A 115,343-nucleotide genomic window follows, 5' to 3' on the forward strand; every position below is an offset into this window, starting at 1 on the left:
CTGCTGAATGATGAGAAAAACGATACCAAAACCTATAAACTGGCGCACTGTTTATATGGCCACTTTTGTCTGGCTAGTCGTGCTCATTGTGCTGATGCGCTTGTTAACGAAAGCCTATTCATGAGCCCTGCGGATTGGATTGTTCTCTTCTCGACTGTGCTCGGCATCGTTGGTTACGGGCTCTGGACGGCTCGGCGTCACCGCAGTGCCAACGACTATTTACGCGGCGGCGCTGATTTGAAATGGAGCACCATTGGGCTGTCGGTCATGGCGACGCAGGCCTCGGCGATCACCTTTCTCTCCACTCCGGGGCAAGGCTACGAAGGAGGGCTGGCCTTTGTGCAGAATTACCTGGGGCTGCCAATCGCGATGATCTTGATTTGCGCAGTCTTTATTCCGATTTACCACCGCTTACAAGTCACCACCGCGTATGAGTTTTTGGGGCAGCGCTTTGATCAAAAAACGCGACTCCTCGCGGCAGGCCTCTTTTTAGTGCAGCGCGGTTTGGCGGCCGGCATTACCATTTATGCGCCTGCGATCATTGTATCCAGCGTCTTTTATTGGCCATTGGGACCGACTATTTTGGTGACGGGAGTGCTGGTCATTCTCTATACGGTTACGGGAGGCACGCGCACGGTGAGCCTGACACAGAAGTATCAGATGCTCATCATATTGATCGGTATGACGATTGCCTTTGGCTACGTTGTGAACGGCCTGCCCGAGCATGTTAGTTTTGGCGATGCGCTCTATATCGCAGGCATGCACGACCGCTTAGAGGCGATCAGTTTTTCCTTCGACCCGAGTCAGCGTTACACCATCTGGACGGGCTTAATCGGAGGCACATTCCTGGCACTGTCCTATTTCGGCACCGATCAATCGCAAGTGCAGCGCTACCTCGCCGGGAGCTCCGTGACAGCAAGTCGCTGGGGGCTCATTTTTAATGCGGTGCTCAAGATTCCGATGCAGTTTGCGATTCTTTTATTGGGCGTGCTGCTCTTTGTCTTTTACCAGTTTCAACAGCCGCCGATCTTTTATAATGAAGCGACGATTGAGCAAATATCACCTGAGCAACTCGCTCCGATTGAGTCGCAGTTTCAAGCGGCCTTCCAAGCGCGTGGCACTCTGTTGGAAACTGCTCTGAGCGAGCGCCAAATTCATGGCTCCGCAAGTGCAGAAACCAAGACGGCGATTTTAGAGCAAAGCGCATTGATGGAGCAGCAGCGTGGCGTGTTTAAACAAGTGCTGAGCGCTGAGAATCCGGATGCAGATACACAAGATGCCGATTATATTTTTCTGCACTTCGTGTTGGATAACTTGCCCGCCGGGCTGGTGGGGCTACTCGTCGCAGTGATCTTTCTTGCCGCAATGTCGTCGACCGCATCTGAGCTGAATGCACTGGCCTCTACCACTATGGTGGATGGTTATAAGACTCTGGTGCATCCGCGCGGGAGTGATGGGCACTACGTTTGGGTGGCTCGTATTCTGACGCTCGCTTGGGGGATTGTTGCGGTCAGCTTTGCGATGACTTTGACTTTATTTGATAACTTGATCGAGGCGGTCAATATTATCGGCTCCTTATTCTATGGCACCATTCTGGGCATCTTTTTAGTCGCTTTCTTTCTCAAACGTATCGGTGGGCATGCCGCCTTTATTGGTGGGCTGTGTGCCGAAGCCATCGTATTGACGCTCTATTTCTCACCCATAGATATCGGCTATCTGTGGTTCAATTTAATCGGCTGTATTCTCGCTGTTTTGATTGCCCAACTGGTGCACATTCTTCTCAAGCTCAGCCATAAGAATCCCACCCAGTCCCTATGAGTCAGGCACCCGTAATATGTTTTGGTCAGCAACCCTGTGGCTTCTTGCCGCGTCGCTTTCTATTTGCCAAGTTTCAGACCGCACGGCGTTTGCAGGCTGAGCTGGGCGGGCGTATCGTGTTCTTCTATCACGATAGCGATCACGATCCACGCGAGACGCAGACCGTGGTCAAGGACTTGAGCTCCGGCGCGCGCCAAACTTTGAATTTTGCCTTCGCGAATAAAATTCAGAAGAAATACTCCCCGCTCTATGCGAAACGAGTCGATCGCCAGTGGCAAGCAAGCCTCGCGCGTCAGTTGCCTAAGTATTTGAAGGCTGAATACGTGCCTGTCTTCGAAGCCATACAAGCGGACAATGTGGCCGATTTCTGCCTCGAAATGTATCAAGCGCTCGGCTTGCTGGATGGCATCGAGGTGCTGCGTTCCAGTGATCCTCAGTTTCGTGAGCAGGCGAGTGACATCGACGATTTTTTTGTCGATGTCAGCTATCAGGATGAATGGGTACGCGCGCGCTATGATCCGCAGCACGGCCTACGTCTGCATCGTGGGGGAAGTGCCTATATCGATCTACCGAGCCAGCAGTGGCAGCGTTCGCAAGTCAGTCCCTCGCGAGATACGCGCTTAGGTTGGATGCAGTCTGTGATTCAGTGCACCCACTATGTCGCGGGGGCAGGGGAAATGAACTATCTCAATACCGCGGACGCGCCAGAGATTCAATTTATTAAACGCGACGAAATTTCCGATTCAAGTGAGGCCTATCTACCATGAAACAGCACGCAGCACCACTCAAACTACTCGCCATAGGCGCGCACCCCGACGACCTCGAGTTCGGCATGGGCGCGGTTTTGCTTAAGGAGTATGCCCAAGGCACTGAAATCTCGATAGTCGTGACTTCGAAGGGAGAGGCTGGCTCGGCGGGCACCCCCCGTATTCGCGAAGCCGAAACGCGTGCTGCAGCCGAGCTATTAGGTGCATCGGAGCGGCTTACATTTTTAGATTTCGGTGGGGACGGCTTGCAAAGCGCTACGCCTGAAAATGCCCTGCAACTCGCTCGTATCATCCGTGAATTTCGGCCAGATATTATTTGCGCGCCCTCGCTGAGCACCAACCAGCATCCCGACCATTGTGCGGTGGGCAATGCCACTCGTAATGCCTGTCGTCTGGCTCGCTATGGAGGCTTGCAGGCACTGGCAGGGCTGTCGCCCCATGCGGTTGGCTCGCTATGGTTCTACTCGATTACAGCGCAGGAAGAACAGCCGCTGTCTGCGGCCACTCTAGTCGATGTTTCTGAGATGGCTGAGGCGTGGCAGCAGCTGATGGCCTGCCACGCCTCACAAGTGAGCCAGCGCGCATATATTGAGCTACAGTTGACACGTGCGCAGCAGCTCGGAGTCATGGCGGGCTGTCCTTACGCGATCGCACTCTGGCCCAACGATCCACCCGTGGTCCAGAGCTTGGCACAGTTGCACCGCACCGCACGCGCATTCTAATATGAGGTCTCGACTTAAGATTGGTATGGTTTGCTACCCCAGCATCGGGGGCAGTGGTATCGTGGCCACAGAGCTCGGAATGTTGCTGGCGGCGGCCGGACATGAAATACATTTTATCAGTTACGAGCGGCCCGTCCGCTTAAAGTGCGGCGAGAACTTGTTCTTTCATCCCGTGGTGGTGAATGAATACGCACTCTTCAAATATCCGGATTATACGCTGCCACTTTCGGTGCGTATTATGGAGGTCTGCGAAGAGCATCAACTCGACATACTGCACGTGCACTACGCAGTGCCACATGCCACAGGTGCTTTGTTGGCCAAGCAGATGCTAGGGCAGAAGAAGTTGCCCGTCATTGTCACTACATTGCATGGGACGGATACGAATTTATTGGGAAAAGATCCGCACTATCGGCCGATTATAAAGTATTCGATCGAGAACTCCGATGGTGTGACAACGGTGTCGGAGAGCTTAAAAGCGCAGACCATTGAGACCTTTGAAGTGCAGCACCCCATCACGGTTATTCCTAATTTTTACGCTCCCGGCCCCATCACACAATCGAGAGAGGAGGTGCGGCAAATGCTGCAGGTTCGCGACTCGGAGTATTTACTCTTGCACATGTCGAATATACGGCCGGGCAAGCGCGTGGCCGATCTACTTACAGCGCTCGCGCGATTGAAAAATCGCAAACAAGTTAAATTACTCATTCTCGCGGGCGGCGATTTCGAGCCGTATCAAGCCGATCTAATTCGCCTGGGCATTCAGGATCGAGTCATCGTGATACGAGATGTCAAAGAGATCGAAGACTATTTGAACGCCTGTGATCTGGGGGTGTATGCCTCGGAGGCGGAAAGCTTTGGACTGAGTATTTTAGAGACGCTTGCGCACGGTAAAGCTGTCGTCGCTACTGAAGTCGGTGGCATCCCCGAGGTGGTGCAAGACGGGCGTACGGGCCGACTCGTGCCAGCACACAGCCCCGGTGCAATTGCAGCCGCAATCGACCAATTGATTGAAGAGCCCCAGCGTATGCAAGCTATGGGATTGGCTGCAGCTAAAGAGGCGCAAGCGCGATTTGCACCGCCCGTCATACGGGATCAGTATCTTGCGTATTATCGAGATTTGCTCGCAGCTCGTTAGTCCTGCAGTGCTGCGGTGAGTTGATCGCAGCACTGCGACTTATTCATAAAAAAGCCTGCCCGGGCGGATCGGCCACGGGCAGACTGAAAATGTGTGATTCAGGCCAGCTTGCATGCTGTGCCTGCTTCGTTCTGAGCTTCAATTAGCCCTTGTAGATCTTGAGCAGTGCGTCAGCGATTTCGGATGGGTTACGTGCGATTGATACGCCCGCATCTTCCATCGCTGCAAACTTGGCTTCGGCTGTGCCGGCGCCACTTGCAGAGACGATCGCTCCAGCGTGGCCCATTGTGCGGCCCTTGGGAGCAGAGGCACCTGCGATGAAACCAGCGACTGGCTTCTTCACGTGCTCCTTGATGTAAGCGCAGGCTTCTTCTTCCGCGCTGCCACCGATTTCACCAATCATGATGATTGCGTCTGTTTCAGGATCTTCGTTGAGCATGCGCACCGCGTCCAATTGCGAAGTGCCATTGATGGGGTCACCACCGATGCCGATGCAAGTGGATTGACCATGGCCGCGTTGTGTGAGTTGCCAGACCGCCTCGTAGGTGAGGGTGCCGGAGCGGGAGACCACACCGACACGACCTGGCTTGTGAATGTAGCCAGGCATGATGCCGATCTTACATTCGCCCGGTGTGATGATACCTGGGCAATTGGGACCGATCAGGCGAGTCTTTGTGTTGTGGAAGTAGAGGCGGCGACGCACTTCTGCCATGTCACGCACGGGCACACCCTCAGTGATGCAAATGACAAGAGGGATTTCTGCTTCGATGGCCTCGAGGATCGAGTCCGCTGCGAAGGCTGGTGGCACATAGATGACGGAGACGTTGGCGCCGTGTTGTTCGACTGCTTCGGCGACTGTATTGCATACAGGTACCTTGCCTTCCCACATTTGACCGCCCTTGCCGGGAGTCACACCAGCGACGACATTTGTGCCGTATTCGATGCATTGTTGTGTGTGGAAGGTGCCGGTCTTACCGGTGATCCCTTGAACGACGAGACGTGTGTCTTTGTTAACGAGAATACTCATTGGAATGTTGTGTTAAATGTGATCGTTATTGGGATTTAGTCAGCGTTCTTGACTTGTTCTACGATGATCTCGGCGGCTTGAACCAAGCTGTCCGCAGGTGTCAAAGCGACACCACTTTCGCGCAGGATCTTCTTACCAGCTTCGACATTGGTGCCTTCGAGACGCACCACCAATGGCACTTTAATTTCGACATTCTTCGCCGCAGCCACGATGCCGTTGGCGATCACGTCGCACTTCATGATACCACCGAAGATGTTCACGAGGATACCCTTCACATTGGGGTCGGACAAAATGATTTTAAAAGCAGCAGTGACCTGGTCTTCGTTGGCGCCTCCGCCCACATCCAGGAAGTTGGCGGGTGAACCACCAAAGCTTTGAATGATGTCCATCGTCGCCATGGCCAGACCTGCGCCGTTGACCATACAAGCGATGTTACCATCGAGTGCGATGTAGGCCAAATTGTGCTTCGAGGCTTCGATCTCTTTAGGATCTTCTTCATTCAAGTCGCGCAGCTGTTGAATTTCCGGGTGTTGGAAGATCGCATTGCTGTCGAAGGAAACCTTGGCATCGAGTGCGATGAGTTGACCCTGCTTGGTGGTGACCAGTGGGTTGATCTCGACCAGCATCGCATTCTTTTCCCAGAACATCTTGTAGAGACCTGTGAGGATGCGTGCAAACTGCTTGACCTGTTCGCCGGCAAAGCCGAGGGCAAATGCGACGCGGCGGCAGTGGTAGTGGCGCAAGCCCATTGTGGGCGAGATGGGCACACGGATGATTTTTTCCGGAGTCTTCTCGGCGACCGCTTCGATATCCATGCCACCTTCAGTCGAGGCGATCACGACAGATTGTGCTGTTTCGCGATCCAGGACGATTGCGAGATAATACTCGTGATCAATATCACAAGCCTCCGTGAAATAAAGCGTCTGTACCTTACGGCCTTCAGGGCCCGTCTGTGCAGTAACGAGCGTGTTATCTAACATGTGATTGGCCGCTTCCTGGGCTTCTTCACGGTTTTTGACCACCTTAACGCCACCTTTGTAGCCATCGGTGAAAGTTCCCTTGCCGCGGCCACCTGCGTGGATTTGGGCCTTCACAACGATCATGTCGTCGCCAAGGTGGGAGATAGCGGTTTCAACTTCTCGGGAATTTGTCGCAGCGTAACCGCGTGGGACGGGTACTCCGTATTCCTGAAGAAGGCGTTTGGCCTGATACTCGTGGATATTCATCTGTTTATACTTAGGTTTGTTAAAGACACGAAAGCGTCGTAAATGCCAAAGCAGATGTTGCGGTGCAATCTCTTTTGAAATATTTTCGCAAAAGAAATCGGGGCCAGTCCTGTTTTAGACGAAAGTAACCGGCTATAATCAAGGCAGCGTCGCCATTAGATCGTATCTTGGCATGCTCGGAAGACGCCCTCACTTAGAAGTCGACGAAAACCGTATTGCTCGTTTGTGTAGTGATGGTCACCCAACTTATAGATTCTTTTACAGTAGTATGCCCGGTATCGATGACTCTAATTTTGAATATGCGGTAGATCCCTTTTTCGAGACTTCGCCAGACATGCTTTGCATTGCTGGTTTTGATGGCTATTTTAAGCGTATAAACCCCGCGGTCAGTCACACCTTAGGTTACAGTGAAGCGGAGCTATTGTCGCGCCCGATCCGTGATTTTATTCATCCCGATGACCTTGAACTCACCGCGCAACATCGCACGGCGGTATTAAATGGCAAGCCACTGCTCAATTTCGAGAATCGATATCTACACCAAGACGGTAAGACTGTATGGCTGTCCTGGAACTCGATTCCCATGAGGGACCAGCAATTAGTCTATGCGATCGCTAAAGATATCTCTCACATCAAGTCTCGTGAGGCCCATCGCAACCGCTTGCTAACTGAACTGGCCGAGACGAATCAAAGACTCAAACACCTCACCAATGCGACTGCGCATGACATCCGTTCGCCAGTCGCGGGTTTGATTGCTTTAAGCAGCTTAATTGATACCAGTAAAATTGAGGATGCGGCCACACTCGAAATCCTGGATGTGCTCGCACTCTCCGCCGAAGATTTATTGAAGATGTTGGATCGCTATGTCGATAATCTCAATGCTGAGGAGCATCAATCGATGTTGGAAGTGCTTCATTTCGAAGAAGTTTTCAATCAAGTAAAGGCATCCATTCACCATTTGGTCGAACGCTCCCATGCGAGTATACGGTTCGTCTTGGATGCATGCCCCTGCGTTTGTTTCAATCGCAGTTATCTCGAAGGCATCTTTATGAATTTGCTGACTAATTCATTGAAGTATGCACATCCCGACCGCGGCTTAGAGATCCGCATTCGCTCACGAAAAGTGGAGCGAGGGGTCGAACTCGAATTCACGGACAATGGCATCGGCTTTGACGCCGAGTATAATCGTGATCTTGTCTTTAAATTGCATCAAAAGTTTCACGATCGCGCGGATAGTAAAGGCGTTGGCCTGTATTTAGTTCACCACTATATGACAAGTCTTGGAGGGACCATCTCGGTGACTAGTCAAGTCGGGGAGGGGACGCGCTTTATGTTATATTTTCCTGACTATATTGCATCTTAGCATTAGCGATGCGAGCGGGAGGGACCTTAAGGATGAAGCTGCTAATTCCAGCTTTCGTTCTCGCACAACAAGTTACAACATGTCGCGTGGCCCTGGTGACGTGAGTGTCGCGGGGAGTCTTTTCACGCATCCGGAGTTAACTCAGGCCACAGGCTATCATTTTGAGTTGTCAGTCACGAAGAATGATTCGGGCAATTTCGATATGGTGTATTCGATCAACTCTACGATTGTCAGCAGTCAGTCGATTGCGGCAGGAGACCTGGCGACTTCAGACGACCTTATTACAGGGATCGCATTTCGCCATGGTTCCGGCGGAGGTGTCACTTATTTAGATAATGTTTTTGTCGAAGTTATTCCAGAGCCAGCAACAGCAGGTTTGCTGATGGGGCTCTGTGTATTCGGCTCAATCGTTTGCATGCGTCGTCGTTAGAGCGCATTCATTTTAGAGGGGGCTCGTACACGCGTAGTGCTTTGATCGGCACGATGCCGTCGCCGTTGAGAATGATTTCCAATCGATGTGGACCATTGGGTAGGCCTTGCACCAGGGTGGTGGCATTTTCGATGGCGGGATCTTCGGTCGGATGCGGTTGCCAGGTATCCACCGCCAAGGGCAACACTTTCCATTTTACCTCAAAGCCGATTAACTGATCAATCGGCTTACGGGGGCCATTGAAGGGGGAGAGGTCTTGTGGGGCCAATCGGATGCGGCCTGAATTGGAGGTGAAAGGGCTGCGCTTGTCTCCCACACCATCGTGACCGGTGACACTGCCGATCACTTCGTAGCTGAAGTTCTTGTAGTCGGCATCGACGCCAGTGATACGGAAAGTCCACTCTTCTTCGATGGCGTTATCGCCTAGGGTAATACGTTTGATCGCGGGGCGGGAATTGTTGTTATCCTTGGAGGAGCGGGTGGCCACGTAAACCGAAGGAATACCCGTAGGCACTTGTCCGTCGATCAGGACGGTCGCGCTACCGAAGGTTTGATCGTTGGAGCGCGGGGGCAGAACGACGTCCACCCGGTTGCCAACAAAGTCGAGTTTGAGACGGTCGCCAGGTTGCGAGCCGACGACGCCCCAGCCATGCCCCTTCGACTTCCATCCGTCGCCGGAAAACTGAATCTCGTCTTGTTTCTCTTCGAAGAAGCGGCGGGCCTCGTAGGTTTTGATTTGATCATACCAGCCCGCAGGGAAGAGGCTGTTAAATTTGAAATGCTTCATGATCATTTGAGAGATCAACAAATACCCCTTGGTGTTGTGATGGATAAAGTCGCCCAAGAGATCGCCGGGCTGCATGTTGTGTTGCTGCAGGTAACGGCCCCATTGCTCGTAGACGTCGACAAACTCGCAGTCGTATTTCTGGGCAAGGTATTTGTAGTATTGCGACTCCTCGGGTTCGATGTCACGCGGGGTGCGGGTGTAGTGATGCGAGAAAGTTAGAATTTCGGCAGTGGTGTATTTGCGAATGTTGTGGAAGATACGTTCCAGTTCACCGGACTCCACTCCGTTATAGACGTGAAAAACCACGAGGTCGGGATAGAATGGATACAAATCCTGAGCGGCCGTTCTGACGAGGACGGGGGCGGTATGCCCGCCGATGGCCCGGTTTTCGACTTCGATGATGGCATAGGGGTAACGCTGCTCCAGTTGTCCGATTATTTCTTTATGCCAGCCCTCGGCCACGATGGATTGTCCGTAGAATAGGATTTTGACCTTGTTGCGTCGGCTGGGAGTGCTGGACTCCAGCAGCGTCATGGTGCGTTGAATCCGTGCACCAAAGAAAGCCTCGAAAGGTTCTTCCGCTAATTGAGGGATCTTGGCATAGGCGGTTAGAAGATTGCGGGAATTTTTATAGGCCCATGCTTGGACCTTGGGCTGACAGTGGATGACGCTCTGAAGGCCTTTTGCGGGGAGGCCGTCTGGACCGATCAGCCTGGAGTGAAAGCCCGCGCCACCGACGTAATTGTCGACCCGGACTAATAATTGATTGACTCCCTTCTTTAGAGACAGTGGCACCGCGTCCTGTTCCTGCTCGACGCCTCGTTCCACGTATTTACTGAAAACCAGTTGTCCATTCAGGTAGACTTTGGGGGAATCATCGGAGCGTAAAAGCATTGTGACCTGCTGAGCGGTTTCAGAGTTCAGCGTGCAATATAGGTAAGCGCTGGAGTAGTCCAGAGGCTTACCACCGGAGGGTTCGTCGTGGACTAGACTGTAGTAGCCATCGACCAACTGGATGGCTCCCCATCGATAGTTGCGGTTCGCGAAAGAGAAACTATCGCCACCGACAGGAGCCAATTGCCTCTCGTTGGGGAGTAGCTCTTGATTGAGAGTTTGTTCCAGTTCCAGGTTGCCCCCGGGGAGAATGATCTTGTCGGCGAAAGTCCACAGGAGGAGCTCCCCATTCGCGGAGAGGGGCGCGCTTAGTTCTTTAGAGGACGGCTCTTCTGCCAGCGCTGGGTGGACCGCGCAGAGCAGCAAGCTGGCCGTGATCAAGGCTATGAGTCGGCGTGAGAGTAGGTGATGTCTTTGTCGCATTGTATTTCTTTTTCGATATAAATTCACTAAAATTACCAACCGCCGCACCACCAGTAATCGTCGTCGATTTTTCCATCCAGACTATGGATGTAGGGGAGGTTGCTGAGTCGGAGACGGCTGGCTTCTTGCTCGGGCATCCAGACTAGCTTTAGAGGGCCTTCAATCTGACCGGCGCCGTCCAGGTTGTTTGTTTTGATGATGATTTGATTACGGCCTGCGGTAAGCAGGTTTGCAGGGAAGTTGTAATTGCGTGGAGCGGACCAGAAGTTATCTGGATTGCTGTCTTTGCCTGTGTGTCCAATCTCCTTGCCGTTGATAAATATGGTATCTTCATCGTCGATTTTGGCGATCATCAGACTGGGGCGAGCCCCGGCGGGGACGTTTTTAAGATCGAAGTAGCCGTCATACCACACTGTGGAATTGGCAATATCAGTGGTCGCTGCCGGTAAATAACCTCGGTGTGTGCTCCAGCGAGGGTCGGATCTTGGAGGCGCGGTGTTGCTGGCATCCAAGGTTTCCATGGCCAGTTTTTTCCAGCGGTGTCCACTGAGATCCACGGGGGGCAAGAAGGCGAGTTCGATCGCAGGATTGTTCTGTTGTTGAGTTGCGACTGGCTCGGTCCATTCAATGCGCACTGGCTGGGCGCTAATGCCACAGTGTTCACTGCCGAGGTTGCGCACTTTAATGCGTAGCTCATTTTTGCCTTGGTTAAGCAAGCCAGCAGGAATTTCGTAGCGGCGGGGAGCGTCCAGCCAGTCGTCGATATTGGTGTCGCGTCCGGTGTGTCCGATCTTGGTGCCGTTCAGATAGGCGTCGTCTTCGTCGTCAATCGCGCCGATATAGAGCATGGCCGCATCGGCCGAGCCGTCGAATTCAAACTCCAGACGGTACCAGAAAAGGAAGTAGCCATCATCTTGCCATTCGGCACGTTGTTCTCCGATGTATCCGGGCACTTGTACCGGAGCCCAGCGTGCGTCCGTAGGACTTGGTGTACTTGCGTCCTGATTGTCAGTTTTGAGCCCTTGCCATGTTTGCAGACGGGATAGGTCGAGGTTTTTTCGTGGTGCCTGTAATTGTTGCTTAGTCAGATCCGAATCACGTAGTCCGCGTGGCGCTTGCATGGGCACCCCCAGATTATTCAATAGCACTTGAATGACTCGAATACTATCGCGACGGTCGTTGCGCATATAAAATTTCTCGGAGTCGTCGATGGAATGCGGCCAGACTTGGCATAGCAGGGTGCGTCCCTTGCCATCTGGGATCTCCGCGAGAGTGGCGGGAGCTGTAGCAAAGGCATTCTCGGGCAGGTTGGTCACGGTAAACAGTTTCACTGGTGCGGTATAATATAACTCACTGTTGGACATGCCTGCTAGAATTGGGCGGGTCGGTTTATCGACTAGAGTTGCGTCGACCCAGGTTTCCTCCAGACCGATCTGCCCCGGCAGCCAAGTCAGTTCACCGGGGTGACGTGGGAAGGAGAAGCAGCTGCCACCATTTTGTACGAAGGTCTGAATTGGATCCTTCCATGCAGATAGAATGTTGGCGTTCAGTTCGTCGCCTAAAATAAGGACTTCGTTGGCACGCGCCTCGTCGGGGGAATGGATCCTGCGATAGTTTGCCTTTAGTTGCACCAAAATATCTTCACCCAGCGGCCCCCCTAGGTAAGCGGCATTGGAACTCCAGGTTGGGGCACTGGCATGATCCAGATAGCTAATCATATTCGATAAGAGGCGTTCTGCCACTGGATCCGCTTCAGTGCGTCCGGATAGATCGACTTGGCAGAACAGCAATTTACCCGGCCCTTGTTCGAATTCCAACAGTGCACTGTAGTCGAGATTGACGCCGCAATCCACTAAGCTGCGGAAGTTGCCCCGTTCCGGTTTGTGAATGAAGATGGTGGCTAGGCTGTGATGATTGCCCCAACGGAAGTGGCGGTTGTGCTCTTTGCCGTCATGCCAGAGCACCTTGCGAACATGCTCTTCGTGGGCCGGGCGCAGATTCGCCGTGAGTAGATCAATGTATCCGTCGAGCAGTGTGGATGCACCGCGCCAGTAGGCGAGTAAGTGATCGGGCACATCGGCCGTAATCGGGTGCTGGCCGACGCGTGCAAACAGGTGACGTGGTGGCACATCTTCTGTGCGAAAATTAAAGCGTTCCTTTAAAACATCGGCAGTTTGCTCCATCACCAACACGCGTTTACCCGCTTGCAGCAAGGCGCTGATGTCGAACGGACCGTCTAGCATCTTTTGCTCGTAGCTGAACGCTTCACGGCCGATAACCACTACTTTGTAGTCGGAGAGATCGGTGTTGAAGTGTAGCCGTTGATAGGGAATGTTGCTGCGATCCAATTCACTTGCGGTGTGGCCGAGGGGATCGATCAGGGCCACCTGCGCGGAGAGTTTAGGCGCTGCCTTCGCTACTACGATTTGAAATTCCATCGCGTCACGGGCACATTCAGTGCCGTTTTCGAAGAGAGTTGCTGTCAGTGTGCCTGTGGCATCTGCCTCCACTTGCGGCATGGGAACCATAATCGGAACCGAGGCCTGATCGCCAGGGCCGGCTTTTGCTGGGGTGGTGCCGGAGGCGATTGTCTGACCGTTGAGAGTCGCGGTCCAACGACATTCCACCTGCACCTCCTCGCGTTTACTGTTCAATATCAGGAACTGGCGTTCCCAGTTTTCTCCCGGGCGAAGGATGTGTGTTTTATCGGTGCGTCGCGCGGGCGGGCCGGCGATGTATCCAGTGACCGGGCTCCAAACTTCCTGCGCCCGGTCGGCACCGGTGCAACGGGCCATCCATGGCGTATGCACGCCGAGTCCATCGGCACGGAAGTTGAGCCAGATCTCGCGGGCGCGCTCATAGTTGACCTCGTTGAAAACGCTGGGGGCGTCAGGCTCCGCTTCATAGGGATAGAGGTAGTCAAACAGGCCCTTGCGTGGCTGGCCTAATTGAGCGTACACCTTGTGGTCGACAGCTTGACGATGGAAGGCGCGATCCCCTTTGGTCTCGGCGGCATATTCGGCCACCATCGGGTAGGCGACGTCATGTCCGCCGTGTCCGTAGCGTGCGCCTGAGCCCCAGTCGAAGATGATGGGGGAGGCGTTTTCGTTGAACAGCATGGGATTGGTGCCGTTTTTGACCCAGTATTCATTGGATTCGATTAATTCCTGTATGGGGCGAAAGCCCTGATAGTCGGTGGTATAATTGGTCGTCAATTTTCCAGTAATCACAGAGGCGCGACTGGGATCTGCCGCTCGTATATATTCGTTGACTTTCATCTCCACCGCGACGGCCTTTTGCATGAGCTCGCGCCCTTGATAGTCGTGGATCCAGACGTCACCGATTCTTGCCGGGTTGCGCCCTTTGAAGACTTGCAAGGTGCCGCCTCCGACCGGAAAAAGGTAACCGGGGCGGTTGCCATGCAGTGCGGTGAATTGCTTGAGTAGGCGCTGGTAGGCGGGCCAAAAGATTGTGTCCTTCAGAAAGTCTTTACCCTCTGCGTCGTAGGCCTTGGTCAAGTTCATGGTGAGAACCGGGGCGGCTAGGTATACATAGCTGCCGTAGCCCGCTTCGTCTGCCAGATCCAGATAGTTTTCGAAGAATTTATTAGGCGTGCCTCCACTACCATGGCGATAGCTGGAGTAGAAATTACTACCGAGCCAATTGGCGTGGATGCGAGTCATCGCCTCGGCGAAACCGAAGCAGCCGGCCTGGCTGATGTTATTGGGGCCTTCGAAGCTGATCGGGTGGCCATTGATCTTGATCAGGCGTCCATCAAAATTGGCTTCTCGAAAACCAAAGCGTTGCGGCGGCAACCTGTCGACCGTTCTGCCGCGATTGCGCAAGGTGACTTCAACATCATAAAGATTGGGCTTCCCAATGTCCCACAGTTCGACTTCGGGCCATGACAGACTCGCGGTCGCGCGGTTATTGGTGACGCTTGCTTGTATCCGTTTCAGTGGCTCGCCTGATTTGGAAATGACAGCTTCCAATTGCATGGATTGCCCCTCCGGAATACCACTGGTGCTGAGTTGCAGTTCGAGGCTTTTGTCCGCCACTTTAGGAAACAGTAAAACACTTTCGACCTTCGCACCTGTGGGCTCTGCGAGTAGGGAGACGGGCCCTGATAAACCGCTGAGACGGTAAGGGCGGAAGGTGTTTTCTTTGTAGCTTTCAGTCGCTTGCAAGGCCTTTCGCATGTCGGAAAGTGCCTGAGTGTCGACTCTCAGCACAAGTTCAACTGTACGGCCGGCTTGGGCTTCTTGACCGAGCGCGAGCTTCCCGCCGGGCCAGACCAAACTACCTTGTTCCATGCCATTCACAAAGACGGTGGCCGCGTTGTGCGGCAGCCGCACTTCCAATAAGATCTGCCGTCCGTCCCAGGATCGGGGAATGCTCACCTCGCGCCGATACCAGCCGATGCTGACGTCTTTGTATTGTCGATTGCGCACATATTCTGTGTTCCAGAAGTCGAGAATCTGATCGGCTTCGCTCCAGTCGCTGGGGATCTGGTGCATGGCATCACGCTCGCCCGGGAGAAAGTCCCAGCTGTCTATAAATTCGATCTCATCGCGGAAGGACTTTAGAGCGCTCAAGTCAGTGCTATATTGCACATCAATTTTTTGATAGCAGCGAACAGAGGCATCTTTGAGTTTCGCGTCGCGATACGATGCCAACACCCAATAGTGGCGCGAGCCTTGCAGCGAAGAGGAGGGGATCGCAACCTTGAGTTGATTCTGTTGGACTCGGGACCAGTCGATCGGCACTTCGAGCTCGGTGACCTTTTCTTCTCCCAAATTGTAGAGCTCGACTTGAACGGTGCCCGTTCGATCAGCCGCGCCGTCGGGATTGAGTGACAGGTTTAGTTCGAGCGGTGCTCCCGCTTCCAGCCAGGCCGTGTCGCTGCCATTTGCGCTACGCACTGCATGCACGGCAGCAGGGTGAAATTCCGCAAGGTCATCGTTCACCACCAAGTCGTCGATGATGATGTCGCCCAAACCGCTGCCCCAAGTCGCGAAAAATGCCAGCGAACGTGGATGGTAATTCGTCAACGGGAGGGTCTGGACCTTGACTCCATCAATGTAAACAGAGACGTGCTCCGCGTCGAAAGTGATGTCGAATTTTGTCCATCCCCCATGACGTTTGACCTCGTAGCATTTTTTGTCCACGACCCATTCCATTGATGCCCCACCAGATGCCTGACCGACATAGATCCCGTTGCCGCCCTCATCGCTGTTGCCAGCCAGCGACCAACCCAAGCGGGTCGAGGTGCCATCGGCCTGAACCAGAAAACGATCATAGAACCAAAAGGAAATGAAGCCCTCGTCAAAGCCCTCCGTTTGCAGGATGTCCGGCCAGAGCACAGTCGCACGCAGCCTACGCTCCGAGGTGGCCTTGATACGCAGCGATTTCTGCCCAGAGTGCGCCAGCGTCGCATCCCACTCGACACGACAGCTGTCTTTTTCAACCTTTGCGACTAAGCGTTCCAAATTGTCCGCCGATTCGAAATCGTAGCGGACTAAGTCCTTGGCGGATAGAAGACTGCTCAGGCTAAGAAAAACTAGTAAATGGCGGGGGAGGTTCTTTACTTGGATCATAAGGATGCAGTCGCAGGGCACATTGAATATCCGGATACCACTTGAAATGATTCATATTCAGCTGTGTGTATAGTTGAGCTGATGGGGATCATGAGGGGAAGCAGAATACGATTCGATTCGACGTTGCATTAACTTGTGCGTGCGTCAAGTAGCAAAGCGTTAAAAAGGGGCTGGCTGGATAAAGAAATCCACGTGATTCGAATGTACGATAGAGTCTCTACGGGCACTGAATTCCAGATCGTCAGGTCTTTGCTGTGACTTGGCCACTCCAGAGGCATGTGACTTTTAGGTGACGATAGTTTTATCCAATTGATTTAGTGAGGATTGTGGCGCTTATAGGCCGGATTTATGAAAGTGTTGCTGACTTCACATGGTTCCACCGGGGATATTTATCCAGTGATTCGTCTGGGGCGGGCCTTGGTCGAAGCGGGGCACGATGTGCGCTTTGCGACTGTTTCGTTGTTCCGTCCAGAGATTGAGGCCGCAGGGATACAGTTTGTGTATCTGCCGCCAGATTGGGATCAGAGTGGTTTTGCGGAAGCGATGCGTGATTTGACCAAGGCGAAGAACCCATTGGATTTGATACGTATTATTTATTCCGAATCATTGCCATTTTTGGATGAAATTTTAGATACCCTGGAGCGAGAACTTCGGCGTGCGGATGTATTTGTCACGAGTTATGTATTTGCGAATTTGTGCACCTTGGCGCGACAGGCAAAGGTGCCTTGTGCGGTGACCACTTTTGCGCACAATGTGGTGCCTTCGGACAGTTATCCGCCGGAGGGCTTGCCGCGACTGTTGGCCGCGCCGGCGTTTTTACGTCGCCGGTGGAACCGGATGCTGTGGCGCGTGACGGATCGTGTGCTTTGCTGGCAAATCAATCGTGTGGTTGGGGAGACGATGGGGCGGCATGGTATGGGCCAAGCGGAGAGTTTTGCATTGGAGCCTGCGGACCTCGCGCTGGTGACCGTATCATCAAAATTCTGCAAGCCGAAGCGCTTGTGGAGTGATTGTTTTCAGTTTACTGGTTATTTGCGGTGGCAGTCGCCGGAGGACCCTGACTTGGAGGCGACTTTGGAGGCCTTTTGTCAGGGGCAAGCTGTGCCGATTTTGACCTTTGGGAGCGTGACTTTTGATGAGGCGCGTAAGGTGATGACCCGCTTCATGCGCAATTGGCCCGCGGGAAAGAAAATCATTATACAATCGGGCTGGGCAGGACTGACTATTGAACGGCCAAATGCAGAAATGTTGCGCGTCGAGCGTGTCTCGCACGATCAGCTTTTTAAATACGCGTCCATGGTCATCCACCACGGGGGTGCGGGCACCACTGCAAGTGTTTTGCATGCAGGCATTCCCAATATAATCATTCCGCACATTGGTGATCAGTGGTTTTTTGCATCGGAGGTGAAGCGCCTCGGTGTCGGTCTGGAGGTAAAGCGTAAGCGGTGGCCGGAGGATCTGCCGAAGGCGGTGCGCACGGTCGAAAAGTCTAAGAAAATGCAGCAACGGGCACGAGTGTTGGCGACTGAACTGGCAAAGGAAAACGGGCCGCAGACTGCAGTGGCGGCACTGGAGCGTCTGGCGCGGGGCAGTCCGCTTGCCTGTACGTAGTGCACAGGCTTGGAAGCATCGGCTCGCTAGTAAGTCACAGCAGCTTTAGTCGATTTAAGGCTGCGTTGAAATCGGCATCGGCCTCTGCTCGGATGTCTAGTAATTTACCGTGGATCGGGTGGGGCATTTGTAGCCGGACGGCGCGTAAGAGCAACATTTGGCGACCGCAATGTGTGCGTAGAAATTGGTTTTGTGCGCCGTCACCATGTCGGGTGTCACCGAGGATCGGGTGGCGCAAGTGTGCCATGTGCCTGCGTAGCTGATGCGTGCGGCCAGTTTGGGGATGTAGCTCTACCAAGGAAAAGCGGGCGCTGGGGTAGCGACCGACCGCGACTTCCACGCAGGACTGCTTGAGACTGCGATATTCAGTGATCGCGGATTGGAGTTTGTCGGGGTTTTCTTCATTGCGTAGGTCATAGTCGATCCGACCAGAACCTTCCAGCCAGCCGCGGACCACCGCATGGTAGCTTTTGACGGCGCGGTGATCTAGGAAAATGGCTTGAGCGGCACGCGTGGCAGCTGCATTCAGCGCAAAAAGTAACACGCCGCTAGTCGGGCGATCCAGACGGTGGCAGGGGTTGACGGGCCGTCCGATCTGATCGCGCAACTTTTGCACCGCAAACTCCGTCGCGAACCGGTCGAGTGGACTGCGGTGCACGAGTAGGCCTGCCGGTTTATCAATCGCGATGAAGTCTTCGTCTTGGTAGAGGACGTTTAAACGATTTTCTTGTGATTCTGTGCTTTCGTGGATTGCCAAGTTTTGAAGAGATAAATAGTTAGTTGATCTGTCTATTAATTCATTATGCCAGATCACACAGTACTAATTGTCGATGATTCTTCCGTCGATCTTGAGATTATCTCCATGGTTTGCCGCGTACTCGGTTGCAATACAGATGTTGTTTCTGATGGATTCGAGGCGATTAATTGTTATGACCCTGAGCGGCACGCGCTGGTGTTGTGCGATTACGTAATGGAGCCGGTTAATGGGATTTACGTGATCTCGAAGATTCGAGAAACGTATCCGCATGCTAAGTGCATTATGGTGAGTGGCTTTCCCGACGTGCAGCTGCGGAGCTTTGTTGAAGAAAATCATTTGTTCGATCTAGTGGTCAAACCGATCCACACGGAAACACTTAAAAAGACGCTGCGACTCGCGCTTGATGGGGAGGACGGGGCCACCGTTGAGGTGCAGGGGATCGCTCTGAGTAATCGTATGGATGCCTGTCCCGCGCTCTGTGGCACGAGTGCGGATACGCATGCCTTGCGAGAGCAATTGAGCGAGCAGATCTCTTGCCAACACCCTTTTATGCTCTTGGGCACAGCTGATTCCAGTAAGCGTGAAATCGCCGAATTTGTTCATCAAAATGGTTCTCATGCTGGAGGTCCATGTGTGATCTACGATGCTTGCGCACAGAGCGAGGCGGACTTGCAGCGCGACCTAGTCGATGCCGCCGGCAACTTTGGCATTCAGGTAGAGCGCGCCGAAAAGGGCACGCTCATTTTGCAGCATGTAGATCGTCTCCCCCTGAGCATTCAAAAACTACTGGCGAGAGGCTTCGATCAACTCGCACAACATACCCGGCTTATTTTATTGGCGGAGACGCCCTTGGAAGAGGGGCTCGAGCAGGGCACGGTCGACGATGAGTTTTATTTCAAGGCCGCTTCCGAGGTAATAGAGGTGCCATAACTTTCGCCGGCACTCGATCGGACATCGTGTCTGTATGCGTGTGTTTTTTCATGTAGACACTAAGATTTACTGGAAAACCGTCTCGACAAAATTTCTGAGGGTGAAACCCTCATCGCTTCACTGTAAAACAGGACTATCATGCAAGAAAAGTTAACAGCCATCGTCGCGGGCGTGCAAGAATCTGCACCCAAGCTACAAACGCGCGCAGAATTTGAGGCCTACAAGGCTACTATTTCCGGCCCCAAGGGGTCTTTGACCGATGTCATGAAAGGCATGGGCAAAGTGCCCAAAGAAGACAAGCCTGCCATGGGTAAGTTGATCAACCAGGCGAAGACCGCGGTGCAAGCCGCGTTTGATCAGGTCGTCGAGCGACTTGAAGCAGCCGAATTGGCGGCCAAGTTAGGTCCTGCGATCGATCCGACGCTACCTGCGCCAGACCCAAGTCGGGGGACTTTGCATCCCATCGCCCAAGTGCGCGAAGAGATGGTCGAGCTTTTTCGCCGTATCGGCTTCTCCGTTGCGGAGGCCACTGAGGTCGAGACCGAACACTATTGCTTCGATGCGCTTAACATCCCCAGCGATCACCCCGCACGTGATATGCAGGACTCCTATTACCTGCCCGATGCTTTAAAGGTTAACAACGTCAGCAAGCACGCCGACGAAAAATACCTGCTGCGCACACATACCTCTACCGTGCAGATTCGCACCATGCTCCAGTCGAAGCCGCCGATTCGTATCGTTGCGCCGGGTCGTTGCTTCCGTCGCGACACCCCGGACGCCACGCACAGTGCCAACTTCCACCAAATCGAAGGGCTGTATGTGGATAAAAACGTGACACTGCTCGACCTCAAAGCGACGCTGGACCACTTCGTTAAAACCATCTTCGGCCCCAAGGCAAAGACTCGTCTGCGCCCGAGCTTTTTCCCATTTACCGAGCCTAGCTTCGAGATGGACTTCTTTTCACCCGACCTTGGCAAGTTAAGTAACAAATGGCTGGAGATTATGGGCTGTGGCATGGTCGACCCCGAGGTCTTTAAAGCCGTAGGCATCGACCCCGAAGTTTACACCGGCTTCGCCTTTGGCATGGGGATCGAGCGCATCGCCATGATCCTGCAAAACGTCGACGACATTCGCTATTATTATCAAAACGACGTCCGCTTCCTCAAGCAGTTCGCCTAAAGCTTAAATTTAAAAATTAGAAGATTTATAGCTAGAATCCACTCAACGAGCAGAAGCATTCGATCTGCGACATTGAGAATTCTGCATATACGTGAGTGGAGCTAAGATTCTGCCTATAATAATTCTGCCAAAATCAACTTTCCTGAAATGAAAATCTCCTACAACTGGCTTAAAAATTATATCGATCTCGATCCCATTCAGCACTCTCCGGAAGTGTTGGCTGAAGTCTTACCCTTGCTTGGCTTTGACATCGAGGAATACGAAAAACTGGGGCCACCACAGTTGAACAATGTCGTGGTCGGCCAAGTCCTCGAGTATATCCAACACCCTGATGCGGACCGTTTACGTTGCTGTAAGGTTTCGACCGGTAACGAGGGCGAAGTCCACGACATCGTCTGTGGTGCTAAAAACTTTAAGCAGGGCGATAAGGTCATGGTTGCATTGCCAGGCGCGGTCCTGCCGGGGGACTTTAAGATCAAAGCGTCCAAGCTGCGTGGGCAACCGTCCGCCGGCATGATGTGCTCCGCCAAGGAACTACAGATTGGTCAAGATCACGACGGTATCATGATTCTCGACGGCGATACCGCACTCGGCACGCCTTTGAATGATCTTTATACCGATGGCGACACGGTCTTCGATTTGGAGATCACGCCCAACCGTGTGGACGTGCTCAGTCATATCGGGGTCGCGCGCGAGCTCGCGGCTAAGTTTGGCCTGGATGTGAACTACCCCGAGGTCAAGGCCAGCACCGAAAATGAAAGCCATGGAGAGCCACTCATTTCCAGTGTCGATGTCAGTGCCTCTGAGGTCTGCCCGCACTACACCGCGATGTGCATCAAGGGCGTCAAAGTTGGCCCTAGTCCGAAATGGCTCAAGGACGCTATCGAGGCGACCGGGCAGCGTTCGATTAATAACGTCGTCGATGTTACTAATTACGTGCTTCAGGAAACCTGCCAGCCCTTGCACGCTTTTGACGCGGCCAAGATCCGAGGCGGCAAACTCGTCGTCCGCATGGCCAGCGAGGGCGAAAAAATGACCACACTCGACGAAGTCGAACGCACACTCTCCGCCGACATGGCTGTGATCGCCGATGCGGAGCGTCCACTGGTCGTGGCAGGAGTCATGGGCTCACTCGATGCCGAGGTGGATGCCGGGACGACCGACATCGTCCTTGAAGCTGCTTACTTCTCGCCCACCTCTGTGCGAGCGACATCACGCAAGTTGGGGCTATCTTCCGACAGCTCCTACCGCTTCGAGCGTGGGGTCGATCCACAAGGAGTCACCTACGCCTCCTTGCGTGCGGTGGATCTTATTCTTGAAGTCGCCGGTGGCAGCGTGGATGGCAACCGAATCGAGGTGGGGACCGAGCCGCCTACGATCTCGGAAGTTACCTTATTCCCCGATCGCGTACGTAAGTTTATCGGATTCGAGGTGAGCGACGAAGAAATACAAACCGTGCTCGAATCCTTGGGGCTTGCTGTCGCGATTCACGATGCCGACGATGGCTCCGTTCGTTGGGAAGTTACGATTCCTTCTTACCGTCAAGACCTGCAACGCGATGTCGATTTGATCGAAGAATTTATCCGTGTCTATGGCACCGATAAGATCCCTGAGTCTGAAGTCAGCGCACGTGGCATCAGCACACAAGACCACCGCATTTACACCGTAAACGAAGCTGTCGCCAATTACTTGACCGGTCAAAACTTCAACGAAGCCTTCCTCTATTCGCTGCGCGATCCGGAAGAGACTCAGTTCTTTTTTGGTGAGGAAAGCTTTAAAGTGCTGGCATTGGACAATCCGCTTCAGAGCGACCAAAGCCACCTGCGGCCTTCGCTCATACCGGGCTTGTTGGATGTGCTCAAGCTCAACGCTGCCCGCGGCACTGGAGCGACTCGCTTCTTCGAGCGCGGCCATGTTTATCGCGAAGTTAAAGGTCAAATGCTTGAGCTGATCTCTGTCGGCTTTGTGATCGTGGCGGATCAGATTAGCCGCGAATGGCGCCAGCGCGAAGTCGCCGACTTTTACACCGCACGCACCCTCGCAGGCGAAGTGCTGGAACTCGCTGGCGCCGCAGCTAACAAGTTGACCTTTCAACCGATCGAAGCGTGTAAGCTCTGGCAACCCGGTCATTCCGCCGAAGCGGGTGACTTTGCCAAAATGGGATTCATGGCCACCTGTGGTTTGCTCAATATGGCGACCTTGAAAGAGCGCTGGGATTTGACGACACCGGTGATTGCCGGTTCGATTTTGATGACGCCCAAGTTCTTCGAGCGCAAAGCCAAACGTGGACGCCACACAGGCGTTAGCAATCAACCTGCTTCGGCCAAGGACCTCGCTCTGATCGTGGATCAGTCCGTACTGGCGGGCGATGTTGAAAGGCAAGTCGCTAAATTTGCGAAAAAGGCCACCCAAGGCTTTGATTGTGAAAGCGTGCGTATTTTCGACCTTTACGAAGGCACAGGACTTCCTGAGGGCAAGAAGAGCCTCGCCGTCAGCATGAGCTTCCGCGCGGCAGATCGCACCCTGAAGGATAAAGAAGTCAACGCCGCCTTCGATGGCATCCAGAAATTGATCAGCGAAAAGACTGACTTCCAAATCCGCAAGTAGAGGGCTGCTGCACCGTTTTCAAGATTCCCCTCTCTTGGCCAGTTTACGCTGACTAAGAGAGGGATTTGGAGCAAACGAAGCCTCAAACGACACATTCTATCACACGTCAAAAAACGACAAAAATCTAAGTGGTGCCGCCACTTGGACAGATTATAATTGGCATCCTTCACCATATCCAGTAGCTAGAGTTGCTTATGAACTATACACCTGTTGCTTTCATTCAAAATTTAAGTACGCCAGAGATCGTTATGATCGGCTGCGTCATTTTGCTTTTTTTCGGAGCCAAGCGCTTGCCCGAACTCGTTCGATCACTCGGCAAGTCGGTCGGTGAATTTAACCGGGCCAAGGCCGGCATCGAAGAAGATTTCCGCTCGGCGATGGATGTTAAAGACATCGACAATAAGCCACGCCCTCAAGAGGCAAAGGCACCTGCTGAATCCGCATAGCCTCTGCATGCGCCGCCGTGTCGAGCGGGGAGACCAGTTTGCACCGTCAATAGACGTGAATTAGAGCCATCGCCGATTCGGGCGATGGCATAACTCACAAATGACAACTTCGAGTGCAATGCTGGGCAGGTAGACGATTTGGGAGGATTGTCTATTTGATTTTTTTCGTTTCACTGGGTTGCAGAGTCGGAGCGCTTGAGTTTAGCTTTTGCGATGCTTACATTACTTTCGCCTGCGAAGTCTTTGGACTATGACTCTCCTTTACCGATTACACGTGCGACCCAGCCGCGCTTGAAAACGGAGACGGCTGCGTTGATTGAACAGTTGCAGCAGCTGTCTGCGCAGCAGATCGGGACGCTTATGAAGGTGAGCGATAAGCTGGCAAAGCTGAATTATGAGCGTTTTCAGGGCTTTGATGCTGCCTATACTAAAGACAATAGTCGCCCGGCGATTTTTGCCTTTGTGGGGGACGTGTACCAAGGCATGGCACTTTCAGATTGGTCGGCTGACGACTTCGCGATGGCGCAAGATAAGATCCGTATCTTGTCGGGGCTTTATGGGGTTTTGCGCCCGTTGGACCGCATGCAGCCGTATCGGCTGGAGATGGGCACGCGCTTTGAAAATTCGCGTGGCAAGAACCTTTACCAGTTTTGGGGCGACCGCATTACTGAACTGTTAAACGCAGATCTAAAGAAGTCTGAATCAGATGTGGTTTTGAACTTAGCCTCGAATGAGTATTTCTCTGCGGTCAATCCGTCGAAGCTTCAGGGCAATTTGATCAGCCCGGTGTTTAAAGACGAAAAGAACGGGAAATATAAAATCATCTCGTTCTACGCGAAGAAAGCACGGGGCATGATGGCTGATTACGTGATTAAAAATGACGTTACACAGCTTGGCGATCTACTTGAATTCTCCTCTGCGGGCTACCGCTACGACGCAGAAAGCTCCACCGAGGCGAAGCCGGTCTTTCTGCGCGCAGAGGGAGCTCAATAGCTTTATCCGATGAAGCGTTTGATGCGTGTCACGACACGCTCACGCCCCATCACGGCTAGCATTGGAAGTAGGTCGGGGCCGCCAGCTTGCCCGCTGGTTGCATAACGCAGCGCGGGGAAGTATGCGAAGACTTTCTTCCCTTGCGCTTCGGCCTGTGCCTCCAGGGCGCTCTTGAGGCTGTCGGCATCGAAAGGTTCCAGGGCTTCGAGGATGGGGAGCACTTCGGCCAGCAGTTCTTTGGGATCTGCTTTCTTGGCGATTTTGACGCCGGTCTTTTCATCCATGGCGTAGTCATCGAGGAAGAAGTAGCCGCAGAGCTCGGCGAGTGTGTCGAGTGAGCGTGCCTTGGGCTGACAGAGTGTGAGCACGGCCTGCAAATAGTCTTCGTCGACATCTTCGCTAACTGCACCGGCTTCGTTGAGGAGTGGGCGCGCGAGGAAGGTGAAGCTCTCGATATTGAGTTCACGTAAATACTCGGCGTTGAGCGCGGAGAGCTTCTTTTCGTCGAAGCGCGAGTTGCCCTTGTTGATGCCGGGGAAGTCGAACAGTTCGATGATCTCATCGATGTCCATTTTCTCGCGTTCATCTTTGGGATTCCAGCCGAGCAGGGAGATATAGTTGCGCACTGCGGACGCGAGAAAACCGCGTGACTCATACTCTTCGATCAGGGCGCCCTTGTCGCGCTTGCTCATCTTGCCGGAGCCTTCTTCTTTGAGGATCAGTGGGATGTGCGCGAACTTAGGAGGCTCGACGCCGAAGGCTTTGAAGAGTTCCACGTGCTTACTGGTGTTGGACAGGTGATCTTCGCCGCGGATTACGTGCGTGATGCCCATCGCGATGTCGTCCACCACGTTGACGAAGTGGAAGACGGGGCTGCCATCTTTACGCACTAGCACGAAGTCTTTTTCTTCGGCGCGCTCGACACGGCCGCGCACGGCGTCGTCGATGATGACAGGCGCGGCTTTGACCTTTTCGATCTCGGCTTTCAGATAGTCGTCGTAGGCGGTGTAACGTTCGCCTTCGAGTTTAAACCAGATCGCTCCATCTTTTTCGTAGGTGCGGCCAGCATCTTGGAGCTTTTTGAGATACTCGTCGTAGATTGCCTGACGCTGGCTTTGGAAGTAGGGGCCGTAGGGGCCGCCGACATCGGGGCCTTCATCCCAGTCCATGCCCATCCACTTCATGCCGTCGAGTAGCACGCGCAGTGCTTCGTCGGTGTTGCGCTCTTTGTCGGTGTCTTCTATGCGCAGCACAAATGTGCCGCCGGTGTGGCGGGCATATAACCAGTTGAAGAGGGCGGTGCGGGCACTGCCGATGTGGAAGAAGCCAGTTGGACTGGGAGCGAAACGAACGCGAACCTTGGACATGAGTGAAGTGGTGTTAATTGTATAAAATCGAGGTGAGCTCTAGTAGCAGCCTAGTAGCTTTTGGCGAAGATGACTCGTTTGCCTGGCTTGCCGGTAAAGACACAGGGCACGACTTCGTCGACTGTGGCATTGGGGATGCACCGGACGGTCACTTTGTATTGCTTGGCAATCTTCTCTTCGAGTTCCGCATCGCAGCAGAAGCCCATCGAGGCGAAGCCGCCGTGAATCTCGTTTCCTTTGGGCGTGAAGAACTCGATGAAATCAGCCTCGTTGGTGATCTCGCGTGTGTGTGCCTTGCGGAAGGCTTTGGCCTTGGCCAGTAGGCCTGCTTGCATCTCGTCCAGTAGGTCGGCGACGCCGGCCACGAATTGATCGCGCGGGATGCTTTGCTTGTCCTTGGGCGCGCGGTCGCGGCGGCCGACAAATACATTGCCCGCTTCCATGTCCCTTGGGCCGACTTCGACGCGTAGAGGAATGCCCTTTTTAATCCAGCCCCAAGACTTTTCACCCCCGCGGATGTCGCGATCGTCGAACTCGACACGCACAGGCGCGCCCATGTAATTCTGCGCGATCAGTTGCTGCTTGAGTTCGTGGCAGTAGTCCAGCACTTGCTGGCGGGTCGCTTCCTTGGGCGTGACAGGAATGATCACGATGTGGGAAGGCGCAATGCGCGGTGGCAAGACCAGGCCATCATCGTCCGAGTGGGTCATGATCAGGCCGCCCACCAGGCGAGTGGAGACGCCCCAGGAAGTCGTCCATGCAAACTCCTCTTTGCCTTCGGCGCTGAGGTATTTAATGTTGCTGGACTTGGCAAAGTTCTGGCCGAGGAAGTGAGAGGTGCCCGCTTGCAATGCTTTGCGGTCCTGCATCATGGCTTCGATGGCAAAGGTCGCATCGGCACCGGGGAAGCGTTCTGCTTCAGTCTTTTCACCGGTGATGACTGGCATGGCCATGAAGTTTTCGGCAAAGTCGGCATAGACTTCCAGCATTTGGCGTGTCTCCGCCATTGCCTCTTCTGCAGTGGCGTGCACGGTGTGGCCTTCTTGCCAGAGGAATTCTGCGGTGCGTAAAAACAGACGGGTACGCATCTCCCAGCGAACCACGTTGGCCCACTGGTTAATCAGCAGTGGCAGGTCGCGATAGGACTGCACCCATTTGGAAAAGAGTTCTCCGATGATCGTTTCGGAGGTCGGGCGCACGATCAGAGGCTCTTCCAGCGGGCCCGCTGGCTGCAGTTTGCCATCCTCATCGGCTTCCAAGCGTGAATGGGTGACGACGGCGCATTCCTTGGCAAAGCCTTCCACGTGGTCGGCCTCTTTTTGCAAGAAGCTCATCGGGATGAAGAGCGGGAAGTAGGCGTTTTTATGGCCCGTCTCTTTGAAGCGACGGTCCAGATCTTGTTGAATATTTTCCCAAATGGCGTAGCCCCAGGGCTTAATCACCATGCAGCCGCGCACGGGAGAATTCTCCGCGAGATCGGCGGCCTTGACGACCTGTTGATACCATTCGGGATAGTCCTCGTTACGAGTAGGAGTGATTGCGGTTTGTGCCTGCTTTGCCATAAGGGGAGCTAGCAAATGCGCCTCGCGCTCGCCTGCAATGCCAAATTAGCAAGAAGATCAAGTCGACTACGTTTTTATTCGCCTGTTCTGCCCCTTTACCAAGGCTGATCTGTGTAAGTATTGCCCATCCAGCCGCCGCGTACGAAGTCGACTACCGGCTGGAATAGGTTCGGAAAGACTTTGGCAAATATAAGTAAGATGCCCAGTGTGATTAGCAAAATGACTAAGCCCTTGCCGGCTGCTTTCAGCAGTTTGATGATGAGCAGTAGCAATACTACGAGGATGACCCAAACCACGACGTTGCGTGATGCGATTGCTTCTTGTAGGAATTCCATTGACGCTCAGGCTGACATGGCGAACGGCTTTGGCAAGCTTGCGAAAACCGTCCGCTTAGTGTATTAGATCATTTAAAGGACGTTGTCGGTGGGTTTTATTTGGCTTCCCCGATAAATTCCTGGCGCATCCAGTATTGCAGGCATTCTGGAATCTTAACACGACCGTCTGCTTGCAGGTGATTTTCTAAAATCGCCGCCAATACACGAGGCACGGCCAAGCCGGAACCATTTAGAGTGTGGGCGGTGACTGGTTTGCCATCGGCACCGCGGTAGCGAATGCCGGCACGACGCGCTTGGAAATCAGTAAAGTTGGAGCAACTAGACACTTCCAGCCAGCGCTTTTGACCGGCCGCAAAGACCTCGAGATCATACTGCTTCGCGTGAGGGAAGCCAATATCGCCTGTGCACATGCGGAGCACGCGGTAGGGCAGCTCCAGTTTTTGCAGCGTCGACTCGACGTTGTCGCGCAGCTTTTCCAGCTCTTCCATGGAGCTCTCGGCATCCGTCCACTTCACCAGTTCGACTTTATCGAATTGGTGCAGACGATTCAGGCCACGCACGTGTGCGCCCCAACTGCCCGCCTCACGTCGGAAGCAGGGCGTGTAGGCGCAACGCTTAATCGGCAGCTGATCACTATCCAGGATTTCGTCGCGGTAGAAATTAGTGACAGGCACCTCAGCTGTCGGAATGAGGTAGAGCCCCTCCTTTTCGTCGACATACATCTGGCCTTCCTTGTCAGGCAATTGCCCGGTTGCGGTTGCGCTCTCTGCATTGACCACGATCGGAGGGAGCACTTCCTCGTAACCATTCAGGCGCGCTTCTTCTAAGAAGAAGTTGACCAGCGCGCGTACCTAGGCGGGCCATTTCACCCACGTAGAAGGGGAAGCCCGCACCTGCGGTTTTGACGCCCCGCGCAAAGTCGATACGTGATTCGAACCATGGGATGTCAAAGTGTGGCAGCGCATTTGGATAGGCCGCATCCGCATCGCCCCAAGTGGACGCGACTACGTTTTCGTCCTCTCCCTTGCCAACGGGCACGGAAGGATCGGGTAAATTGGGGATCGAGAGGAAGGCCTCTTGAAAGGCTTCGTCGGCGATCTTGGCTTCGGCTTCCAATTCTTTGGCGCGATTGGCGATCGCTTTCATGCCTTTCACGGCTTCCATAAACTCAGGAGAACCCTTGGCCAAGGCAGCCATTTCCTTATTGGCCGCTTTTTGAGCCGCACGCGCTTGTTCCGCCTCAGTTATTTTAGTGCGGCGGGCAGCATCGAGTTCAAGCACCGCGTCGATGTCGGTCTTGAATTTCTTGTTAGCAATGGCAGCGCGGACGAAGTCCGGTTGCTCGCGAAGTAGCTTAATATCGATCATGGGAAAAGTTGTCTGAAAAAGCAGACAGGACTGGGCGCACAGTCAAGCCAGCAAAATAGCGATTCTTGAGGCTGAAGGTACGGATCCGCTCAGTCTGACGCTTCGCCGGCGCCACTCGGCTGTTTGATTTTGTGCTTTATCTAGAGCGCATTCTAGCGCTTCGTCTATAGTCACAAGATGATAAAAGATCAACTAGGGCGAGGGCTCACGGATTTGCGAATATCGCTGACAGATCGCTGTAATCTGCGCTGCAGCTATTGTATGCCCAAAGAGATTTTTGGGCCTGATTATGTCTTCTTGCGCAAGGCGGAGTGGCTTCGCTTTTCGGAACTGGACGATTTGGTGGCTGCCTTTGTCCGTCTCGGCGTGCGTAAAATACGATTGACCGGGGGCGAGCCCTTGTTGCGGCCAGGCTTGGCCAAATATATTCACGGCTTGAAGCACCTGCATCGGATCGAAGACATCGCGATGACCACCAATGGACTGCGCTTGGCGGAGCGAGCGGGGGAGTTGAAACTAGCGGGGCTGGACCGTGTGACTGTTAGTTTAGACGCATTGGATCCTGAGATTGCGGGCACGATGAATGGCCGTGGCGTATCTCCGCGGGCGGTGCTCGCGGGGATTGCGGCGGCGCAGCACGAAGGCTTTCAGGTCAAAGTCAACATGGTGGTCGAACGTGGCGTGAATGACGGTGAAATTTTGCCGATGGCACGCTATTTCAAACAACGAGGGATCAGCCTGCGTTTTATTGAGTTCATGGATGTGGGCAATCACAATGGCTGGAAGATGGAGCGCGTGGTGAGTGGGCGCGAGATCTTGAGTGCCATTCAAACAGAGTTTGAGGTCGAAGCAGTCGATCTGAGTTCGAGTCAGCAGGTGGCGAAACGCTATCGATATGCCGATGGCTCGGCGGAGTTCGGATTGATCACCTCAGTCACTCAGCCATTTTGCGGTGGCTGCACGCGGGCGCGCATTTCGGCCGACGGCAAACTTTATACCTGTCTTTTTGCGAGCTCCGGGCTTGATCTGAAGCAGATTTTAAGAGCCAATGATTATGATCGCGATCAACTCTTCGGCCTATTGTCGCGCCACTGGGGGGCTCGTGGGGATCGCTATTCAGAACTTCGCTCGCAAACGAAGCAAGCCGCTCATAAGGTTGAGATGTCTTACATCGGCGGCTGAAATCGCTACTCAGTGCTCGTCTTGTTCGAGATCTTTTTGGGTGATTGCATCTGGCCCGCGACAGCTTCGCAGATGCCTAAGAAGGTCTCTTCCGTGATGGACAGTTTTTTATCTTTGGCATAGCTAATGCCCCAGTTGCGCACGATTTTTCGTTGTCCGGTGGAAATTTTTACCAGACTGCCCGCGTTGATCTCGTTTTCTACTGTCCAGGATGCTAGAAAACTCACTCCATAGTTAATCTTCACCAACTCTTTGATGGCTTCCATACTTCCGAGTTCGATGTAGTTTTGCATTAACAGTTTATTGTGGCGGAAATTTTGTTCTATCAGCTCGAAGGTAAGGCTGCCTTTATTATACAGCACCATTCGTTCTTGAGCAATTTTAGCCATTCTTGCGCGCCCGGTTTGTGCAAATTCGTGAATCGGGGAGGTGACCAGTATGAGCTCGTCTGAAAAAAGTGGCTTCACTTCGACCTCTTTCAGGTCGCTTGGACTCACAATAATAGACAAGTCGATCTCATGGCGCCGGGTCATATCCAATAAGTGCGGTGTATCGGCAGGAGTGATCGTGAGGATGCAATCCGGGAAGCACTCATTGAACTCTCTTAATACGTTGGGCAGAATGTGCTGACACGCAGTCGTACTGGCACCGATACGCAAGCGGCCACGCCCCCAATTGACGCGATCCTGGATGCGCATGCGGGCGCCCTGCATTTGATTTAGAATGTTCTGAGCGTCTTTATACAACTCCTCGCCGTCATCCGTGATATTGATCTTGCGCCCTGTGCGGGTGACGAGTTGACAGCGTAAGTCTGTCTCCAAGTTTTTAACCGAGTGGCTGATCGCCGATTGCGTGAGACTCAATAGGCGCGCGGTTTCGGTGAAACTCCCAGTCTGAACTAGCGTACAAAAAGCAAGAAGTTGGCGGCTGTCGATTGTTTCAAGCATGAGAGAAATTCATTTGATAGATGAATGTATTCGTTTTATTTAATTTATAAATCGGTATGGTCAATGCTATATGCCGGTAGATGTTTACACCTACGCCAGATTTCTCAATTCGCACACGCCGCAATGCTTCAATTAAACTAGGATATGTCCGACTGCTCGATGCCGCGCCTTTGGTGGTGGCCGATAGTTTGGGCATGTTTCGCGAGGCAGGTCTCGACGTTGAACTTTCGCGCGAGGTCGGTTGGGCCACGATCCGCGATAAGCTCGCCTTTGGGGAGTTGGATGTGGCGCAGGCGCTCAGTCCCTTGCCACTGGTCATGCAGATGGGGATCAATGTCAGTAAAACCGAGGTGATTGCCGGGATGGTGCTCAACTGCAATGGCAATGCCATCACTCTGTCCAAACAATTACACGAAGAAGGTGTGGATGATGGTCAAAGTTTGCGCCGGTATATCAACAATGGCTTTCACCCGCGCAAATTGGTTTTTGGAGTCGTCTCGCATGCATCCTCGCATAATTTCACCCTCTGTCGTTGGTTAGAGCAGCATGGAATCAATCCGCGACAGGATGTGATCATCTCGGTGCTGCCGCCGGATCAGATGGTGCGTAATTTGGCGGCGAAGAATATCGATGGCTTTTGCGTTGGCGAACCGTGGAGTTCGCTTGCGATCGAGGAGGAACTCGGATGGTGTGCGGCCACGAGTGCAGAAATTTCCAATGGTTACCCGGAAAAGGTTTTGGCGACTACCGAGCGTTTTTACACCTATCGTGGTGAAGAATATATAAAAATGATACAGGTCCTGCTGCAGGCCTGTGAGTATTGTGATACCAAGGAACAGCGCAGTAGTATGCTCAATATTCTGTCCAAGTCGGATTACTTGAATTGTAGCCCCAGGACTTTATCACATGCTTTTTCTGAGGAATTCCCGAAGGGATACGGGCAAACTGCATCAGGCACTTTTATACGATTTAGTGGCGAAAAAATCAATTGTCCCGACTTGGAGCGGGCCACACAAGTCTACCAGGACTTAGTCCGTTTCATGCCACATTGCGCAGACAATGCAATCAACCTAAAGAGCGTTGCAGGCATCTATCGTGAGTCCATCTATGAACAAGCGATACATTCACTGGTGAGTTAGCGCACGATTCAGAAGTTTGCTGAGATATGAACCTGAATAAATGAGTTGAACCGTTAATTACGTAAATTTTCGTTAATTATGAAGACACAATCCACTGCTAGTTATGCGCTTAAGAAATAAGAGGTATTTTAATTGATTCCAATTTTAGTTCGCCATTTTGGCGACTGACCATATTGACGTAAATTAACGGTTTAAGAAGCCGATCCTTAGCCGACTGCCGAATTTAGGATTAACGGACGAATTTTCGTTTAAATCTGGATGACTCGCGACGTGTCCGGGCGTAGCTTTAGCGAAGATTGAAGCGATTTCGAGTTGCGGCAGCGCTATAACCGTCGGTCGAAACGGCTTCGCCGATCCGCAACACCCGCAGAGGTTTTATCAGCATTTTTCTGAATATGGCTAACGCGCGAACTTGCCCAGCGACTCGCTCGCTCAAGTTCGCTGGACCGATTTCCTATAAGTAGCGATGCGACGCCAGTCGCGTCCGTGCCGGCCAGCCATTCAATATTCGAAGTTGAACGTTGGACGTTGGGCGTTCCCACGACCTCGCTCGCGCAAGTTCGCTACGAACCGATTTCCTATAAGTAGCGATGCGACGCCAGTCGCGTCCGTGAATTATGCGCTCAGTGTTTCCTTTGCTTTCGTAGCCAATTCTTCGGCTTTGTCGCGCTCGGGGGCGGCGCCGCGGGCCATGTCGGGTTTGCCGCCGCCTTTACCGCCGGCGATGGGCGCGAGGCTTTGGATCAGCTTGCCGGCCATCAGGCCGTTGTCCTTGGCGCTGCTGCCACAGAGGGCGCCAAGGTAGAGTTTCTCGCCGTCGTCGACGATCAGGAAGGCGGCTTGGCCAAATTGCTGCGACTTCAGCCCGTTGAGCAACTCTTGCAGCAGTGCGGCGGGGCCTTGGGTGGCAATGACGAGATTGCCGGAAAGGTCGAGCTCGCTCAGCATGGCGTGGGCGGCCTTGGCCGCACCGGCGGTTTGTGCTTTTTTGAGCGCTTTGTCGGCTTCGACAGTGGCGGCTTTGAGCCCTTGCAGGTGTGCCAGTAGATCTTTGAAGACTTGGTTCTTTTGCTCGAAGCTGCCCTTATCCAGCATACCGGTCATGATGTGCGGAAACTGTGGGAAGTGGACCGGCTCGGCGTCGAGTGCGCTGAGTTGCTCGTTGAGCGCATTCAGGCGGCTGCGTAGCTCTTTCTTTTCTTCGGCGGATTTCTCGACCACGCTGCGAGTCCAATCGTAGGCGGCGATGCCGCAAACGGCTTCGATGCGGCGAATGCCGGAGGCAATGGCGCCCTCGGATTTGATTTTAAACAAGCCGATGTCTTTGGTGTTGCGCACGTGGGTGCCGCCGCAGAGTTCCATTGAGTAGCCGTCCAATTGCTGAGGTTGGCCACCGATTTGTACGACCCGCACTTTGTCGCCATATTTGTCGCCAAAGAATTGTTGAATGTCGGAGCGGCCCTTGACGTCGTCGTGGGGCACTTCGATCCAGCTGACGGGTTCGCCGGCTTCGATGTGAGCGTTGACTTTGGATTCGATTTGATCGATCTGCTCGGGCGTGAGTGCGCCGGAGTTAAAGTCGAAGCGCAGACGGTTGCGGCTGACCATCGAACCTTGCTGTGCGGCATCGCTGGAAACGATCTCGTGCAAGGCCCAGTGCAGTAAGTGGGTGGCTGTGTGGTGTGCTTCGATCGGGCGGCGGCGGTTGGGATCGATGCTGAGGGTGACTTGGTCGCCCACGGCGATCTTGGCATCCACGGGCAGGCTGTGGGCGCGTGCGGCGCTGAGCTGTTGCACCGCGCTGACGGGATATTCGGCATCGCCTAGCGTGAGGGTGCCCTGGTCGCCGAGTTGTCCGCCCATTTCTGCGTAGAAGGGGGTGCGGTCGGTGATCACGAGCAGGGCGTCTTCTTGGGTGTGGATTTCCAGCACAGTGGCGGAGCTGCTATCTTCTTCGAAGCCGGTAAATTCGGTGCTGGCCTCGGTGGCGATGTCTGCGGCGCGCACGATCTTTTGGCTTCGTGATTTGCGACCGCGTTCGCGCTGTTCATCCATGTGTGTTTCAACTGCAGCTTGATCCAGCTTAAGACCATGTTCACTGCATAGAAGTGCTGTCAAATCAACAGGAAAACCATAGGTATCATAAAGTTTGAAGGCTTCTTCGGCAGGAAAAGAAAATTCCCCATGATGATCCTTTAGGAATTTTAGTGCACTTTCGTAAGTAACTGGATGGCTAGCTTTGGAAGCTGCCAACAAAGTAAGCACTGAAGAAAACTGATCTAAGCCATGACTTAGGGTTTTGTTAAAACTTTCTTCTTCGCGCTGTAGATTTTCTTTGATCGCTGCGGCGCGGTTTTTGAGCTCGGGAAAGACGCCTGCCATTTCATCGACCAAGGTGTCGACCAGTTCGGGCAGGAAGGTTTGTGCACTGGAGAAGCCGAGGGTGCGGCCGTAGCGCACCGCGCGGCGCAGGATGCGACGCAGCACATAGTTGCGCCCAGTGTTGCCGAGCAGAATGCCATCGGCCAGGGAAAATGCGAGCGTGCGGATGTGGTCGGCGATCACGCGGAAAGCGATGGCTTCCTTCATCTCGGTGGAGAGTTGTGATTTGTCACTCTCGACCGATTCAGGATAGATGTCGGCGTAGGTCTTGCCGCTGAGTGCTTCCAGCTTGCGGAAGATCGGTTGGAAGACGTCGGTCGCGTAGTTGCTGGGCTTTTGAGAGAAGTCGGTAAAGCCCTTTGTGTTTTGGATCAGCGAGCAGGCGCGCTCGAAGCCCATGCCGGTGTCGACATGCTTGGCGGGCAGATCGCGGAAGCTGCCGTCGGCCTCGGCATTGTATTGGATGAAGACCAGATTCCAGATCTCAATGCAGAGGTCGGAGTCCATATTGACCAGTTTGCCTTCGCTGTCGCCGTTGGGGGTGAGGTCTACGTGCAACTCGGAGCAAGGGCCGCAGGGGCCGGTCTCGCCCATCATCCAGAAGTTATCCTTCACGTTGCCGTTGATGATGTGCTTCTTGGGGTCGAGGCCTTTTTTTTCGAAGAGAGCGGCCCAGAAATCGTAGGCTTCCTGATCGAAACTGGAAGGGTCGCCTTCGGAGGGCGCATAGACGGTGGCGTAGAGGCGGCTGGCCGGCACGCCCCAGACATCGACGATCAATTCCCAGCCCCATTCGATCGCTTCCTTTTTGAAATAGTTGCCAAAGGACCAATTGCCCAGCATCTCGAAGAAGGTGTGGTGATAGGTATCGTAGCCCACATCTTCCAGGTCGTTATGCTTACCGCCGGCGCGGATGCACTTCTGGGTGTCCGCTGCGCGAGCGGGTGAGTAGGGCGCCTTTTCCGTGCCGAGGAAGTAGGGCACGAACTGATTCATACCCGCATTGGTAAACAACAAGCCCGGCGACTGCGGCATCAAGGAAGCAGACGGCACGATGGTGTGCTGTTTCGAGGCAAAGAAGTCCATAAAGGACTGACGGATTTCGGCGGATGATTTCATGGGAAATGGGAAAATGGGGAATTTGAACGTCGAACATTGAACGTCCAACATCGAACATCGAATGATGCTGCAGTTTGTCTATTATCTGGAGCTTGCTCTTGATTCGGCGGTTTTTATGCTAGTTACAAAAATACGAATTAGCTGATCGGTTTCGTCGAGCAGCTCATTTAGTCGTTCAGGTTTATCGACTAAGGGCACTGCCTTGGTCAACTTTATCCAACGCTCAGTCTCGCGTAATTCTTTAAGTGAGATCCTTAATTTATGGATGAAGTCTCGCGGCGATTCCGCAGCTTGTGCTTCACCGTGGTTCGCCAGCGGGGCAGTCGCAGATCGCAGCAATTGCTTGGCGATATGCGTGCCCGCTTGGCTGGATTCAATCTTACGTGTTAAGCGGATTGCGCGAACAGAGAAGTCTAATAATCGGTGTTCCAAATCATACATCGAGGCAGATTCCTCTGCCAGCAGGCTATCCCATTCGGAGTGTTCCTGTGTGTAAGCCATTCGATGTTCGATGTTGGACGTTCAGTGTTCGATGTTCAATGCCGCATGTTGGGCGTTCCTCGTGTTCTAAAGGTTCTTCAGAACAGCTGCGCCCATTTCTTTCGTACCAACGGATTCCAGACCGAAGGCGATATCGCCGGTGCGGATGCCGCCGGTGACGGCTTTCTCGACTGCGGCTTCGATTGCGGCTGCGGCTTCGTTTTCGCCGAAGCTGTAGCGGAGCATCAGCGCTGCGGAGAGGATTTGCGCGCAGGGGTTGGCGATGCCTTGACCGGCGATGTCGGGTGCGGTGCCGCCGGAGGGCTCGTAGAGTCCGAAGGGGAAGCCGAGGCTGTTCTGCTCCGCGCCGAGGCTGGCGGATGCGAGCATGCCGAGGGAACCACAAATCACGCCCATCTCGTCGGAGAGAATGTCGCCGAACATGTTTTCGGTGAAGAGCACGTCGAACTGATTCGGGTCGCGCGCAAGTTGCATCGCGGCGTTGTCGACATACATGTGGCTGAGCTTGATCTCTGGTGCGTGCTTGGCGAAATATTCAGTCACGACCTTGCGCCACAACACGGAAGTTTCCAATACGTTGGCTTTGTCCACCGAGCAGACGCTGCCGCCGCGTGCTTTGGCGGTGTCGATCGCGACTTGAGCGATGCGCTCGATTTCGCTGGTCTTGTAAACCATGGTGTCGATCGCTTGCTCTTCGCCGTTTTCAAGTGTAGTGGTGGACTTGGGCTGACCGAAATAGATGCCGCCGGTCAATTCACGAATGCAGACGATGTTGATGCCGTTGGGGATGCGCTCTTTTTTCAGTGGAGAGGCATCGGTCAGTTGTGGGTAGAGTAGGCCGGGGCGCACGTTGGCGTAAAGAGAGAAGGCCTTACGAATCGGCAGCAGGGCCGCGCGCTCGGGTTGCTCCTTGGGCGGTAAGCTTTCCCACTTGGGGCCACCGACCGAACCGAACAAGATCGCTTCGGAGTTCTCGCACACAGTCTTGGTGCTGTCGGGGAAGGCGACGCCATGGTTGTCGATGGCGATGCCTCCGATGTCGGCATGCTCATAATCCAGCGCAAAGCCGAACTTTTCGCCCGCGTTTTTGAGGACGTCGAGTGCGACTTCCATGACTTCAGGGCCGATACCATCACCGGGGAGAACTGCAAATTTCAGTGTTTTCATAAGATTTGGAAAAAGCAGAGTAATTTGTCCGAGCGCTGTTGTGCTTCAAGACTTTTCGCAGATTTAGCTAAATGGGCACAGTTTTCCATCAGCTCTCAGCTGGATCGTAGCTCTAATATCTGTTGTCGCAATCGTCCGAGCATCTCCTGTTGACTGGAGACATCTGGATGGCTCCAGCAGTTCGATTGAGTCGTAGAGCGCGCTGCTTGAAGCGTATACGAGGTGTTGCGGTCGCAGGTCGGGCCACTGTTGTTCACTGTTGGAAGCAGTGGTATTGCTTACTTTGTCTCGGGCTGTTCGCGAGGCAGGCTCAGTCTGAAAATAGTCCCTTGCGGGGCGTTGGGAGAGTAGCTGATCTGACCAGATAGTTTGCTGGCGAGGTTTTGGCAAATACTCATGCCTAATCCGGAGCCTTCATTGCTAGAGTTCAGCTTTTTAAATGGGGTGAAGAGCAGGTGTGCTTGCTCCTTGGGGATGCCGCAACCGCTGTCTTTGACTTCAATGATGAGCTCGTCTTCGTTGCTGATGTCACTGATGGCGATGTAGCCAGTCTCTGTGAATTTAATCGCGTTACCGAGCAAATTGTCGAGTATGCGCCGTAGCGCTAAAGCGTCGGTTCGTATGGGATTGTGTGCTACAGTGCTGACTACAAAGTCTAATTGTTTGTTTTTGGCGAGCGGGGAGTGAAATTCCTGTGTGTCGCGAATGATGCTTGTGACATCGACTTCGTTGAGCTCCATTTCGATTAAGCTACTTTGGGAGAAATCATAGATATTCGAAATTAGTTTTCGCGATTGAGCTAAGGAGCTTTCGACCAACTCAAACTCTTCTGTTAGATGTTCGCTTTTCTCTTTAAGTAATTGAGTCATGGTCCAGCCCGCGGTCAGTGCGTTGAGCACATCATGCGAAGCGGTGGCGAGCACGATATCTTTGAACTTGAGTGCATCTGCCAATTGTTCGTTGGCCTTCCGGAGTTCTTTTTCTTGGAGCTTTTTCTCGTGGATGTTTTGTGTGATGCCCACCATGCGCAGGGGGCTGCCGTCTTGATTACGTGAAATGAGACGTCCGGCCTCGAGCACCCATTTGTACTCGCCCTGTGGGTTGCGGTATTGGTGCTCCATGCTCCACATTTCCGTTTCACCGCGCAGGTGCGCTTGCAAGCTTTCCCAGACCGGCTCGCGTTCTTCGGGGGGCAGGGCGTCCATCCAGAAATCGAGATGATGTCTGATTGTGCCAAGATCGTAGCCCAGTATGCAGTCCTTAACCGCGTGTGTTTTTAAGATGCCAGTTGGAATGTCCCATTCCCACCAGACCTGATTGGCACTCAGTAGAGCGATCTCTAGGCGTTGTTCTAGGTCGTAGATGGTCGCTTTGAGCGCTTCTTCAGTGGTGTGAGTCATTCCGGCTGAAAATGAGTCGAAGTTCTAGCTTGTCGATGGTATTCCACGCGCAAATGCATTTTGAAAAATGGCTTTTGCTATGATCACGACTGGGCTGTTTGTCAGGTCCTTTGTAGCACGTATGATATTTACAGCTATTTTACTTTTTACGTCGCTGTGGCTGGTGTCAGTGTACGTTTATTATTATGCTGCTTTGTAAGTGCACGACAGGCTTGCGTGTGAGCGTAGAAGTCGAGCATACTGGTCTGGATCAATCCGAACACGGTGAGACTGCTTACCAGTTCGAATAAGCGCATAAGTATTTAACTAAAGGAAAACTATTATGAAACTCATCAAAGCTATTGTAAAACCATTCAAACTCGACGACGTCAAAGAAGCACTCGCCGAAGTCGGAGTCACCGGGCTGACTGTGGCCGAAGTCAAAGGCTTCGGACGTCAAAAGGGCCACACCGAAATCTATCGCGGCAGCGAATACACCGTCGATTTCTTACCGAAAACTATGATCGAGACAGTGGTGGAAGACGAAATCGCGGAGGCGGCTGTGGCTGCTATCGTGAAATCGGCCAAGACTGGCAAGATCGGTGACGGCAAGGTCTTCGTACTGCCCGTAGAAAGTGCCGTGCGCATCCGCACCGAAGAGACTGGCGGCGAGGCTCTTTAATCGACAATTCGCACATTTGGTATCGATTTTAGCTCACTTACACATGAGCGATGGCGCGTTTGCGACATTGCTCATGCTGTAAGTGATGATCATTTGATTGCTACGGGGGCAATATAGTCTTCAGTCCGATCACTGCTGTAGTCGTCTGGAGTGTAAGGTTCATGACTGTTTACTATTGCGAAAAATACTCCTCGCTCTTGAACCGAACTCGAAACCTTAATAACGGCATTTTTTCTAGTAGTCGGAGGATTTCGGAAAGGTGGGATCAAAACAGTTTTATTTTCAAAGGACTCTAAAGTGACGTTCAATTCAGCATTCAGCAAGAAGGTATCCCACGGCGATACAGTTCCCAGGAAATTCCATTCTACAAGATCGTGTGACACGTAGATGAAATAGGGGATCGATGCATAGTGATATTTCCTGAATACGATTTCATAGCCTGTTTCGGTTGGAGACGCTTTCTGGAGAAACTTGTGAGCTGACAAATTCTCTTCTCTTTGTTCGTCACTTATTTGATTCCAGCTGTAATTAAACCCCGGATCTACCGTTTGAGGTGGTGAAGCAAACAGTAGGCTCCCAGTCGTAATGTAAATGCTTAGCAATTGAATGACTTCTTTCATCGTCAAAGATCTGCACGGTTTATCTGTTGACCAGCAATGCTTGGATATGGCCGAAGGCCGCGTGGGTGGGAGAGTCTTGAATGGTTGGCTTCATCGGGAGCTGTGAATCTTTAATTTTCTTCTTCTTTTCCAATTACTAACCAAACTGCTGGTTCACCACCGAAGCGATCAATTATTTCTTATTCTTTGCAATTTGTCTAAGGGATTCAGCTATGTCGCGAATCCAATACATGAAGTAAATAGTAACGCCTAAAGTGAGTATTAGTTGGATGAAGTCGGGGCTCATTTTGTTTTGTAGGTTTAAATTCTTGTAGATCGGTGAGCACTATCGCGCCTACTGGATCTGAATCCTTCAATCGTTCCTAACGTATCCGAATCGAACGTGATGCTCAAGGTTCATTACATCCTCCCCTGATTATTTGGCCATAAAGAGGCGCAAAACTCACAAGAACCTGATTCAATACTCTGCTTTCATTTTTTTTGTGCCTACGCGTGCATTTTTGTGGCTCAAACCAGCATAGAGGCGGATTTAAATTTTCTTCTCAGATCGCGGAGCACTCGCGCTTGCGTATCAAAGTGAACTACGCAGTTACATCTGGAAGCAATGGAAGAATCGCCGTACCCGCGTCGGTAATCTCATAAAGCTGGGGATCTACAAAGAAACCGCAGTCAAAACAGGCTGTGCACGAAAAGGAGCTTGGCACATGTTTTGAATCCCGCCAGAGGGCAATTAACGAGGGTGAATCGGGGAGCCAAGTGAAATGGGTCATGATCGTTTTGCCCAATGATTACTAAACCCATATAACTACAAGTTTAAATGAATGAGATAAATCAAAGCACCTGGTCTGAGGAGGAGTTTTCGAAGGTTAACCTAGGGGATAAGCGTCTAAACAATCGGTTGATTCAATTATGTGATCGCTTTTCTGATGCCCCGGAGAGTCCAATCAACCAAGCTTGTGAAGATTGGTCGGAAACGAAGTCTGCTTACCGGTTTTTCCAAAACGATAAAGTTCGTTCATCCGAGATATTGTCGACTCACAGTGCAAAAACGGCACAGCGGGCTAATGCCCATGGGACGATTCTTGCGATTCAGGACACCAGCTACTTCAACTACACCAGCCATCCGAAAACAGAAGGCCTTGGAGAAATCTCGATGAAAAAAGGGAAAAACGTTAAGGAGATTTATGCCCATGGACTGGCGATGCATGCATGCCTAGCTGTGACTACTCAGGGGCTGCCATTGGGCCTACTAAGCCAAAAAATCTCTGCTCGCGAGAGTCGGTCAACTCGGGGCAGGAAGAGTAATCGTGATCGAGTGCCTATTGAAGAAAAGGAGAGCTTTCGTTGGTTGGAGTCACTGCGTGAGGCAATGGAAGTTGTCAGAGACTCTCGTGTGGTGACTGTGTGTGATCGTGAGTGTGATATCTATGACTTTTTCAAGTGTAGTCATGAATTAGATGCGCCTGTCCTTGTGCGAGCCACTTCGGATCGGACCATTAATCGCAAATCAAGATATGCCGAGAAGGATGTCATTAAGCTGTGGGACTACATGATCTCGTGCCCTGACGCGGGTTCCTACGAAATAGGCATCCCGCATAAATCAAAAACGAAGCATAACTCAGAGCGATTTGCACGAAGAGCCGTAGTTACCGTCCGGTTTGGCGCTTTCCAGCTCAATGCCCCTCGTAATCACCCGAAGCAAAAGCTTGAGAAATTGCCGGATGTAGAAATGAATGCGATCTATGTTCTCGAAGAGAATCCACCAGAGGACGAGGATGCCGTCGAATGGATGCTCTTGACGAACCTTGAAGTGTCTAGCTTTGAAGAGGCCTGTGAGAAAGTCGCATGGTATTGTCTACGCTGGCGCATAGAGATGTTTTTCAAAGTCTTGAAGTCCGGCTTCCGAGTTGAAGCCTGCCGCCTCGGACACGGTGAGAGGTTGTCCAGATATCTGACAGTGATGAGTATCGTGGCATGGCGATTATTTATGATTACGTTGATTGCGCGAACCGACCCTAGGCAATGTTGCTCAAGCCTATTGAGTGAGCATGAGTGGAAAGTCCTGCGAAGTAAGAGCACGAAAGAAGATGACCCCACTAATCCGCCTCCGACGATTAAACAGGCAGTTGCTTGGATCGCTAAGCTAGGAGGGCACTTAGGGCGAAAATGCGATGGGCCACCAGGTACCATTACACTTTGGAGAGGGTGGAAGCGACTTACAGATCTATGCGAGGGAGCCAGGCTTGCAAAATGTGAAAACTCAAGTTGTGGGTAATATTAAGGTGGTGTGAGAGGTGGCGTCCCGTGCGGCGTCACCTACTCGATTTAAGCTTCCTTAATTTTATATTGTAGATTACGATTAGCTTTGAGCACTTCTGAAACCTCATCGTCGGACAATCCGAGCTGCTTCAACAGATGCATCTGGAACACGGCTTCCATCTTCATGCATAGCGTCCAAAGTTCATTTCCATCCGCTGCCTTGACCTCGAGATCTGGCGAAAAGTGTGTAAAATAGTTTCGCGTATTCACAATTAGATCAACCAAACGTGATACTGCCTTCTTGCCCCCAAATTCGGTTTCGAAAGGTTCTATTATCTTTTTCAGCCTCTTCCTCAAAGACACCTCATTTCCATGTGATAGACGACCGCTCAACCAATCCTTATTGGTCTCTGGGCACGATTTCAGAATAGTCTCGACTAAGGAGTCATACTTGTCTGGATCCATCATCGTCTCATTCGAAAGCCTCCTGTGAAAAGTTTCGAGGCATTGAGCCATTGCAAGGAATCTACCGTTTAGAAAACGATGTGCCCCAGTCCGAGAAGAAAAATAGAGATTTATTGACGGTTCAACTAGTTCATACGCTTGGAACCATGCGCAAATGAACGCGGAAAACCTTTTTCTAATTTGAGGAAAACGCAGGAGCATGTCGTGCGATTCAATTTTCGGAACCTCCTCATCGAACGGCAAACTGCGATAAACAACCTTCATTGCTATTGGAATTTCTTTTCCGTCTGGGTACTTTCGGACAACCTCCTTTGATTGGGCCGAGATTTCACTGATGCTCACCGTCTTATCAATGCAGAAGGACAAAAGATTTGTGATTTTATAAGCAGCAGAAATGAGGTCTCTCAATGGTTGTTTTACCTTTGTCTCAATTTTTAATAATGCAGATTGGGTTACCTTCGCTTCTGTAAAAAGAGGAGCACCTGGAATCGACCACGCAAATGCCAAGGATAACATCATGTCGTCATTTATAGGAAAATTCTCTTCCTGAGGCGCTTTATATGAAATACTAACCGACTTGTCCTCAAAATTCGGTGAGACCTGAAATCCGGCTGTAGCGACCCATTGGTCCAGTCCATCAACTGAAAAAGATATGGATTCGAAGGCAACTTCCTCATCCTTTTCGAACCAGACTCCTGAGATCAGAAGATTAACGTGAATTCTAGACTTTGAAATACCCCCAAACGAGAAATTTTTATTTGTATAAAAACAGTTATCAAGTGTAACTTCACTGCGTTTTTCGACATGTCCGTGTATTCTTGGGAGGTTGAAGTCTTGGCTAGTAAATGCTTTGGAAACATTCTCATCAAAATTGCCGATAATCTCCAATTCCACGTCTCCACCATCAGATATAGAAAGTATTCCTGGAATTCGTTTACCGGGCTTATCAATCATCCAGAAGAAGCCTGATAATTTTTCTGGTGCTTCAAATCTCATTTTTATTCATGCTTAACGTGGAGACTACTCAAGACTGTAGCGCGGAGCGCGAAAGGAATTGAGTATGTCGTCTTCCATGAGAAGGGGGTAATGTTTAATGTGAAAATTTCAATTTTGTTACTCTTTGATGATGTATGTTTGAGAGGATGTCGAGACGGATTCCCTATGTCAGACTTCCATACGCACTCTTTTTTGTGAGCTTACCAGGCTCGGTGCTTGTGGGTGTCCTGTCTCGGAGCTGCTAACTGGTTCTCGCTTTCATTGTAATCGCCGTGCTACGGACCCGTATGGCCGGTGATGTGGGGGACGGGAGAGTTAATGCTCCCGTCTACCCGGTTGTGCTATTTTTGGTATTTCTTCAAGACTTCCTCCATGGCCCTGATCTTGAGCTCTTGTAAATGGAGTTCACAAGTTTTAATATCGTCACAATCCAAGATGGATCTAACTTCTTTGTCCATATTGCCAAGTTGGAATGCTTTCCTTCGAACCATAATATCAATGTATAGTTCACGGACTGTTTTCGAACCATTTCCAGTCGGTCCTAACTCATTTAAATCACGATAAAATGCTAAGAAATCATCGATTACTGTTCGGATTTCTTTTGATGAACCTTTGTCAGCTTTATAGACTTCTATTTTTCTTTCGAGTTCAAGCCTTGTGAGGTCTATTGCAAACTGCCGCCATTGAGCATCTCGATCTTGCCGATCTTTCTCTTTTTGGTATTTCCTTTGCAGGCGTGTCGCAATAACTCCAATGATTATTGCCGAGGCGATCGTTCCAACCGCTTGAGAAATGGGACCAATTAGATCAGCGCTCATCTACGTCTATTAAACTGGTTCAGCATCTCGATCAGTCTTCTGAGGTGAATCCGTCAAGATGCCTAAGCCATCCTCATTGATGAAGAAAAAAATCTCATACTCCTCACGGCCGTCAAAACCTCGGAGTAAAAGTGTTGAGCCTGCCGTTCCTTGAGGAACAAAGAACGCTTGATAGCAAGGAGGATCGTCACAATCAAAAGTTTGGATTTCATTTCCGTTCAGGAAAATATTTACGCGGCTTCTTCCAGAATTTGTCCTCATTGCAAACACAAATTTTTTTCCAGCGAGAGGAGGTCTTTCGTATGTTATTTTCATATTAATGATTATCGCGCCCAACTTAAAGTGTTATATCATTCATTCAATGAATGATAACAAGGGGTCGTGGTGTGTGGTTTTTGTGGGAACTGCACTTCATTTGGTTAGTTTGGATCGCTCCTATTGTAATGCTAGTGCGGGATTAATGGAGGTTTAGATTTATAAGTTAAATCTATTAGGCGTTATAGAGCAAGGTTTTGTTTCCGGCGATTCGTGCATTCAATTAGGTTTTTCAAAATGAATGTATGATAGCACTTTTTTTGAAGTGATATGGAAAGCGGCACGTAATGGAGGATCAAAAGGATTTGGTTTTGCGCCCTCTGAATAGTCTGGAACTTGGGCAGGATTAGCGAGTCAGTGTCAGCACCTAAGCGCTGTAAGTGCGGGACATGAGTGTCCATTCTCCTTTGTTCGGCTCTCAGTGGAAAACTAGGTCAGTTTGACTTTGAAAGTCGTGCCCGTGCCTTGTTGGCTTTGGACGGTGATTTCGCCTCCCATGGTTTGGAGGATCGCTTTAACGAGTGCCAAGCCTAGCCCGGAGTGTCCGTCTTGAGAGTTACGGGATTTGTCGGCGCGATAGAAGCGATCGTAGATGTGGGGGAGGTCTGCTTCAGGAATCCCGGGGCCGTCATCTTTTACAGTGAGCTCAATCTGCTTGACGAGCGGGCGACAGCTGACCCATACGTGGCCTTTACCTTGGTGGTGTTGGATAGCGTTGCCGATTAAGTTATTCAGCACGACTTTGAGTAAATTTGGATCGGCATGGAGTGGGCAAGTTTCGAGCTCTAATTCGAATGCGATGTCTTTTGAGTCGGCTAAGCTGCGAAGCTGCGCACAGCTGTCTTGAATGAGTGGCGCGAGGTCGCAATCACACGGTAAATGATTGGGGCTGTTGCTATCCTGGCGGGCGAGCAGGAGCAGGCTTTCCACCAGATCCCGCATCCGTATGCATGCATCGTGGCAGAGGTCAAAGGCGTCCTGATAGTCTGCTTCGCTACGGGATTTCCCGCGTTTACACATGCGTTGGCTTTCCGAAAGTAGGATGGTGAGCGGCGTGCGCAACTCGTGGGAGGCGTCGGCGGTGAATTGACGTTGTTGTTCGAGGATGGCATTGAGCCGGTCGAAGCTATGGTTGAGAACGTGGCTGAGTTGGTCGAGTTCGCTGTCGGTGCCCGCGGTGTTAATACGTTCATTGAGGTTGCCTTCGGCGATGCGGGTCGCGGTCTGGCTAATGGACTGAATGGGGCGTATGGCCTTACCGGCCAGCCACCAGCCGCCGAGTAGGCCGATGAGCCAGAGGCCGCAGCCGCTGGCACCGAGTGACCAGCCAAAACGGTGTTTTTCTTCGAGCTCCGACTGTATGTCGTGACCGATAATGATGCGGAAACCGAAATTGAAGCTGTGGGCACTCTCTCGCAGGTTTCCGAGTGTGCGGAATTCTTCCTGCATGCCGACTTCGTCGGGGAGGGGCAGGAAGTTGAGTTGATCGGGCGCGTTCTCTGACTTTAACAGTAGTTCGCCGTCGGCATTGGCGAAGGCGAAGTAATAATAGCCGCTGGCATTGCCAGAGAACTCGTTGAGTGCTTCCTCGGGCAACTGGATCTTGCCTGTTTCGAAAATTTGATAGAGCTCTTCGGGAAAGGGGATGCGTTTGTTACCGTTGTTGCGCTCGGAAAAGTAGGATTCATTGGCTTCGGTTAGACTCTTGAACAGTTGTCGTTCGTGGCGCTGTATCTCGCGATCGATTCGGCGGCTTTGATTGAGCCATGCCAGTTGATAGGCGGTCACACAGAAGGCTGCGATGGCGATGAACAGAATGAGGCCGTGCCAGACTTGAATGCGCCAGCGGATGGATTGAAAAGGGCGTTTCATTCGATACAGTAGCCGTGTCCGCGGCGGGTGGTGATGATACTGGCGCCGAGTTTCTTGCGTAGGTTGGAAACGTGGACATCGAGTAAGTTGGAGAGGCTGTTGTCGTTTTCGTCAAAGAGACGCTCGTAGAGTAAGCTGCGGCTGACGACTTCGCCGCGATGAAGGGCGAGGTATTCAAATAGTGAATACTCGCGGGCGGTGAGTTCGATCTCTTGACCGTCCTTGCTCAGGCTGCGGCGGGCAGTGTCGAGCAGTAATCCATTGATCTCGATTTGTGATTGGGTTTTGCCAGAGGTACGGCGAATCAGGGCGCGAATTCGCGCCACGAGTTCATCGCTGTCGAAGGGCTTGGTCAGGTAGTCATCGGCCCCTGTATTCAGGCCCTTGATGCGATCCGGCACGCTGTCGCGAGCGGTCAGCATGAGCACTGGCACTGTATGCTGAGGGCGCAGTTGCTCCAGCACTTGCCAGCCGTCGAGCTTGGGCATCATGACGTCGAGCACCAGTGCATCATAAAGTCCCTCACTGGCTTTAAACAGGCCTTCCTCGCCGTCGGCAGCTTGGTCGACGGCGAAGCCTTCCTCTTTGAGCGTGGCACTGAGGCTGCGGCGTAGGCCGGGGTCATCTTCTATGACTAATATACGCATGGTTGTGTCTTATTCATGACGCAGCGCGTCGATGGGATCAAGCTTGGAGGCTCGGCGTGCGGGGGCAAATCCGAACACGATGCCGACAATTGCGGAGAAGGCAAATGCGATGAGGTTGATCTCTAGATTGAAACTGAAGGGGATCTGGATCAGCGGCGCAAGAACTTGGCAGAAGGCCAAGGCCAGGCCGATTCCGATCATGCCGCCGACACAGGAGAGCGTGAGGGCTTCCACCAGAAATTGCCAGAGCACTTCTTTGGCTGTGGCACCAATGGCGAGGCGAATCCCAATTTCCCGGGTGCGTTCGGTGACTGAAACCAACATGATATTCATAATGCCGATACCCCCCACGAGTAGCGAGACTCCCGCCACGGCAGAGAGTAGCATGGTCATCAGCTCGGTAGAGGAACTCAAGGTTTCCGCGATTTGACGTGTGTCGAAAACGGTGAAATCATCGTCCTGATTGCTTTGAATATTGCGGCGCTGCCGCAGTAAGGAAGAAATTTCGCTGATCAGCCGGTCACTGTCGTAATCGTCCTCGGCGGAGATGCTCATTTGGCTGACATCGCGGGAGGAGGTGCGCCCGCCGAGGCGCCGCTGCATGGTGGTGAGCGGCACAACGATGGTGTCGTCCTGATCGCCCATACCAGCCTGACCTTTGGCTTTCAGCAGGCCGATCACTTGCAGGGAGGCCTGGCCGACTCGGATCTTTTTACCGATCGGGTCTTCGCTGCCGAAGAGTTCGGTTTTGACGGTGTTACCAATGACGGCAACCGCTTCGCCCGTGCGGGCATCCGCTTCGGTGAAGAAGCGTCCTGCGGCGAGTGACCATTTATTGATGCTGAAGTAGTCTACTGTCGTGCCGGTAATGCTGGTATTGCGGGCCTCTTGCAGATAAATGGTGCTGAGTGATGCTGTGCGCACCGGGGCGATGGCGGCCACCCCAGAGATTTGTTCGGCGATCGCCGTGACATCTGACTCGGTGAAGTTGGGAACACCTGCGGAGGATGCCCGGGGCCCGAAGCCGGAGCCAGGCCGGACCATGACCAAATTACTACCCAGATCGGAAATCTGGTTTTTCACGGCGGCGGTCGTGCCTTCGCCCAGGGTGACCATGGTGACCACAGCGGCGACGCCGATGATGATCCCGAGGTACGGTGAGGAATGCGCGGGTTAAATTGCGTTTAATCTCCCGAAGGGCGATTAAGAAAGCGTTGGTGAGCATAATAAGCATAGCGATTACAGGGCTGCGATTTGGTGGTGTGTCTGATCGTGATCAATGAGGCCATCAATCACGCGCACGGTGCGTTTGGCATACTGAGCGACATCATCTTCGTGAGTGACCATGAGAATCGTAATGCCGCGATGACTGTTGAGTTGGGTCAAGAGCTCCATAATTTCACAAGTCGTTTGTGAGTCCAGATTGCCGGTGGGCTCATCGGCGAAAAGCGTGCTGGGATTGGTCACAATCGCCCGAGCAATGGCGACGCGTTGTTGCTGTCCTCCCGAGAGCTCGGCTGGTGTGTTACGCTCCTTGTCGGGGAGCCCGACTTGGGCGAGTGCCCGGCGTGCCATTTCATGGCGTTCGGCGCGCTTGATGCCACGGTAGAGCAGGGGCAGTTCGACGTTTTCGATGGCACTGGTGCGGGCGAGTAAGTTGAAGCCTTGAAAGATGAAGCCCAGAGCGTCGCGTCGCAACAGGGAGCGTTGCACCGAGTTTAAGCTTTCCACGGCAATCCCTTCATAGCGATAGGCACCTGTAGTGGGCCGGTCCAGGCAGCCGAGCAGGTTCATCAAAGTCGATTTACCCGAGCCGCTGGGCCCCATGATAGAGACGAATTCACCTTTCTCGATCTTTAGGTTGATGCCCTTGAGAGCCTGAAATGCGGCGCTGCCCTGACCGTAGGTCTTGGTCAGATTATTCAACTCGATGAGAGTGGAGGTGGGTGTGCTCATAGTCTGGTATTACTTTCACTGAGGATGACTTGAGTGCCTTCGCTGATTTCGTCTGAGATGACTTCTGTGTAGCTGCCATCGCTAATACCGAGCTGGACTTCGACTGGCTTGGGGTGGCCTTCTTCAAGTATCCAAATGGTGGATGCACCATCGGTTTTAGTCGGCATCATGCCTTCTGGGCGGCTACCTTTTTGAGAACCAGGCCGTTTCGGGCGCGGGATCAGACTATCAAGAAAAGAGGTTTTTTCCGTGCTTGCTTTGGGGCCGAGTTGATCGGGAGGTGTAGGGGTGAAGCGCAGTGCGGCGACCGGAACGATGAGCACGTTTTGATGATGTGCCACGTCGATGTCGGCAGTGGCTGTCATCCCCGGGCGTAGGCTAAGATCCTCGTTGCTGACGGAAAGGTCCGTCTCGTAAGTGACCACATTGTCGGTGACTTCGGAGCCGTAGGCGACCTTCAGCACGGTGGCTTCGAAGCTACGGTCCGGCCAGGCGTCGACGGTGAAACTCGCTGTTTGTCCGGCGGCCACGCGACCGATGTCAGCTTCGGCGACAGCGACTTCCAGTTCCATTTGGGAGAGGTCCTCCGCGACGACGAAGAGTTCGGGGGTGGAGTAGCTGGCGGCCACGGTTTGACCGACTTCAATGCTGCGACTGAGCACAATGCCATTGGTAGGCGAGACGATGAGAGCTTTGGACAGGCTGTTAGCCTTGGTCTCGACGTCGGCCTGGGCTTCGCTGATAGCGGCTTCGGCGCTGGTGATGTCGGCCTTGGCACGTTCCACCGCAGCGACGGTGGTGGCATAGTCCGCTTTGGAGGGAAGTTTACCGCCGCTGAGTCGCTGTAATTCCTGTTGGCGTGTCAGCGTCGCCTCGGCTTCCGTCAGAGTGGCTTGCTTTTGAAGTAGCGCCGCCTTGGCAGATTCGAGTGCGGCTTTACTGGATTTGAGCTGATTTTCCAGTGTGACGGTGTCGAGTCGTGCCAAGGGCTGGCCTTTGGTGACCTGGTCGTTGGTGTCGACATACACTTCCACCGTGGTGCCGGAGAGCTCACTGCCCACAGAGACTTCATTGGTGGGTTCCAGATTACCAGTGGCGGTAACGGTGAGACGAATGTCGCCGCGTTGCATTTCATGGGTTTTAAAACTTGGCCCACGGGACTGTGCTTGAGCGCGCTGGCTATAGAAATACCAGGCACCGAGCGCGAGCAGCAGGACGATGCCGATGATGTAGAAGCGTTTCTTAGAATTCGTCTTAGGACTGCCAGCTTGTATCGCTTGGGCCAGATCTGTCTCAGGAGTGTTTTTGGATGCCTTCATGATATGGATTAGAGTTGAGTGATTTCGGAGGGAGTGTTCCATGCACCTCCCAATGATTTGTAGAGTTGAACATGTGCGTTCAGGAGCTGTGCCTGCGTGCTGGTGCGACTTTGCTGGAGGCTTAGTTCCGTTCGTTGTGTGTCGAGCACCGTGAGTAGATCGATCTCGCCGGTTTCATATTGTACTTGCGCCAGCTCGGTGGCCTGGTGTGCTGCGGTGGTCGCTTTGTCCAGTGTCGTGAGTTGCGTATTACGCTTCTGGATGGCACTGAGTGCGTTTTCGACCTCGCTGAGTGCATTGAGCACTGCGCTTTCGTAACTTAAGTATGCTTGAGTGAGTGTTTCCTGTTGGATCTCGATGTTGCGGCTGATGCGTCCCGCGTCCCAGATGGGAGCGCTGAGGCCTGCGGCGATATTTGAGAGAATGTTTTGAGGATCGAGCAGATCTCCCGAGGACAGTGCTTCCAGGCCAATCGAACCACTGAGATTGAGCGAGGGCAGGCGACTGCGTTCGCTTGCAGATAGATTTGCGGTGGCTGCTTCGATGCGACGTTCCGCAGCCCGGATGTCGGGGCGTTGGCGCAAGGTCTCCGCAGGAATGCCGATCGTTATCGCATCGGGCACTTGTGGGAACCGGGTCGCAGCCGATGTCAGCTCGCTGAGCGACTCTGGCGTGCGAGCGGTTAGAATTGCCAGACTATTGCGAGTTTCGACGATGCTTTGCTCCAAATCGGGGATTTGGGCGCGGGCTTGTTCCGCGGAGCTGATAGACTGTTGTGTGTCCAGTGCGTCGCCTTCACCGGCGTCTTCCAGCCACTGCGTCAGTTCGACGGTATCCAAACGATTACTCAGGCTCTGCTGGACGATGGCGAGCTGATCCTGTAAGGAGCAAAGTTCCAGATAAGTGCTGGCCACTTCGGCGGCGAGCGAAACTTGCAGCTGGTAGAAATCTTCCGTGGTTGCCGCCAACTCGGCGTCGGCGGCCTTTAAGTATTGCTGCTGTTGGCCGAATAAATCGATCTCCCAGCTTGCGTCGAGTGTGGCGCCATAGCTTTCCGAACTGCTGGACTGATTCGTTTGCCGGTCGCGACTGTTGGCGGAGGAGGCCGAGACAGAACCGGAAAGGGAGGGCCATAGCTCGGCGGATTCCAATCCGCGCTCGGCTCGTGCTTGACGAATGTTTGAGAGGGCGGTGCGGCTGTCGGTGTTGTGCTCCAGCGCTTCCGCGATCAAAGCTTCGAGTTGCGGGTCATTAAAGCGTGACCAGCACTGACTTAAGTCAGTGCTGCCGGGCGTGCTGGTGGCTGTCGTTTCGTGTTGCCAGTTCGTCGGCAAGCTCGCGTCGAATTGAGCACGCGAGTCGCCGCTTGAAGAGGTGGTGGCACACGCGCTGAGCCATAGCAGACAGCAGGCTGCGGTGCCATGGCAGGCCAGGCGTGTTAGATGTTTTTGTGTTGGATGTATCATGTGGCATTCCTTGGAGGATGCCACAGAGTTTAGCGTTTCGAACCTTAAGAGATCGTGAAGCTGGGTAGATTCTTTCTAAATTCGTAAAGAAGAATATTTTTATTATACACGTGATGGTATCTGCATTTCTGCACGTTATACTGTCCACAAGCATTCGCCAGTGATTGCTTTATTCCCCCATTATTTTTCGAGTATCTATGAAATCGACCATCCATTCTTTATTCGCAGCGGTACTGCTGGCCGCATCGTCAGCACCGGCAACACTTGCTGCGCAAGACCACGTCCAGACGCAACGAGCTGATAGTTCCGTGATTTTACCTGCTACAATCGCATGCTCACAGAGCGATACTTGGAGCTGGGATTTTGACATTACACATCCAGGCATTTACACCTTGCAAGTCGTTGTGGACATTGCAGGCGCAGAAGCCGCACATACTGGATGGGCGCGTCTTAATGGCGAACTGGTCGGGCAGAAGCTAAAGAAGGCCTATGTGATCGAGGAAGGCCTTGTTTCAGAATTCGAGCAATCAATCGACATCGCGGGTTCTGGCAGCTACTCCTTAACGCTCGCCTCTAATTTATCGGTTAATAAAGCGCGCTTAGTGCCTGTCGGTTACACCAGCAGTCGCATCTCGTTGAGTTCGGATCAATACTATCAGCCATGGCTGAAAATGCACCAATCGGCCCCCAAAGTCGCGGCGATGGAATGGTATCGTCAGGCTCGCTTCGGCATGTTCATCCACTGGGGCGTTTATTCGGAAGCAGCAGGCTCTTGGAAGGGGCAAGGTATCGAGGAAGGTGTTGGCCCAAAGGTGGCGGAGTGGATTCAGTTCGCATTTAAAATCTCACGCGAGGAATACCGTGCGTATGCCAAAAACTTTAATCCCGATCAAACCTTCGCCGTCAACATCGCACAGCTCGCCAAAGCGACGGGCATGAACTACGTGGTGATCACTGCCAAGCATCACGATGGCTTTGCGCTCTTTGATTCAGCTTGCTCGGATTGGGATATCGCCGACGCCACTGATTACGACGGCGATCTAGTTAAAGAACTCTACGATGCCTGCCGAGCTGAGGGCCTCGATTTCGGAGTCTATTACTCGCATGGCAATGACTGGGGCGAAGGCTCTGATGGCAACTATGCGAACGTAAAAGCCTATAACGACACTCTAGGTGTCGCTACGCGACCCAATGGTAAAAATCTCTGGGACCCCAGTCCCAATACCCATGTGGAATATCTGGAGAACAAAGCTTACCCGCAAATCGCGGAGTTAATTGAACTGCTGCCCGACTTGCGTCTCATTTGGTTCGATGGCGAAGGCCTGATCACTGAAGCACAAGCTTTCCGTTTCTATGAGATGGTCTATGAATTGAACCCGAATATTATTGTTAATCGCCGCGTCGGCTACGACTTCGGCGATTATATCGACGCAGGTGACAATAAAACGCCCGCCGCCAATGAGTTAGCCGCCAAGCACTTCGAAACCTGCGGCACCGCCAACCACTCGTGGGGCTTCAAGGCGCACGACCACCATTGGAAGAGTGGCAATCAGCTGCTGCGTAACTTCGTCGATATCGTTTCCAAAGGTGGAAACTACCTGCTCAACATCGGGCCTGATGGTAAAGGCACGGTGCCTGAGCCCTGTGTGGCCAGTTTTCACGAAATGGGGGAGTGGGTGAAAACAAACTCAGAAGCCATCTTTGGGACCACGCGTTGGACCCCGTTCAGCGAGGGCGTGGACAAGGTCAACAATTCCAAATCACATGCGGATGAGTTTTGGTTCAGTTCACGAGACGATACGGTGTATGTGATGTCTTTGGCTGCGAACAAGGATTCTGCTCATATCCGTTCCCTTAAGACATCTGCGGGCATTGTGCTGGAGGTGCGGCTCTTAGGCAGTCAAAACAAACTGAAGTGGTCGCAAGATGAACACGGGCTGGAAGTCGACTTCACCGGTGTCCACACGGGGCCCAACGGTTATGCACTCGCGGTGACATTGCAGCCATAAAGCTACATCCAGAAATTGTAAAAGCTTAAAGCCGTCACGCTTGCCCGCAGTCCATACGCGGTAAGCGTGAGTGCTTCAACTCTTAAGCGCGGCACGAATTCTGGCGGCAACGCGATCCGCTGGTTTATTCCACCTTTTCGGTTGGGATCTTATTCGGACAGGTCACGGCCAGCACAGGCACTTTAGTTTTGATCCAGACGTTTTGCTCTTTAAAGAGCTTCGCTGGGACCGCTTCACAGGCTTCACCGATGGTTTCAACTGGCATGCGACGCCCCTTAGGGGTGGTGTTAAATTCGTAAGCAGCACTGATGATACGCTCAGGCGCAACAGTCACACCGTCGTCTTCAGGGATTTGCACGACCCAACCAGTGAGGTCTTTATCCTTGAGCTCGTCCTCCGGATCAGAGATCAGAATCGAGAATTGCTTCTTCACTGGGGGAGGGCGGTTGGCCTTTTCTTCTTCTTCGGCTTTGAGCTCCATTTCGACTTCCTGCATGATCTCATTGACCTTGCGGATGTCGGGTTCGTTGCGTTGTAGGATGAATTTAAGAGTTTCTACGTCGATTTTTGCCATGAACTTGTTGAGTAAAAGGTGTAATTGAAAAAATGCTGAGTCAGCGAGTATGGGACAGTGCTAGTGAAAGCGCGCTTGAATGCGAGTCGATTATTTTTCTCGTTTATACAATAGTTCGGAAGCGTTGAATATGCTGCGGATCGGATCCATCGACTCGATGAAGGTGTATTCGCCGGTGTCTCCCCAGTCCCAGGTCTTGCCCAGGATGTAGTGTCGCACGGGTAATTCAGCTTCGTTGGGAGCGATCTTCACGGTATCCGCTGCGGTGCTGATGACTTGTGCGGCCATCGCATCGGAATCGCGGCTGAGTTGTGAGAGCACAACGATACTTTCCGAGGTGCGATATATTTGATCAATATGAATACGCCAAGCGGCGTCGGGCACATCGAGCCGAACGGTAATCGCCTCCTGCTCCGCGGGTGCATCCAGCGCTTCATTGGGCTTGGCCAGCGAACCGGCGATCACTTCTGTAAGCTGTGTAGGATCAAAGTATTTGCGGATGGCACGATTGACATCTTTGGCGGTGAGCTGACGGACTCGCAGCGGATAAGTGTCGATATATTCAGGGCCAAAGCCACGTTGCATGAAGCTGTGAACTTGCCCCGCCACGCTACCAGTCGTGGATAGGCCGACCAGGTAGGAACCTGTCAAGGTCTCGATGGCTGCGCGGACTTCCTGTTCGGTGACGCCGTCGTCGTACCATTTTTGTACGACCTCATGGGTCGCCGCGAGACCATCGTTTAACATGCTAGGAGCGAAACTGGCTGAGAGCACCCAATTGCCCGGTGTGAGGATGTCGCCTTCATGGCCTGAGCGAATACTGTAGGTGAGTCCGCGATTTTTGCGGACCTCGGTCATTAGTCGCGAGTGGAAGCTGCCGCCGAGTATGTAGTTACCCACCATAAAGGGCAGGTAGTCATCCGCGGTGCGTTGCAGCTGAGTGTTATAACCAAAGCGGACGGCGACGCTGGTCTTATCTTCTATGTAGATGCGCTCGGACTGTTCGTTGTTTTCCAGCTGGGTGGTTTCAAGTGGAGGGAATTCGCTCCCAGTATTCCAGTCCTCAAAAGCGTTGCCCACGGCAGCTTTGAGTTGTTCGAAGTCGATGTCCCCGGTAAAGATCAGAGTCATCGAGTCGGCGCCGTAATGTGCCTGATGAAATGCGGCGAGGTCCTCGACAGTCGTGGATTCGAGGTCGGCGAGTAGCTCTTTAATCGGAGTGCTGTAGTTGATATGCTGCGCTGGATAGAGCAGTCGTGAGAGCTGCGCACTGGCGCGGTAATCGGGATTGTCGATTGCTTGTAAAAGACCCGCTTCCTGGCGGCTTTTAAGGTTTTTCAAGACTTCCGGATCAAAGGCCGGGTGGCGCAACTGATCTGCCAGAATGTCTAAGACCGAACCTGCGTCGGGACGAAGGAATTTACCCGAAAAATTAAGACTTTGTGCGCCTGAGCTAAAGCCAATATCAGCTCCGAGAGTGTCGAGCTTTTCAGCGATTTGAAAGCGATCCTGGCGGGTGGTGCCCTTGTCCAGCATCGCAGCTGTCAGGCTGGCAAGCATGGGCGCGTCTGCCGGGCTTAAGCTATCACCAGCCGCAATGCTGCCGACGAAGGAGACCACATTGTCAATCGGCATATCGATAGCGATAAGTTCAATACCACCGATCTCGGCGCGTTGCATATGAGAGCTAAAATCAACAATGGCTGCCGAAGTGGCTCCGTTGGTATCGCCAACCGGGACGTCCGCGGTGGCTTCATTCGACAACTGGCCGAAGAGCGCGGGATCGCGGTAGTAGTTGGGGCCAGCAATTGAGCTCAGGGTATTGGCTTGAGCGGTCAATGAGTTAACGACCTCGGGCACAAACCAACCGGTAGTGCTGCTTTTCTCGATAAAGGACTTAGCCGCCACTTGCTGTAGTTTTTCAGTGGAGACGGCTTGTATGGCTTGGGGGAGATGAATGTAAGCGGACCAATCACCCATCGCGATCGCGTCGTTGATCTGATCGGCGATCGCATAGGGGCCATCGCGACCATACACGGTGCTGGCTTGTATGACAGATTTAGCGCGTGCGAGTTCATCTTTATCCACGCCACCGCTAATCAGCGATTCGATTTCGTCCAGAATGATCGCTTCGACCTCCGCGTGGGTGGCATCGGGTGTCAAATAGGCGCCAAATATGAACAAGCCTGGATCATTGAGCTGTGGTGCATAGGTAAAGGTCGCGCTGGCTTTGCCATTGTCTTCCAAGGCACGGTAGAGGCGGCCCGTTTTGTCCGCACCGAGGATTTGTTGCAGCAGGTTGAGTGCGGCCCAATCCTCGTGCCGTCCTTCCGGCACTTTGAAACCGATCATCACCACACCTACTTGTCCTGCCCGGTGAATGGTGACACGACGCGAACCGATCTGTTCGGGCTCACTGGTTTCGACTTCAGGGATCGTGTGAGGCGCTTTGGGCACGGCCCCATAATGCGTCGCGATCGCCTGTAAGGTGGCGGCTTTATCAAAACCGCCAATCACGGTCAGGACTGCATTTTCCGGCCAATAGAAGGTGTCGTAAAAATCACGTAGTTTCTGAGGCGTGGTGTTTTCGATATCCGAACGCCAGCCAATCGTAGGATGTCCGTAGGGATGGGCCATGTAGGCCGAGGCAAATAATTCCTTAATCAGGGTGCTCACTGGGCTGTTCTCACCGCGTTCGTATTCGTTGCGCACCACCGTCATTTCAGAATTCAGGTCTTCCTGACGGATGAGCAGGCCACGCATACGGTCGGCTTCCAGCTCAATCGTCATGGGGACGTACTCGCTCGGCATGGTTGCATAGTAGTTGGTGCGGTCAAACCATGTCGTCGCGTTGGAACGTGCGCCGATACGTTCCATTTGACTGGAATAATCGCTGCCATCCGAGCTGTTGAAACGCTCGGTGCCTTTAAACATCATGTGCTCCAATATATGCGTCGCGCCTGTAGTGCCGGTGACTTCATTGCGTGAACCAACTTTATACGTCACCATGACTGTGGCAACCGGTAAGCCTTCGTTGGGCATTAGCAGTATGCTGAGGCCATTCGATGTGAGGCGGTATTCTTCAATGCCGCCCAATGTCTGCACGGCCTCGATCCCAGTCGGGAGCGACTGCGCAAAGCATTGCAGTGCCATCAGGCAGGAAAGTAGGGGGATTCTTAAAAATCTCATAAATATTTGAATAGGGTCAATTAAGAGCAGTCAATGTTCCGTCGTGATGATGGCAAGTACGCTAAAGCACTTTTATTATCTAGGGTGTGATCACGTAGTGAGGCTGAGTACATATCTGAGTCTAAGAGCTTCGATCAGTTTAAAAATGGAGCCAAATGCACTGAGATTGCAAAGATTGTGAGTGGTTCCCATCAAACCCCAGCCATACAAATTAAGGGTGTTTTGGCAAACTTCGGTGAAATTCCTAACTTTTGACTAGCCGCCTGTCGCATCTGCGGCATTATTGGCGGAGTGAATCTTCCAAATTTACTGACGCTCTCTCGTATCCCAATCCTCTTCGGTATTGTGGGCTTTTTGTATGCCCCGTTTACGGGAGCGAGGACGCTGGCTTTCGTGCTCTTCGTGATCGGTGCGTTGACGGATTGGGCCGATGGCTATGTCGCGCGTAAGCAAGGGATTGTTTCCAACTTTGGCAAATTGATGGATGCCCTTACAGATAAGGTCTTTATGGTCGGTTTGTTCATCTCGCTACTGGCGCATGGCACTTTACCGGCTTGGGCTTTGCCCTTACTGCTACTCATCCTCAGTCGTGAATTTCTAATCACTGGCTTGCGACTGGTGGCAGCGAGTTCGGGTATCGTACTGGCGGCGGAGAAGTCAGGTAAGCACAAGACTGTTTCGCAAATCGTTGCAGCCATTCTATTACTGTTGGCAGTGGCCGTGCGTGTGGATTTTCCAGAGTTACTGCCTGCGGTCATCGGCGATGTGCTGCACTGGGGCGGCTTGGCATTCTTCGTGATTGCGACCGTGCTGACTGTTTCATCCGGCACGCAATATATGATTAAGTATTGGTCCATTTTTACGGGCAAAAACGAGGATCAGTCGTGAGCTCCATCGATCGTTATGTTTTTTGGACGCGGACTTTGTCCACGCCACTGATCGTCAATCTAGCGACCATTGGTCCAGTTGGCCGAGTGAAGAAAGCTCCCGGAACCTGGGGGAGTGTGGTCGGCCTAGCCTTTTACGCGGTTTTCTTCCATCATGCATCACCACTGGGCTTTATTTTTTTAGCGGCCTTGAGCGCCTATTTGTCGGTGGCGATTTGTGATGCCGCGGAGCAGCGTCTGCAAATGCGAGATCCCGGTATGATTGTGCTGGATGAAGTGGTCGCGGTGCCACTGGTCTTTATCGGTATGGGCGGTAACGATGGCCTGATCGCACAGCATGGCAGTTGGCCGGTGTTGTTGGCTGGATTTGCGCTCTTTCGCGTCTTCGATATCTTAAAACCATTCGGTATCTCAAAGCTGCAGGATTTACCTGGTGGGCTGGGCTGCGCAATTGACGATTTGGCAGCAGGCTTGGCGGCTTGTATCAGCTTGCATCTAATTTTGCTCTTTTTCTTCTAAGGCCGATGGAATTTATTTAGGACGCGATACTCTCAATGCGATCGACTGATTATGCGTTTTAATTCACTCATTGATGCCCTGCAGGAGGCACTTCGCCAGCAACTCTTATTATTAACTGAACTGAGCGAGGAAGCCTATTGTGCCCCTGCTCAAGGGCATCTGAGTAGCTCTGTCGGCAAACACATCAGACACAATTTAGACCACTTCGAATCTTTTTTTCATGGTCTGGACGCCTGTCAGATCGACTACGAGAACCGCTCTCGCCAAGGTCAGATCGAGTCCATATCTGAGGTCGCAATCGCGGTTTTGGAAGATTTGATTGTGCAACTACAAGCACTGCGCACAGAGGACGAACGGGAACTTGCTGTTCGCGAGGAAAGTGCGGCTGGCGCGAATCAACGCCGTTGGTTGAAGAGTTCACTCGGACGTGAATTACAGTTTCTGTTGGGGCATACCGTCCATCACAACGCGCTCATTGCGATGATCGTTGACCGCCATGGTCTGGCACTTCCAGAGGGTTTCGGCATCGCTCCGTCGACACTACGGCATCAACAGGTTCCGCATACGCCTGAGAATATATGTGCACACTAAGCTGGTGGCTGGCAGAGTCCGAGCGCGGGATCGTATTCAATCGTGACGAGCTGCGCACGCGTGCGCGTGGGGAAGCTCCGAGGGTGGTCGAGTTTGCTGGAGCAGCCCGTATCTTGATGCCGCGTGATCCAGATGCTGGAGGCACTTGGCTGGGCGTGAACGATTCGGGCTTGATTGTGGCCTTGCTCAATAACTACCCCTTTCATTCTCCAAACTCGCCGGGGCAGATCAGTCGCGGTCAATTAGTCGTTGATTTATTGCGACATGCGCGTTCAGCAGCTGAGTGCATGTCAACGTTGCAAGAGCTCAATACTTCCGTGTATCAAGGTTTTTTACTGTTTGCTCTGGGACGTCATGACGGACCGCTGGCTCGTGAGTGGGATGGCCAACAATTGCAGCCGCTCAAACTCGAAGGGGAGGGGGGGCTACATGTATTGACCTCTTCGTCCTATCGCCAACAAGAATGCGAAGCTTTTCGTGTGGATCTATTTGCGGGGCAAAGCCGAGAGCGGGCGCTGCTCAAAGAGAAACACGGAGCTTTCCATCCGGCAGACCCTGCGCTCGGTCCCTTGATGGTGCGGGACGATGCGGCGACCGACTCGGTGACAGAAATCGTTATTGGTAAAAATTACGCTCACATGTGGTTTCATAGCGTAGATGGCAATCCTCCAGTGCTGAGTGAACCAAGCCAGCACAGACTAGCAATGCAATGAAGGTCCTCGTTCGTCGCCTAGTCTTATTCGGTCTCGTTACATTCGCCGCTGCTTGGGCGGTCTGGCTGTGGCTGGGCTTCGATCCGCCGCTGCGGGCCGATTTAGTCACCATGGAAATTTTTAACCATGCGCAGGCTTACGCGGCCGAACTACAAGCGTTCGCGCGCGATCTTGAGTGCGTTGCGCTGCATGTCTCGGATGCGAATCGTGAAGCCGCCTTGGAGCGTTTACCGCACCTTGAGCGAGCGTTGGCTCAGGATGTATTCATTGCTGCACTACTTGCATTATTTGTATTTGCTTCCGAGGACTTAGCTTGCATCGCAGCTGGCATCCTGGCGGCCTCAGGCACAGTCTCGCTATTGGCGGCGATGGTGGGTTGTTTCTGCGGTATATTTGCGAGTGATGTTTTACTGTATTGTCTCGGCCGTGTGCTGGGGGAGCGTGCGTTTAAGATTCGCTTTATCGCGCGTGCGGCATCGGGAGCTTCGATGACCAGGTTAAGGGATCGCTTTGATGGTCACGTCTTTAAGATTGTTTTCATGACTCGTTTTATTCCGGGCAGTCGCGTCGTAACCTACGTCACGGCAGGCGTGTTACGTATCCAGTTTCCTCGTTTCGCTGCCTCCTTAGCGATCGCGGCGGCTGTCTGGACACCCATTTTGGTCGGGATTGCTCATGTTGTCGGCCGCCCTTTAATTGAGTGGTGGGCCTTGTCGGGGTGGTGGGTGCTGCCATTGATTCTGGCCGCTCTGGGAGTCATATACATGGGAACTCTGTTACTGATACAAAGTTTAACCAATCGAGGGCGTCGCCATCTGCGCGGGCGTTGGTTACGACTCACTCGCTGGGAATACTGGCCCGCATTACCGATTTACTTACCGGTAGTCATCTATGGCATCTATCTATCGATCAAGCACCGCGGGAGCACCTTGTGGGCTATGTGTAATCCGGGCATGCATCCTTTGAGTGGCTTGGCGATGGAGTCTAAGAGCGACATTCTTGCGGCGCTGAACTCGAAGTCTGGGATGATCGCAGATTGGGTTTGTATTCCGCCTTCGAATCTCTTGGACGATCGAGTCGCAGTGTTACATGCGTTTCGTACCTCTCAAGCTCTAGATTGGCCGATCATTCTGAAACCAGATGTCGGGCAGCGAGGCGAGGGCGTGGCAGTGATCCAGAACGAATCGGCAGCTCGACGATATTTAAGTGAAAATACAGCAGCCATTATCGCGCAGCGCTATATCGAGGGCCAGGAGTTTGGCGTTTTCTACTATCGCATGCCGAATCAATCACGCGGGCAACTGTTCTCGATTACAGAAAAAGTTTTACCTGAACTCGTTGGAGATGGCATACACAGTGTGGAGCAACTCATTCTGAACGACGTGCGAGCGGTGGCACAAGCGGCACATTACTTAAAAGTCAATCGGGAGCGCTTATACGATGTGCCAGCAATCGGTGAGCGCATTCAGCTGGTGGAGCTCGGCACACATTGCCGTGGAGCCATTTTCCTAGATGGCAATCGATATCAGAGTGATCGCTTGGCCGCGAGCTTGGATCATGTCCTGGAACACTACGAAGGCTTCTATTTTGGCCGTTTCGATCTGCGCGTGCCAACAGGGGATGCCTTGATGGCGGGGCAAGCGATAAAGATTTTAGAACTAAACGGAGTCTCCTCGGAATCGACTGACATCTATGATCCCAATAACAGTTTATTGACTGGTTGGCGAAAGTTATGTCGACAATGGCGCCTGGCCTTTGAAATCGGAGCTCAAAACCGAGCTCGCGGGGCGGCTGTGCCTCGCTGGCGCGAAGTGCTGACAGTCCTGCGCACACACCGGGCACGACAAGCCTACGAGGTGGACGCTTAAGATTGCTTGCCTCAGGCGTGAATATCCACTGAAACTCTCCACATGGCAGATTCTTGGGAAACTCTTAAACTTTTGGCTGATTCCACACGCGTGCGGATACTTTCGCTCCTGATGCGTGAGGAGCTTTCGGTCGCCGAGTTACAAGAAGTGTTGGATATGGGACAGTCGCGCATCTCATCGCATCTAGGGCTACTGCGACAAGGCGAACTAGTGCATGATCGGCGCGAGGGGAAAAAGACTTTTTATGCAATCAATCGCAGCTTTGATGCTCAGGGCTTGGCTTTGTTGGAGGCTGCACGCGTCTCGGTCGAAGATTCGGATCAGATCGTCTCTGACTGTGCCAACCTCAAGCGGATTTTAGAAAAGCGCAAGCAACAGTCGGAACAGTATTTTAACTCGGTGGCAGGTCGTCTGGGGAAAAATTATTGCCCCGGCCGCAGCTGGGAGGCGATCGGACATTTCTTACTGCACTTAACACCCAAAATTAAGATAGCAGACTTAGGGGCGGGCGAGGGCTTACTTTCGCAGCTACTCGCACGGCGCGCCGAACAAGTGACCTGCGTGGATAATTCGCCCAAAATGGTCGAGTTTGGCCGGGATCTAGCGAAAAAGAACGGCTTTACCAATCTGACCTACCAACTCGGCGACATCGAGCAGGTGCCCTTGAAAGGGGAAAGCGTCGATCTTGCGCTGCTCAGTCAGGCGCTGCACCATGCACAGCATCCAGAGCTCGCGGTAAAAGAAGCCTTTCGTATCCTGAAGCCCGGCGGGCAGCTGATTATCATCGACCTATTGGAACACCAATTCGAGCAGGCTCGTGAACTGTATGCCGACGTCTGGCTCGGCTTCTCCGAAAATACACTTTACCAATATCTCAAAAACGCAGGCTTTCGTAAGATCGAGGTCAACGTGGTGGCTCGCGAAAACCAAGAGCCCAATTTTCAGACGGTTCTCGCAAGCGGCGAGAAGTAGTCAACGCGAGTCGCTCGCCAATAGTTCACCCAGCGGAGTTTTTGCAATAATTAGACATAATATTTATTGTGCGCAATATAGGTGTCAAATTGAGGGGAGCTCATCGGTATGATCCATAATTCAGAAGCCAGAAATCAGAAGCCAGTCACTGTAAATCTATGAGAATGAATTACTCGGCCAGGCCCCAGCGCTTGGTGAATGGATAATAAATGAAGATCGCTTTACCGATGACGGCTTTTTCGGGCACGTATCCCCAGTAGCGACTATCGAGGCTGTTGGCGGAGTTATCACCGAGCGCAACGAATTTGCCTGCTGGAATTTCGGCTTTCACACCAGGCCCCGTCATTAATTTTGCAGGCGATGAAGAATTTGAGCTGGGATACACATAGCCTCCGTATTCGCCTTCCTTGCGCGCATTGCGTCCGTAAGCTTCGACTTCATCGCGCGGGTGTCCATCGACTAGCAAGGCACCGTCTTTGATTTCGAGTGTTTCTCCGCCGACACCTCCGATGCGCTTGATGTAGTATTTATCGACGAAATTATCATGCCCTCCCTCGATGCCGGGTATGTCGCGGGTGCGGAAAACAAAGGGATCGCCCGCTTGTGGACGCTTGAAATGGTAACTAATGCGGTCGACAAACAAGGCGTCGCCCAAGGTGATGTCGAAGCGTAAAACCGCCTCTCCTGGTTGCGCTTGGGTATGCAGATCCAGCGCGTAGCCGGTGCCGGAGCTGGTGCGCACAAGTTCGGGCTCTGTATCGGGAAAGCTCTTGAGCAGCGTGCCTTGCATGTCGAAGTCCGCTGGCACGCGAATACTGTGGGGCACACCGCCGACTAGCACCGTATATTCTGCCAGAACGGTCGGCAGAAAGCCCCACTTTTTGCCTTTAACTTGCTTGAAATAAATGCGCATGCCTCCGTCTTGAGTGGCCGCCATCGGGATCTGAATATCGCCGCTGTTTTGAGCAATCAGCGCTTTGTGCCGCGCACCCAGTGTTAGGAAGCGAAAGGTCTTCGTCAGTGCCGCAGGGGCGTCGTCCTTATCCTCATACATCACGGCATTCATTCCGCTGTAGGTGGGATACATTGAGTTGGTGGGAATGATGAAGGGTTGAAAGAAAAATGTGCGGATGCCGATCACGATAATCGCAGCGACGAGTGCGACCTCTAAATTGTCGCTCCAAAAGGTCTTGGGGTAAATCTTACCACCGATCTTGCGCAACAAGGCATCGAGCCGATTCATGCACGCTTCCAGTGGGGCTTCGCTGACGCTTTGATCGCGCAACATACTATCCAGCTCGCCAACTGCTTTATCTAATTCAGCTAAACGCGCCTCTGATAATACATCCCGGCGGTAATGGTATACCTTATGCGCCGCTTGCAGCAGTTCTTTACCGGCTTTTTTCTGTTTTTTGATACTCACAGTCTTGATTTGATAGTCAGTGTGTTCTGCGAGGCTAGCTAAATCTGGAACGCGAGCACTCTATTTTATGGGTTTCGAGAAAAGTTCGAATGTTACGAATTAATTCGAGTGCGTCCGGACTATCCCCGTGCACGCAAAGTGTATCTGCAGCCAGGCTAATGGGAACGCCGCCGCGGGTGGGGATTTTTCCGTTCTTTTGCCAAGACGCCAGTCGTTCTAAGGCCTCAGATTGCGAGAGCACGGCCCCCTGCTCGACTCGCGGCACCAAGGACCCATCAGGTAAATAGTCACGATCTGCAAAGGCTTCGTGCACAACTGACAGGCCCGCCGCTTCGGCCGCTTGCGCGAACTCCCCACCGGCGAGGGCAAATATCGCGACTGGCTGCACTTGTTGCCGTAAAAAGTGAATGTAAACGGCCGATAGATCGGGCTGAGTTTCCACAGCGTGGTAGAGACTGCCGTGCAATTTGATATACTCCGCACGGGTGCCCAGAGCGTGAGCGGTCGCTTGGAATGAGCTGAATTGCTGCTCCAGTAAGTGCTGGAATTCCTTGGCTGTCGGGAGAATGTGCCCCCGGCCGCCGGCATGTGGCAGCCCGGGGTGCGCGCCGATCCTAAGCTTGTGTTTCAGTGCCAGCTCAATACTTGCGCCCGTTTTTTCTGGACTGCCAGCGTGAAAGCCACAGCCAATATTTGCGGCATCGATTAGCGCAAGTAACTGTTCGGTTTGTTCCAGCGATTCATCTTCGCCGAGGTCGCAATTTAGTATTATTGGAGCCATGAGAATGTGAGTTTGGTGCCCGGCGCACATTGGGCCAATCGATCCAGGTCGCCGGCAGCTAAGAGAGCCAACTGGGGATAGCCGCCGACGGTGGGACCATCGGCCATGGTAATGATCGGTTGACCGTTGCCAGGGATTTGAAAACTGCCCGGCAGCACCGGTTCACTCGCTATGGACTGCGGAATGTCGAGCTTTGTGCCTTCCAGACGGTAGCCTGTGCGATCTGAACGCGGAGAAACGGTCCATTCGTGCTCCAGAAAACACTGCCGAACGCGGGGCTCAAAGGCATCAAACTGTGGCCCCGGATAGAGTGAAAAATGAGCCTTGCCTGCGGGAATATGGTCGAGCTTTATGCTGGAGATCCGACGCGCGACTGCCTGTGTCGAGATCTTTGGCTGCGTTAACTGTGCGGCAATGTGACTGCCTTTTTGGAGCGCAATCCCCATGCCGTTGCGCGCGTCGATAGCAGCACTGCCCAGCCATCGTTCAACTTCAACCCCGCCTGGCAATGCGAGGTATGCGTATAGGCCCGCTGACTTTTGATCGAATTCCAAAACCTGTCCACGAGCAAAGGGCATGGCTGTTCCGGAAGCACAACGACTACAAAAATCGCCGCCAGCCAAGGCCAGCCAGCTATCTGTTAACAGACGGATTTTAGCTCCTTGTTGCACCACTTCGATCACCGCAGCATCCCGGGGATTTCCCAACAAGGCATTGGCCAGGGCCATGGAGCGAGTGTCCATCGCCCCACCCGCTGGCACGCCGAAGCGCCGCCAGCCATCGCGGCCGCGGTCTTGGATCGAAAGGCCAGAGCCGATGGAGAGTATTTCTAGCAAGGTGTAGCCTTGGGTTGAAAGCGCACTTGATCGCCTGGTGACAACGCAAAGACCGCCGATGCGCTGGGACTCTTTTGGCGGGCCGCATTGAGATTAAACAGTGGAAAATCCGTATGACCTAACAAATGCCAGCCGCCTGGACTGGCCACGGTGTAAATACCGGCATGTGGACCACCGATCGCAACTGTGCCGGCATCGATGCGATTGCGTGGCGATGCACGCCGTTCGATCTGTAGGCGTGCGTCCAAGCCCTCTAAATAAGGAAAACCGGGGCTGAAGCCCATCATACGCACGGTATAGAGGGGGGCGCTGTGTAGCTGGATGACTTGCTCAACACTCAACTTGCAGGCTTGTGCAACGGACTCGAGGTCGGCGCCGTTGTAGTATACTTCAATGATGTGACAATTCTGGGGCCGCAAATCCAGCCGCGCCGGGGGCATGGGTAACGGAGCATCGGCCCCGTTGGCAGCATCCAGCCCCCAGCAGGCGGCTAGGGAGTTGACGCTGTTTTCTAATTCTTCGCAGCTCGCAGCGCCCTGCCGGATCAATAAGATACTATCATAGCCCACGACATATTCCGCACACTCGCGGGGGCGCTGCTGCGCCAGATAGCCCAGCCAAGCACGGCGCTCCGACTCACTCAGTGCTGCCAGCAAGATGCCGCGATCCCCGTAAGGCTTGATGACCATGCGATTAGTCCATGCGAGGCGCCTTCAAAATGGCCTCCTTTTGATACGCAACTGTGTTTTCGGCGACTGTGCCGCGAAAGGCCATAGTCGGCATGACCAAGGCTCGCTTCCCAAGGATTGATCCTGGGTTGAGCACGGCGTTACAACCCACTTCTGCTTGATCCCCAATGAGTGCGCCGAACTTACGCAGGTCGGTGGTGTATCGCGAGCCATCCGGCAGGGTAACTGGCACATTCGCCTGATCGAGTCGCAGATTGGAGCAGATCACACCCGCACCGAGATGCGCTCGATTACCTAGCACACTATCGCCCACATAGCTGAAGTGTGGCACTTGCACACCGTCGAGTAAGAGGCAGTTTTTAAATTCACAAGAGTTTCCCAGCACGCAGCCTTTGCCAGCAATCACATTGCCACGAATATACACCCCCAGGCGCAGTTCGCAGCCTTCACCGATATAGGCAGGCCCCTGTATGGAACCAAATGCCGGCAATTGGACGCTCGGATGAATGTAAACATCCCCGCTCACAGCCAGCCCGGCAGGGAGCGACGCATCCGCCGCTGAGGCCGATTCAAAATCAAATGCAGCCAATGCTTGCTTGATAAGAGGCAGCCACTCCCAAGGCGCAAGTTCAGGCCGGAAGCGATCAGCAAAGGGCAAGGATTCTGGGAAATCAAATAGGTCGGAGGCTTGTAGCATTCATTGAGAGAAAGATAGAACCGCCTGCAGAGACAACTCAAAATATGCAGTTCAAAAGCAAAGAAACCGTCATTTCGTGGTGGATTTACTGCAAAAGACACATAAGTTCCAGCGTTTCGCTTATAGAAGAAAACCTACACTGTGCACGACGTTAAAGAAAGACCCACGATTGTTGAGCGCGCCATGCTGATTGGCGTGACGCTCCCTGATGACACGACGACCAATACCCGCAGCCTGCTGGATGAACTGCGCGAGCTGGTAGACACCGTTGGATTCGGCATCATGCATGAGCGCATGGTAGCGATCCGAAAGCCACAGGCCAAGCTACTGGTGGGCTCAGGAAAAGCCCAGGAACTGGTGGATGAAGCCAAAGCCTACAATTGCGACGTCATTATATTCGACAACGAACTCACTCCCGCCCAGCAGCGAAACTGGGAGGCACTTGCCGAGGGAAAAATCCTCGTGATTGACCGGCAGGAAGTGATTCTCGATATTTTCGGAGATCGCGCACAGACCAAGGAGGCGGTGCTACAGGTCGAACTTGCACGATTGGAACATAATTTACCTCGTCTGAAAAGTGCCTGGACTCACCTCAGTCGCCAGCGAGGCGGTGGCTCGATGCAGCGTGATGCCGGGGAAACTCAGCTGGAGCTCGACCAACGCATGGTGCGCACTCAAATCTCCCGTGTGAAACGCGAACTTGAAGGCGTGATCCAACACCGTGAAACGCAACGCAAAAAGCGTATGACCGTGCCAGTGCCGACCTGTGCCATCGTCGGTTACACCAACGCGGGCAAGTCATCGCTACTCAATAAGCTGACCAATTCCAACATACTGGCCGAGGACAAACTCTTCGCCACGCTGGACCCAACCTCGCGACGCTGTCCCCTGCCCTCGGGGCAACCGCTGGTGATTACCGATACCGTCGGATTCGTGCGCAATTTGCCTCACCGCTTAGTGGATGCCTTCAAGGCCACCCTGGAAGAAGCGATCGTATCCAACTTCCTCATACACGTGCTGGACGTCAACAGCCCGGAGGTGGATGCACATGCGCAGACGACGCTCTCCGTCCTACAAGAGCTGGGTGCTAAAGACAAAAAGATCATTACCGTCTTCAATAAAATTGATGCCCTCTGGGACGAAGAAACCCAGGCCGACTTGTCGCTCCGCTATCCTGACGCCCTCTTTATCAGTGCTCACAGTGGCGAAGGTCTAAAAGAATTGCAGGATAAGATGGAAGCCATCGTCGAGGCCGACTTTGCGCAACTCCGTCTTTTGATCCCGCATGAACGCTACGACCTAGTCGCCCGCCTTCACCGCGAAGGCGGCGTGCGCAAGGAAGAAGCGCGAGACGATGGTTTCTACCTCGTCGCTTCGATTCCAGAGCGCATGCTCAGCACCGTACAGCCGTTTATTTTGCAGAACTCACAAACTTGATAAGCAAACAGGCATCTACCTGACGAAGGTCACATAAAGATAGCCTGCAGTCATCACTGTAAAAAACAGTAGGCCTGCCCAGCTAAGCGCTTTGAGTGCGAGCCCGGGGCGATATGCTTCCGGCACATTGGCGCCGTTCATTACACGAAAATTGATGTAGGCTAAGACTGGCGAAGTGATGAACGAAATGATGGCAGCAAAACTGAGGAGTTGCAGCAGATTTTGAACGAAGGCCAATACCACCAAACTCGCCAAGCCCGTGGAAACGAGGATCCAGAGATTCTGAATGCGGATAAACTTCTGCGCAGAGAGGTCTTGGATCAAGACACAGCAGGCCGCTAGCGAACGCGGGTAACCGTCAAGACAGGTCAATGTGGTGCTGAACATAGTAATGAAGGCCGCCGAAAGTATTAATAAGTGGGACCACTCGCCGATGGTGTCGGTATATAAACTCACTAGTTGCTGTGAAAACCCCACTCCTCCCGCTGCAAAGCTTTCTGTTGTGCCATACATCACTAATGCCCCTAACGCAACAAATAGTATGGCCAAGACGACTGCGGAGAAATACCCGAGATAAAAATCGATTGCGGATTCTTTCACTGTGGCAAAGTGCCCAGTCTGTTTTTCGCGGCTAAACATCCATAGCGACGACCATGCAGATAAGTCAATCGGTGCGGGCATCCAGCCCAGCAGGCTGATCAAGAATGCAAACGAAGCCCATTGATAAGGGCTGGGAGCGACAAAGTCGGCGGCGAGCTCCGGGCGATTGGGGATCGCGAGGGCCACTGCCACAACTGTGCTGATGCCGAGCAGCGCGATAATCACTTTAGCCAGTGTATCCAGTAATTTATAATGTCCGACCAGGAGCATCCCAGCGCAGACCACCAATACGCCGACTGTGATCCACGGCACGGAGATGCCGGTGATGCCATAGCCAGTCAGCAAGGCACCACTGAGCATGCCCACACCCGCGATATTGATAGTGCCCGTGAGGATGTTCACCGCGAGGAATATCCAAACGTAAGCAATCCCGAGCCGCTTATATCCAGCCAGCAGGCTCTCACCAGTCGCAGCCGTGTAACGTTGGCCATACAGAAAAAATGGAAATTTCAACGCGTTGGCCAGCAGCACCAACCACAGTAATGACCAGCCAAATTCAGCGCCTGCACGTGTGGACCATACCAAGTGTGAACCACCCACCGCGGCGCATGCAACGAGTATACCAGGGCCAAGCGCCTTCCAGAGATTAGTGCGATCGATCATACAAATTTATAGCTCTTGAGCGAGTACCTCAGCGAGGCTGGATAGTGCGGCATCCAATTGGGCAACATAGTCTGCAGCATCCTGACGGTCCCAGACACGCTTGGGCGCGATAAAGCGCCCTTCCCTTTGACTCCCGTCCGCAGATGTAATTTGCCACTGCGCAATCACCTCGACCTCGCCAGCGGCGTTGGCACTAAAACGTTCAAATTGAAGCGAAATAGTCGCGCCCTCGCTTGCGGTATTTTGCCAGGGGTAATACGCACGGACATGGACCTTGCCGGTGGCCTGCAAGTGCATGGCGATGGCACTGGGCAGAGCGACGCGAGGCGATTCGGCCCAGCGTGAGCCTGAAACAGAGCTGAGTTCTCCATTACCAGAGCGATAGTAAATACGATGTCCCTCCAAGTAACCGGGCAGCTCTACGCGGCTGACATAACATTGTGGTTTGCCGGCCACCTCGGCGACCGCCGCCACATTCGAGGCAAGCGTAAAGATTTGAGTGCGATCCGGCTTAGGCTTGAGATTGACGCAGCCGCTGAGTAGCAGGACGAACGACAGGGCAATGGTGTAAATGATTTTCATACTGCGAAATTATTCCTCTTCACTGCGTCCAGTTAGCAGAGCGTTGGGGTTACGTTCAATGTATTCGGAAAGCTGACGGATCGAGCGCGCAGTGCGCCCGAGTTCACGTAGCATAGACTCAAATTCGTAGCGCATGTCCGAGCCCGGCTGGATGAGTGCACTGGCGTCGTTGCTCAATTGATCCAGACTGCCGAGCGTTTGACTGATCTGAGCGGTCCAGGTATCGATTGTCTCTGCCAACGGGCCTTCTTTTAGATTAAACGACTGAGCTGTATCGCTAATTTGCTCGAAGGCGACGCGCATGGCTTTGACCGAGTGCCTGAAATCTTCCGAGCTCATGAAGCGCTTCAGTTCCTCAGCTGTCGTAGTGATGGATGCATTGATTGCCTGCGTGTCGAGCGCTTCAAGCTGCGCAGTGGCACTGGTCATTAAGGTATTTAGGTTCTGACTTAACTCTTGGAGATCGAGCGCTTTGATATCGGCAATGATCTGAGCCACGTCGGCAGTGATTTGATCGAGTGAGGAATTTAACGTGGGGATCTCGACGATGCCGTTGACCTCTTCCAGATGTGTCTTTGTGGACAAGGCTTTTCCCGGTTCAAAACTAAATTCAACAAAAAGCTGCCCCGTAATTATGCTCTCCAGGTTGAGCTGCGCCACCAGACCTCGATCCAGCGATTTCTGAATCGACTCGGGAGCGAACACCGACTGTGCCACTCCGAGATCATTTTCCACGCGTGAACGATTGATTTCAATGATTACAGGAATCGCGGTCGATGCTTCGCCCTGCCCTTCGGCTCGTATCATGATTCGCTTAACCTCGCCCACCGGAACACCACGGAATTTGACAGGAGAACCCACCTGAAGGCCGTTCACCGATTGATCAAAAAATAAAATAAAATGAGTCGAACGATTGAGAAAGCTAGCCGTGCCGAAATACATCACCATCCCGACAATTAGGACGAGCATTACGGTGACAAAAATGCCGACGATCTGGGGATTTGGAGAGTTTCGTTTCACGGGGACTTAGGTTTGGGCAAAAATGTTTGCTAGATCAATCGTTATCACGATCACCTCGGGTTAGAAATTGGCGCACTTTCGGATCGGTGTCTGGATCATCGATCAGATCGTTCGGATTGCCATCGCAGAGTGCGGTCTTGCTCTCGACATCAAGAAACAGTGCGGTGTCCGCGATGGCAAAAATGCTGGCCAGCTCATGTGTGACCACCACAACTGTCGCTCCCAATGCATCGCGTAACTGAAGAATTAAGTCATCCAGGCGGCGCGAACTGAGCGGATCGAGGCCGGCTGAGGGCTCATCGAAGAATAAAATATGTGGATCCAGCGCAATCGCGCGCGCCAGCCCGGCGCGTTTTTGCATGCCACCGCTCAATTCAGAGGGGTAGCGATGTCCAAAGCCTGCCAGGCCGACCAGCGAGAGTTTGAAGTCCACCACGTCGCGAATTTCCGCGGCGCTGAGGCGCGTATACTGCTCCAGCGGCAGTGCTACGTTTTCTTCTAATGTCATGGAGCTCCACAGCGCCCCACTCTGAAACGACACACCAAAGCGGCGGCGTATGCGCTCAGCTGCAGGCGTATCCGGCACAAAGGGCTCGTCTCCGTAATAAATCTCCCCCACAGCGGCTTGCTCTAAGCCGATCAAATGCTTGAGCAGTGTGCTCTTTCCACAACCACTGCCACCCATGATGACTTTAACTTCGCTGCGGCGCACCTGAAAATCAAGTGAGCGCATGACCGTATAATCACCATAGGCCATGGTGAGGTTTTTGACTGTAATGGCATCGGGCGAATTCGACATGATTAGATCCCCAAGAGATGAAACATGACTGCAAAAATAGCATCGGCTATCACAATCCATGTAATTGAGGTCACCACGGCTGAGGTCGCTGCTTGCCCGACCGAGCTCGCATCCTGTCCACAATGTAAGCCCCGGTAGCAACCAGCCAACGCGATAATGAGGCCAAAAACGGCACTCTTGAAAATCCCGACCAGCAGATCATTTAAAGCCACGGCACTTTGTATCTGATGACAATATTGCAAGATACTCACATCAGAAATCGTCACGGCGACCACCATGCCCCCGAGCATGGCGACAAAATCGGCACAGGCACATAACAGAGGCATCATCAGTATCAAGGCAAGCACACGAGGCACCACCAGGAATTGCATCGGCGAGATACCAAAGGTCGTGAGCGCGTCGACTTCTTCGTTGACCTGCATACTACCGATCTGAGCGGCGAAGGACGCCCCGGTGCGTCCGGCCATGATCACCCCCGTCATCACTGCGCCTAGTTCGCGCGTTGTTGCCAGACCGACCAAATCCGCAACATAGATATCCGCGGCAAATTTTTGCAATTGAATCACCCCGATAAAGGCAATGATCAGTCCAGTCAGGAAACTGAGCAAAGAAACGATCGGCACCGCCTGCGCACCGGTGGATTGCAGTGTCAGCAAGAAATCCTTCGCCCGAATGCGCCCCTTACCCCGTAAAAATGCGAAAAGATCTATTAATAACAGGCCTAAGAATTCAAAATAATTATTCAGCCCGCCATAGGCCGCTAGCGAGCGCTCCCCTACACGGCTGAAGAAATGATCCGTGCTCTCTGCGGACAGTTGCTTATTTTCCGGCACCGCACGGGAGAGCTGGATTAAATTCTGCACACCTGCCGGCATACCATCCAGTCGAGTTCGGAGGCCTTGGGCCTCTGCCCAGTCGCAGAGCTGCCGTACGGCCACTAGCAATGAACTGTCCCAGCCGGTGAGATGATCCGCTTCCAGGTGCAGGGTCGTCAAATTCGGCTCAGATTTGATATCGAGATAGAGCGTTTCCGCGCTCGGTTTCGACTGTCCGATCACCCATGAGCCTGAAAAATGGACGACAAAGGTGCCCTTGTTTCGTCGGGTCCCCCAGTCTGCTTTGTGCGTCGTATCACTCATGTTCGGAAAAGTGCTCCATACCTACGCTTGCCAAAGAGGGCAAAGCAGGCATGCATTTAGCTCTAGCCTGTAGCGAATACGTTTTCTAATAAAGCACATTTTACTATGCAATACATCCTATTTGACCTGGACGGCACCTTGATCGACCATTTTACCACGATTCATAAGAGTGTGGCCTATGCTCAGCGGGAGATCGGCTTGCCTGAGAGCGACTATGCAACCGTGCGTGCGACCGTCGGCGGATCGGTGCCGATCACGCTGAGCAAACTGTGCGGTGAAGCTCATGTCGCTGCGGCCGAACCTTTATTCCGAAAGCATTTCGCTGAAATTATTTTCGACGATGTATTTTCACTACCCGGCGCGGAGTGGCTCTTAAAGTCGCTCAAGGCGCGTGGCGACAAATTGGCTGTTTTTACCAATAAATATGCTGGTGACACGCGTGCCGTCTTATCACATCTTGGCCTCGATCAATGGCTCGACGTGATTATCGGCACCGGTGAGCCGGAATGCCCTTATCGCAAGCCAGACCCGCTGTTCACTGCCTACGCGCTCGAGCAAATGGACTGCGCCTCCGATGAAGCGCTCATGATCGGAGATTCTCCCTACGATCTCGCGGCCGCAGAGGCGGGTTGTTTGACCTGCCACTTAGTCGCAACAGGGAGCCATAGTGCGGAAGAACTCTCGGAATACATTATTTCGGAGCATGTGCATAAAGACCTCTACGAACTGGCGGAAAAAGTCTTTGGTCTGGAGCCGGAAGTCTGCACAAGTAAATGAAGCCTCGCACCTCTACAGCACTGCCCTGCCCGTCCGCCATTCTGTGGGACATGGACGGCACTCTGATTGATCAAACCGCTGCAATTATTCGTTGTTACGGCGAAGTCATCACCAAGATGGGCTACCCGACTCCAGCAGATGATGTCATCCGCCGCAGCCTGGGAGGCACCATGGCTGAGACGATGGGGCTCTTCGTGGACGCAGCGCGGCTGGATGAAGCGGGCAAAGCCTTCCGTGCACGCTTCCCGGAAATTATGTTTGATGGACTGATCGTGCTACCGGGTGGCCTGGAGCTCATCGAGCGCGCCTACAAGGCGCGCATCCCACAAGCGCTTTTCACCAACAAGCACGGCGACACGGCACGTAAAGTCAGTCGTTACGCGGGCTTTGCCAAATACATCCCCGTCTGTGTCGGCAGCGTGGATACCGAGTGGCAAAAGCCACAACGCGAATTGACGGAGCATGTGCTCCAACAGATTGATGCCGCAGGCGCGGGGGCTGTTATGATTGGTGATTCGCCTACCGATGTAGCGGTCGCCCAAAACGCCGGACTGAAGTGCTACGGCGTCGCCACCGGCGCCCACGCAGTGTCCGAATTGCTGGCTGCTGGTGCAGCCGCCGCCTTCGAATCTCTCATCGAGCTCAATCAGTCACTGCAAATTCCTTCCGGCACTTAATGGATGCTCATGCAGGCATCAGATTCAAATTAGGCTCCCGAACTCGGAGTATCGCTCATTCTTAAGTTTTTATTTTCCATGATTCACAGTATTTCCAAAATTCGCGTGCGCTATGCCGAAACCGACCGCATGGATGTGGTTTACCACAGCAACTATTTGGTATGGTTTGAAACCGCACGCATTCAAATGCTCGACCAAATCGGGATTCCTTACCGCGAAATCGAAGCGCGCGGTCTCTTTCTGCCCGTGTTAACGGTGAGTGCCGCCTACAAAAGCCCTGCCCGCTTCGATGATCATTTGGAGATTCATCTTTTTATGCATAAAAAGCCGCGTGCACGCATGCACTTCGAGTATGAGGTTCGTCGCGGAGAAGAACTGCTCGCGACGGGGCAATCCAGTCATGGCTTCATGGACCGCAGCGGCCGGGCACAACGCCCACCGGAAGATCTATTGCAAAAAATCGAAGCCGCCTGGGCGGCGACGGAATCGATATGAAATTTAATTCAGAGACTTGGGTAAACCTTCCCGCGCAGCGGCAAGGTGTCGAGGCTTTCGGCATGCTCCACCAAAGCCAGGACAAGCTTTCGGGCAGTCTCGGGATTGTCCTTTGTGATGTATTCGCAAAGCTCCTTCAAGTTGGCGATTGCCGAATCCGTCCAAACTATTTGGTAAACCACGATCCAACCATTTCTTTGACCTCGGCAGAGGTCTTGACCTGCCCAGCCTCGGACGCATCCAAACCGCGTTTCAAGCCAGCAACGATTTCCAACTCCTCCATGATCTCTTGGAAGGAAGCGGTTTTCGGAAGCTGATTGAGTGCGTCCATTGCGATTTGTTTTTCGGTCAAAAAGCATTTCCGGCGTCGGGGTGCGTCGGGGTGCGTCATGGCGTGGACTTTCTTCAGCTGGCGGATCAACAGCTCGGTGTAAACCACCTATGTCCTTGTGCCGAACCGCATCCTGTCCCCGTGCTTATGCTTGGCCTATCTTTTCTTTTCGGCGCTATGACTTAAAATTTCGTGAGATCGACTTATAGGTCCGTATCATATGTCGCACCACCTCTGGAATCGTGCGGCCTTCTGTGGTGATACAGGCGCCGGAATCCATATAGATGGGCTCACGCTCGGCGAGTAGCGCCCGCACCTTGCTTGCGGGATCTGCGACGTTGAGGAGTGGACGATCTTTGTTGCGGCTGGTTCGTTCTATAATGCTCTCCGCGGACGCAAACAGGCATATAACCAAGCCCTTTTGCTTGAGCAATTCTTTCATGCCCGGCTGAATGACCAGTCCGCCTCCGCAGGAGACGACACAGCCTGTGTCCGGGTGCCCGCTTTCGATAAACTGACGCTCCAGCTCTCGAAAACGAGCCTCGCCTTCAGTCGCAAAAATTTCGGGGATCTTCTTGCCCTGCTCTTTTTCAATCTGCTGGTCGGAGTCGATAAAGCGTAAGCCTAACTCACGGGCGACGCGTCGGCCTATAGCCGACTTGCCCACGCCCATGAAGCCGACGAGGTAGAGATTGGGTTTAGACTGTGCGGTTTTGCTCAAACGAGAGATAGTGCAAAACATTTTGTGACCTGTGCGAACAAATAATGACTCAGAAGATCTTAGGCTAAGCTGAGTGAAACTACGTTTTCAATGTGACGTGTGTGGGGGAATAAATCAAATGGCTGGATACGTGTGATCTTGTAGCCTCCTTCGATGAACTCTTTCAAGTCACGTGCCTGTGTCGCTGGATCGCAGGAAACATAGACTAGACGCTGTGGACGATATTGCAGTAGCTGTTGACGGAAGCTCTCATCGCAGCCCTTGCGCGGTGGATCGATCACCATCGCGGTCTCATCGGCGGGGAATTTGAGACCATTAAAGATGGCTTCTGCCTTACCAATGACAAAGCGGGCGTTCTTAATATTGCTGATCTTACAGTTGGCCTGCGCCCATCGGACGGCGGGTTCACTAATCTCGACCCCTGCGACTTGTTCGAAAGATTTGGCTGTGGAGAGCGCAAAGAGACCGACTCCACAGTAGGCGTCGACTAGATAGCGCGCCCCCTCGGCCGAGGCTTCTTCGGCGACATAGTCGACCAGTTCAGGCAAAATAAACGGATTATTTTGAAAAAATTCACCTGCCTTGAACTGGAAGGTCACGTTGCCCACACGTTCCGAGACGATATCCTGCGGATCATTGACCACACCTTCCAGCACGTCTCGCATGAGCAAAGTGCCCCCACGCTGACGACGCTTTTTGCCACCAGCGCGACGTGCTTCTTCGCGAGCTTCAGGGAGTGCGGTATTAATCGCGTCGGTCGCGATGGGGCATTGCTCCACATCGATGATTTGATTGCGGCGACCATATTGTAAAAAGCCGATCGGCTGCGAACCGTCGCGCTCAGGTCGATTGTAGTGTGGCGTGATCTTCGAGCGATAATTATACACCTTGGGGGAGCCGTGAGCTAAATTCACCGGAAACTCGATACCGCCAAGCTTTTGCATCAGTTCATCAACGTGTTGGGTCTTTTCCTTGAGCTGGCGCTCGTAGCTCATGTGCTGATACTGGCAGCCTCCGCAACGAGTGTAGAGCGGGCACACGGGCTCGATGCGATCCGGCGAAGGCTCTAAAATTTCAATTAAATCAGCGTCGGAATAATTTTGAAAATTGCGAAAGATGCGGACTTTGACCCGCTCACCCGGAATCACGAAGGGCACCATCACCACCCAACCATCCACACGGCCGACTCCCAATCCCAGATTGGTCAGGCTATCCACGGTGAATTCCACCTCTTGATGATAATTAAAAGGCTCGGATACGAAATTTTTTGGCTCTTGCATCTACATGCCCTCCCGTATGCTTAGGCATCCTGCAATCCTAAAATTTCAGGACATCACTTACATGGAAGATTTATACATTCAAAGTCGTCAAAACGAGCAGGTCAAAAACCTGGTAAAATTGCGCGAACGCAAGCACCGGGACCGCCAGTCACGCTTTCTGGTGGAAGGGCTGCGTGAAATCGGCCATGCACTCGAAGCAGGCTTTGAAATCACCCACCTCTATTATTGCACGGACTTTTTTCCCAGTGAGGCACATGCTCGCTTCATTCGCGAACAAAGAGAATTGGGCGCTTTCCCCTTAATCGGCATGAGCCCGGATGCCTTCACAAAAGCTTCTCACCGTGAAGGTCCCGACGGTCTGACGGCGATTGCGATACAACAGAACAACGTTTTGTCCGACTTCAAGGTGAGCGAGCAGCCCTTATTGTTGGTATTGGAAGGCATTGAAAAACCGGGGAATCTGGGCGCCATTCTTCGCAGCGCAGATGGTGCGGGGGTGGATGCCGTCGTGCTCGTGGACTGTGTGCTGGATTTATACAATCCGAACGCAATCCGCTCTTCCCAAGGTCTGCTCTTTGCCCTACCGATCGTCTCGACCGATCGTGCATCGCTTTCGCAGTGGTTAGACGAGCACCAGATTCTCTGTTGTGCCACCACGCCCGACACCCAAGAATTGCACTGGGACATTAACTATCGACAAAGCATCGCAATTTTTATGGGCAGCGAAAGCGACGGCCTGCAACCCTATTGGCTCGAGCAAGCGGCTCACAAAATCCGCATTCCCATGGCAGGCCAAGCCGACTCGCTCAACGTTGCCGCAGCTGCGGCCGTCTGCTTGTATGAAGCCAGAAGACAGCGTGCGCAGATGATTTAACCAAGAAAGAGTCAGAGCCGATCAGTCATTCGGCGCAGTCTCGACGGAAAACGGCTCTGCTAAATCGAGATAAACCATGCGGTGATCGCTGCCTGAAAGGGCTCCGGGGCTATCCACAATTTGGGCGCGTCCAGCTTTTATGCGAGACATCATATTGGGCGAAGCGATAAACCCGTCCACGGACTCGTAGCGCGCTTCTTTATCGTAATAATAAGTCCATTCTTCCCCACGGCTGTCAGCGGCAGGCACTAAACTGCCGATCTCCAGATTTCCGCGACGATAAAAGCGGCGCAGGGGCGCACTGGCGGGATGATCGTTGAAATCGCCTACAATGAGGAAATTACTTCGATTACTTTCGTAAGTGCGCTCGATCACTCGATTGCGGCATGCCTCGGCCTCACGAACCCGGCGCATTTCTGAGTTCTCATCAGCTTTGACATCTGTGTAACGGCTTTTCAGATGCAAGGCAAACAGCTGAAAGCGCTCACCGCCACCGAGTTCAAATGTCATCTCTAACATGCCGCGTTTCACCAGCTCCCGGGTTTCAATGTATTTAAAGCTCAGATCGCTGTGCTTAACGACTGACTGGGGCGCTCGTTTCGACAATACCGCGACATGGCGATCCGGATCGGCCCCTTGCATATGAACGGCATATTCAAAATGCATCCCTTCACGGGCCAGGTCGGCGCGCAGCTCCTCGAGGAAGTCCAGTGGTCCCATTTCTTGCAAAACCAATACATCGGGCGACACATCTTTAATAATTTGTCGGACAATTGCTTTTTCTCCCTCTGGTTTTGGATACGAAGGACGCCAACGAGCCCCGACATGGCGATCCATGACGAGATAATTATTCAGATTATAAGTCGCGATGCGTAACTCCTCCCCCGCCGACACGATCGAGCACAAAGTCAGAAGGACCATGCCGACAAAGTGATAACGAAGGATTCGTTGCATAATTGGGGGATTAATCGCTATGATTGGACGCGCAATGAGCTCTCACGCTCGACCAGTGTGGGGTGTGAATAATGAAAACTGCTATAAATCGGGTGCGGCGTCAAATTACTTAAATTTTCTTTATGTAATTTGCGTAAGGCCTGAGATAGTGGCGCGTAGCTCCCCATCGCGTCACGGGCGAAGGCGTCGGCCTCATACTCATGCTTACGTGATAAACGACTGGATAAGGGGGACAACCAGAAGGTGACCAGCCCGCTTAACAACATAAATAAGAGTAAGACGGGGACGATCCCGATTTGCCCTTCCTGCGCGGCACTAAAGTGAAATGCTTGCACAAACCAATCGGCATTTGCCAGCCAGCCCAAGACTGCAAACATGCCGAACGAGGTCAGCGCGGCCATCGCCATCATCTTGGGAATATGCCCTAGCTTATAGTGTCCGATCTCGTGTGCTAGCACGGCTTCCAATTCATCGGGCTCCATTTGCTCAATTAAGGTATCGTATAAAACGATGCGACGAAATCGGCCAAAACCTGAGAAAAATGCGTTCGAGTGTCCCGAGCGCTTACTGCCATCTAATACAAGAATGGTTTGCGCCTTGAATCCAGTGCGATCTGCCAGCGCGAAGAGTCGTGTCTTTAAATCCCCCTCTTCCATCGGCTCCAATTTATTGAATAGTGGCATGATGAACATGGGATAGGCCACCACCATAACCAGTTGAAACAGGAAAAAGACTGCAAAGCCCCACACCCACCAAAGTGCACCCGCACTGCTCACGAGATAAATCAGCAAAGCCAATAAGGGGTAACCGATGGCAAACCCCAGGATGGTGCCCTTAATCTTATCGATGATCCACAGCTTTTTCGTGCTTTTGTTGAAACCAAATCGCTCTTCCAAGTGAAAAGTGCTCCAATAATCAAATGGCATCGATGGGATGCCCAGCACCAGCCCGACCAAGAATAATACCAAGGCTTGCCCCCAGATCCCATAACCGAACCAAGCGCTAAATAGCTCGTAAAACCAAGGTAATATCCCGAGCAATAAAACCAGCGCTAGCACGGCAGCGTCGTACAAATCACTCACGATGCCGAAGCGAGTCTTAGCAGCGGTGTATTCAATCGACTTTTGATACGTGGGCAAATCGATGAAATCACGAAAGCTCTCAGGCACTTCACCCGCGCGTGCTTGTGCATAGCGCACATTGAGCAAGTCGAGCACGATGCCAGTGCCTAGCTTTAAGACCAGCAGGATGACGAAAACAACTAAAACTGTGTTCATATCTCTCGGCTACAAGCTCACTTCACTGGCATCCTTCCAGAGCTGGTCCAGACGATAAAAATCGCGCATCTCACTGGTCTGCAAGTGGATCATGAAATCAAATGCATCCACGACCAGCCAGCCACTGCCGATCTCGCGATCCTGCCCCAGCAATTGCACGCCCGCTTCTTTGAGCGCCTGATCGAGTCCGTTTTTAAGTGCTTTTACGTGTGGATCGGATGTGCCGGTCGCAATGATGATATAGTCCGTGATCGAGGACTTGCCCCGCACATCGAGTACGCGAATCGCTTCTCCCTTTTTATCTTCAATGGCTGCGACGGCGCAACGCATCTCTTCTAGAGTGCGATCTTCCTGTTTACTTAAGTCTTTGGTCATAGTATCGTTAATATTTGCTACTGGGTATAGAGCCCGTGCGAGGAAATGAAAGCCTCAACTGATGCAGGCAGTAAGTCTTCCGTGGTACGGCCTGCGGCGAGTCGTACACGGATACCGCTAGAGCTGTGCGCCATCAAAGGAGCCTCAATAGCAATATATTTCAAGCCTGGGACGGCAGATGTGGCGATCGTATGTCCAGGCCGGCGCAGCACCGCGAAAGTTAATCGCCTGGCGATTTCTTCGATCTGATGCCACTTTGGCAGTAGCTCAAATTGATCCGCCCCGATGATCCAATAGAGCTGCGTGTCCGGCTGCTTCGAACAAAATGCGCGCACCGTGTCGATGGTATAGCTGGTGCCCCCCCGCTCAATCTCACTGGTGTCGACTGCGAAGCGTGACTCCTCAGCGGTGGCTAAACGTAGCATTTCGATGCGCTGCGCGTCGCTTGCTGTGGTCGTATTGGTTTTGAGTGGCGACTGCGCAGCGGGTATAAAGATGACCTGATCCAACTGCAAATGTTCGAGTGCCGACCGTGCCACGTGTAAGTGAGCACAGTGCACAGGGTCAAAACTACCGCCATAGAGTGCGACAGCTTTGAGGGGAGACGATAATTCAGTCGGTTTCATGGTTGCGCAGTAACTTGAAGTCGGCATTAAGAATCAAGCCAGTTTCCTACCTATCCGACGAACCGCAAATGCAAACAGCAAACGAAGTCCCGCCACACCTTTCTCTTGGAGATACTTTAACACAACTCTTGGCCACCGACGATGAGCGCGGGCTGTCGATCAATGAGATTACCAGCGCGGTGGCCGAAAAGGGCTTTGGACTGGTGTTGATCATCTTGTCATTGCCCAGTGCCCTGCCCGTTCCCGCGCCAGGCTATAGCACACCCTTTGGGATTGTGATCGCTTTGATTGCCTTGCAAATGATGAGTGGTCGCGTGGCCGTATGGCTCCCCAAGAAACTGGGTGCCATACGTATTAAACCCAGCGTTGCCAATACCATGCTCGGCAGTGCATCCAAGTTTCTAAAGATGATAGAGCGCTTTATACGCCCACGGCAAAGATGGATCCGTGGGCGCGCAGGTCAGAGTGGCCTCGCAATCGTCATTTTTATCATGGCCTGCTTGATGATGCTACCGATCCCCCTGACCAATACCTTTCCTGCCATGGTCATCTTTATGATCGGAGTGGGCCTCGCGGAAGAAGATGGCTTACTCGCGATGGCAGCCTTCGCAGTCGGCTGTTGCGCCGTGCTATTGTACGTTGGCGTGATCTACGTCGTTCTGACCCAAGGTCCCGAAGCGATTGAGCATATCAAAAATGGCATCAAATCACTGCTCGGCATGGGCGAATAAGCGGCGTAGAGAACTCGCGCGGGCGAGGTCTGGGGAACATCGAACATCCAACGTCCAACATCGAATGTTGAATCGTCTATCCGCGCAGACGCGACTGGCGTCGCATTGATTCACGGAAGTGACCGAGCTAGGCCAGATCACCCAAGGCTTTTTGACGGAAGGCTTCAAGCTTTTGCACGATATCGGTCGATTCGCCGAGTTGCATGACTTCCGCCACCAGTGCTTCAGCGTCAGACTTTGTAATGTGACGGATGAAATATTTGACCTCTGGCAATAGGCTCGAAGTGAGGCTTAAAGAGGTGGCCCCCATGCCTAGCAGCAAGCCGGCAAAGATCGGGTCACCCGCAATTTCGCCACAAATACTGATGGGCGTGTTGGCTGCATTCGCACCATCGATGATGGCTTTCAGCGTGCGCAAGACCGCAGGGTGCGCCGGGTCATACAGGTGGGCAACTTGGTCGTTCAAGCGATCCACTGCGATCAGATACTGAATCAAATCGTTGGTACCAATACTGAGAAAGTCGGTTTCAGCTGCGAGCAAGTCGATAATGACCGCGGCGCTGGGCACTTCAACCATCGCGCCGACTTCGATACCTTCATCGAACGCTTCGCCTGCGTCTCGCAGCTCTTGCTTGACTGACTCCAGCATACGGTTGGCCATGCGCAACTCGTTCATACCACTGATCATGGGATACATGATCTTCGCGTTGCCATGTGCACTCGCGCGGAGGATCGCCCGCAATTGAGTGGCAAATATGGCTTCATTGCCCAAGCAGAAACGAATCGCCCGGAAGCCCATAAAGGAATTGTCGTCCTTTACATTATCGTCGCCAATCGTCTTGTCCCCACCGACATCCAGTGTGCGGATGATAACTGGGTCCTCGCCCGCAGCTTCGACCACGGCACGGTAAGCATCATATTGTACCGATTCGGGTGGATAGCCGTGATGACGCAGAAATATGCCCTCGGTGCGGAATAATCCGACACCTTCCGCATGCATCTGCTTAACTTGCTCCATTTCTTGAACGCCTTCGACATTGGCCATCAACGAAATTGACGCTCCATCCAAGGTGACTGCGGGTTCTGCGATAAATGAGCTAAAAGTATCGTCACGTTTTTGACGCTCAGATGCGAGTTTACCGTATTTGTAAAGGCGATCTTCCGTGGGGTTGATCACGATGATTCCATCATGGCCATCCACCAAAATATGGTCACCACTCACAATACGCTTAGTGGCATCATGTGTGCCCACGACTGCGGGAATCCGCAGTGAACGCGCCATAATCACGGAGTGACTGGTCTTCCCGCCTGCATCAGTGACAAAGCCTAACAGCTTATTGCGATCTAAATCGGCAGCGTCTGAAGGCGAAATATCTTCAGAAACAATCACACTTTCGGCCGCCAATTGCCCCAGATTGACTTTTTGCATGCCAATCAAGTTGTGCAAGAGTCGACGGGAGACATCTCCGATATCGGAAACACGCTCGCGCAAATATTCATCCTCCATCGAACGGAAGAATGAGATATATCGCTGTGCCACGTTATTGTAGCAGAACTCAATATTCTTTTGCGTGCTTTGTAATTCCGCCGTGACTTCATCCAGCAGGGCGTTGTCTTCCAGCACCAGCAAGTGTGCATCAAAAATCCGTGCTTCGCCCTCCCCTAAAGATTTGGCGATTTGATCGCGAACTTCTGTAATTTCCGCGCGCGTCTCCAGAATTGCTTTATCAAAGCGTTCCAGCTCGGACGTAATTTTATCCGCAGCAATGTCGTAGCAAGGCACGTCCAACTGTTTTTGCAGATAAACGACCGCACGGCCGTGTGCCACGCCGGGAGACGCAGCGATGCCTTCGAGTATTATCTCTTCTTTAGTATGGGGATCGGTCACAAATAGAGTTGATCAAATTGAAGTTAGGGTCGCTTCGGACACGATCATCCAGTCAGCGGATTGAAGTTTCAATAAAAAATATACCTGAACCCAAAGCATTATGGCAAATACTTCGGATCGAGTCGGTTTCCGCCTCGTCCTTAGGTAATGCAAAACAACAACTTCCGCTACCACTCATCAGGCAGCGAATACCACGGGCACGCAGCTCATTGAGCAAGCAATGGATCGCCAAATATTTCTTCCCGACGACGGCCTCAAAGCTATTAAATAACAGTGAATCGGTCGATCGAGTCTCGCGAAACTGCTCGAGTCGCTCAGTTGCCTGCGCCTCGGGCTCATACCCGGCTGGCTGCGCCTGAATCAACTGCCGATAGGCCCAGGCGGTGTGAATGCCAAATTCCGGCTTAAACAAGATAACCGGCCGCCCCCGCAGACAGTCCGCAAGCTCTGGGGCGAGACTGTGGAGCACTTCACCGCGCCCCGACATTAGGGTGGGCTGCGCATCGATAAAGAATGGACAGTCAGAACCCAAATCTGCTGCCAGCTCCAACAAAGCTTGCTGGCTTAAGCAGTCGTCAGTCAGCTGGTTCATTGCCGTCAGTGCGACTGCGGCATTACTACTCCCCCGCCCAATCCGGCTCCCATCGGCACCTGTTTCTCCAGTTGAAACTCGAAATAAACCGCCTGCCCGCAACGGGCCCGAAACGCTTGAGCGGCCTGAATAATTAGGTTCTGCTCTCCCGTCGGTACCAAGGGTTCGTTACAATTCAATTGGTCCTGAGGCCCCGTTATGAGGCGCACCTGTAAACTGTCGCCAAAGTCCAAGGCCACCACGACGGATGTAAGCGCATGAAAACCATCTCCACGCGGTCCATGGACCGAAAGCATGAGATTGATCTTTGCAGGCGACTTTAGGCTCACAGAATTCATCATAGTTGGCCGATTAAGAGCAGTCGATCTGCCAAGTGCCATGAAAATTTCCATTTTTGCACTTTGCCATTCTAGAAATTACTCCCCTAATCTGCCGCTATGTCTAAATCAGCGCCTTGCCAACTCATTTTAGCACTCGATCTCGAAACTCGCGAGGAGGCCCTCGCCATGCTCGATCGCCTGGGGGACTCACTGAAGTGGGTCAAGATCGGTCTCCAATTGTTCACCGCCTACGGCCCCGACTTTGTACGCGAAATCGCCGATCGTGGTTATAAGGTATTTCTGGACCTTAAACTACACGACATCCCCAATACCGTCGCCAAAGCGGTGCAAAGTATTGCAGCGCTACCAGTCGAGTTACTCACACTGCACGCCTGTGGCGGCGGCGAAATGCTGGAGTGGGCCAATCGGGCACGGGCCGACTATGCTCCGAATTTGAATCTGCTGGCAGTCACCGTGCTGACCTCTATGAACGAAGCGCAACTACGTGCGTTAAATGTAAACAATACGCCGGAAGAACAAGTGCTGCACTTGGCTGATATCACTCTCAAGTCTGGTGTCCAGGGCCTCGTTTGCTCTTCGCTGGAACTCGCACCGCTGCGCGCACGCTTCGGCAATGATCCAATCATCGTGACCCCCGGCATCCGTCCGGCTGGCAGCGCTGCCGACGAGCAAAAACGTATCATGACACCGGCCGCCGCAGCAGCCGCTGGCTCGAGTTATATTGTGGTGGGTCGACCAATCCTAAAGGCAAGTGATCCCGCTGCGGCAGCTCGCTCGATACAGGCCGACTTAGTTTAGACATTCACTGGCTGAGCCCAGCCGATCTACACACTCCGCGAATCCTATAAGCCCATGGTCACCGCAATACTTCTCGCCGCTGGCAGCGGCCATCGCATGCAAGGACAAGTTGAAGACAAGATCTTGACCCGTCTGAATGGCAAACCCGCCTTCTACTACAGCCTGCAGGCCTTTATGCAAGCTGGTGTGGTCGACGAGTATCTGGTGGTCTACCGGGACGAGGCGCAAAAGGCACAACTCACCGAAATCATCCAGCAATACGGGCTCCAACAGCTGAAAATTAATGGCGTTGCCGGTGGCCGTGAACGACAGGACTCAGTCATTCACGCGCTGAACGTCGTCAGCGATAAGTGCGAATATGTTTTTATTCACGATTGCGCTCGCCCTTGTGTCACCAGCCAGTCAATCAAGTCGCTGCATCAGACAGTCGTCAGAGACAAAGCCGCTTGCCTCGCCCATCCAGTCGTGGATACCATTAAACGTATTCCTCAGGCCAATGAAATTGAAAAGATCGAATTAGAGGACCTGGAGCGCAATCGACTTTGGGCGATGGAAACGCCGCAAGCCTTTCACTTTATAAGTATCCTCAAAGCCTATCAAAAGCTCTGCCAAGAAAAACTCAGTATCACCGATGACACCGCCGCCGCACAACTGGTCGGCCTAAAAACCACACTCGTGGCCAATGCCGTGCCCAACCCCAAGCTGACCACCCCCGGCGACATCGCCTACATCGAACACCTGCTCGCCTCGCACTCAATTCCCAACACCTAATTTCTAACTCCTAACTCCTAAAAAGTGCTCCTCTCATACCGCAATCTTACCGTTTCCTTTGGTGGCCCCAAGCTACTTGATAACGCAGGCCTCACGATCGACAAGCGCGAGCGCATCTGCTTGCTCGGGCGCAATGGCGAGGGCAAATCGACCCTGCTGCGCATCCTCAATTCGGAAATCGAGCAAGATCAGGGCGAAATCGAAGCCATCCCGGGCCTTCGCATTGGAAAGCTAGACCAGGAAGTGCCGGCCGCACTGGAGGGCACCGTTTTTGAAATTGTGGCACAAGGCCTCGGCGAGGCGGCTCAAACTATTGCGAAATATCACCATTTGCTACACGAAATTGGGGAGCACCCAGACGATGAAAGCATCGGCGAGCAACTGGATGAAGTGCAACACCAATTGGACCAAACCGATGGTTGGGCCATCGAGCACAAGGTGGAGAACATCCTGCAACGCGTCGAACTCGACGGTGATCAGGAGTTTTCTTCGCTTTCAGGCGGCAACAAGCGTCGCGCCCTACTCGCACGTGCATTGATCAAGCAACCGCACATCCTATTACTGGATGAGCCGACCAATCACCTCGATATCCCCGGCATCCGCTGGCTGGAAGAATTCCTACGCAAGGCCGACATCGCCCTGCTATTCGTCTCACACGACCGTGCTTTTATTCAACGTGTGGCCAATAAAATCTTAGACCTCGATCGCGGACAACTTACACGTTGGGAATGCGATTATAATACTTACCTGTCGCGCAAAGCGGAGCTTCTCGCTGGAGAGGCCAAACAACAAGCCGTCTTCGACAAGAAACTAGCCGAAGAAGAAGTGTGGATTCGCAAAGGTATTCAAGCCCGCCGCACTCGTAATGAGGGCCGCGTTCGATCTCTTAAAAAAATGCGCGAAGAACGTGCCGAGCGTAGAAACATCCAAGGTAAAACCAAATTGGACCTGAGTGATGCTCAATTGTCAGGGCGCAAGGTGATCACCGTCGACGACATCAATTACAAATGGGGGCAAACGCCGCTGATCGAAAATTTCTCGACCACAATCTGGCGGGGCGACAAAATCGGTATCGTCGGTCTCAACGGCTCAGGGAAAACGACTCTTCTCAACCTGTTGCTAAAGAAGCTGGAGCCCAATAGTGGCTCCATCACGCATGGCACAAAACTGGAAGTCGCATACTTCGACCAGCACCGCGATCAACTCGATGATAAGCTAAGCGTTGCTGAAAACGTCCACCCGGCGGGGGAAATGGTCAATATCAACGGTAAACCACGGCACATCCTGTCGTATCTGCAGGACTTTCTATTTACCCCCCAGACGTCACGATCGCCTATCACCAAATTATCCGGTGGTGAACGTGCTCGTCTCTTACTGGCAAAACTCTTTATTCAGCCAGCCAATGTGTTGGTGCTCGACGAGCCGACCAATGACCTCGACATCGAAACAGTCGAGTTATTGGAAGAGCGCCTGCTCGAATACAACGGCACCCTCCTGCTCGTCAGTCACGACCGTAGTTTCCTTGATAATGTGGTCACCAGTACCATTGCCCTGGAAGGCAACGGCTTGATCGAAGAATACGTCGGAGGTTGCGAGGAATGGCTCAAAAAGCAGGAAAGTAACAAAGCCTCCGCGAAAAAGCAGAAGCCCGCGACCACGACCGCGACGGTTAACGAAGCGCCTCCTGCAACAGCCGCGCCGATCCAAAGAAAACTGAGCAATAAAGAACGCGAAGCACTCAAAAAACTGCCTGGGAAAATTGAAAAGCTTGAAGCCGAGCACGCGGCCCTGGCCGAACTCATGGCCACGCCCGAATACTATCAAGATCCTGCGAGCCAACTCGCCGAAGATGCAAAGCGTCTCGAAAAGCTGGAGTCCGACATTTTGCAGGCCTACGAAGCGCTCGAAGCCTTAAGCTGAATATACAAAGATGCCTCAGTCCGGGGTAGCTCAGTCCGCTGCCAGTGAATTGAAGAATTCAGTGTAGCGCTCTATATCGAAATCCTTAGTCTGAAAACCGTTAGCCCCCACTTGAAGTGACTTTTCCAGATCCTGCTCACTATCGGAATTCGTCAACATGACAATGATCGGGATCTCTGTAAAATCGGATACCTTACGTAATTCACTGATTGTCTCAAAGCCATTCATCGACGGCATATTGATATCCATCAGAACCATTGCTGGCACCGGAGAGGTCCCCATCTGGGCGGCCTCCATATACTCCAGAAATGCCGCACCACTGGGAAAGGTGACTAAGGGGTTCTTTAGCTTAGATCGAGCATATACACGCTTGGTTATCGTTAGATCAATGACACTGTCATCGACGACCACAACAGGGTCGACATCATTTAGGCACTTACTGTTAATTATTTGCATTCTATCACTGGCTCTAATAAGTAAAATTTAATATGGAAGTCGCTTTCTGAGGATTCAATCCAAATTCTACCAGAGTGGAAATTTACGATCCGCTTGCAAATCGCCAGACCGATTCCGTGGCCCGAAGCCTGGTGATCTACTTGGCTGAAAATATCGAATGCCTTCGCAGCATCGATCGCATCGATCATCGAGCCCGAATTACGCACGCCTAACACGATATTGCCCGCCGCATCGTCCTCGCAGGTGAAGTGTAGCTTAAACTGCTCGGCCTTCACATGCTTCAATGCGTTTTCGATTAGATTACGATACAGAACGCGAGCCAAACTCTTGTAGATACTTAACTGTGGATGCGGATCAATGCGCAGCTCGATTCCGCGCTCTGTCAAAGGAACTTTAAACTCATCCAAGACCGCTTCTAACACCTCCTCGACCAAGCATTCTTCACGAATTAAGGATGTATCATGGGTGATATCTGCAAACTCACGAAAATCAGCAAGCTGCCCCAGAGCGCTCTCACATTCCCGATGCAATTGCCTTAAAATGTCTTCGGCCTCCTCCGTCGCCCCGTCTCCATATTCCGCTTGATACAGACTCGCCAAGCCGGCAATTCGCTGAATCGGCTCGCGTAAATCATGCGAGGCCACGCGCGCAAAATGCTCTAAGTCACGGTTCATTTCAAAAAGACGATGATTCGCTTGCTGCAAATGACCACGATGCTTCTCGATGGAAAGCTTCATTTCCAGGAAAGTATTAGCCAATACGCCTATTTCATCATTACGATCCGTCGGCAGAGATAAATCGCTCGCCTCATTTAAAGACAAACTTCGAGTCGCCGCGGTAATTCGCTCTAGCGGCTTGGTAATCCATGAAGAAAAACGAACTGCCATCAGCGTAGCAAATAGTGTCAGTGCACACATGGCGATCATAATAGCTGAGTTCGTAAATAGCGAAGAGCGACCAATATCATCATAGGCCCCCACCACTCCAAATGCTAACTCTCTCGGAGGATCGAACACCTGAAATTTGGTAAAATGCACCAGACGACTGGAAACACCGATTCGCGGAGCAGTTTGAAAGGTGGCCGAATCTGTATCTGCCTCATGATATCCCTGCAATTCCGGGAATACATGCTCGCCTTTCATCTCCACACCGAGATCAAAACCGAATGTGTAACTCGCATCCGGATGAAAAAGGAAATATCCATCCTCATTTAATAGATAATACTCATAACGACTACGATCCAGACCGCCACGCAATACTTGTTCGATAAATGGCCTGAAGTCCAAATTAATGATCACGATGCCATAAAACACATCTGCAAAATCATATATCGGCATCGCGACTCTTAATACCGGGCGGCTGGGATACTCCACCACCCCGTTTTCACGGTTTAAATTTATTTTTGAGTAATAAATCTCTCCTTTCTGTTTCTGCCTGGCCTCAACAAAATAATCACGGTTTGCCTTAGCTTGTAGATGCTGATCGAGCGCTCGAACGACCTTCCCGTCGCGACGATCAACACGCACATACTCCATCCCTAAATCGCGGTCTCGTATCAATCGAATCTGCGAGTAGCTGGGTTTGGCGTGTAACATCTGTTCGAAAATATCCCCTAAATCTTCACGTTCGATCGTCTCCGCCTCCGCATTATTCGCGTCTAAATTTGCCAAACGCTGTATTGCAGGCAAACTGGCGATGAAACGAATGTCGTGATTCAACTCTTCAAACGCGAGCTGCAGGCGATCCACCTCCAATAAAGAGCGCTTTTTCAGAGTTTCTGCCTGAAAATCAGATATGGTCATGGAATTCCCCAAATAACCAATCAATGCGATGCTTAGAGAGGTAAAAATGATCAGTGAAAATATAAACCAGCGAAGCTTAGACGAGATGCGCATACGGGTAATAATGAAGACGGGGCTAAGGTAGACCCCCCAATTTACGAAATGTAATTCTATCTATGCAAACATTAGTTTCAACTGGAATTGAAATTAATTGAAGATGCTTGCCAGCGAGCCGATCTGAGCTATCATTTTAAGCAGAAATACCACCGTTATTACCCAACCCAAGGCACCCCATGGAACAACACCCCAGTTACCAAGAATGTCGCGGTTACGTCGCCGCACACCTACATCATAAGCCTGAAATGTCTGCCAAAGCGACAGAGCGACCTCCGGCAATTACGATCTCCCGTCAGGCCGGTGCACGTGGTCGCACCATCGGCATAAAGCTTCAAAATGAGCTACGGGCCATGGCCCCCAAAGCCCCCATTCCATGGACGCTTTTTGATGATAATCTCGTTCAAAAAGTCCTCGAGGACCATCAACTGCCCACTGATTTAGAAAAATTCATGCCAGATGATGCCATCAACGAAATCGAGAGTTCCATCAATGAGCTACTAGGGCGTCATCCTTCACTCTGGACGCTCTTCGAAAAAACAGTCAGCACCATCACTCGCTTAAGTCGTATGGGCCATTGCATTATTGTCGGACGGGGCGGCAATGAGATTACACGAGGCTTCCCCAACGTCATTCGTGTGCGCTTAATCGGCTCAATGGAGCAACGCCTACGGCAAATGACACAGGGTCACGGCATGTCGAGCGCCGCTGCTCAAAAATACATTAAAGAAGAAGACGCCGCTCGGCGACGTTACATAAAACAGCATTTCGATGCCGACATCGATGCGCCCACCCGCTACGACCTCGTCATAAATACCGACCACCTCAGCGACAACAGCATAGTCAAGATGCTTGCAGCCGCCATACGGCAACAGAGTCAATAAAGCAGAGCACAAGATCACATTCTGCCTTTCATCCGCGCTCAATTCATGCCAAAAACAGCGCGTATGACATCACACGCGCAGAACCTTGCTCCCAGCATCGCCATTATTGGTGGGGGTGCCGCTGGCTACTTCGCCGCCATCACCGCAGCCGAGGCCAATCCTTCGGCTCAAGTCACCATCTACGAAGCCAGTAAGCGCACCTTAAGTAAGGTCAAGATTTCTGGCGGTGGGCGCTGTAACGTCACCCACAACTGCTTCGAGCCCAAAGAGCTCGCCACCCGTTATCCACGCGGCGCACGCGAACTGCGCGGCGCTTTCCATCGCTGGCAACCGCAAGATACCATTCAATGGTTTGCCGAGCGTGGAGTGCCGCTCAAAGCCGAGCCCGACGGCCGCATGTTCCCCATCACCGATGACTCGCAAACCATCATCGACTGCTTTCACCAAGCCGCCCAAGCCGCGGGCGTCAAACTGCGCAAAGAATGCGCAGTCAAGTCACTCTCCACTCTCCACTTTTCAGCCTCCACTCACTCTTTCAGTTTACAGCTAAACAACGGAGAACAAATTGAAGTTGAAAGAGTGCTCATTGCGACCGGTTCCCTCAAAGCCTCCCCACTCACCCGCTCCCTAGAAAGCCTAGGGCACAGCATCGCTCCCCTAGCCCCTTCACTCTTCGCCTTCAACCTCGCCGACAAGCGCACCCACGGCCTAGCCGGCCTCGCCGTGCAAAACGCCCGTGTCTCCTACGCCCCAAACGTCGGGTCTTCACTGGCTGCGTCCGGCATAGCTGTAAGCGACGCAGGGGTGAAGACCGCAGAGCCCAAGGGCAGCTCTCGCAATTCCAGGCCCCAAGCTCAAAACGGCCCCATCCTCATCACCCACCGCGGCCTCAGCGGCCCCGCCATCCTGCGCCTCTCCGCTTGGCAAGCCCGCGCCTTGCAAAAAGAGAACTACCATTTCGAAATTGAAATCAATTGGCTGGGCGACATGACCGACCACCAAGTCCGCGAGCAATTCAAGCGTCTACGCAAAGGCAAGACGCAGGTGAAAACTAAAGTTTTCGAACAAATCCCCCGCCGCCTCTGGGAGCGCCTAGTCGAAATCGTCGGCATCAGCGAAGATCTTAAATGGGCCCAACTGCCCAAGGACAAAGAGACCGCCCTAATCAACGAACTTGTCAACGGGCGCTATAAGGTTCAGGGTAAGACCACCAACAAAGACGAGTTTGTCACCTGCGGTGGGGTCAGTCTAAAAGAGATCAACTTTAAGACTATGGAAAGCAAGTTAGTGCCGGGCCTGCACTTCGCCGGCGAGTGCCTCGACATCGACGGGATCACCGGCGGCTTCAACTTCCAAGCCGCCTGGACAGGTGGAAGGATCGCAGGCTTAGCGATGGCTAACTCCTAAATTTTCCTGATTCGCTTCTCAACGGGTAATCCGCCCTTTCCACAGTTGGATGTTGTTCACATCATTCGCCTGATACGCCCCTTCAGTGCTACGGCCGCGTGCGATGTCGGATTCGAGTTGTGCCATCAATTGCTGAACGACTTCCGGATGTGATTGATAAAGATTGGTTCGCTCGCCGGGATCCGCTTCCATATCATACAGCTGCCCCTTAGGAGCCACTGCGCTGACTTGCTTCTCGGTCGGACTCGTCCAGCCACCGGAACCAGCGGCAAGCAGTAACTTCCACTTACCTTGACGATACGCAAAGTGGCCACTGATGGAGTGATGCACGATGCCTTGACGTGTCGAAACAATCGGCTCATCCGAAAACGCAGGCAAAAAGCTGACACTATCCTCCCCCGCAGTCGCCGGTAGCTCAGCTCCGACGATGTCCGCACAGGTTGCCATAAAGTCAGTCAAACAAATCGTTTGATCGCTCTGACTGCCGGCTTTGATCACAGCAGGCCAACGAACGATGAAAGGCACACGATGACCGCCGTCCCAAAGATCAGCTTTGGATCCACGAAACCGCGCGCTCGGGATTGAGAATCTGCACGTCGTCGTAGCCCATATCATCGTCAAAGATGAAGACGATGTTCGGCGCTTTGGCCACGGCATCAGTAAAGCCAAGCGTCAGTGCTAGCAGGACAATGCGGCCCAGATTTTGTAAGGAGGTAGTCATTCGCGGTGTTGCAGGAATGCCGCAGCTATTTTTTCCGCCTTTGCTTTTTCGGCTTCTGGCTGGCGGCATCCTTAGCGCTGAGCGAAAGTTCGGGATCATACAGCACCCCATAACGTTCATAATCGTTATATGGAACCGCATCTGATTGCCACATGGCCACTCGATCCGCGTATGCCTTCTGCATTTTCTTAAACACTTGCGCATACTCAGGGTTTTTAGCCAAATTGACTTTTTCGGACGGGTCTTTTTCGAGATCAAAAAACTCCTCAAATGGTTCCATGCCATCGCCTCCCTGCCACCAGTAATTGTATTTGTAGCGTGGCGTGACCACGCTCAGGCTAGCCGACCCCCATGTGTTCACTAATGTGATTTGTTCATGCCCACCTTGGTCAGGATTCTCGAGTATCGGCAACAAGCTCTGTCCGTCCATATTATCTGGAATCGGTAATCCCGCTAGTGATAAAATCGTTGGAGCAAAATCTATATTGCAGGTTAACTGACGCGTGCGTCGCTGTCGGGGCAAGGCGGTACTGCGTGGGTCGTAGATCATAAGAGGCACGCGAGAGGATTCCTCCAGTGGTAATACCTTTGAACCATAGCCATGCGAGCCACAAAGAAAGCCGTTATCACTGGTATAAATAATAACCGTATTGTCGGCCACTCCTTGCCTTTCCAACTCTTCACGAATCATCCCTAAGGCCACATCAATGGCATACACCTGCTGGTGGTAGATTTGCATGACACCGCCATAGTCACTATCATAATCCCATTCTGAAAAACGCGCCCATTGACGATCTAGTTTACTCTGAGGCGCAAGATGATCCGAAAATTCGCGTCCAAAATTATCAGGCTTAGTAAAAGACTTCCCAGCATAGATGGCATCAAACCGTGGATCTGGAGTCGCTGGCTTATGCGGCGCTTTAAAGCTGATCGACAAGCAGAACGGTTTCCCCAACTTCACCGACTCTTTGATGACATCCTGCCCAAACGCACCGTAAGAGAGCGTGGAATGTGGGTAATCGGCTGCATACTTTGCCATCGTTTCGTTCAGTGCTGTCTCATAATGAGTCTGCCCTGGCGACCCACCCCAAAAATCAAAATCCTCTGCGCAGAGCCCTTTGCCCTCTACTTCGAACCCGAATTTACCCGCAAATGCAGTGAGGTAGCCAGCCCCACGTAACAGGACTGGATAAGACTTTTCCCAGACTTCAGCTTGCATGTTACCATGGTAAAAGTTGGTGCCCGTTTTGTATTCATACATTCCGGTAAAAATGGTAGCACGACTCGCCATACAAATGGCAGTGCTAACGTAGTGTTTGTCGAAGATTAGGCCCTCGGCTCCGAGTCGATCCATCTGCGGCGTCTGCACATCGCTATTCCCATAGCATCCGACCGAATAGGTGCTCTGATCATCCGAGAGTAAGAAGACGATATTGGGCTGTTTCGATTGAGCACTCAGCAACAAAGAAGTCCCCAGCAGCAAGGCATTTACAGTCAGTGTCTTAAAAATTATATTCATCTCTACCTTGTCATTCAAAATGGCTATAATCAGGCAAACAAATGAAACTGATCAATGCACTTAGACAAGTATACAGAACTGCGTATCAAATAAACATTACGCATTCACATAATTATTGCGACCCAGCAACTGAAGGTCTAACTGGAGACTCGAATTATCGTAGTCGCGACTACCGCGGCACTACATTCGGCAATCACAACTATAGCCATTCATCTGACGGAAATATCCCCATCTGATAGGCTGTTCGAACCGCTGCAGGAGCGTTCCGAACATTCAGTTTCTCGTAGATATGGCGCACATGTGCGTCCACGGTCGAATAGCTGATAAAGAGCTTATCACTAATCTCTTTTTTCATATCACCATCAGCTAACAGCTCCAATACTTGCAGCTCGCGTTTTGACAGCAGCTTTTTAACGGCCGATTTCGATGGCTTCTCCCTCAGGTTTTTCAGTAGATACTTAGCGAGAGAGGGATCGATGCTGGCATCACCATTCACGACATTACGAATAGCTTCCTTAATCTGTTGGGAAGTGGAAGACTTTAAAAGATACCCCGAAACGCCTAAAGTAATGGCACGCATGACGTCTGCTTGGGCATCCGACTGGCTGAGCACAATGATCTTCACTCCGTCGGCCTCATCCTGAATCAAGGGAATCGCATCGAGCCCACTCATACCAGGCAGGCACAAATCGAGTAAAACAATGTCTGGGCGGGCTGAGGCACGCCCTTCAGTAAGGCTCGCGATCGCCTTTTCAGCGGTGCCGAATTGACTCAACATCTCCATATCCGTCTCTCGACCAATCGCGAGGTTCATCACGTCACGGTATTCGGCATTATCTTCGACTAATAATATTTGGATAGGCTTTTTCATGGGATATGTTCTTACACTTTGAGTTTTAAATAAATGACTGTTCCTCCGGCATCAGGATGTTCGACGGAAGCCCTCGCTCGCATCAAGCGTGCGCGCCTCCGCAAAGAACGAGGCAAATCACCAGTAAAACCACAGCCATTATCGGCAACAATTAAAGTAACCTCCTTCTTATTTCCGCTAAAACGAATTTGAACTGATGTCGCCTTCGCATGCCGGACGACATTAACCAAGGACTCTTTAAAAAACAAGTAGAGATCAATGCGCTTCCTTCGTTTTAAGTCATTAAATATCTGCTCATTCTCAATCGTTAGCTCATGTGGAATGTCTACCAAGAGACGACGCGCCTCACGCTTGATATCATCAACCAGATCATCACAAATCCCCTTTGCCCCAAGCATATTGGAACAATAACGCGCGGCCGCTCCGGTGCGCTCGGTCAAACCACGGATTTTCTGAAGTATGTCGTCCAATGGCTCTGGAGTCGCAATCGACTCCCGGGCCAGGTCACTTAGTATTCCAATAGAATGCAAATTGGCTCCTAATTCGTCATGTAGGTTCGCAGCGATACGCTCACGTATAATGGCTTCTTTTCGAATGGCTTGCAAACGACTATACAGGATTACAAAGCCCGACCCGACCAGTGCCAAGGCCACGATCCATCGCATCCAACTCAAAATGACTTTTTGACGCATGTATTTTAGGTTCAGCGCAGCCTCCAAGTGCTTAAGCTCAAGCTCCAAATCATTTCTCAAGGCCAACTCTTCCATCCATCTTCGTGTCGGCAGTATCGCTCCGTATGCGTTTAAACCATCCGTGAGCTGCTCAGGTGAGCGATAGGCTTCAAGCGAAGAGTCCACCCAGGTCTTTTTACCCAGGGCGGCATTCTGTCCCGATGAGATTAGCTCGATTTCAGAAAAACCAATTCTCGACAAGCGCTCGGAGACTCCGAACGAGACATTTTTTTCAACAGTTACTAAGCGAACAAAACGACAATTCGTCTCAGGCAAATTCCACATCATGATCGGCCCCGTATCGGAGATCCTCTTCACGCGGTAATCCAATAATACCATCGCATCCGAAAAATCAGCTTGATTGGCTCCTTCAATTCGCATGTGCCGCGGAATACCTAGATCACCAAAATACGCTTGAGGCACATGATTACTCTGATGCACCGCATGCAGTCGAATCCCCGAAATCGGGTAAGCCGCCCCCAAATCAATGTAAATGTCGGGGCTTTCACCAAATCCGCTCAAATACCCTAAACTCTGATGCCCGGACGCTGTATCCATTAAATAGGGAACGCTTCCATCGACCAGGAAGCGACTCGCCCAAGCGCCCGAAGGATCCCGAGGCCTCTGAAAGGAAAATTTAACCGGGCGACGCAAAGCGACATTTTGCAATCCGCTAAAAACCATGATTTCCGCAAGTTGAAATACATATCGTTCGTCATGCACTCGCTTCGACATACGGGTGACTTCAAGCCTGACCCACGAAGCCTTGGTAGCTTCTATCGGAAGTACTAATGGATAGATCGACTTCAGGGTATCCTCCGCTTCATATTCGGCCACGACCACACCTTCTTGGTCTTCAAGCGTCCCAGCCCGTACGCGAAACGCAGCGGGGAACGCATTCGCCCGAAAGCCTGCCTCCATATCACGCCAAAGCACAGGGACTAACGCGATCTCGTCAATCAATCGCCCTTGGCCCAAATCGATCTCAATCCAAAGAGGTTCGTCATCCTGCAGAAACGGGCGCGAATGAAAGCCGATCGCCCCCACGCCTCCGCGCAAGCTCGGATACGCGAGTCCGCTAAGCTCTAAATTGATCGCCTCTTTCCGAGCCTCCAAGTCCGAAATAGATCGCTCGTCCGCTTGAGCAGGCGCACTCAGACAGCAGGACACAAAGATTATGCAGAATAATACGCGAATCATGAAATTTATAACTAAACAGCAATTTCGAATAGAGCAAACAAGTATCCCAAGTCCCGACGACAAGGCCTAAGTGATCATCTATGATCCGAGAAAATATCCAGCTTTTTTATGCGTACACGTAATAGACTGAGTCAGCGTGATTTGTTACAGTATTGGTGGATCGACTGGCTAAATAGTTTTAGAACCCCTGAATGTTAAATCAAACCAAAGAAAAAATGAAAACCACACTGATTACCCTCACCGCATCACTGCTACTAGCAACCGCTGCACAGGCGTCGACACTTATCTACTCCGACACGTTCGACAACGACGGACTCGCCACGAATACAGGCACGGGTGGAGGTCTCGTGAATAATTCAATTGCAGGAACTAAATCCTGGGCCGATGATGGGAATCTGCAATTCGTTATTGGCACTGGCTCTCAGTATCAGCAGCGAGCGATGGCCTATTCTGAAAACGGATTTCAATCAGATGATGGTTTTGAACTCTCCGTCAGCTACTTTTATACTAGTGACGGTGGAGATAGTCAAATTTCCTTCGGCTTAGTGAGTGATGATACGAATTTAAGCACATATGCTGGCTTTTCCCCTTACACAGAGGATACCTCCGTTTACAGTTTTGGCGTCAATACAGAAAATAAAAGTCTCGTTTTCACGAATGCCTCATCTGCTTCGATCTTGGATACTGACACTGGCACTCTGATGGACGCTGGAGTTGGTGCTTTTACTGTTGATATGAGTATCACCGCTGATGGATCAGGCGGAGCGGACTGGTCATGGTCAATCGGCGGTGTAGACCAAGGATCTGGAAACATTGCAGCATTTGATTTCAGTAAAACCTTTCACTTTGTCGCATACGGCCAAGACGATCAGGGCAACAAAGGAATCAATTCGGTGTCTATCTCTGCCATCCCCGAACCCAGCAGCTACGCACTGCTTGCTGGTATCCTCGGCTTGAGCTATGTAATGGTACGCCGTCGTAATTAATTCATTACACCAGGGCAAAGCCACCTGCACTAGTTGCAGGTGGTCTTTTTTTTTGGGGGATTTCCCTGGCAGTCGAAGCGACACGGGCACCCAACAAAACCATGCGTACACGTAATAGACATAATTGGATAATATCGTTAGAATATACGCTACTCAATGATTTGTAAGTTATTATATCTTATAATCATTTCATATTCACCTCATAAACCAGAATACAACACATACTCCCTTCAAATTAATACTAATAAAATGAAGACAACACTGACTACACTCACCGCATCCCTGCTACTGGCAACCGCCGGACATGCAGCCACAATCATCTACTCCGACACCTTCGACAACGACGGGCTCGCCACCAACACAGGCACTGGTGATGGACTGGTGAACAATTCAATTGCCGGCACTAAATCCTGGGCCGATGATGGGGGCCTGCAATACGTGACTGGCGCCGGCACGAATTACAAGGAGAGAGCATTGATCTATTCTTCGAATAGTTTCCAGTCAACGGGAGGTTTTGAGCTGACCGTTAATTATAGCCAGTCAAGTTATGGAGGTGCAAGTGCGATGGCGTTTGGACTCTTGAGTGATGATACTAATTTCTCTAGCTACAATAAATACAATCCCTTCTTAGATGATAACGGTGCTGGTGCGCAAACTCCCAATGACAGCAACACGTATGGCTTTGGTGTGACGAACTCAACCGGAAACCTCACATTCACAGACGGCGCAAACCAGACGAACTTGACGACTGGAAGCGAATTGACTTTGGGCACACACACTATCGTCATGAGCTTTGAAAATGATGGCTCTGGTGGAGCCGATTGGTCATGGACCTTCGATGGATCGAGCCGAGGCTCCGGTAATATAGCCACATTTGACTTCAGCAAAGATTTCCATTTCGTCGCTTACGGACAGGATGATCAAGGTCTTAAAGCGATCAATTCAGTGACACTCTCTGCCGTTCCAGAGCCCAGCAGCTACGCGCTGCTGGCCGGTCTCCTCGGCTTGAGCTATGTAATGGTTCATCGCCGCAAGTAAAGTTTTTCAACAGGGTTATATAGGGTAAGGTCGCCTGCACAGGTTGCAGGCGGCCTTTTTTTGGGGTTCATCATTTGTTTGGGAAGCGAAGCTTGAAACAGGCAAGCTGCCCAACTCTCAGTATCAGCAGACTACATACTGACCTCCATCAGGAGTAGCTCCGCTCGAGATAACTGAGCAATGACGTCTTCTTAACAGGAGACGGGACTCTTGACCCGATTTACGACGGTCCGACTTAGGCTCGGAGCATGGACAAGTGTCCATGCTCCTGTCCTCCTGCAATGAGTTTCATTCAGTCGGCATAGATGACCTATTCTGAACCGCTTAACGATCAGAAGCAGCATAACGTAGTGGGAGCATCCTGCTCCCGTGCCTAGTGCCTTTAAGCTAGCTGGAAGCTGCGGCTACCTGCTGTCTCAAAAGCACAGAGACTTTAGAGAAACGCTATACAGTCCGTAAGATAAACATAGGCACCCTCACTTTTGACGAATCACTTCAGCTCTAAACAGAGAACTGTGGCAATCGGATCCAATGGATCTGCGGGCAACTGAACCGTCACAAGCTCTTGTGTCTGCTCAAAGGAAAGATTCACATCTGGCGCAGCCACCAGATAGGCCTTGCTCACGGTATCTTCACAGTCCGAGAGCGTGAATTCACCGTCAGGCCATTCAAATAGATGGAAGTACACTTTCTCATCTTTACCAGTGGCGAGCCATTCATAGTTCATTTCAAGAGTGACTTTTTTATCTTTTCCAGCACCCGTGAGTGCCGCCTTCCTCGCCTGCTCTTTCATCTCAGCGAGGGACTCTTGGTTGACTTCCCCCACCCCCTTGAAGACAGTCGGCTCCGCTCCATAAATCGCTTCGCCATTCACTTTCAGCCACTCGCCGGCCTCTTGCAAAATACGGACACTCTCAGCGGGTATGCTGCCCTCACCCGTCGGCCCAATATTAAGCAAGAATGTGCCCCCTTTACTCACGACCTCGACTAACTGCTGAATGACGCGCTTCGAAGACTTCCAATTATTGTCATCCGCGGTGTATCCCCAAGAATGATTCAGCGTCATACACGTTTCCCAGTATGGCCAAGGGCTTACTTCTGGAATTTCACGATCTTTATAGGAGAGGTAGCTGACACCGAGCGCCGCAAGCTCATCGCGCTTCTCGCGAGGAAGCGAAGCAGTGTTTCTGCCATTATAGCGGACACGACTATTGATGAGAACGCTCGGATTGATCGCATTGACAGCTTCTACAAACCGCTTCGAATCGTCGAAATCCATACCGAAAGGCGTATCGAACCAGATGAGTGCTGGCTCGTATTTAGATACAATTTCTTGCACTTGCGGGATTGCCAATTGCTCAAAGTAATTGTGCTGATCTCCCTCCTCGCCATCATTCAGTTGGGCATCGTCCCACGCGCGCCTCTTGGCAATACCGCCAAGGTGATACCAGTCCTGAGCTTGTGAATAGTAGAGCCCCAAGGCGATACCATGGCGATCACAGGCTTCTTTCAATTCTTTGATGATATCGAGCCCATAAGGGGTTGCATCGACCATATTGAAGTCACTCACTTCGGACTCGAATAAAGCAAAGCCATCGTGGTGCTTACTGGTAATAACAATATACTTCATGCCCGCGTTCTTCGCGAGTAGCACCCACTCATCCGCATCAAACTGAACCGGATCAAAGCCTTCGGCGAGTTTCTTATATTCAGCCAGCGGAATCTCTTCCCGCAGCATCACCCATTCCCCCCGCGCCAAATGCGAATAGAGCCCCCAGTGAATAAACATGCCGTATTTCACTTCATCATACCAAGCCCCTGGATCGGATGGCTTAGGCTCAAAATCAAGCTTCGGCTTTGTTGAGGCCCATAGCATGGGAGCCGTCAAATAGAGCACACCACTAACAACTAAAATGGTTCGGTTAAGTATTTTCTTAAATAATTTCATATCAAATGCACTCCAATCCTTATTTCTTCAAAGCTTCGCTTTGGCTTTGGCCCTCGCGCTGGATAAAGCCTTGCTGGACGGTTCAGTCGGCAAGCTAGCCTTCCAATGATCAAGTTTATCGCTCAAAGCTTGGACGACCTCTGGAAACCTAGCCGACACGTCCTGCGTCTCTGCCCAGTCTGCTTCTAAATTGTAGAGCTCCAGCTTCCCCTGCTCCTTATTGACGAGCAGCTTCCATTTCCCGTCACGAACCGCTAGCGACGGCCATGTATAAGCCTGATTATCTCCGCCTCTCCATTCCCAGAAAATTGGTTTCGTTCTGCTAAAGCCTTCGCCCTTAAATGCAGACAGCACATTCTCCCCGTCAGGCTGATAGTCTTCCGGCAGCGGCACACCTGCGGCAGCCAAGAAAGTCGGGAGCAGATCCACCGCTGTGAGCACCGAAGTCTCGTCGACGACTCCTGCGGGAGTCACATTAGGCCAGCGCACGATAAAAGGCACACGAATACCACCGGAAAACAACGAACGTTTCCGACCTTTTAAACCACCCGTTTCACCGACTGAATAGTATTTCCCGAAACCATCTGATTCTTTATGATTTTTATCATCGGTTGTAATTTCTGGGCCATTATCGGTCGAAAAAACTAGCAGTGTGTTGTCATCGATATCCAATTCTCGAAGCAGTTTCATAATCCGGCCAACCGCTTCATCCCCTTCAGCAATCACCGACGCGTAAACCTGCTGGCGTTCGTTTAAGGCATTGAATTTCTCTAAGTAATGCGGCTGCGGGTAATGCGCCGTATGCACTTCATGCAGCCATAAATTCACAAAAAACGGCTGCGGATGAAACTCACGAATAAAGCTTTCCGCGTGATCCACAGACGCGAGGCCCCCTTTCTTAATCTCATTCACCTTCGAACCATTGAAAGTTGCAAAACAATCATAGCCATACAGGTCTTCCGTCGGAGAGTCGCCCGAGCTACCGAGGTGCCATTTGCCGAAGTGCCCGGTGACGTAGCCTGCCTTTTGCAACATACGCGGCAAGCTGGGCGCCTCGACATCCAGCCAATCCGGCATACCTCGTTTAATATGCGCTTTAACTCCCTGGAAATGCTGATGAATGCTATGCCGAGCGGGAAACTGCCCCGTCATCACAGCGACCCGACTCGGGGAGCACACGGGGCTGTTCACGGTAAAATTGGCAAAATCCATTCCCTCCTTTGCCATACGATCCAGATTCGGCGTTTCACAAAAGCTGCTGCCGTGAATACCCACATCGCCATAGCCCCAATCATCGGCAAAGATGAAAATGATGTTGGGACGACGACTCTCAATTGCTTCAGTTTGGCATTGAATGCCTAAGAGGAAGCAAGCCACCAGGGCCAATGCAGATTTGGGTGAGTTCAGAAATGTCATAGCAAGCTATAATAACATTAAAAGAGGCCGAGAGCCGACAATATGGCTAGAAGTGCTTGCTTCATCGTATTTCCAAACAGACTACAAACTGAGTTCGAGTTCCATGGCTTGCTGATCACGAATCACTGTAAGTTGAATCGTGCCTTCGGCCTTAGCAGTCGCACGATTGAATTGTCGCATATTCGCGGTCTTACGACCATTCACTGCTTGGATTAGGTCACCGTCTTGCAAACCGACTTTCGCGGCTTGCGTCCGCTGACCCACTTTTGAAAGCGCAAGACCTCCATCGTCTTGACTGACGCCATAGGCGGAGAATTCCACACCAGAAAGCTCCGTCAAGCTTGCACCTAACCATTCCCGACTACGAGCTGCGGACTTTTTGCCTGACTCTTGATACACCTTCAACTCAGGCATTTCTGGCGTGCGGGCAATCGCTTTGAGCGAAGGCTTCTTCACACCGAACTGATCCATTGGAAAGTTCTTAAAACCGGCCTTTAATGCAGCTGAGCCTGGTTTCACCCGAAAGTCTCCCTTAGCTGGATCCATGAACATCGGTTCCCCATACACGGAGTTCTGATCCCAACCGAGTTTGTGCGAGACCTTCATGACGGTCGCTTCACCGACGGCATAGAAATTACCATCTACACGCACATCGTCACCGGTCACAATCGCACCCGCTGGCTTGTGAGGTGCCATGAAGATATTCGAATAAACCTGATCTTGACTGCCCTTATACCACACGTGGGGATGCAGTCCATTGTTCACAGTAATGTTATTCCATACATGGCGACGGAAACCTTCGCGCAGTTTCAAGCCATTGTTCAGCATCAAGTTATTATAGATGTCGTAGTTGGTTGAACCGTCATCGAGATCAATGTCCCAACCATGATCGCAGCGCCAGCGGCTGTCGCGAATGGTGGTCGTCTTCATCGCATCTAAGAATGGGAGCTTCGGGTCTTTATCGATCTCCCCTTGCGATTCCTTACGGTTACTGTGCCAGAAGCGATCGCGTCCCCAAGAATTGAAGGAACCGTGGTCGTGCGTTTCCAGAACCGTATCGAACACATCACAGCGCTCGATCAAGTGACCGCCCCAAGTGCCTTCGCTGATATTGATGCCCGCACGAGCGCAATCGTAGATCGAGAGATCGCGCGCGGTAATGCCCATGGCCATCGAAATTTGCACCCCGGCGGGCTGACGCTCGACGCGACCGATGCCGTGAATCAAGCAGTCTTCGACAGTCGAGTCTGCAGGATAATTATTGGTCTTAGGCCCTGGCGTGCGGTCGATTTTTGACAAGTCATTCGTCTCCTGATATTCAAACAAAGGATCGCGCACGGCATTCGGATCACCGACGAAGCACACACCACTCGCACCGGAATCATGGATGTGGCAGCCTTTAACAAGGACATGACGATTGTAGTTATTGACAAAGACCGCATTACCGCCGACCTGATCAAACTCAGTATCCAGAATTTGGATATGTTCAGTGCCGGTTAGAAAATATGCACCGCCACGATAGATCGCCCAATCTGAGCGCAGCAATGGCTCCTTGCAGTCCATAAAAGTGCGAGCTGCATGACGCACGACGAAACCTTGTAAAGTAATGTATTTCACCGGCGCGGCTTCGCTGCCGTCAAACTCAACCAGATGGCGCAAGCGCACCACTTCGACCTTGGCGGAATGGATGTCCATTCCAGCAACAGGCTTATAGTAGAGCGTGTTGGTCTTAGCATTGTGATACCACTCTCCCTCGTCATCGAGCTCTTCGAAAATGTTCTCAACCATGCGATAGTCTTTATGCATGCCCAATTGGCGATTATTCTGCCAACCACCTTCATAGGTCACCTCGCCCTCGGCATCTTTACCAGTGATCAGGTAATGATAACCGCCCCATCGCTTGCTATGCATCGCATGGATGTAAGCACCCGTAGGATCGGACCAACCTGCGGCCCGCTCCTTCGAGAAGGCATCGGCGGCATAGCCCTGATACGGTTCCGCTTTCTTTGCGGGATCATAGTTGGGGTAACGTGCCATGCGCTGATTGCGTCCATCGATAAAGACCTGATCGATCATTAAACCATTCGGAGTTTGTGCTTTGTAAATACCATCACGATACGGCGCCCATTCTAAGGCCAGTTCGGCACCACCACTGAGCACGGCACCACCCTCGTTAGTGGAGCGATATACCACAGGATATTTCTCAGATCCAGAGTCCTCCGGTGTAAAGACCACGGTCTCTGGAAGATAGTAGGTACCATCTGCGAAATGAACTGTGACGGCTTCACTCGCGGCATAGGCGCGCGCCTTCTTCTGGGCTGAGGCAAATGTCGCCACTGGCTCCCCAGGCAGGCCACTATTCATATCCGATCCCTGTGGACTCACGTAAAGATCCACCGCATGTGCGGAGGTGAGTATCACGCTGAATAAAAGGTAATAGATTTTTGAGCTATATTTCTTCATGGTTGTAATGGGGCTATAAATATTAATTTCGTTTGAACGACGCGGCGGTAAAGTCTGCTGGCAACGGCGGCACATTATGCACCTCCATAGGTTCTGGTTTGCGGTTGGAAGTCGTAGTCGCAAAGCCATACCAATAAACACCCACTTGGTAGCCCATGTCGCAATCCGTTCCCGACCATACTTCCATATCCAATTGAAGTGAACTGCCAAAAGGCATCGTATCCAAGGCACGGCTACGTGTTTCGACGCTAAAACCTTGCGTATTGCGGGACTCATCGGATTCAGGTTTACGGTTTAGCTTATTGTATTGATGGGCAAATGGCTGAGCGTGGAAGGGGTGTTGATAAAAGTCCGTGCTACGACCTCCCCAAGAATACCCATAGTAGTCTTCAGTTCCTGTGCCGAAGATGGAGGGAAAGTCCTCGCCATCGACCCAGATCTTCTCATCTCCCTCACCCCACCATTGTTCGACCGGATTCATGACGGTCAATGTGTCGCCAACATAGACGCCCTGCCCTTTGAGGCTAACGTAATTCCAGTCCGAGAAAGGGCGTGTGGCTACCGGATACTGCCCGCGCCAATTCGCATGAAAATACATGGATGCCGCATCCCATTCCCAGTCACCTGTTTTCACTTCCAGCACCACATCGACAGGAGCACCACTAAGATTGAGCAGCGACACTTGAGCGTCCTTTTGATAAGGCATGACCCAGCGGCAGCGCATGCTTCCGTCCTCAGACACCGTGCGATACCACCCCTCGAAAGGGTTCAAACCAAGGCCTGAGCCAAAGAAATCACCGATGGGGCACCAAACGGTCGGCTTGCCATCAAATTCCATCTTCAGCACGACCATACGTGTGATGTTCGGATCGGAATAATCCCCCAGCTTAACCGAGAGCTCACGCACGGCACCCACGCCTGTTGGCAGTTGCAGCGAGTGCTCTGCTTGATCGTCCAATGTGCAACTAAAGTGTTGGGGATTGCCCGCAGCAGCGGCAATGGGATGTAGTAGCTGCTGACCAGTTGCCACAGCCAGTTCTTTGGCCGCATCGAAATCGGCCATAGTAAAGGTTTCAATCGGAGTGCCTTCGGCATATTCACGAAAGGTAAACTGAAAGAAAAACGGCTTCTTATCGGTAGTCACCTTACAGCTCTTTGCGTAAGGGATCGGGAAGAAACTCACCGCCGAGCGAAGCGAAGCATGCGCAAAAGGATAAGGGATCACGCCAGTGCCGTCGAACATACCCAGCATATTCCCCTCAAACGTGGGCTCCTCAGCGCCGTCGAGATAGATGCGCATGGTTATATTTGCGCCGGGCTTCTTCTGATTGAGCCAAGGCATCCAAGTCCGGACGATCGCGCCAGGCGCCTGATGATCCATTAACACCCACTCTTTGCGACCATGGTTCTCTTCGATACGAATGAAGTTATGTGTATTCGCACGCGGAGGATTGAAGTCTTGATTGGTAAACCATCCTTCAGGTTCCTCGGGCGTCTTAGATGCTCGATTGTAGCTGCTCTGTTGCTTGAGGCGAAAATCCCGGCTAGGAAAACGCGCTAGCCTATCACGATCCACCATTTCCTGTAGCAATGACTCAATGCGAATAGAGTCTGGTACCGCAGGCGCAGCAGTCGAAAGCGCGAACAATACGCTCAATAAACAGCTGATTTTTGTGATGATTTTCATTATTGGCTACTCGAATTTGTAAGCAATGAATACATTGACACTTACAGAATTTTAGAAATTTGGAATCGGCACCGAATACAATTTCACCATTCGAGGTGGCGGCATCGGCGATACGAAAGTGAGCACTCTTACATCAGGGTGATACTGACATTTCTGCTGAACAAGAGGACGGTATTTGTTAGGGTTGTCTTTAAAAGTAGCGAGCTTAAGCAGATAAGACCCCCTTTCTTTGATCGGCTTTGTAACCATCTCCAACGAATGCGGCTGACTAATCAGTTCCTTATCCCCAACCATCAAAAAAACTGTCATTTCAGAAAAATTCACGAAGTAGACTCCTCCGGGAGCGAAAACATCATCATTCGCATTAATTGCTTTAAGACGAATGGGCATCGTCGGATTATTTTTATCTTGAAAGGCAAGTATCAAAACTTTGCTCCAATCCTCAGGCACATACACCGAAGGAGCCGACTCAGGCACAGGGGCATCCTCAGCTAATAAACTAGGTAAAAAATACAAACGGATAGATCCTTCAGTCAAATCAAATGATTCAGAAAAATTGTGCCGATCCAGGCTTACCTTCTGAGGCTCTTGATTGACTTGATTGACGAATGCGTATTCTGGCCCCCCAGCAGGGGCCCCGTAATACAATACGCGCGCAACCCGATCCCCGTATGCAGCGACAGCAAAACAGGTAATCAGTATTGAGAGAATAGACTTCTTCATAAATCAGTATACAGCAAAAGATTAAACTTCATCGGGAGATAACCAACGGAAGGATACGATCATATAACGACGCCCAAAGCGCTTATTAATTTTGGAACTTAGTGTAGAGTCGCTGGGCAGAATTTCTGAACTGTCTGCGACAGAATCCACATAATCTGCACGGCGCTGCACGACCGCCTCACACCATGCTTCAGATCGATTTTCACCTGTCACAGGATCTTTGCTCCCTCCATAGGCGCGAATCAGGAAGGTATCGTCACGAACCGATAGCACTGGGGCCAGTGGCCTCAAGATATCCGCTTGTCGCACCCAACCAGGAAAGCCATAGGCTCGATGACCTTCCGCGGCGGCAGGAAACGCATTCGACACTCCAGATGGAATGGACACAAGGCCTGGCCCACCATTATCATTTCTGAAAGTAGCCTGTATGTCCGAGAAAGGATTTTCCGATGCGCTTCGAGTCGACAACTCAATTAAAGCAGCCTCCACCGCACCTGCCAATGCGAGGTCTTCTTTTGAACTGGCAGCCGTCAACATTCGATTCATAAACTCTGAAAGAGACAGAAAGGGCCCACGAGCCTTTACCTGATTCACAATTTCTACGGCAAGCGCTTCGATTTGCGAGTCCGTCAGTCGCGCATGTTCACCAATCGCACTACTATACTCAGTTGGACCTGCATCAGGATCCCCCGAGACTGTTGTCCGGCTCACAGGGTGCCCAGAATCAGGAGTCGATAGAAGGCTCCATCCAGTTGAGCCTGGATCATTAGAGACATAGGGCGCGCCGCCATCTTTAAGGTGCTTGAGTTGCGCAGTCCAGGCCTCCACTGAAGTGGAATTTACATTAAACATTCCTTCCACCTCAATTTTCGAAGCCACATCATACCACGCTGTGTCATCAGCAATTAATGAATTCGCAGCAGCAGCGGCTGCACTGAGATCCAAACTATCCGCTGGCAAATAGGCAGCATTCGGCAACGACTCCGCCGTAGAAAGAAAATCTCGGTATACTTCTTGGGTACTGCGAATCTCACTGCTCGAATAACCGCTGGTCTCAGGCGCAATGGATGAAACAAACCAATCATCAAAAAACAAGTGGTTCCCGACATAACTATGGTCATAAGAAACACGTTTGGATTCACTCATACCATCACCAGTGATAAAAACTGCTCCTGGCTCGATCATATGGCTCGCATTACTATTACCAATAGGATTGGCGATAAAAGGTGCGACGGGATTATTCGCGTTCAAATCGAAATGCTGAAGCTCCCCCAGAGATCTCAACGGTCTCGTTGGTATTTCAGCGACTATCAAGCTCTTTAAACCATCATCGATTCTAAAACTGGTCCCAATAAAACTGTAAGGATCGCTATCAGTCGCACCGCTAACAGGAAGGCCATCTGAAACCCCAGAATTGCCGTTCGGATAGAACAAGGTGACATCAAATGGAAAAGCATCCAAACTCTTGCTCAAATTCGCCCCAGAACTGATGTTACTAATAAGATTCAGAATAGGCTTCCGATGAGAATAACCTCTCGATTGAACGGAAGACTCAGCAATATTCTGCAATTGAAATAATTCGATCATGAATGGCGAAGGATCTCCTTCGGATAAGGTCTCCATCGTTTGGCTTGTATTCTTAACTTCAGGAGTTCCCCAATAAAGTTCCGCGTCTGCGTACTCTAATTCATACTTAATCTTCAATGCTTGCTCCGTCCCTCGGCTTCCCCTCCATTCATACGCATCAAATACAAGCGAAGTTACATCAATAGCAGAAAGCGTCACCGTAAACGATTCATCAGCATCTCCGCTAATTCCAAGTTTTCGATTGAATCCATTTGAGCCTTCATACCCTCTTTTCATTAGATACCGATTCGCACCCTCTTTATTCGCAACGCTGTAAACTCTAGCTTCACCAGGCTGCCAAACCTCCGTGTCATTTGGAATCGCAAGTGTAAAGTTCTTACTACCAGTAAAATCTGAAAGTTCCGCACTGGCAGTTTGCTCATCACCTACGAAAAATTGCAGCTTATAGGGCAGCGTAGTTTCAACTTGTAACCAAAAATCCGACGCGCCCGAGATTGAAACATTATAAGGGTTCCAATAGGTGACCACTGGATCGATATTCAAGTAGGCGTCATAGACCCCAGCATTTTGAATCGAACTAAAGGATAACACCCAATGAATTCTCGCAAGGACCGGAAGTCGGTTCAATCCATCGCGGGCATTCTCGAGCAGTGATTGGTCAAATGTAATATTGCCCGACGAATCCCCGGAAATAATCTCCTCATACTGTGTTGCAAAGTCAACTAAGGCTCCCCAACCCACAGACGCCCCTCCCTCTCTCGAGAAGACAGACTCTTCAGCCCATGGATAAATCAAGCCCCCGACCTCTCCTGAATTTTTCAGAGCTTGCGTTTCCACCCCGGGACTCAAGGTGTAGAATGGAAATCCAGCAGTCCTCGAATGGGGACTCTCCAGAGTGGCCCACTGTTCGCTCATCAGGGAAAGATCGCGTCGCCACCCGCCATTCGCGGTATTGGTCAGCAGACCACGTGCATACGTAGTCAAATCGTGGAAATAAGTCTGCGAAACCGAGCGACCAGCTGCCAAGGTGTTCGGCAGTAAGTTGAGACTCCCGCGACTCGAAACGTGGCTCAAACCAGCAGTATCCGTTATGTCAAAGCTCGCCTCATCAGGCCCTGCATAGCTCGACAAGCGCTCGCTCCAATCCTGCGCCGTTACAGCTGCCTTTTTCTCTTTAAGTAATGCCTTTGTGTTTTCCCCGGAAATCCACCAAGCAATCTCAAACTCGCCATCATCAATCAGAGTCGGTTGCACATGGACTTCATTTTCTAGCGCATAAGCCGCATTTGTCCCAACACCCACACTCCCCTGGCCAACAAGTGGTGCGGTGATTCCAACAAGCTCGGTAAGAGTCGGTGGACTAGTTGCATCCAGCGACGTGGTAATGCTGGGATCGAAGGCAGAAGACACCAACCAGCCCAAGAAACGTCCCGCTCCATAAGGCGCGGCCTCGATATCGAAATTTCCTAGGTCCAGCTTCGAGTCGTAATTAGGAGCAATCGGAAGCCCATTACTCTCATGATCACTCCCCTCCCACGAGCGCCAGACACCAGTGACCGACTGCACTCCATTGACTGTGGCTAGCGCCTCAGCCGGAGCCGTCACACGTTGATCCAGTCCTGCCGTCTCCTGCAGCTTACCAATCGCCAGATTCAAGGAAAGCAAGGCAGCCTGCTCAGCCTCTAATTTCGCCACTGCATGATCTGTGTTGGCGACTTCAACCTGAATCAACGAGGTGATCGACAAGAGTAACAACAGCACGAAAGCCATCAGGCCTAAAGCAATCACCAATGCAAAGCCTCTGGAGCTGCCACGATACGGGCACCCAGATCGCACGGGGGATTTCGTAGACTGACATTTTTTCTGATATCGGGGGCAATTCAACTTCTAATCCTTTTAAAATTTAAGCCATATAATGCCCCCTGCGATTGCTCTATTTTTCGCAATCGCGGGGGCAAATTACCATGACTTTAGTAAGGATTAGTATAGCATTAAGAATTAGTCGTGGCTATTACGCATACACCTAAATCCGCCATGAGTGCGCTGAAGACCATCGCACCACTAAGCTGAAGCTGATTTCGACCGCTTAATTATTCCCGGACATAACCAATTCAAGGGGTAAGCTTGCATTAGCCATGCATTGAAGACAAGATATACGTTTATTCCAATTCTAGCTTAAACCCAATCGCCAACGCTTCTGGTAAGCGCTTAGGAAGCGTGATTTTCAAACCATCCGCACTGCGCTCCCAAGTGATCAATTCATCACTACCCAATAACGAAATAGTGCGAATGGATTTCTCCAGTAATCCTCCTTCAGCGAGTGTCTTAATCAAAATATCCTCCGTAGGCGGAACGAGCACTAAGGCATACAGGTCGCCATCCTTGGTAGTAAAGCGAATATCCTGCTGGCACCATGCCTTGTGATTTTCACTCCCACGCCCGTCCTTAATTTTAAGCGGCCCTTCACCAAAGATCTTCCATGGACGCGTTCCGTAGATGCCCTCGCCATTCACATCGAACAGGTCCTTAAAGGCATTCAGATACTCCATTTGATTGTCAGGGATAAGCCCCTCCCCTGTCAGGGCAATGTTGAGCATGATCACTCCGTTCTTACTCACAGAATCGATCGCATTACCGATCATAACCGGGATGCTCATCCTGTTGGTCGCACCGTCGCGATAGAACCATGTCCCCGAGAGGTCAGTGGCCCACATCCATGGCTCAGGCTCAATCTTCGCAGCACTGCCGCGCTCCATATTGTAGGTAAATGCCTTCTTATTCTGGCTCGGATTCTTAAAGGAGAGCACGACATCCTGCTTGCCCTTGTTTTCCCTCAGGTCCTTGTTTACATAATCGGTGAACAGCTTGATACCGAGGCTATTGCCCGTCTGAATGGTCGGATACGGCGAGTCGTTGTTAAACATATCGGGATCATACTTTTCGATGACCTCCCAACAGCGCTGATACCAATGTTCGTTCCAGGCCGGATCGCTGCTATACCCCGTAGGCGAATAGTCCATATTGAATAGCTTCCACTCCAGTGTGCCCTCTTTCTGGAACGGGCGGGCAGTATTGAAGAAACGTGGTGACCAATAGAGGTGAGTCGATACGCCGAATTTCAACCCGTGCTTTCGTGCAGCCGTTTTCCACTCCTTCAGCGTGTCACGCTTCGGCCCCATATCGACTGAGTTCCATGGGTGGAAGGAATCATACATGTCGAAGTTATCATGGTGAGTCGCCACCGGCATGATGAAGTGTGCACCAACTTCCTTGACTGTTTTCACCAGTGCATCGGGATCCCATTTTTCTGCTTTAAAGTTCGGAATTAAATCCTCGTAACCGAATTCGGAATGATGTCCATAGTGCTGATCATGCCATGCGGTGAGACGGTCAATTGCATCTGCCACTACCTGAGACTTCACAGTCAGTTGGCCCTCTGAACCATACATCCAGGCACCATAGTGCGAACCATCATGCGGACGACCGTCGTCCACCGAAGACGGGATGCCCCAGTGGAACCAAACACCCAGCTTACCATCCACAAACCATTCAGGGACAGTATAGTTCTCGGCGAGTGATTCCCAGTTTGGGTTGATCGGACCTGCGACGGCCTGACTTGTGAGTGCCATGCATGCACCGAGCAAAGTCGATTTAATCAGGGAGGTATATTTCATATTCGAATTACTAGGTTTCTCTATTTCTGTAGGCTTGAATTCGACTTAATGCCCACCCTTCTGTATTTTCACTTCCGGGTAATCTGCAGCTGCGAGTGATGTCATCGGATCCCCCAGTGCGTCCATTTGTGCTTCCAGCAGACGAGTCA

Annotated in this window: 99 protein-coding genes and 2 pseudogenes (2 of these 101 cut by a window edge); 38 read left to right on the forward strand and 63 right to left on the reverse strand. The window is 52.1% G+C overall.

The window, feature by feature from the left end; translation table 11 throughout:
• From SH580_RS01230 to bshA, 5 genes are all read left to right on the forward strand, one after another.
• Nucleotides 1–11 carry the final stretch of a PIG-L family deacetylase gene (locus SH580_RS01230; protein WP_319833185.1) on the forward strand. Its footprint begins 2,443 nt before the window's first position, so the window shows 11 of its 2,454 coding nt (coding positions 2,444–2,454); its start codon lies beyond the left edge, outside the window; it ends in the stop codon at nucleotides 9–11.
• A gap of 109 nt (nucleotides 12–120) precedes the next feature.
• Nucleotides 121–1,818: a sodium:solute symporter family protein gene (locus SH580_RS01235; RefSeq protein ID WP_319833186.1), complete on the forward strand. Its 1,698-nt coding sequence runs from the start codon at nucleotides 121–123 to the stop codon at nucleotides 1,816–1,818.
• On the forward strand, nucleotides 1,815–2,585 hold the full coding sequence (locus tag SH580_RS01240) for a hypothetical protein (RefSeq protein WP_319833187.1): 771 nt from the start codon (nucleotides 1,815–1,817) through the stop codon (nucleotides 2,583–2,585). The genes SH580_RS01235 and SH580_RS01240 overlap by 4 nt, the downstream gene beginning before the upstream one ends.
• The gene (locus tag SH580_RS01245; RefSeq protein ID WP_319833188.1) at nucleotides 2,582–3,307 is read left to right on the forward strand and encodes a PIG-L deacetylase family protein; all 726 of its coding nucleotides are present in this window, start codon (nucleotides 2,582–2,584) and stop codon (nucleotides 3,305–3,307) included. The genes SH580_RS01240 and SH580_RS01245 overlap by 4 nt, the downstream gene beginning before the upstream one ends.
• A gap of 1 nt (nucleotide 3,308) precedes the next feature.
• Entirely contained in the window at nucleotides 3,309–4,442 is a 1,134-nt protein-coding gene (gene bshA, locus SH580_RS01250) for an N-acetyl-alpha-D-glucosaminyl L-malate synthase BshA (protein WP_319833189.1), read from the forward strand.
• Nucleotides 4,443–4,584: 142 nt separating this feature from the next.
• On the opposite strand, the gene sucD is transcribed toward bshA, so the two are convergent.
• Nucleotides 4,585–5,469, reverse strand: coding sequence for a succinate--CoA ligase subunit alpha (sucD, locus tag SH580_RS01255; RefSeq protein ID WP_308948576.1), 885 nt, complete (start codon nucleotides 5,467–5,469; stop codon nucleotides 4,585–4,587).
• 35 nt (nucleotides 5,470–5,504) lie between these two features.
• Complete coding sequence (gene sucC / locus SH580_RS01260) at nucleotides 5,505–6,695, reverse strand: ADP-forming succinate--CoA ligase subunit beta (RefSeq protein WP_319833190.1); 1,191 nt, start codon at nucleotides 6,693–6,695, stop codon at nucleotides 5,505–5,507.
• Nucleotides 6,696–6,963: 268 nt separating this feature from the next.
• On the opposite strand from sucC, the gene SH580_RS01265 reads away from it, so the two are divergent.
• Together SH580_RS01265 and SH580_RS01270 are read left to right on the forward strand one after the other, a co-directional pair.
• A complete protein-coding gene (locus tag SH580_RS01265; RefSeq protein ID WP_319833191.1) occupies nucleotides 6,964–8,055 on the forward strand; it encodes a PAS domain-containing sensor histidine kinase in 1,092 nt (363 codons plus the stop codon).
• Between the two features lie 79 nt (nucleotides 8,056–8,134).
• Complete coding sequence (locus SH580_RS01270) at nucleotides 8,135–8,485, forward strand: PEP-CTERM sorting domain-containing protein (RefSeq protein WP_319833192.1); 351 nt, start codon at nucleotides 8,135–8,137, stop codon at nucleotides 8,483–8,485.
• 7 nt (nucleotides 8,486–8,492) lie between these two features.
• Here SH580_RS01270 and SH580_RS01275 read toward each other — a convergent pair whose 3' ends face one another.
• Nucleotides 8,493–10,589 (reverse strand): SGNH/GDSL hydrolase family protein, encoded by a 2,097-nt coding sequence (locus SH580_RS01275; RefSeq protein ID WP_319833193.1) that lies wholly within the window; start codon nucleotides 10,587–10,589, stop codon nucleotides 8,493–8,495.
• 32 nt (nucleotides 10,590–10,621) lie between these two features.
• Nucleotides 10,622–16,186, reverse strand: a complete 5,565-nt coding sequence (locus tag SH580_RS01280) for a hypothetical protein (RefSeq protein WP_319833194.1) — start codon at nucleotides 16,184–16,186, stop codon at nucleotides 10,622–10,624.
• Between the two features lie 348 nt (nucleotides 16,187–16,534).
• On the opposite strand from SH580_RS01280, the gene SH580_RS01285 reads away from it, so the two are divergent.
• Entirely contained in the window at nucleotides 16,535–17,797 is a 1,263-nt protein-coding gene (locus SH580_RS01285; protein ID WP_319833195.1) for a glycosyltransferase, read from the forward strand.
• A 34-nt stretch (nucleotides 17,798–17,831) separates the two neighbouring features.
• Here SH580_RS01285 and SH580_RS01290 read toward each other — a convergent pair whose 3' ends face one another.
• Entirely contained in the window at nucleotides 17,832–18,554 is a 723-nt protein-coding gene (locus SH580_RS01290) for a pseudouridine synthase (RefSeq protein ID WP_319833196.1), read from the reverse strand.
• 45 nt (nucleotides 18,555–18,599) lie between these two features.
• On the opposite strand from SH580_RS01290, the gene SH580_RS01295 reads away from it, so the two are divergent.
• The 5 genes from SH580_RS01295 to yaaA all read left to right on the forward strand — a co-directional run bounded on the left by SH580_RS01295 (nucleotide 18,600) and on the right by yaaA (nucleotide 24,709).
• Entirely contained in the window at nucleotides 18,600–19,484 is an 885-nt protein-coding gene (locus SH580_RS01295; protein WP_319833197.1) for a response regulator, read from the forward strand.
• A 138-nt stretch (nucleotides 19,485–19,622) separates the two neighbouring features.
• Nucleotides 19,623–20,663, forward strand: a complete 1,041-nt coding sequence (pheS, locus tag SH580_RS01300; protein WP_319833198.1) for a phenylalanine--tRNA ligase subunit alpha — start codon at nucleotides 19,623–19,625, stop codon at nucleotides 20,661–20,663.
• 147 nt (nucleotides 20,664–20,810) lie between these two features.
• Nucleotides 20,811–23,270: a phenylalanine--tRNA ligase subunit beta gene (gene pheT, locus SH580_RS01305; RefSeq protein ID WP_319833199.1), complete on the forward strand. Its 2,460-nt coding sequence runs from the start codon at nucleotides 20,811–20,813 to the stop codon at nucleotides 23,268–23,270.
• Nucleotides 23,271–23,464: 194 nt separating this feature from the next.
• Complete coding sequence (locus tag SH580_RS01310; RefSeq protein WP_319833200.1) at nucleotides 23,465–23,716, forward strand: Sec-independent protein translocase subunit TatA/TatB; 252 nt, start codon at nucleotides 23,465–23,467, stop codon at nucleotides 23,714–23,716.
• A 213-nt stretch (nucleotides 23,717–23,929) separates the two neighbouring features.
• On the forward strand, nucleotides 23,930–24,709 hold the full coding sequence (gene yaaA, locus SH580_RS01315) for a peroxide stress protein YaaA (RefSeq protein ID WP_308948995.1): 780 nt from the start codon (nucleotides 23,930–23,932) through the stop codon (nucleotides 24,707–24,709).
• 2 nt (nucleotides 24,710–24,711) lie between these two features.
• On the opposite strand, the gene SH580_RS01320 is transcribed toward yaaA, so the two are convergent.
• From SH580_RS01320 to SH580_RS01340, 5 genes are all read right to left on the reverse strand, one after another.
• Entirely contained in the window at nucleotides 24,712–26,076 is a 1,365-nt protein-coding gene (locus tag SH580_RS01320) for a glutamate--tRNA ligase (protein WP_319833201.1), read from the reverse strand.
• Nucleotides 26,077–26,126: 50 nt separating this feature from the next.
• On the reverse strand, nucleotides 26,127–27,638 hold the full coding sequence (proS, locus tag SH580_RS01325) for a proline--tRNA ligase (protein WP_319833202.1): 1,512 nt from the start codon (nucleotides 27,636–27,638) through the stop codon (nucleotides 26,127–26,129).
• A gap of 95 nt (nucleotides 27,639–27,733) precedes the next feature.
• Nucleotides 27,734–27,973, reverse strand: coding sequence for a hypothetical protein (locus tag SH580_RS01330; RefSeq protein WP_319833203.1), 240 nt, complete (start codon nucleotides 27,971–27,973; stop codon nucleotides 27,734–27,736).
• A 95-nt stretch (nucleotides 27,974–28,068) separates the two neighbouring features.
• A complete protein-coding gene (gene serS / locus SH580_RS01335) occupies nucleotides 28,069–28,767 on the reverse strand; it encodes a serine--tRNA ligase (RefSeq protein ID WP_319833204.1) in 699 nt (232 codons plus the stop codon).
• On the reverse strand, nucleotides 28,709–29,341 hold the full coding sequence (locus tag SH580_RS01340) for a serine--tRNA ligase (RefSeq protein ID WP_319833205.1): 633 nt from the start codon (nucleotides 29,339–29,341) through the stop codon (nucleotides 28,709–28,711). The genes serS and SH580_RS01340 overlap by 59 nt, the downstream gene beginning before the upstream one ends.
• 177 nt (nucleotides 29,342–29,518) lie before the next feature.
• On the opposite strand from SH580_RS01340, the gene moaA reads away from it, so the two are divergent.
• Entirely contained in the window at nucleotides 29,519–30,523 is a 1,005-nt protein-coding gene (gene moaA / locus SH580_RS01345) for a GTP 3',8-cyclase MoaA (protein WP_319833206.1), read from the forward strand.
• Nucleotides 30,524–30,528: 5 nt separating this feature from the next.
• Here the strand turns inward: moaA and SH580_RS01350 are convergent, their stop codons facing one another.
• On the reverse strand, nucleotides 30,529–31,470 hold the full coding sequence (locus tag SH580_RS01350) for a LysR family transcriptional regulator (RefSeq protein ID WP_319833207.1): 942 nt from the start codon (nucleotides 31,468–31,470) through the stop codon (nucleotides 30,529–30,531).
• A gap of 80 nt (nucleotides 31,471–31,550) precedes the next feature.
• Here SH580_RS01350 and SH580_RS01355 point away from each other — a divergent pair, with 80 nt between their 5' ends.
• Nucleotides 31,551–32,609 (forward strand): CmpA/NrtA family ABC transporter substrate-binding protein, encoded by a 1,059-nt coding sequence (locus SH580_RS01355; protein WP_319833208.1) that lies wholly within the window; start codon nucleotides 31,551–31,553, stop codon nucleotides 32,607–32,609.
• 615 nt (nucleotides 32,610–33,224) lie between these two features.
• Here the strand turns inward: SH580_RS01355 and alaS are convergent.
• The 4 genes from alaS to SH580_RS01375 form a co-directional block, all read right to left on the reverse strand.
• Nucleotides 33,225–36,110 carry an alanine--tRNA ligase gene (alaS, locus tag SH580_RS01360; protein WP_319833209.1) on the reverse strand — a complete coding sequence of 962 codons (2,886 nt, stop codon included), beginning with the start codon at nucleotides 36,108–36,110 and terminating at the stop codon, nucleotides 33,225–33,227.
• 81 nt (nucleotides 36,111–36,191) lie between these two features.
• Entirely contained in the window at nucleotides 36,192–36,611 is a 420-nt protein-coding gene (locus SH580_RS01365) for a four helix bundle protein (protein WP_308948884.1), read from the reverse strand.
• Between the two features lie 66 nt (nucleotides 36,612–36,677).
• Nucleotides 36,678–37,778, reverse strand: coding sequence for a 3-isopropylmalate dehydrogenase (leuB, locus tag SH580_RS01370; RefSeq protein ID WP_319833210.1), 1,101 nt, complete (start codon nucleotides 37,776–37,778; stop codon nucleotides 36,678–36,680).
• Nucleotides 37,779–38,056: 278 nt separating this feature from the next.
• Complete coding sequence (locus tag SH580_RS01375) at nucleotides 38,057–39,178, reverse strand: PAS domain-containing sensor histidine kinase (protein WP_319833211.1); 1,122 nt, start codon at nucleotides 39,176–39,178, stop codon at nucleotides 38,057–38,059.
• A gap of 170 nt (nucleotides 39,179–39,348) precedes the next feature.
• Here SH580_RS01375 and SH580_RS01380 point away from each other — a divergent pair.
• Both SH580_RS01380 and SH580_RS01385 read left to right on the forward strand, forming a co-directional pair.
• Nucleotides 39,349–39,468 (forward strand): annotated as a pseudogene (locus SH580_RS01380) (hypothetical protein); the annotation flags it as partial.
• Between the two features lie 32 nt (nucleotides 39,469–39,500).
• Nucleotides 39,501–39,839 carry a P-II family nitrogen regulator gene (locus SH580_RS01385; protein ID WP_319833212.1) on the forward strand — a complete coding sequence of 113 codons (339 nt, stop codon included), beginning with the start codon at nucleotides 39,501–39,503 and terminating at the stop codon, nucleotides 39,837–39,839.
• An 89-nt stretch (nucleotides 39,840–39,928) separates the two neighbouring features.
• On the opposite strand, the gene SH580_RS01390 is transcribed toward SH580_RS01385, so the two are convergent.
• Nucleotides 39,929–40,459, reverse strand: coding sequence for a hypothetical protein (locus tag SH580_RS01390; RefSeq protein WP_319833213.1), 531 nt, complete (start codon nucleotides 40,457–40,459; stop codon nucleotides 39,929–39,931).
• An 817-nt stretch (nucleotides 40,460–41,276) separates the two neighbouring features.
• Between SH580_RS01390 and SH580_RS01395 the strand changes: the two genes are divergently transcribed.
• Nucleotides 41,277–42,734 carry an IS4 family transposase gene (locus SH580_RS01395; protein ID WP_319833214.1) on the forward strand — a complete coding sequence of 486 codons (1,458 nt, stop codon included), beginning with the start codon at nucleotides 41,277–41,279 and terminating at the stop codon, nucleotides 42,732–42,734.
• Between the two features lie 50 nt (nucleotides 42,735–42,784).
• Here the strand turns inward: SH580_RS01395 and SH580_RS01400 are convergent, their stop codons facing one another.
• The 9 genes and pseudogenes from SH580_RS01400 to SH580_RS01440 all read right to left on the reverse strand — a co-directional run bounded on the left by SH580_RS01400 (nucleotide 42,785) and on the right by SH580_RS01440 (nucleotide 52,572).
• Nucleotides 42,785–44,179 (reverse strand): ApeA N-terminal domain 1-containing protein, encoded by a 1,395-nt coding sequence (locus tag SH580_RS01400; protein WP_319833215.1) that lies wholly within the window; start codon nucleotides 44,177–44,179, stop codon nucleotides 42,785–42,787.
• A gap of 341 nt (nucleotides 44,180–44,520) precedes the next feature.
• Nucleotides 44,521–44,997, reverse strand: a complete 477-nt coding sequence (locus SH580_RS01405; protein WP_319833216.1) for a hypothetical protein — start codon at nucleotides 44,995–44,997, stop codon at nucleotides 44,521–44,523.
• Nucleotides 44,998–45,006: 9 nt separating this feature from the next.
• Nucleotides 45,007–45,312: a hypothetical protein gene (locus tag SH580_RS01410; RefSeq protein WP_319833217.1), complete on the reverse strand. Its 306-nt coding sequence runs from the start codon at nucleotides 45,310–45,312 to the stop codon at nucleotides 45,007–45,009.
• 429 nt (nucleotides 45,313–45,741) lie between these two features.
• Nucleotides 45,742–47,184: an ATP-binding protein gene (locus SH580_RS01415; protein WP_319833218.1), complete on the reverse strand. Its 1,443-nt coding sequence runs from the start codon at nucleotides 47,182–47,184 to the stop codon at nucleotides 45,742–45,744.
• Nucleotides 47,181–47,831 carry a response regulator transcription factor gene (locus SH580_RS01420; RefSeq protein ID WP_319833219.1) on the reverse strand — a complete coding sequence of 217 codons (651 nt, stop codon included), beginning with the start codon at nucleotides 47,829–47,831 and terminating at the stop codon, nucleotides 47,181–47,183. The genes SH580_RS01415 and SH580_RS01420 overlap by 4 nt, the downstream gene beginning before the upstream one ends.
• A 9-nt stretch (nucleotides 47,832–47,840) precedes the next feature.
• Nucleotides 47,841–49,056: pseudogene (locus SH580_RS01425) on the reverse strand (ABC transporter permease).
• Nucleotides 49,057–49,070: 14 nt separating this feature from the next.
• The gene (locus tag SH580_RS01430; protein ID WP_319833220.1) at nucleotides 49,071–49,787 is read right to left on the reverse strand and encodes an ABC transporter ATP-binding protein; all 717 of its coding nucleotides are present in this window, start codon (nucleotides 49,785–49,787) and stop codon (nucleotides 49,071–49,073) included.
• Nucleotides 49,784–51,106 carry an efflux RND transporter periplasmic adaptor subunit gene (locus SH580_RS01435; RefSeq protein WP_319833221.1) on the reverse strand — a complete coding sequence of 441 codons (1,323 nt, stop codon included), beginning with the start codon at nucleotides 51,104–51,106 and terminating at the stop codon, nucleotides 49,784–49,786. The genes SH580_RS01430 and SH580_RS01435 overlap by 4 nt, the downstream gene beginning before the upstream one ends.
• An 8-nt stretch (nucleotides 51,107–51,114) precedes the next feature.
• Nucleotides 51,115–52,572 (reverse strand): efflux transporter outer membrane subunit, encoded by a 1,458-nt coding sequence (locus tag SH580_RS01440; RefSeq protein ID WP_319833222.1) that lies wholly within the window; start codon nucleotides 52,570–52,572, stop codon nucleotides 51,115–51,117.
• A 197-nt stretch (nucleotides 52,573–52,769) separates the two neighbouring features.
• On the opposite strand from SH580_RS01440, the gene SH580_RS01445 reads away from it, so the two are divergent.
• Nucleotides 52,770–54,581, forward strand: a complete 1,812-nt coding sequence (locus SH580_RS01445; RefSeq protein ID WP_319833223.1) for an alpha-L-fucosidase — start codon at nucleotides 52,770–52,772, stop codon at nucleotides 54,579–54,581.
• 124 nt (nucleotides 54,582–54,705) lie between these two features.
• On the opposite strand, the gene SH580_RS01450 is transcribed toward SH580_RS01445, so the two are convergent.
• Both SH580_RS01450 and SH580_RS01455 read right to left on the reverse strand, forming a co-directional pair.
• Nucleotides 54,706–55,155 (reverse strand): hypothetical protein, encoded by a 450-nt coding sequence (locus SH580_RS01450; protein WP_319833224.1) that lies wholly within the window; start codon nucleotides 55,153–55,155, stop codon nucleotides 54,706–54,708.
• Nucleotides 55,156–55,245: 90 nt separating this feature from the next.
• Nucleotides 55,246–58,344 (reverse strand): M16 family metallopeptidase, encoded by a 3,099-nt coding sequence (locus tag SH580_RS01455; RefSeq protein WP_319833225.1) that lies wholly within the window; start codon nucleotides 58,342–58,344, stop codon nucleotides 55,246–55,248.
• 291 nt (nucleotides 58,345–58,635) lie between these two features.
• On the opposite strand from SH580_RS01455, the gene pgsA reads away from it, so the two are divergent.
• The 6 genes from pgsA to SH580_RS01485 are packed head-to-tail and all read left to right on the forward strand — an operon-like array spanning nucleotide 58,636 to nucleotide 63,894.
• Nucleotides 58,636–59,232 (forward strand): CDP-diacylglycerol--glycerol-3-phosphate 3-phosphatidyltransferase, encoded by a 597-nt coding sequence (pgsA, locus tag SH580_RS01460; protein ID WP_319833226.1) that lies wholly within the window; start codon nucleotides 58,636–58,638, stop codon nucleotides 59,230–59,232.
• Entirely contained in the window at nucleotides 59,229–59,750 is a 522-nt protein-coding gene (locus tag SH580_RS01465; protein WP_319833227.1) for a phosphatidylglycerophosphatase A family protein, read from the forward strand. Before pgsA ends, SH580_RS01465 begins: the two co-directional genes overlap by 4 nt.
• 51 nt (nucleotides 59,751–59,801) lie before the next feature.
• Entirely contained in the window at nucleotides 59,802–60,341 is a 540-nt protein-coding gene (locus tag SH580_RS01470) for a DinB family protein (RefSeq protein WP_319833228.1), read from the forward strand.
• Nucleotides 60,329–61,054: an NRDE family protein gene (locus SH580_RS01475; protein WP_319833229.1), complete on the forward strand. Its 726-nt coding sequence runs from the start codon at nucleotides 60,329–60,331 to the stop codon at nucleotides 61,052–61,054. Before SH580_RS01470 ends, SH580_RS01475 begins: the two co-directional genes overlap by 13 nt.
• Nucleotides 61,051–62,922 carry a DedA family protein gene (locus tag SH580_RS01480; RefSeq protein ID WP_319833230.1) on the forward strand — a complete coding sequence of 624 codons (1,872 nt, stop codon included), beginning with the start codon at nucleotides 61,051–61,053 and terminating at the stop codon, nucleotides 62,920–62,922. Before SH580_RS01475 ends, SH580_RS01480 begins: the two co-directional genes overlap by 4 nt.
• 42 nt (nucleotides 62,923–62,964) lie before the next feature.
• Nucleotides 62,965–63,894, forward strand: coding sequence for an ArsR/SmtB family transcription factor (locus tag SH580_RS01485; protein WP_319833231.1), 930 nt, complete (start codon nucleotides 62,965–62,967; stop codon nucleotides 63,892–63,894).
• Between the two features lie 169 nt (nucleotides 63,895–64,063).
• On the opposite strand, the gene lepB is transcribed toward SH580_RS01485, so the two are convergent.
• The 5 genes from lepB to SH580_RS01510 are packed head-to-tail and all read right to left on the reverse strand — an operon-like array spanning nucleotide 64,064 to nucleotide 68,320.
• A complete protein-coding gene (gene lepB / locus SH580_RS01490; protein WP_319833232.1) occupies nucleotides 64,064–65,317 on the reverse strand; it encodes a signal peptidase I in 1,254 nt (417 codons plus the stop codon).
• Between the two features lie 34 nt (nucleotides 65,318–65,351).
• The gene (locus tag SH580_RS01495) at nucleotides 65,352–66,098 is read right to left on the reverse strand and encodes a 5-oxoprolinase subunit PxpA (RefSeq protein ID WP_319833233.1); all 747 of its coding nucleotides are present in this window, start codon (nucleotides 66,096–66,098) and stop codon (nucleotides 65,352–65,354) included.
• Nucleotides 66,086–66,934 carry a 5-oxoprolinase subunit C family protein gene (locus SH580_RS01500; RefSeq protein ID WP_319833234.1) on the reverse strand — a complete coding sequence of 283 codons (849 nt, stop codon included), beginning with the start codon at nucleotides 66,932–66,934 and terminating at the stop codon, nucleotides 66,086–66,088. Before SH580_RS01500 ends, SH580_RS01495 begins: the two co-directional genes overlap by 13 nt.
• On the reverse strand, nucleotides 66,928–67,623 hold the full coding sequence (locus SH580_RS01505) for a 5-oxoprolinase subunit B family protein (RefSeq protein WP_319833235.1): 696 nt from the start codon (nucleotides 67,621–67,623) through the stop codon (nucleotides 66,928–66,930). The genes SH580_RS01500 and SH580_RS01505 overlap by 7 nt, the downstream gene beginning before the upstream one ends.
• Nucleotides 67,624–67,627: 4 nt before the next feature.
• The gene (locus SH580_RS01510) at nucleotides 67,628–68,320 is read right to left on the reverse strand and encodes an acyltransferase (RefSeq protein WP_319833236.1); all 693 of its coding nucleotides are present in this window, start codon (nucleotides 68,318–68,320) and stop codon (nucleotides 67,628–67,630) included.
• A 141-nt stretch (nucleotides 68,321–68,461) separates the two neighbouring features.
• Here SH580_RS01510 and hflX point away from each other — a divergent pair, with 141 nt between their 5' ends.
• Nucleotides 68,462–69,757 carry a GTPase HflX gene (gene hflX / locus SH580_RS01515; RefSeq protein ID WP_319833237.1) on the forward strand — a complete coding sequence of 432 codons (1,296 nt, stop codon included), beginning with the start codon at nucleotides 68,462–68,464 and terminating at the stop codon, nucleotides 69,755–69,757.
• Between the two features lie 15 nt (nucleotides 69,758–69,772).
• On the opposite strand, the gene SH580_RS01520 is transcribed toward hflX, so the two are convergent.
• From SH580_RS01520 to SH580_RS01540, 5 genes are read right to left on the reverse strand one after another with little or no spacing between them, the layout of a single operon-like run.
• Nucleotides 69,773–71,020, reverse strand: coding sequence for an Nramp family divalent metal transporter (locus tag SH580_RS01520; RefSeq protein ID WP_319833238.1), 1,248 nt, complete (start codon nucleotides 71,018–71,020; stop codon nucleotides 69,773–69,775).
• Between the two features lie 6 nt (nucleotides 71,021–71,026).
• Nucleotides 71,027–71,602: a PqiC family protein gene (locus SH580_RS01525; RefSeq protein WP_319833239.1), complete on the reverse strand. Its 576-nt coding sequence runs from the start codon at nucleotides 71,600–71,602 to the stop codon at nucleotides 71,027–71,029.
• 9 nt (nucleotides 71,603–71,611) lie between these two features.
• Nucleotides 71,612–72,622 carry an MlaD family protein gene (locus SH580_RS01530; protein ID WP_319833240.1) on the reverse strand — a complete coding sequence of 337 codons (1,011 nt, stop codon included), beginning with the start codon at nucleotides 72,620–72,622 and terminating at the stop codon, nucleotides 71,612–71,614.
• Nucleotides 72,623–72,656: 34 nt separating this feature from the next.
• On the reverse strand, nucleotides 72,657–73,421 hold the full coding sequence (locus SH580_RS01535) for an ABC transporter ATP-binding protein (protein ID WP_319833241.1): 765 nt from the start codon (nucleotides 73,419–73,421) through the stop codon (nucleotides 72,657–72,659).
• Nucleotides 73,422–73,423: 2 nt separating this feature from the next.
• Entirely contained in the window at nucleotides 73,424–74,560 is a 1,137-nt protein-coding gene (locus SH580_RS01540; RefSeq protein WP_319833242.1) for an MlaE family ABC transporter permease, read from the reverse strand.
• 105 nt (nucleotides 74,561–74,665) lie between these two features.
• Here SH580_RS01540 and SH580_RS01545 point away from each other — a divergent pair, with 105 nt between their 5' ends.
• The 3 genes from SH580_RS01545 to SH580_RS01555 all read left to right on the forward strand — a co-directional run bounded on the left by SH580_RS01545 (nucleotide 74,666) and on the right by SH580_RS01555 (nucleotide 76,509).
• Entirely contained in the window at nucleotides 74,666–75,337 is a 672-nt protein-coding gene (locus tag SH580_RS01545) for an HAD family hydrolase (RefSeq protein WP_319833243.1), read from the forward strand.
• Nucleotides 75,334–76,014: an HAD family hydrolase gene (locus SH580_RS01550; RefSeq protein ID WP_319833244.1), complete on the forward strand. Its 681-nt coding sequence runs from the start codon at nucleotides 75,334–75,336 to the stop codon at nucleotides 76,012–76,014. Before SH580_RS01545 ends, SH580_RS01550 begins: the two co-directional genes overlap by 4 nt.
• Before the next feature lie 78 nt (nucleotides 76,015–76,092).
• Nucleotides 76,093–76,509, forward strand: coding sequence for an acyl-CoA thioesterase (locus SH580_RS01555; protein WP_319833245.1), 417 nt, complete (start codon nucleotides 76,093–76,095; stop codon nucleotides 76,507–76,509).
• Nucleotides 76,510–76,517: 8 nt separating this feature from the next.
• Here SH580_RS01555 and SH580_RS01560 read toward each other — a convergent pair whose 3' ends face one another.
• The 4 genes from SH580_RS01560 to SH580_RS01575 form a co-directional block, all read right to left on the reverse strand.
• Entirely contained in the window at nucleotides 76,518–76,691 is a 174-nt protein-coding gene (locus tag SH580_RS01560) for a type II toxin-antitoxin system RelE/ParE family toxin (RefSeq protein WP_319833246.1), read from the reverse strand.
• Nucleotides 76,676–76,840: a hypothetical protein gene (locus SH580_RS01565; RefSeq protein ID WP_319833247.1), complete on the reverse strand. Its 165-nt coding sequence runs from the start codon at nucleotides 76,838–76,840 to the stop codon at nucleotides 76,676–76,678. Before SH580_RS01565 ends, SH580_RS01560 begins: the two co-directional genes overlap by 16 nt.
• A 175-nt stretch (nucleotides 76,841–77,015) precedes the next feature.
• Nucleotides 77,016–77,561, reverse strand: a complete 546-nt coding sequence (locus SH580_RS01570; RefSeq protein WP_319833248.1) for a shikimate kinase — start codon at nucleotides 77,559–77,561, stop codon at nucleotides 77,016–77,018.
• 59 nt (nucleotides 77,562–77,620) lie between these two features.
• Nucleotides 77,621–78,841 carry a class I SAM-dependent RNA methyltransferase gene (locus tag SH580_RS01575; RefSeq protein WP_319833249.1) on the reverse strand — a complete coding sequence of 407 codons (1,221 nt, stop codon included), beginning with the start codon at nucleotides 78,839–78,841 and terminating at the stop codon, nucleotides 77,621–77,623.
• Between the two features lie 61 nt (nucleotides 78,842–78,902).
• Here SH580_RS01575 and SH580_RS01580 point away from each other — a divergent pair, with 61 nt between their 5' ends.
• Nucleotides 78,903–79,715 (forward strand): TrmH family RNA methyltransferase, encoded by an 813-nt coding sequence (locus SH580_RS01580; protein WP_319833250.1) that lies wholly within the window; start codon nucleotides 78,903–78,905, stop codon nucleotides 79,713–79,715.
• Between the two features lie 21 nt (nucleotides 79,716–79,736).
• Here SH580_RS01580 and SH580_RS01585 read toward each other — a convergent pair whose 3' ends face one another.
• The 4 genes from SH580_RS01585 to nadD are packed head-to-tail and all read right to left on the reverse strand — an operon-like array spanning nucleotide 79,737 to nucleotide 82,947.
• A complete protein-coding gene (locus SH580_RS01585) occupies nucleotides 79,737–80,669 on the reverse strand; it encodes an endonuclease/exonuclease/phosphatase family protein (protein WP_319833251.1) in 933 nt (310 codons plus the stop codon).
• A 17-nt stretch (nucleotides 80,670–80,686) separates the two neighbouring features.
• Nucleotides 80,687–81,946, reverse strand: coding sequence for a M48 family metallopeptidase (locus SH580_RS01590; protein WP_319833252.1), 1,260 nt, complete (start codon nucleotides 81,944–81,946; stop codon nucleotides 80,687–80,689).
• Nucleotides 81,947–81,955: 9 nt separating this feature from the next.
• Nucleotides 81,956–82,321, reverse strand: coding sequence for a ribosome silencing factor (rsfS, locus tag SH580_RS01595; RefSeq protein WP_319833253.1), 366 nt, complete (start codon nucleotides 82,319–82,321; stop codon nucleotides 81,956–81,958).
• Between the two features lie 17 nt (nucleotides 82,322–82,338).
• Nucleotides 82,339–82,947, reverse strand: a complete 609-nt coding sequence (gene nadD, locus SH580_RS01600; RefSeq protein ID WP_319833254.1) for a nicotinate (nicotinamide) nucleotide adenylyltransferase — start codon at nucleotides 82,945–82,947, stop codon at nucleotides 82,339–82,341.
• 68 nt (nucleotides 82,948–83,015) lie between these two features.
• Here nadD and SH580_RS01605 point away from each other — a divergent pair, with 68 nt between their 5' ends.
• Nucleotides 83,016–83,678 (forward strand): exopolysaccharide biosynthesis protein, encoded by a 663-nt coding sequence (locus SH580_RS01605; RefSeq protein WP_319833255.1) that lies wholly within the window; start codon nucleotides 83,016–83,018, stop codon nucleotides 83,676–83,678.
• A gap of 127 nt (nucleotides 83,679–83,805) precedes the next feature.
• Here the strand turns inward: SH580_RS01605 and ptsP are convergent, their stop codons facing one another.
• The 3 genes from ptsP to SH580_RS01620 are packed head-to-tail and all read right to left on the reverse strand — an operon-like array spanning nucleotide 83,806 to nucleotide 86,499.
• Nucleotides 83,806–85,566: a phosphoenolpyruvate--protein phosphotransferase gene (gene ptsP, locus SH580_RS01610; protein WP_319833256.1), complete on the reverse strand. Its 1,761-nt coding sequence runs from the start codon at nucleotides 85,564–85,566 to the stop codon at nucleotides 83,806–83,808.
• Between the two features lie 52 nt (nucleotides 85,567–85,618).
• Complete coding sequence (locus SH580_RS01615; RefSeq protein WP_319833257.1) at nucleotides 85,619–86,158, reverse strand: 4-(cytidine 5'-diphospho)-2-C-methyl-D-erythritol kinase; 540 nt, start codon at nucleotides 86,156–86,158, stop codon at nucleotides 85,619–85,621.
• A 5-nt stretch (nucleotides 86,159–86,163) separates the two neighbouring features.
• On the reverse strand, nucleotides 86,164–86,499 hold the full coding sequence (locus tag SH580_RS01620) for a 4-(cytidine 5'-diphospho)-2-C-methyl-D-erythritol kinase (protein ID WP_319833258.1): 336 nt from the start codon (nucleotides 86,497–86,499) through the stop codon (nucleotides 86,164–86,166).
• Nucleotides 86,500–86,595: 96 nt separating this feature from the next.
• Here SH580_RS01620 and pyrF point away from each other — a divergent pair, with 96 nt between their 5' ends.
• From pyrF to SH580_RS01635, 3 genes are read left to right on the forward strand one after another with little or no spacing between them, the layout of a single operon-like run.
• Entirely contained in the window at nucleotides 86,596–87,297 is a 702-nt protein-coding gene (gene pyrF, locus SH580_RS01625; protein WP_319833259.1) for an orotidine-5'-phosphate decarboxylase, read from the forward strand.
• Nucleotides 87,298–87,351: 54 nt separating this feature from the next.
• Nucleotides 87,352–88,068 carry an IspD/TarI family cytidylyltransferase gene (locus tag SH580_RS01630; RefSeq protein WP_319833260.1) on the forward strand — a complete coding sequence of 239 codons (717 nt, stop codon included), beginning with the start codon at nucleotides 87,352–87,354 and terminating at the stop codon, nucleotides 88,066–88,068.
• A 24-nt stretch (nucleotides 88,069–88,092) separates the two neighbouring features.
• Entirely contained in the window at nucleotides 88,093–89,988 is a 1,896-nt protein-coding gene (locus tag SH580_RS01635) for an ATP-binding cassette domain-containing protein (RefSeq protein ID WP_319833261.1), read from the forward strand.
• Between the two features lie 30 nt (nucleotides 89,989–90,018).
• Here the strand turns inward: SH580_RS01635 and SH580_RS01640 are convergent, their stop codons facing one another.
• Both SH580_RS01640 and SH580_RS01645 read right to left on the reverse strand, forming a co-directional pair.
• A complete protein-coding gene (locus tag SH580_RS01640) occupies nucleotides 90,019–90,444 on the reverse strand; it encodes a response regulator (RefSeq protein WP_319833262.1) in 426 nt (141 codons plus the stop codon).
• The gene (locus tag SH580_RS01645) at nucleotides 90,435–92,339 is read right to left on the reverse strand and encodes an ATP-binding protein (protein WP_319833263.1); all 1,905 of its coding nucleotides are present in this window, start codon (nucleotides 92,337–92,339) and stop codon (nucleotides 90,435–90,437) included. Before SH580_RS01645 ends, SH580_RS01640 begins: the two co-directional genes overlap by 10 nt.
• A 179-nt stretch (nucleotides 92,340–92,518) precedes the next feature.
• Here SH580_RS01645 and SH580_RS01650 point away from each other — a divergent pair, with 179 nt between their 5' ends.
• Nucleotides 92,519–93,223 (forward strand): cytidylate kinase-like family protein, encoded by a 705-nt coding sequence (locus tag SH580_RS01650; protein WP_319833264.1) that lies wholly within the window; start codon nucleotides 92,519–92,521, stop codon nucleotides 93,221–93,223.
• Nucleotides 93,224–93,268: 45 nt separating this feature from the next.
• Complete coding sequence (locus SH580_RS01655) at nucleotides 93,269–94,630, forward strand: BaiN/RdsA family NAD(P)/FAD-dependent oxidoreductase (protein ID WP_319833265.1); 1,362 nt, start codon at nucleotides 93,269–93,271, stop codon at nucleotides 94,628–94,630.
• Nucleotides 94,631–94,648: 18 nt separating this feature from the next.
• Here the strand turns inward: SH580_RS01655 and SH580_RS01660 are convergent, their stop codons facing one another.
• The 5 genes from SH580_RS01660 to SH580_RS01680 form a co-directional block, all read right to left on the reverse strand.
• The gene (locus SH580_RS01660) at nucleotides 94,649–95,155 is read right to left on the reverse strand and encodes an alkaline phosphatase family protein (RefSeq protein WP_319833266.1); all 507 of its coding nucleotides are present in this window, start codon (nucleotides 95,153–95,155) and stop codon (nucleotides 94,649–94,651) included.
• A gap of 22 nt (nucleotides 95,156–95,177) precedes the next feature.
• Nucleotides 95,178–95,351: a hypothetical protein gene (locus SH580_RS01665; RefSeq protein WP_319833267.1), complete on the reverse strand. Its 174-nt coding sequence runs from the start codon at nucleotides 95,349–95,351 to the stop codon at nucleotides 95,178–95,180.
• 25 nt (nucleotides 95,352–95,376) lie between these two features.
• Nucleotides 95,377–96,870: a sulfatase family protein gene (locus SH580_RS01670; protein WP_319833268.1), complete on the reverse strand. Its 1,494-nt coding sequence runs from the start codon at nucleotides 96,868–96,870 to the stop codon at nucleotides 95,377–95,379.
• 199 nt (nucleotides 96,871–97,069) lie between these two features.
• Entirely contained in the window at nucleotides 97,070–97,741 is a 672-nt protein-coding gene (locus SH580_RS01675) for a response regulator (RefSeq protein WP_319833269.1), read from the reverse strand.
• An 11-nt stretch (nucleotides 97,742–97,752) separates the two neighbouring features.
• Nucleotides 97,753–99,672, reverse strand: coding sequence for a histidine kinase (locus SH580_RS01680; RefSeq protein WP_319833270.1), 1,920 nt, complete (start codon nucleotides 99,670–99,672; stop codon nucleotides 97,753–97,755).
• Nucleotides 99,673–99,887: 215 nt separating this feature from the next.
• Between SH580_RS01680 and SH580_RS01685 the strand changes: the two genes are divergently transcribed.
• Together SH580_RS01685 and SH580_RS01690 are read left to right on the forward strand one after the other, a co-directional pair.
• A complete protein-coding gene (locus tag SH580_RS01685) occupies nucleotides 99,888–100,658 on the forward strand; it encodes a PEP-CTERM sorting domain-containing protein (RefSeq protein WP_319833271.1) in 771 nt (256 codons plus the stop codon).
• 249 nt (nucleotides 100,659–100,907) lie between these two features.
• The gene (locus SH580_RS01690) at nucleotides 100,908–101,696 is read left to right on the forward strand and encodes a PEP-CTERM sorting domain-containing protein (protein ID WP_319833272.1); all 789 of its coding nucleotides are present in this window, start codon (nucleotides 100,908–100,910) and stop codon (nucleotides 101,694–101,696) included.
• Between the two features lie 490 nt (nucleotides 101,697–102,186).
• Here the strand turns inward: SH580_RS01690 and SH580_RS01695 are convergent, their stop codons facing one another.
• From SH580_RS01695 to SH580_RS01730, 8 genes are all read right to left on the reverse strand, one after another.
• The gene (locus SH580_RS01695; protein WP_319833273.1) at nucleotides 102,187–103,644 is read right to left on the reverse strand and encodes an alpha-L-fucosidase; all 1,458 of its coding nucleotides are present in this window, start codon (nucleotides 103,642–103,644) and stop codon (nucleotides 102,187–102,189) included.
• Between the two features lie 27 nt (nucleotides 103,645–103,671).
• Nucleotides 103,672–105,060, reverse strand: a complete 1,389-nt coding sequence (locus tag SH580_RS01700; RefSeq protein WP_319833274.1) for a sulfatase-like hydrolase/transferase — start codon at nucleotides 105,058–105,060, stop codon at nucleotides 103,672–103,674.
• Nucleotides 105,061–105,141: 81 nt separating this feature from the next.
• Complete coding sequence (locus tag SH580_RS01705; RefSeq protein WP_319833275.1) at nucleotides 105,142–107,523, reverse strand: right-handed parallel beta-helix repeat-containing protein; 2,382 nt, start codon at nucleotides 107,521–107,523, stop codon at nucleotides 105,142–105,144.
• Nucleotides 107,524–107,545: 22 nt separating this feature from the next.
• The gene (locus SH580_RS01710; protein WP_345786242.1) at nucleotides 107,546–109,102 is read right to left on the reverse strand and encodes a glycoside hydrolase family 172 protein; all 1,557 of its coding nucleotides are present in this window, start codon (nucleotides 109,100–109,102) and stop codon (nucleotides 107,546–107,548) included.
• A 159-nt stretch (nucleotides 109,103–109,261) separates the two neighbouring features.
• A complete protein-coding gene (locus SH580_RS01715) occupies nucleotides 109,262–109,933 on the reverse strand; it encodes a hypothetical protein (RefSeq protein ID WP_319833277.1) in 672 nt (223 codons plus the stop codon).
• Nucleotides 109,934–109,954: 21 nt separating this feature from the next.
• On the reverse strand, nucleotides 109,955–113,356 hold the full coding sequence (locus SH580_RS01720) for a hypothetical protein (protein ID WP_319833278.1): 3,402 nt from the start codon (nucleotides 113,354–113,356) through the stop codon (nucleotides 109,955–109,957).
• 323 nt (nucleotides 113,357–113,679) lie between these two features.
• Nucleotides 113,680–115,194 (reverse strand): alpha-L-fucosidase, encoded by a 1,515-nt coding sequence (locus tag SH580_RS01725; RefSeq protein WP_319833279.1) that lies wholly within the window; start codon nucleotides 115,192–115,194, stop codon nucleotides 113,680–113,682.
• 45 nt (nucleotides 115,195–115,239) lie between these two features.
• On the reverse strand, nucleotides 115,240–115,343 hold the end of the coding sequence (locus tag SH580_RS01730) for a sulfatase family protein (protein ID WP_319833280.1). It continues 1,342 nt past the right edge of the window; the window shows 104 of its 1,446 coding nt (coding positions 1,343–1,446); its start codon lies beyond the right edge, outside the window — the gene reads right to left on this strand; the stop codon is at nucleotides 115,240–115,242.

Source organism: Coraliomargarita algicola (genome assembly GCF_033878955.1).
GTDB lineage: Bacteria > Verrucomicrobiota > Verrucomicrobiia > Opitutales > Coraliomargaritaceae > Thalassobacterium > Thalassobacterium algicola.

Bases quoted from the DNA above. Each gene is read 5' to 3' on its own strand.
- SH580_RS01705 (WP_319833275.1), bottom strand. From the start codon at position 107,523: ATGAAGAAATATAGCTCAAAAATCTATTACCTTTTATTCAGCGTGATA.
- SH580_RS01645 (WP_319833263.1), bottom strand. From the start codon at position 92,339: ATGCGCATCTCGTCTAAGCTTCGCTGGTTTATATTTTCACTGATCATT.
- SH580_RS01710 (WP_345786242.1), bottom strand. From the start codon at position 109,102: ATGGTGGATCGTGATAGGCTAGCGCGTTTTCCTAGCCGGGATTTTCGC.
- SH580_RS01235 (WP_319833186.1), top strand. From the start codon at position 121: ATGAGCCCTGCGGATTGGATTGTTCTCTTCTCGACTGTGCTCGGCATC.
- SH580_RS01535 (WP_319833241.1), bottom strand. From the start codon at position 73,421: ATGTCGAATTCGCCCGATGCCATTACAGTCAAAAACCTCACCATGGCC.
- bshA (WP_319833189.1), top strand. From the start codon at position 3,309: ATGAGGTCTCGACTTAAGATTGGTATGGTTTGCTACCCCAGCATCGGG.
- SH580_RS01280 (WP_319833194.1), bottom strand. From the start codon at position 16,186: ATGATCCAAGTAAAGAACCTCCCCCGCCATTTACTAGTTTTTCTTAGC.
- SH580_RS01495 (WP_319833233.1), bottom strand. From the start codon at position 66,098: ATGGCTCCAATAATACTAAATTGCGACCTCGGCGAAGATGAATCGCTG.
- SH580_RS01390 (WP_319833213.1), bottom strand. From the start codon at position 40,459: ATGAAAGAAGTCATTCAATTGCTAAGCATTTACATTACGACTGGGAGC.
- SH580_RS01505 (WP_319833235.1), bottom strand. From the start codon at position 67,623: ATGGTCATCAAGCCTTACGGGGATCGCGGCATCTTGCTGGCAGCACTG.
- SH580_RS01580 (WP_319833250.1), top strand. From the start codon at position 78,903: ATGGAAGATTTATACATTCAAAGTCGTCAAAACGAGCAGGTCAAAAAC.
- SH580_RS01385 (WP_319833212.1), top strand. From the start codon at position 39,501: ATGAAACTCATCAAAGCTATTGTAAAACCATTCAAACTCGACGACGTC.
- SH580_RS01270 (WP_319833192.1), top strand. From the start codon at position 8,135: ATGTCGCGTGGCCCTGGTGACGTGAGTGTCGCGGGGAGTCTTTTCACG.
- pheS (WP_319833198.1), top strand. From the start codon at position 19,623: ATGCAAGAAAAGTTAACAGCCATCGTCGCGGGCGTGCAAGAATCTGCA.
- SH580_RS01695 (WP_319833273.1), bottom strand. From the start codon at position 103,644: ATGAAATTATTTAAGAAAATACTTAACCGAACCATTTTAGTTGTTAGT.
- SH580_RS01565 (WP_319833247.1), bottom strand. From the start codon at position 76,840: ATGGACGCACTCAATCAGCTTCCGAAAACCGCTTCCTTCCAAGAGATC.
- SH580_RS01395 (WP_319833214.1), top strand. From the start codon at position 41,277: ATGAATGAGATAAATCAAAGCACCTGGTCTGAGGAGGAGTTTTCGAAG.
- SH580_RS01555 (WP_319833245.1), top strand. From the start codon at position 76,093: ATGATTCACAGTATTTCCAAAATTCGCGTGCGCTATGCCGAAACCGAC.
- SH580_RS01585 (WP_319833251.1), bottom strand. From the start codon at position 80,669: ATGCAACGAATCCTTCGTTATCACTTTGTCGGCATGGTCCTTCTGACT.
- proS (WP_319833202.1), bottom strand. From the start codon at position 27,638: ATGGCAAAGCAGGCACAAACCGCAATCACTCCTACTCGTAACGAGGAC.
- SH580_RS01525 (WP_319833239.1), bottom strand. From the start codon at position 71,602: ATGAAAATCATTTACACCATTGCCCTGTCGTTCGTCCTGCTACTCAGC.
- SH580_RS01450 (WP_319833224.1), bottom strand. From the start codon at position 55,155: ATGGCAAAAATCGACGTAGAAACTCTTAAATTCATCCTACAACGCAAC.
- SH580_RS01670 (WP_319833268.1), bottom strand. From the start codon at position 96,870: ATGAATATAATTTTTAAGACACTGACTGTAAATGCCTTGCTGCTGGGG.
- SH580_RS01455 (WP_319833225.1), bottom strand. From the start codon at position 58,344: ATGAGATTTTTAAGAATCCCCCTACTTTCCTGCCTGATGGCACTGCAA.
- SH580_RS01245 (WP_319833188.1), top strand. From the start codon at position 2,582: ATGAAACAGCACGCAGCACCACTCAAACTACTCGCCATAGGCGCGCAC.
- SH580_RS01615 (WP_319833257.1), bottom strand. From the start codon at position 86,158: ATGAACCAGCTGACTGACGACTGCTTAAGCCAGCAAGCTTTGTTGGAG.
- SH580_RS01715 (WP_319833277.1), bottom strand. From the start codon at position 109,933: ATGAAGAAGTCTATTCTCTCAATACTGATTACCTGTTTTGCTGTCGCT.
- SH580_RS01540 (WP_319833242.1), bottom strand. From the start codon at position 74,560: ATGAGTGATACGACGCACAAAGCAGACTGGGGGACCCGACGAAACAAG.
- leuB (WP_319833210.1), bottom strand. From the start codon at position 37,778: ATGAAAACACTGAAATTTGCAGTTCTCCCCGGTGATGGTATCGGCCCT.
- SH580_RS01375 (WP_319833211.1), bottom strand. From the start codon at position 39,178: ATGACTCACACCACTGAAGAAGCGCTCAAAGCGACCATCTACGACCTA.
- SH580_RS01405 (WP_319833216.1), bottom strand. From the start codon at position 44,997: ATGAGCGCTGATCTAATTGGTCCCATTTCTCAAGCGGTTGGAACGATC.
- SH580_RS01240 (WP_319833187.1), top strand. From the start codon at position 1,815: ATGAGTCAGGCACCCGTAATATGTTTTGGTCAGCAACCCTGTGGCTTC.
- SH580_RS01700 (WP_319833274.1), bottom strand. From the start codon at position 105,060: ATGACATTTCTGAACTCACCCAAATCTGCATTGGCCCTGGTGGCTTGC.
- SH580_RS01550 (WP_319833244.1), top strand. From the start codon at position 75,334: ATGAAGCCTCGCACCTCTACAGCACTGCCCTGCCCGTCCGCCATTCTG.
- SH580_RS01620 (WP_319833258.1), bottom strand. From the start codon at position 86,499: ATGATGAATTCTGTGAGCCTAAAGTCGCCTGCAAAGATCAATCTCATG.
- SH580_RS01685 (WP_319833271.1), top strand. From the start codon at position 99,888: ATGAAAACCACACTGATTACCCTCACCGCATCACTGCTACTAGCAACC.
- sucD (WP_308948576.1), bottom strand. From the start codon at position 5,469: ATGAGTATTCTCGTTAACAAAGACACACGTCTCGTCGTTCAAGGGATC.
- SH580_RS01725 (WP_319833279.1), bottom strand. From the start codon at position 115,194: ATGAAATATACCTCCCTGATTAAATCGACTTTGCTCGGTGCATGCATG.
- SH580_RS01665 (WP_319833267.1), bottom strand. From the start codon at position 95,351: ATGACTACCTCCTTACAAAATCTGGGCCGCATTGTCCTGCTAGCACTG.
- SH580_RS01650 (WP_319833264.1), top strand. From the start codon at position 92,519: ATGGAACAACACCCCAGTTACCAAGAATGTCGCGGTTACGTCGCCGCA.
- SH580_RS01435 (WP_319833221.1), bottom strand. From the start codon at position 51,106: ATGAAGGCATCCAAAAACACTCCTGAGACAGATCTGGCCCAAGCGATA.
- SH580_RS01330 (WP_319833203.1), bottom strand. From the start codon at position 27,973: ATGGAATTCCTACAAGAAGCAATCGCATCACGCAACGTCGTGGTTTGG.
- SH580_RS01690 (WP_319833272.1), top strand. From the start codon at position 100,908: ATGAAGACAACACTGACTACACTCACCGCATCCCTGCTACTGGCAACC.
- yaaA (WP_308948995.1), top strand. From the start codon at position 23,930: ATGCTTACATTACTTTCGCCTGCGAAGTCTTTGGACTATGACTCTCCT.
- SH580_RS01640 (WP_319833262.1), bottom strand. From the start codon at position 90,444: ATGCAAATAATTAACAGTAAGTGCCTAAATGATGTCGACCCTGTTGTG.
- SH580_RS01365 (WP_308948884.1), bottom strand. From the start codon at position 36,611: ATGGCTTACACACAGGAACACTCCGAATGGGATAGCCTGCTGGCAGAG.
- rsfS (WP_319833253.1), bottom strand. From the start codon at position 82,321: ATGACCAAAGACTTAAGTAAACAGGAAGATCGCACTCTAGAAGAGATG.
- SH580_RS01680 (WP_319833270.1), bottom strand. From the start codon at position 99,672: ATGATTCGCGTATTATTCTGCATAATCTTTGTGTCCTGCTGTCTGAGT.
- SH580_RS01655 (WP_319833265.1), top strand. From the start codon at position 93,269: ATGCCAAAAACAGCGCGTATGACATCACACGCGCAGAACCTTGCTCCC.
- pheT (WP_319833199.1), top strand. From the start codon at position 20,811: ATGAAAATCTCCTACAACTGGCTTAAAAATTATATCGATCTCGATCCC.
- SH580_RS01605 (WP_319833255.1), top strand. From the start codon at position 83,016: ATGCAAACAGCAAACGAAGTCCCGCCACACCTTTCTCTTGGAGATACT.
- SH580_RS01475 (WP_319833229.1), top strand. From the start codon at position 60,329: ATGTGCACACTAAGCTGGTGGCTGGCAGAGTCCGAGCGCGGGATCGTA.
- SH580_RS01265 (WP_319833191.1), top strand. From the start codon at position 6,964: ATGCCCGGTATCGATGACTCTAATTTTGAATATGCGGTAGATCCCTTT.
- SH580_RS01675 (WP_319833269.1), bottom strand. From the start codon at position 97,741: ATGAAAAAGCCTATCCAAATATTATTAGTCGAAGATAATGCCGAATAC.
- moaA (WP_319833206.1), top strand. From the start codon at position 29,519: ATGATAAAAGATCAACTAGGGCGAGGGCTCACGGATTTGCGAATATCG.
- SH580_RS01420 (WP_319833219.1), bottom strand. From the start codon at position 47,831: ATGCGTATATTAGTCATAGAAGATGACCCCGGCCTACGCCGCAGCCTC.
- sucC (WP_319833190.1), bottom strand. From the start codon at position 6,695: ATGAATATCCACGAGTATCAGGCCAAACGCCTTCTTCAGGAATACGGA.
- SH580_RS01340 (WP_319833205.1), bottom strand. From the start codon at position 29,341: ATGATCGATATTAAGCTACTTCGCGAGCAACCGGACTTCGTCCGCGCT.
- SH580_RS01575 (WP_319833249.1), bottom strand. From the start codon at position 78,841: ATGCAAGAGCCAAAAAATTTCGTATCCGAGCCTTTTAATTATCATCAA.
- SH580_RS01430 (WP_319833220.1), bottom strand. From the start codon at position 49,787: ATGAGCACACCCACCTCCACTCTCATCGAGTTGAATAATCTGACCAAG.
- SH580_RS01415 (WP_319833218.1), bottom strand. From the start codon at position 47,184: ATGAAACGCCCTTTTCAATCCATCCGCTGGCGCATTCAAGTCTGGCAC.
- SH580_RS01545 (WP_319833243.1), top strand. From the start codon at position 74,666: ATGCAATACATCCTATTTGACCTGGACGGCACCTTGATCGACCATTTT.
- pyrF (WP_319833259.1), top strand. From the start codon at position 86,596: ATGTCTAAATCAGCGCCTTGCCAACTCATTTTAGCACTCGATCTCGAA.
- SH580_RS01400 (WP_319833215.1), bottom strand. From the start codon at position 44,179: ATGAGATTTGAAGCACCAGAAAAATTATCAGGCTTCTTCTGGATGATT.
- SH580_RS01630 (WP_319833260.1), top strand. From the start codon at position 87,352: ATGGTCACCGCAATACTTCTCGCCGCTGGCAGCGGCCATCGCATGCAA.
- SH580_RS01480 (WP_319833230.1), top strand. From the start codon at position 61,051: ATGAAGGTCCTCGTTCGTCGCCTAGTCTTATTCGGTCTCGTTACATTC.
- SH580_RS01355 (WP_319833208.1), top strand. From the start codon at position 31,551: ATGTTTACACCTACGCCAGATTTCTCAATTCGCACACGCCGCAATGCT.
- nadD (WP_319833254.1), bottom strand. From the start codon at position 82,947: ATGAAACCGACTGAATTATCGTCTCCCCTCAAAGCTGTCGCACTCTAT.
- SH580_RS01295 (WP_319833197.1), top strand. From the start codon at position 18,600: ATGCCAGATCACACAGTACTAATTGTCGATGATTCTTCCGTCGATCTT.
- SH580_RS01485 (WP_319833231.1), top strand. From the start codon at position 62,965: ATGGCAGATTCTTGGGAAACTCTTAAACTTTTGGCTGATTCCACACGC.
- SH580_RS01350 (WP_319833207.1), bottom strand. From the start codon at position 31,470: ATGCTTGAAACAATCGACAGCCGCCAACTTCTTGCTTTTTGTACGCTA.
- alaS (WP_319833209.1), bottom strand. From the start codon at position 36,110: ATGAAATCATCCGCCGAAATCCGTCAGTCCTTTATGGACTTCTTTGCC.
- SH580_RS01590 (WP_319833252.1), bottom strand. From the start codon at position 81,946: ATGAACACAGTTTTAGTTGTTTTCGTCATCCTGCTGGTCTTAAAGCTA.
- SH580_RS01470 (WP_319833228.1), top strand. From the start codon at position 59,802: ATGCGTTTTAATTCACTCATTGATGCCCTGCAGGAGGCACTTCGCCAG.
- SH580_RS01440 (WP_319833222.1), bottom strand. From the start codon at position 52,572: ATGATACATCCAACACAAAAACATCTAACACGCCTGGCCTGCCATGGC.
- SH580_RS01520 (WP_319833238.1), bottom strand. From the start codon at position 71,020: ATGATCGATCGCACTAATCTCTGGAAGGCGCTTGGCCCTGGTATACTC.
- SH580_RS01410 (WP_319833217.1), bottom strand. From the start codon at position 45,312: ATGAAAATAACATACGAAAGACCTCCTCTCGCTGGAAAAAAATTTGTG.
- SH580_RS01320 (WP_319833201.1), bottom strand. From the start codon at position 26,076: ATGTCCAAGGTTCGCGTTCGTTTCGCTCCCAGTCCAACTGGCTTCTTC.
- SH580_RS01510 (WP_319833236.1), bottom strand. From the start codon at position 68,320: ATGCTACAAGCCTCCGACCTATTTGATTTCCCAGAATCCTTGCCCTTT.
- SH580_RS01285 (WP_319833195.1), top strand. From the start codon at position 16,535: ATGAAAGTGTTGCTGACTTCACATGGTTCCACCGGGGATATTTATCCA.
- SH580_RS01275 (WP_319833193.1), bottom strand. From the start codon at position 10,589: ATGCGACAAAGACATCACCTACTCTCACGCCGACTCATAGCCTTGATC.
- SH580_RS01310 (WP_319833200.1), top strand. From the start codon at position 23,465: ATGAACTATACACCTGTTGCTTTCATTCAAAATTTAAGTACGCCAGAG.
- SH580_RS01445 (WP_319833223.1), top strand. From the start codon at position 52,770: ATGAAATCGACCATCCATTCTTTATTCGCAGCGGTACTGCTGGCCGCA.